This is a genomic window from Colwellia sp. 75C3 (assembly GCF_002836255.1).
Taxonomy (GTDB): Bacteria; Pseudomonadota; Gammaproteobacteria; order Enterobacterales; family Alteromonadaceae; genus Colwellia.
Map to the genome: position 1 here is coordinate 461,374 of NZ_PJAU01000033.1, position 115,343 is coordinate 576,716.

General features: G+C 38.3%; 99 protein-coding genes and 1 riboswitch (2 of these 100 only partly in view). Of the genes, 62 read left to right on the top strand and 37 right to left on the bottom strand.

Annotated features, from left to right (window positions below; all coding sequences use genetic code 11):
- From CXF85_RS06425 to CXF85_RS06435, 3 genes are all read left to right on the top strand, one after another.
- Positions 1-971, top strand: partial view of an MFS transporter gene (locus CXF85_RS06425; RefSeq protein WP_101227685.1) — the 3' portion only. 307 nt of this gene lie to the left of the window's left edge; only the last 971 of its 1,278 coding nucleotides appear in the window; its start codon lies off the left edge, out of view; the stop codon is at positions 969-971.
- 89 nt (positions 972-1,060) lie between these two features.
- Positions 1,061-3,760 (top strand): family 20 glycosylhydrolase, encoded by a 2,700-nt coding sequence (locus CXF85_RS06430; protein ID WP_101227686.1) that lies wholly within the window; start codon positions 1,061-1,063, stop codon positions 3,758-3,760.
- A 272-nt stretch (positions 3,761-4,032) separates the two neighbouring features.
- Positions 4,033-4,890, top strand: a complete 858-nt coding sequence (locus tag CXF85_RS06435) for an ROK family protein (RefSeq protein WP_101227687.1) — start codon at positions 4,033-4,035, stop codon at positions 4,888-4,890.
- 102 nt (positions 4,891-4,992) lie between these two features.
- Here the strand turns inward: CXF85_RS06435 and CXF85_RS06440 are convergent, their stop codons facing one another.
- Positions 4,993-5,472 carry a TlpA disulfide reductase family protein gene (locus CXF85_RS06440; protein ID WP_101227688.1) on the bottom strand — a complete coding sequence of 160 codons (480 nt, stop codon included), beginning with the start codon at positions 5,470-5,472 and terminating at the stop codon, positions 4,993-4,995.
- A 115-nt stretch (positions 5,473-5,587) separates the two neighbouring features.
- Here CXF85_RS06440 and CXF85_RS06445 point away from each other — a divergent pair, with 115 nt between their 5' ends.
- From CXF85_RS06445 to envZ, 3 genes are all read left to right on the top strand, one after another.
- Positions 5,588-6,106 carry a hypothetical protein gene (locus CXF85_RS06445; protein WP_101227689.1) on the top strand — a complete coding sequence of 173 codons (519 nt, stop codon included), beginning with the start codon at positions 5,588-5,590 and terminating at the stop codon, positions 6,104-6,106.
- 344 nt (positions 6,107-6,450) lie between these two features.
- The gene (ompR, locus tag CXF85_RS06450) at positions 6,451-7,173 is read left to right on the top strand and encodes an osmolarity response regulator transcription factor OmpR (protein WP_101227690.1); all 723 of its coding nucleotides are present in this window, start codon (positions 6,451-6,453) and stop codon (positions 7,171-7,173) included.
- Positions 7,174-7,198: 25 nt separating this feature from the next.
- On the top strand, positions 7,199-8,491 hold the full coding sequence (gene envZ / locus CXF85_RS06455) for a two-component system sensor histidine kinase EnvZ (RefSeq protein ID WP_101227691.1): 1,293 nt from the start codon (positions 7,199-7,201) through the stop codon (positions 8,489-8,491).
- A gap of 441 nt (positions 8,492-8,932) precedes the next feature.
- Here envZ and pckA read toward each other — a convergent pair whose 3' ends face one another.
- From pckA to CXF85_RS06470, 3 genes are all read right to left on the bottom strand, one after another.
- The gene (gene pckA / locus CXF85_RS06460; RefSeq protein ID WP_101227692.1) at positions 8,933-10,570 is read right to left on the bottom strand and encodes a phosphoenolpyruvate carboxykinase (ATP); all 1,638 of its coding nucleotides are present in this window, start codon (positions 10,568-10,570) and stop codon (positions 8,933-8,935) included.
- Positions 10,571-10,904: 334 nt separating this feature from the next.
- Entirely contained in the window at positions 10,905-11,777 is an 873-nt protein-coding gene (hslO, locus tag CXF85_RS06465) for an Hsp33 family molecular chaperone HslO (RefSeq protein ID WP_101227693.1), read from the bottom strand.
- Between the two features lie 5 nt (positions 11,778-11,782).
- Complete coding sequence (locus tag CXF85_RS06470; protein WP_101227694.1) at positions 11,783-12,187, bottom strand: S4 domain-containing protein; 405 nt, start codon at positions 12,185-12,187, stop codon at positions 11,783-11,785.
- 539 nt (positions 12,188-12,726) lie between these two features.
- Here CXF85_RS06470 and gspC point away from each other — a divergent pair.
- The 12 genes from gspC (at position 12,727) to CXF85_RS06530 (ending at position 24,773) form a co-directional block, all read left to right on the top strand.
- Positions 12,727-13,659, top strand: coding sequence for a type II secretion system protein GspC (gene gspC, locus CXF85_RS06475; protein ID WP_232771098.1), 933 nt, complete (start codon positions 12,727-12,729; stop codon positions 13,657-13,659).
- A gap of 127 nt (positions 13,660-13,786) precedes the next feature.
- Positions 13,787-15,868, top strand: a complete 2,082-nt coding sequence (gene gspD, locus CXF85_RS06480; RefSeq protein ID WP_101227696.1) for a type II secretion system secretin GspD — start codon at positions 13,787-13,789, stop codon at positions 15,866-15,868.
- Positions 15,868-17,397 (top strand): type II secretion system ATPase GspE, encoded by a 1,530-nt coding sequence (gene gspE, locus CXF85_RS06485; RefSeq protein ID WP_101227697.1) that lies wholly within the window; start codon positions 15,868-15,870, stop codon positions 17,395-17,397. Before gspD ends, gspE begins: the two co-directional genes overlap by 1 nt.
- Positions 17,398-17,444: 47 nt before the next feature.
- A complete protein-coding gene (gene gspF, locus CXF85_RS06490; protein ID WP_101227698.1) occupies positions 17,445-18,686 on the top strand; it encodes a type II secretion system inner membrane protein GspF in 1,242 nt (413 codons plus the stop codon).
- Between the two features lie 43 nt (positions 18,687-18,729).
- Positions 18,730-19,167 (top strand): type II secretion system major pseudopilin GspG, encoded by a 438-nt coding sequence (gene gspG / locus CXF85_RS06495; RefSeq protein ID WP_101227938.1) that lies wholly within the window; start codon positions 18,730-18,732, stop codon positions 19,165-19,167.
- Between the two features lie 187 nt (positions 19,168-19,354).
- Positions 19,355-19,975: a type II secretion system minor pseudopilin GspH gene (gene gspH / locus CXF85_RS06500; RefSeq protein ID WP_232771099.1), complete on the top strand. Its 621-nt coding sequence runs from the start codon at positions 19,355-19,357 to the stop codon at positions 19,973-19,975.
- Complete coding sequence (gene gspI / locus CXF85_RS06505) at positions 19,968-20,357, top strand: type II secretion system minor pseudopilin GspI (RefSeq protein ID WP_101227700.1); 390 nt, start codon at positions 19,968-19,970, stop codon at positions 20,355-20,357. The genes gspH and gspI overlap by 8 nt, the downstream gene beginning before the upstream one ends.
- Positions 20,357-21,016, top strand: a complete 660-nt coding sequence (gene gspJ / locus CXF85_RS06510; RefSeq protein WP_101227701.1) for a type II secretion system minor pseudopilin GspJ — start codon at positions 20,357-20,359, stop codon at positions 21,014-21,016. The genes gspI and gspJ overlap by 1 nt, the downstream gene beginning before the upstream one ends.
- A gap of 3 nt (positions 21,017-21,019) precedes the next feature.
- Positions 21,020-22,114 (top strand): type II secretion system minor pseudopilin GspK, encoded by a 1,095-nt coding sequence (gene gspK, locus CXF85_RS06515; protein ID WP_101227702.1) that lies wholly within the window; start codon positions 21,020-21,022, stop codon positions 22,112-22,114.
- Positions 22,114-23,457, top strand: a complete 1,344-nt coding sequence (gene gspL, locus CXF85_RS06520) for a type II secretion system protein GspL (RefSeq protein ID WP_101227703.1) — start codon at positions 22,114-22,116, stop codon at positions 23,455-23,457. The genes gspK and gspL overlap by 1 nt, the downstream gene beginning before the upstream one ends.
- The gene (gene gspM, locus CXF85_RS06525) at positions 23,457-23,927 is read left to right on the top strand and encodes a type II secretion system protein GspM (RefSeq protein WP_101227704.1); all 471 of its coding nucleotides are present in this window, start codon (positions 23,457-23,459) and stop codon (positions 23,925-23,927) included. The genes gspL and gspM overlap by 1 nt, the downstream gene beginning before the upstream one ends.
- A gap of 90 nt (positions 23,928-24,017) precedes the next feature.
- Positions 24,018-24,773: a type II secretion system protein N gene (locus CXF85_RS06530; protein ID WP_101227705.1), complete on the top strand. Its 756-nt coding sequence runs from the start codon at positions 24,018-24,020 to the stop codon at positions 24,771-24,773.
- 249 nt (positions 24,774-25,022) lie between these two features.
- On the opposite strand, the gene CXF85_RS06535 is transcribed toward CXF85_RS06530, so the two are convergent.
- A complete protein-coding gene (locus tag CXF85_RS06535) occupies positions 25,023-25,970 on the bottom strand; it encodes a 1-aminocyclopropane-1-carboxylate deaminase/D-cysteine desulfhydrase (protein ID WP_232771100.1) in 948 nt (315 codons plus the stop codon).
- A 256-nt stretch (positions 25,971-26,226) separates the two neighbouring features.
- On the opposite strand from CXF85_RS06535, the gene CXF85_RS06540 reads away from it, so the two are divergent.
- From CXF85_RS06540 to CXF85_RS23275, 12 genes are all read left to right on the top strand, one after another.
- Entirely contained in the window at positions 26,227-27,204 is a 978-nt protein-coding gene (locus CXF85_RS06540) for a hypothetical protein (protein WP_101227707.1), read from the top strand.
- Complete coding sequence (locus CXF85_RS06545; RefSeq protein ID WP_101227708.1) at positions 27,194-27,796, top strand: PilN domain-containing protein; 603 nt, start codon at positions 27,194-27,196, stop codon at positions 27,794-27,796. The genes CXF85_RS06540 and CXF85_RS06545 overlap by 11 nt, the downstream gene beginning before the upstream one ends.
- Positions 27,796-28,488 carry a hypothetical protein gene (locus CXF85_RS06550; protein ID WP_101227709.1) on the top strand — a complete coding sequence of 231 codons (693 nt, stop codon included), beginning with the start codon at positions 27,796-27,798 and terminating at the stop codon, positions 28,486-28,488. Before CXF85_RS06545 ends, CXF85_RS06550 begins: the two co-directional genes overlap by 1 nt.
- Complete coding sequence (locus CXF85_RS06555; RefSeq protein ID WP_101227710.1) at positions 28,481-28,852, top strand: hypothetical protein; 372 nt, start codon at positions 28,481-28,483, stop codon at positions 28,850-28,852. The genes CXF85_RS06550 and CXF85_RS06555 overlap by 8 nt, the downstream gene beginning before the upstream one ends.
- Positions 28,853-28,872: 20 nt before the next feature.
- On the top strand, positions 28,873-30,657 hold the full coding sequence (mshL, locus tag CXF85_RS06560) for a pilus (MSHA type) biogenesis protein MshL (RefSeq protein WP_232771101.1): 1,785 nt from the start codon (positions 28,873-28,875) through the stop codon (positions 30,655-30,657).
- A 77-nt stretch (positions 30,658-30,734) separates the two neighbouring features.
- Complete coding sequence (locus tag CXF85_RS06565) at positions 30,735-31,634, top strand: ExeA family protein (protein WP_101227712.1); 900 nt, start codon at positions 30,735-30,737, stop codon at positions 31,632-31,634.
- The gene (locus CXF85_RS06570) at positions 31,634-32,935 is read left to right on the top strand and encodes a tetratricopeptide repeat protein (protein WP_101227713.1); all 1,302 of its coding nucleotides are present in this window, start codon (positions 31,634-31,636) and stop codon (positions 32,933-32,935) included. Before CXF85_RS06565 ends, CXF85_RS06570 begins: the two co-directional genes overlap by 1 nt.
- 8 nt (positions 32,936-32,943) lie before the next feature.
- A complete protein-coding gene (locus CXF85_RS06575) occupies positions 32,944-34,656 on the top strand; it encodes a GspE/PulE family protein (RefSeq protein ID WP_101227714.1) in 1,713 nt (570 codons plus the stop codon).
- 53 nt (positions 34,657-34,709) lie between these two features.
- Positions 34,710-35,939, top strand: coding sequence for a type II secretion system F family protein (locus tag CXF85_RS06580; RefSeq protein ID WP_101227715.1), 1,230 nt, complete (start codon positions 34,710-34,712; stop codon positions 35,937-35,939).
- Between the two features lie 8 nt (positions 35,940-35,947).
- On the top strand, positions 35,948-36,439 hold the full coding sequence (locus CXF85_RS06585) for a type II secretion system protein (RefSeq protein WP_101227716.1): 492 nt from the start codon (positions 35,948-35,950) through the stop codon (positions 36,437-36,439).
- Between the two features lie 208 nt (positions 36,440-36,647).
- Positions 36,648-37,337, top strand: a complete 690-nt coding sequence (locus tag CXF85_RS06590; RefSeq protein WP_101227717.1) for a type II secretion system protein — start codon at positions 36,648-36,650, stop codon at positions 37,335-37,337.
- Positions 37,338-37,400: 63 nt separating this feature from the next.
- Complete coding sequence (locus CXF85_RS23275; RefSeq protein ID WP_269801155.1) at positions 37,401-37,871, top strand: prepilin-type N-terminal cleavage/methylation domain-containing protein; 471 nt, start codon at positions 37,401-37,403, stop codon at positions 37,869-37,871.
- A 299-nt stretch (positions 37,872-38,170) separates the two neighbouring features.
- Here CXF85_RS23275 and CXF85_RS06600 read toward each other — a convergent pair whose 3' ends face one another.
- On the bottom strand, positions 38,171-39,871 hold the full coding sequence (locus tag CXF85_RS06600) for a PglL family O-oligosaccharyltransferase (RefSeq protein ID WP_101227718.1): 1,701 nt from the start codon (positions 39,869-39,871) through the stop codon (positions 38,171-38,173).
- Positions 39,872-40,008: 137 nt separating this feature from the next.
- Between CXF85_RS06600 and CXF85_RS23280 the strand changes: the two genes are divergently transcribed.
- The 13 genes from CXF85_RS23280 (at position 40,009) to tldD (ending at position 58,207) form a co-directional block, all read left to right on the top strand.
- Positions 40,009-40,527 (top strand): prepilin-type N-terminal cleavage/methylation domain-containing protein, encoded by a 519-nt coding sequence (locus CXF85_RS23280; RefSeq protein WP_101227719.1) that lies wholly within the window; start codon positions 40,009-40,011, stop codon positions 40,525-40,527.
- Positions 40,508-41,068, top strand: coding sequence for a prepilin-type N-terminal cleavage/methylation domain-containing protein (locus CXF85_RS06610; protein WP_101227720.1), 561 nt, complete (start codon positions 40,508-40,510; stop codon positions 41,066-41,068). The genes CXF85_RS23280 and CXF85_RS06610 overlap by 20 nt, the downstream gene beginning before the upstream one ends.
- Positions 41,068-41,928, top strand: a complete 861-nt coding sequence (locus CXF85_RS06615; protein ID WP_101227721.1) for a PilW family protein — start codon at positions 41,068-41,070, stop codon at positions 41,926-41,928. The genes CXF85_RS06610 and CXF85_RS06615 overlap by 1 nt, the downstream gene beginning before the upstream one ends.
- A 174-nt stretch (positions 41,929-42,102) precedes the next feature.
- Complete coding sequence (locus CXF85_RS06620; protein WP_101227722.1) at positions 42,103-42,675, top strand: hypothetical protein; 573 nt, start codon at positions 42,103-42,105, stop codon at positions 42,673-42,675.
- A gap of 160 nt (positions 42,676-42,835) precedes the next feature.
- Positions 42,836-43,342, top strand: coding sequence for a hypothetical protein (locus CXF85_RS06625; RefSeq protein ID WP_157829039.1), 507 nt, complete (start codon positions 42,836-42,838; stop codon positions 43,340-43,342).
- Positions 43,343-47,137 (top strand): DUF6701 domain-containing protein, encoded by a 3,795-nt coding sequence (locus CXF85_RS06630; protein WP_101227724.1) that lies wholly within the window; start codon positions 43,343-43,345, stop codon positions 47,135-47,137.
- Between the two features lie 251 nt (positions 47,138-47,388).
- Positions 47,389-48,432 carry a rod shape-determining protein gene (locus CXF85_RS06635; RefSeq protein ID WP_011045290.1) on the top strand — a complete coding sequence of 348 codons (1,044 nt, stop codon included), beginning with the start codon at positions 47,389-47,391 and terminating at the stop codon, positions 48,430-48,432.
- A gap of 215 nt (positions 48,433-48,647) precedes the next feature.
- Entirely contained in the window at positions 48,648-49,544 is an 897-nt protein-coding gene (gene mreC / locus CXF85_RS06640) for a rod shape-determining protein MreC (RefSeq protein WP_101227725.1), read from the top strand.
- Complete coding sequence (mreD, locus tag CXF85_RS06645; protein ID WP_101227726.1) at positions 49,544-50,023, top strand: rod shape-determining protein MreD; 480 nt, start codon at positions 49,544-49,546, stop codon at positions 50,021-50,023. The genes mreC and mreD overlap by 1 nt, the downstream gene beginning before the upstream one ends.
- 104 nt (positions 50,024-50,127) lie before the next feature.
- Positions 50,128-50,757 (top strand): Maf family protein, encoded by a 630-nt coding sequence (locus CXF85_RS06650; protein ID WP_101227727.1) that lies wholly within the window; start codon positions 50,128-50,130, stop codon positions 50,755-50,757.
- Positions 50,758-50,790: 33 nt separating this feature from the next.
- A complete protein-coding gene (rng, locus tag CXF85_RS06655) occupies positions 50,791-52,248 on the top strand; it encodes a ribonuclease G (protein ID WP_101227728.1) in 1,458 nt (485 codons plus the stop codon).
- A 117-nt stretch (positions 52,249-52,365) separates the two neighbouring features.
- On the top strand, positions 52,366-56,334 hold the full coding sequence (locus tag CXF85_RS06660) for a YhdP family protein (protein ID WP_101227729.1): 3,969 nt from the start codon (positions 52,366-52,368) through the stop codon (positions 56,332-56,334).
- 427 nt (positions 56,335-56,761) lie between these two features.
- Positions 56,762-58,207 (top strand): metalloprotease TldD, encoded by a 1,446-nt coding sequence (tldD, locus tag CXF85_RS06665; protein WP_101227730.1) that lies wholly within the window; start codon positions 56,762-56,764, stop codon positions 58,205-58,207.
- Between the two features lie 121 nt (positions 58,208-58,328).
- On the opposite strand, the gene yjgA is transcribed toward tldD, so the two are convergent.
- Entirely contained in the window at positions 58,329-58,853 is a 525-nt protein-coding gene (gene yjgA, locus CXF85_RS06670; protein WP_101227940.1) for a ribosome biogenesis factor YjgA, read from the bottom strand.
- A 127-nt stretch (positions 58,854-58,980) separates the two neighbouring features.
- On the opposite strand from yjgA, the gene pmbA reads away from it, so the two are divergent.
- Entirely contained in the window at positions 58,981-60,342 is a 1,362-nt protein-coding gene (gene pmbA / locus CXF85_RS06675) for a metalloprotease PmbA (RefSeq protein WP_101227731.1), read from the top strand.
- A gap of 122 nt (positions 60,343-60,464) precedes the next feature.
- Here the strand turns inward: pmbA and mgtE are convergent, their stop codons facing one another.
- From mgtE to CXF85_RS06735, 12 genes are all read right to left on the bottom strand, one after another.
- The gene (gene mgtE, locus CXF85_RS06680; RefSeq protein WP_101227732.1) at positions 60,465-61,823 is read right to left on the bottom strand and encodes a magnesium transporter; all 1,359 of its coding nucleotides are present in this window, start codon (positions 61,821-61,823) and stop codon (positions 60,465-60,467) included.
- A 227-nt stretch (positions 61,824-62,050) separates the two neighbouring features.
- Positions 62,051-62,326, bottom strand: coding sequence for an HPr family phosphocarrier protein (locus CXF85_RS06685; protein WP_101227733.1), 276 nt, complete (start codon positions 62,324-62,326; stop codon positions 62,051-62,053).
- 15 nt (positions 62,327-62,341) lie between these two features.
- Positions 62,342-63,196: an RNase adapter RapZ gene (gene rapZ / locus CXF85_RS06690; RefSeq protein ID WP_101227734.1), complete on the bottom strand. Its 855-nt coding sequence runs from the start codon at positions 63,194-63,196 to the stop codon at positions 62,342-62,344.
- A 36-nt stretch (positions 63,197-63,232) separates the two neighbouring features.
- Positions 63,233-63,685, bottom strand: a complete 453-nt coding sequence (ptsN, locus tag CXF85_RS06695) for a PTS IIA-like nitrogen regulatory protein PtsN (RefSeq protein WP_101227735.1) — start codon at positions 63,683-63,685, stop codon at positions 63,233-63,235.
- Positions 63,686-63,798: 113 nt separating this feature from the next.
- Entirely contained in the window at positions 63,799-64,086 is a 288-nt protein-coding gene (gene hpf, locus CXF85_RS06700; protein ID WP_101227736.1) for a ribosome hibernation promoting factor, read from the bottom strand.
- A 26-nt stretch (positions 64,087-64,112) separates the two neighbouring features.
- Positions 64,113-65,630, bottom strand: coding sequence for an RNA polymerase factor sigma-54 (locus CXF85_RS06705; RefSeq protein WP_101227737.1), 1,518 nt, complete (start codon positions 65,628-65,630; stop codon positions 64,113-64,115).
- A 119-nt stretch (positions 65,631-65,749) separates the two neighbouring features.
- A complete protein-coding gene (gene lptB, locus CXF85_RS06710) occupies positions 65,750-66,505 on the bottom strand; it encodes an LPS export ABC transporter ATP-binding protein (protein WP_101227738.1) in 756 nt (251 codons plus the stop codon).
- Entirely contained in the window at positions 66,495-67,133 is a 639-nt protein-coding gene (lptA, locus tag CXF85_RS06715; RefSeq protein WP_232771102.1) for a lipopolysaccharide transport periplasmic protein LptA, read from the bottom strand. Before lptA ends, lptB begins: the two co-directional genes overlap by 11 nt.
- Positions 67,120-67,689 (bottom strand): LPS export ABC transporter periplasmic protein LptC, encoded by a 570-nt coding sequence (gene lptC / locus CXF85_RS06720; protein WP_101227739.1) that lies wholly within the window; start codon positions 67,687-67,689, stop codon positions 67,120-67,122. The genes lptA and lptC overlap by 14 nt, the downstream gene beginning before the upstream one ends.
- Positions 67,686-68,231 carry a 3-deoxy-manno-octulosonate-8-phosphatase KdsC gene (kdsC, locus tag CXF85_RS06725; protein ID WP_101227740.1) on the bottom strand — a complete coding sequence of 182 codons (546 nt, stop codon included), beginning with the start codon at positions 68,229-68,231 and terminating at the stop codon, positions 67,686-67,688. The genes lptC and kdsC overlap by 4 nt, the downstream gene beginning before the upstream one ends.
- The gene (locus tag CXF85_RS06730) at positions 68,231-69,196 is read right to left on the bottom strand and encodes a KpsF/GutQ family sugar-phosphate isomerase (RefSeq protein WP_101227741.1); all 966 of its coding nucleotides are present in this window, start codon (positions 69,194-69,196) and stop codon (positions 68,231-68,233) included. The genes kdsC and CXF85_RS06730 overlap by 1 nt, the downstream gene beginning before the upstream one ends.
- Before the next feature lie 28 nt (positions 69,197-69,224).
- Positions 69,225-70,202, bottom strand: a complete 978-nt coding sequence (locus CXF85_RS06735) for a calcium/sodium antiporter (protein WP_101227742.1) — start codon at positions 70,200-70,202, stop codon at positions 69,225-69,227.
- 269 nt (positions 70,203-70,471) lie between these two features.
- Between CXF85_RS06735 and mlaF the strand changes: the two genes are divergently transcribed.
- The 7 genes from mlaF to murA all read left to right on the top strand — a co-directional run bounded on the left by mlaF (position 70,472) and on the right by murA (position 75,449).
- Positions 70,472-71,302, top strand: a complete 831-nt coding sequence (gene mlaF, locus CXF85_RS06740) for a phospholipid ABC transporter ATP-binding protein MlaF (RefSeq protein WP_101227743.1) — start codon at positions 70,472-70,474, stop codon at positions 71,300-71,302.
- A 26-nt stretch (positions 71,303-71,328) separates the two neighbouring features.
- Positions 71,329-72,105 (top strand): lipid asymmetry maintenance ABC transporter permease subunit MlaE, encoded by a 777-nt coding sequence (gene mlaE, locus CXF85_RS06745; protein ID WP_101227744.1) that lies wholly within the window; start codon positions 71,329-71,331, stop codon positions 72,103-72,105.
- Positions 72,106-72,169: 64 nt separating this feature from the next.
- Complete coding sequence (gene mlaD, locus CXF85_RS06750; RefSeq protein WP_101227745.1) at positions 72,170-72,643, top strand: outer membrane lipid asymmetry maintenance protein MlaD; 474 nt, start codon at positions 72,170-72,172, stop codon at positions 72,641-72,643.
- Positions 72,644-72,646: 3 nt separating this feature from the next.
- Complete coding sequence (locus CXF85_RS06755) at positions 72,647-73,408, top strand: ABC transporter substrate-binding protein (protein WP_101227746.1); 762 nt, start codon at positions 72,647-72,649, stop codon at positions 73,406-73,408.
- A 3-nt stretch (positions 73,409-73,411) separates the two neighbouring features.
- Complete coding sequence (locus CXF85_RS06760) at positions 73,412-73,714, top strand: STAS domain-containing protein (protein WP_101227747.1); 303 nt, start codon at positions 73,412-73,414, stop codon at positions 73,712-73,714.
- A 77-nt stretch (positions 73,715-73,791) separates the two neighbouring features.
- Entirely contained in the window at positions 73,792-74,055 is a 264-nt protein-coding gene (locus CXF85_RS06765; protein WP_101227748.1) for a BolA family protein, read from the top strand.
- Positions 74,056-74,186: 131 nt separating this feature from the next.
- Positions 74,187-75,449, top strand: coding sequence for a UDP-N-acetylglucosamine 1-carboxyvinyltransferase (murA, locus tag CXF85_RS06770; RefSeq protein WP_101227749.1), 1,263 nt, complete (start codon positions 74,187-74,189; stop codon positions 75,447-75,449).
- Positions 75,450-75,653: 204 nt separating this feature from the next.
- Here the strand turns inward: murA and CXF85_RS06775 are convergent, their stop codons facing one another.
- The 7 genes from CXF85_RS06775 to CXF85_RS06805 form a co-directional block, all read right to left on the bottom strand.
- Positions 75,654-75,860, bottom strand: coding sequence for a cold-shock protein (locus CXF85_RS06775; RefSeq protein WP_011045258.1), 207 nt, complete (start codon positions 75,858-75,860; stop codon positions 75,654-75,656).
- Positions 75,861-76,141: 281 nt separating this feature from the next.
- Positions 76,142-78,160 carry a HAMP domain-containing methyl-accepting chemotaxis protein gene (locus CXF85_RS06780; RefSeq protein WP_101227750.1) on the bottom strand — a complete coding sequence of 673 codons (2,019 nt, stop codon included), beginning with the start codon at positions 78,158-78,160 and terminating at the stop codon, positions 76,142-76,144.
- Between the two features lie 176 nt (positions 78,161-78,336).
- Positions 78,337-79,194 (bottom strand): symmetrical bis(5'-nucleosyl)-tetraphosphatase, encoded by an 858-nt coding sequence (locus tag CXF85_RS06785; RefSeq protein WP_101227751.1) that lies wholly within the window; start codon positions 79,192-79,194, stop codon positions 78,337-78,339.
- A gap of 3 nt (positions 79,195-79,197) precedes the next feature.
- Entirely contained in the window at positions 79,198-80,103 is a 906-nt protein-coding gene (gene rsmA / locus CXF85_RS06790) for a 16S rRNA (adenine(1518)-N(6)/adenine(1519)-N(6))-dimethyltransferase RsmA (protein ID WP_101227752.1), read from the bottom strand.
- 18 nt (positions 80,104-80,121) lie between these two features.
- On the bottom strand, positions 80,122-81,102 hold the full coding sequence (gene pdxA / locus CXF85_RS06795) for a 4-hydroxythreonine-4-phosphate dehydrogenase PdxA (RefSeq protein ID WP_101227753.1): 981 nt from the start codon (positions 81,100-81,102) through the stop codon (positions 80,122-80,124).
- Complete coding sequence (gene surA, locus CXF85_RS06800; RefSeq protein WP_101227754.1) at positions 81,102-82,403, bottom strand: peptidylprolyl isomerase SurA; 1,302 nt, start codon at positions 82,401-82,403, stop codon at positions 81,102-81,104. Before surA ends, pdxA begins: the two co-directional genes overlap by 1 nt.
- Before the next feature lie 50 nt (positions 82,404-82,453).
- On the bottom strand, positions 82,454-84,766 hold the full coding sequence (locus tag CXF85_RS06805) for an LPS-assembly protein LptD (RefSeq protein ID WP_101227755.1): 2,313 nt from the start codon (positions 84,764-84,766) through the stop codon (positions 82,454-82,456).
- A gap of 227 nt (positions 84,767-84,993) precedes the next feature.
- On the opposite strand from CXF85_RS06805, the gene djlA reads away from it, so the two are divergent.
- Positions 84,994-85,821 carry a co-chaperone DjlA gene (gene djlA, locus CXF85_RS06810; RefSeq protein WP_101227756.1) on the top strand — a complete coding sequence of 276 codons (828 nt, stop codon included), beginning with the start codon at positions 84,994-84,996 and terminating at the stop codon, positions 85,819-85,821.
- Positions 85,822-85,973: 152 nt separating this feature from the next.
- On the opposite strand, the gene CXF85_RS06815 is transcribed toward djlA, so the two are convergent.
- From CXF85_RS06815 to rapA, 3 genes are all read right to left on the bottom strand, one after another.
- Positions 85,974-86,918 (bottom strand): DUF3530 family protein, encoded by a 945-nt coding sequence (locus CXF85_RS06815; protein WP_101227757.1) that lies wholly within the window; start codon positions 86,916-86,918, stop codon positions 85,974-85,976.
- A gap of 63 nt (positions 86,919-86,981) precedes the next feature.
- Positions 86,982-87,677, bottom strand: coding sequence for a pseudouridine synthase (locus tag CXF85_RS06820; protein WP_101227758.1), 696 nt, complete (start codon positions 87,675-87,677; stop codon positions 86,982-86,984).
- A gap of 102 nt (positions 87,678-87,779) precedes the next feature.
- A complete protein-coding gene (gene rapA / locus CXF85_RS06825; RefSeq protein WP_101227759.1) occupies positions 87,780-90,707 on the bottom strand; it encodes an RNA polymerase-associated protein RapA in 2,928 nt (975 codons plus the stop codon).
- Positions 90,708-90,938: 231 nt separating this feature from the next.
- Here rapA and CXF85_RS06830 point away from each other — a divergent pair, with 231 nt between their 5' ends.
- Together CXF85_RS06830 and CXF85_RS06835 are read left to right on the top strand one after the other, a co-directional pair.
- Entirely contained in the window at positions 90,939-92,390 is a 1,452-nt protein-coding gene (locus CXF85_RS06830; RefSeq protein ID WP_232771103.1) for a PhoH family protein, read from the top strand.
- 141 nt (positions 92,391-92,531) lie between these two features.
- Entirely contained in the window at positions 92,532-95,957 is a 3,426-nt protein-coding gene (locus CXF85_RS06835; RefSeq protein ID WP_101227760.1) for a PAS domain-containing hybrid sensor histidine kinase/response regulator, read from the top strand.
- Between the two features lie 40 nt (positions 95,958-95,997).
- Here CXF85_RS06835 and argR read toward each other — a convergent pair whose 3' ends face one another.
- Entirely contained in the window at positions 95,998-96,471 is a 474-nt protein-coding gene (argR, locus tag CXF85_RS06840; protein ID WP_101227761.1) for a transcriptional regulator ArgR, read from the bottom strand.
- A 283-nt stretch (positions 96,472-96,754) separates the two neighbouring features.
- Here argR and mdh point away from each other — a divergent pair, with 283 nt between their 5' ends.
- Positions 96,755-97,690 (top strand): malate dehydrogenase, encoded by a 936-nt coding sequence (gene mdh / locus CXF85_RS06845; RefSeq protein WP_101227762.1) that lies wholly within the window; start codon positions 96,755-96,757, stop codon positions 97,688-97,690.
- Between the two features lie 155 nt (positions 97,691-97,845).
- Here mdh and ispB read toward each other — a convergent pair whose 3' ends face one another.
- Positions 97,846-98,829 carry an octaprenyl diphosphate synthase gene (gene ispB / locus CXF85_RS06850; protein WP_101227763.1) on the bottom strand — a complete coding sequence of 328 codons (984 nt, stop codon included), beginning with the start codon at positions 98,827-98,829 and terminating at the stop codon, positions 97,846-97,848.
- Between the two features lie 313 nt (positions 98,830-99,142).
- Here ispB and rplU point away from each other — a divergent pair, with 313 nt between their 5' ends.
- From rplU to folA, 4 genes are all read left to right on the top strand, one after another.
- Positions 99,143-99,454, top strand: a complete 312-nt coding sequence (rplU, locus tag CXF85_RS06855; protein ID WP_101227764.1) for a 50S ribosomal protein L21 — start codon at positions 99,143-99,145, stop codon at positions 99,452-99,454.
- A gap of 16 nt (positions 99,455-99,470) precedes the next feature.
- Positions 99,471-99,728, top strand: a complete 258-nt coding sequence (gene rpmA / locus CXF85_RS06860; protein ID WP_011045240.1) for a 50S ribosomal protein L27 — start codon at positions 99,471-99,473, stop codon at positions 99,726-99,728.
- Positions 99,729-99,880: 152 nt separating this feature from the next.
- Positions 99,881-101,044 carry an Obg family GTPase CgtA gene (cgtA, locus tag CXF85_RS06865; protein WP_101227765.1) on the top strand — a complete coding sequence of 388 codons (1,164 nt, stop codon included), beginning with the start codon at positions 99,881-99,883 and terminating at the stop codon, positions 101,042-101,044.
- Positions 101,045-101,409: 365 nt separating this feature from the next.
- Positions 101,410-101,922, top strand: coding sequence for a type 3 dihydrofolate reductase (gene folA, locus CXF85_RS06870; protein WP_101227766.1), 513 nt, complete (start codon positions 101,410-101,412; stop codon positions 101,920-101,922).
- A 134-nt stretch (positions 101,923-102,056) separates the two neighbouring features.
- On the opposite strand, the gene CXF85_RS06875 is transcribed toward folA, so the two are convergent.
- The 3 genes from CXF85_RS06875 to folE2 all read right to left on the bottom strand — a co-directional run bounded on the left by CXF85_RS06875 (position 102,057) and on the right by folE2 (position 109,511).
- A complete protein-coding gene (locus CXF85_RS06875) occupies positions 102,057-103,484 on the bottom strand; it encodes an FAD-dependent oxidoreductase (RefSeq protein ID WP_101227767.1) in 1,428 nt (475 codons plus the stop codon).
- Positions 103,485-103,509: 25 nt separating this feature from the next.
- Positions 103,510-107,970: a glutamate synthase large subunit gene (gltB, locus tag CXF85_RS06880; RefSeq protein WP_101227768.1), complete on the bottom strand. Its 4,461-nt coding sequence runs from the start codon at positions 107,968-107,970 to the stop codon at positions 103,510-103,512.
- Between the two features lie 614 nt (positions 107,971-108,584).
- Positions 108,585-109,511 (bottom strand): GTP cyclohydrolase FolE2, encoded by a 927-nt coding sequence (folE2, locus tag CXF85_RS06885; RefSeq protein ID WP_101227769.1) that lies wholly within the window; start codon positions 109,509-109,511, stop codon positions 108,585-108,587.
- 246 nt (positions 109,512-109,757) lie between these two features.
- Here folE2 and CXF85_RS06890 point away from each other — a divergent pair, with 246 nt between their 5' ends.
- Complete coding sequence (locus tag CXF85_RS06890) at positions 109,758-110,114, top strand: Hpt domain-containing protein (RefSeq protein WP_101227770.1); 357 nt, start codon at positions 109,758-109,760, stop codon at positions 110,112-110,114.
- A 79-nt stretch (positions 110,115-110,193) separates the two neighbouring features.
- Here the strand turns inward: CXF85_RS06890 and arcA are convergent, their stop codons facing one another.
- The 3 genes from arcA to CXF85_RS06905 all read right to left on the bottom strand — a co-directional run bounded on the left by arcA (position 110,194) and on the right by CXF85_RS06905 (position 113,815).
- Positions 110,194-110,895, bottom strand: a complete 702-nt coding sequence (gene arcA / locus CXF85_RS06895; RefSeq protein WP_101227771.1) for a two-component system response regulator ArcA — start codon at positions 110,893-110,895, stop codon at positions 110,194-110,196.
- Positions 110,896-111,091: 196 nt separating this feature from the next.
- A complete protein-coding gene (locus tag CXF85_RS06900) occupies positions 111,092-112,723 on the bottom strand; it encodes a sensor histidine kinase (RefSeq protein ID WP_232771104.1) in 1,632 nt (543 codons plus the stop codon).
- Between the two features lie 24 nt (positions 112,724-112,747).
- Entirely contained in the window at positions 112,748-113,815 is a 1,068-nt protein-coding gene (locus CXF85_RS06905) for a methyltransferase (RefSeq protein WP_232771105.1), read from the bottom strand.
- Between the two features lie 175 nt (positions 113,816-113,990).
- Positions 113,991-114,224: riboswitch (Lysine riboswitch) on the top strand.
- Between the two features lie 171 nt (positions 114,225-114,395).
- Here CXF85_RS06905 and CXF85_RS06910 point away from each other — a divergent pair.
- A complete protein-coding gene (locus CXF85_RS06910) occupies positions 114,396-115,145 on the top strand; it encodes a 2,3,4,5-tetrahydropyridine-2,6-dicarboxylate N-succinyltransferase (protein WP_101227773.1) in 750 nt (249 codons plus the stop codon).
- A 183-nt stretch (positions 115,146-115,328) separates the two neighbouring features.
- Positions 115,329-115,343, top strand: the 5' end (the start) of a protein-coding gene (locus CXF85_RS06915) for a PLP-dependent decarboxylase (RefSeq protein WP_101227774.1). Its footprint extends 1,233 nt past the window's final position; only the first 15 of its 1,248 coding nucleotides appear in the window; the start codon lies at positions 115,329-115,331; its stop codon lies off the right edge, out of view.

Sequence of the window (115,343 nt, forward strand, 5' to 3'; positions counted from 1 at the left end):
GTATAGGTACGGGTATGGCCATGTTGCAAGTGGCGATAAACCCATTACTAAGAGTATCGGCTGGTAAAGAGCACTTTGCTTTTTATTCGGTATTGGCACAACTACTTTTTGGTGCTGCGGCTACCCTAAGCCCACTAGTTTACAGCAGCTTAGTACAAGGCATGGCAGCTGAGAGTTCGGTCGGTATAGCGGGTGTTTTAGTCAATATAGTTCCCAGTAATATGCCGTGGTTATCTATGTACTGGATTTTTGCTGCGATATCATTATTGATGTTATTACTCATTATCATGATTAAGTTACCCAAGGTTGAACTGAATGAAGAAGAGTCCATTGGTGCTTGGAAGATCTATGGCCAACTCTTTAAGAATAAAACCGTTATTTTATTCTTTATTGGTATCGCAGCCTATGTTGGTACCGAGCAAGGCATTGCCAATGCCATATCACTTTTCTTAGAACGTTATCACGGTTTGGATCCTTTAACCGTTGGTGCAAATACCGTTAGTAATTTTTGGTTAATGTTAACTTTAGGCTGTTTTCTTGGTTTAGCTTTATTAAAGGTGTTTGATAGCCGCTTAGTGTTAAAGCTGTTTTCAACAGGTGCCTTTATCTCGTTAACCGCAGCACTTTTTGGTAGTGCTAATACAGCATTAGTCGCTTTTCCTTTAGTGGGTTTTTTCTTATCAGTGATGTGGTCTGTTATTTTTTCATTAGCATTGAATTCATTAGCCGAGCATCATGGCTCGTTTGCAGGTATTCTATGTACTGGTATTGTTGGCGGTGGTTTAGCCTCACCAATAGTGGGTCTAATTGCTGACTTAAGCGGTGATCTACGTTTGGGTATGGTTGTGGTCTACATCACGTTGGCTTATATTTTTGCCATTGGTTTTTGGGCTAAGCCGTTAGTTAATAATAAAACGATTAAATTCTTTAAAAATAACGACAATGATATTTCTTCTCAAGTAAGCCTTTAGTTACTTGATTAATAAGTAGATAAATAATCTCCCAATAGACAAAACTATTTATCTATTAGAGCAACGAATAACTTAACGAGCTTATAACTATGATTAGAAAAACGTCTTATATTTCGGTGATTGCTACCAGTCTACTGCTCTCCGCTTGCCAAGGGGAAGTAGTAGTGCCTAGTGAAAGCAATACGGAAATAGTTACGCCGGATAAAGTCGTAGCATTAACTGCGCAAGAACAACTCAATGGCTTAGCTAAACATTTGCAAGTGCAATATCATTTTCTCAGTAATGTGGAGACTGATTGTCCCGAGCTAAATGGGGAAGCCGTTAAGCATTGTTATAGCGCTGAAATCAGTCTCATTTTACCTAAGGGCAATGCCGCTTACGTTATTGAAAAACAACTATGGCAACTAAATTACTCGCAGGTTTACCCAAGTTACGCCAGTAGTAGTGAGCACTTTAACTTATTGCATCTTAACGGAGATATGCATCAAATTAGTCCTAAAGCAGCTTTTAACGGTTTTAAGACTGGCCAGGAATATAAAGTAAAATTATGGGTGAAAAGTACGCTAATAACTGAATCAGAATTAATGCCAAATTATTGGTTGGCCAGTGAAGGATTGACGGCTGCCATTATTGATAGCACAAGAAGTCAAGTGAATAAGGAAACCGGCTTAGAAATTCAACCTTGGGTGGTACCATTTACTGATATAGCTAAACAAATAAAGTCAGCACCTGATGATGTTAATCAATATGCCTCTACCCAATGGCTTTATGACAATGAACCTAAAGTTACTATAGATTCTAGCCATGTTGCGTTTGCGATTACACCTACGCCTAAATCAATTGAAATTGCAGATAAACAAGCGCGTTTAGATTTGGCCAACGGATTACAAGTAAAGTTGAATGGTGCTATTAAATACCCACAATTAGCGGCTGCTTTTGAACGCTTAGCTACTTTAGGTATTAAAGAAAGTAGTACAGGCATTGTTGTAAACATTGAGTTGAATAATAATAAAAATGCTGATTGGCGTTCAGGGCATTATCAATTAACCATTAATGACAGCGCTATCATTATTAAGGCACAAGACAGTAGCGGTGCTTTTTATGGCTTACAAAGCCTAGCCAGTTTAGTGACGGTAGGTTCAACCAAAGTACCCTTGGTAAGTGTTGATGACCAACCTTATTATGATTATCGTGGCCAACATGTCGATGTTGCGCGCAACTTTCATAGTAAAGAGTTCATGTTTTCGCTGATTAAACAAATGGGTGCTTATAAACTGAATAAGCTACATTTGCATTTAGCTGAAGATGAAGGTTGGCGTCTCGAGTTACCCAGCTTGCCAGAACTAACAAAAGTAGGCAGTAAGCGCTGTCTAGATTTATCTGATAAGCAATGTTTACAACCACAGCTTGGCGGTGGCGCGAGTAATAGCGATGGTTATTACAGTATTGATGATTATCAAGAAATATTGCGCATGGCGACTAAGCATCATATTCAAGTGATCCCATCATTAGATATGCCAGGGCATTCAAGAGCCGCAATTAAAGCCATGGAAGCGCGTTATCATTATTACATGAGTAAGGAAAACGAGAGCGAAGCTAAACGTTACTTATTGACTGATTTTGATGACAAAACCCAATATAGCTCCATTCAGAATTATAACGATAACACCTTAAATATTTGCATGGAGTCTACTTATACTTTTGTCGACCGTGTTTTAGATGATTTAAAAGCCATGCATCAAGCCGCAGAGCATCCATTAGCGTTATATCACATTGGCGCAGATGAAACCGCTGGTGCTTGGCTGGAATCACCGGTTTGTAAGGCGTTAATCGCGGATAAAAGTAATGACTTTGGTGATGCGGAACATTTAGGCGCGCATTTTATTGAGCGTGTTTCCCATATGGTTGTCAGTAAAGGTATTGCTGTTGGCGGTTGGAATGATGGTTTAAAAGAAACTGATGTCACTAAGATGCCGGCTGATGTGTATTCTTATATCTGGGATGCCTTACCGTGGGGAGCGCATAAACAAGTCAGTGAGCAAGCCCACCGTAATTGGAATATTGTCCTAGCAACACCCGATGTACTCTATTTTGATTTTCCTTATCAAATAGATCCCAAAGAGCGCGGTTATAACTGGGCATCTAGACGAGTTACTACGCGTTCTTTGTTCAACTTTATGCCAAATAACCTGCCTATTCACGCTGAATTTCGTCTTGATACCTTAGGTAAAAACTATAAAGTCAATGATACAAAACAGCAGGATAAATCGGGTAAGGTAATACATCAACCTTTACCTAAAAACTTTAGGGTTCGTGGAATTCAGGGGCAATTATGGAGCGAAACAGTACGTAGTGATGAGCAAGCTGAATACATGATATACCCGAGATTATTAGCGCTGGCCGAGCGTGCTTGGCACCAAGCTAATTGGCAAGTGCCTTACAATGATATGGGGGAGAAATATAGCAAGGATAGCCATTTCTTTACTGAGAAACTTCGTCAATTTCGCGATAAGCAATGGTTAGCTTTTTCACAGACCCTTGGTGAAAAGGAGTTAGCTAAGCTCGACCTTGCGGGCGTGTTTTATCGTGTTCCCACGGTAGGCGCAACTATTGAGTTTGGCGTATTATCGGCCAATTTGGCAATAAAAGGTTTACCCATTGAATACCGAACTAATCAGGGGAAGTGGCAAAATTATCAAGAGCCTATCAAAGTAAATGGTCCAGTACAGATTCGTGCACGTACGCGAGATAAGCAACGAGCAGGTCGCACAATGACGGTAACCAAGTAACTTTATTGTTAAAGAGTATTAATTAATGATAAGTAGCGAATAAACAGACAATGGCAATAAATGCAGGCATGTTTAGCGGGGTATTCCTTCACTAAATTGTCTGCATTTTTAATTTAATCGTCGTGATTAATATGGCCATTTTCCATCAATCATTAAGTTAGCTGATATCTATTGATAGAAAAGTATAAGTATTTGATAGATGAGTACATTTGTCTCTATGATTTATTCTGCACACTAGCGTATCTCTTTTTATTTTTATTTCTGGTTTATATATGAAGCAATCTTCTATCGTGGTTATCGACTTAGGCGGTACAAAAATTAATGTAGGTCTCTATCGAAATGGATGCATAGAAAAAAGTTTTATTCAGCTATTTGATGCCAGTCAAGGTGTACAAGACTCATTACTTTTTATTAAAGCTTGCATAGAGCAAGTGCTAGCAGAAGATACTATTGCGATAGCAATAGGGGTGCCGGGTATTGTTGATGTTAAAACTGGCATTGTTTTCGGTGCAGTGAATATAGCATCATGGAGTCAAGTCTCTTTAAAGCAAGACTTACAAGCACTGCTAAGTTTACCTGTTTATGTTAATAATGATGTTAACTGTTTTGTTAAAGGCGAGCACTTAAAACTAAGAGGTGAAGGTATAGAAGATATGGTCGGCCTTTGTCTGGGCACAGGACTAGGCTCTGGTCTTGTGTTACAAAACAACTTACATACTGGTGTTAATGGTTGCGCTGGTGAGATTGGTAGTTTTGAGTACAGGAAGGGGGTTCTCGAAGATTACTGTTCGGGTAAGTTTTTTACTGAACATTATCAAGAGTGTGGCGCTGTGCTGGCGGAAAAATCCCGTGCAGGTGATGAGCTGGCCCTTGACGCATTTAGACAGTTTGGCTTGCATCTATCCGTTGCAGTTAAGCACCTGTTAATGATAATAGACCCACAATTAATTGTTATTGGCGGATCTGTCGCAAATTCATATGATTTATTCATTGAGTCCGTTTGGAAAAACCTGGCTGATTTCCCATATCAAAATATGGTCAGTAAGTTAACCATTGAAAAGAGTAGAGACGAGCATAGTGCTTTACTTGGCGCTGCACATCTTTATTTAGAAAGTTTAAGGGATTGTTAATCTGTAGTCCGTAATTTTAAAATATTATCCTTTGCTAGCGACTACCGAATTTCCTATGCTAAACACAATATCTTAAAGTTAAGTTATCATGTTTATATTTACTCATTCTTGATCTAGGAGTAGGGCTATCTCATGCTCATATTTTTTCTGCTTTTTAGCATTAAAACCACTATGGGCACTAATAAGTTTTCCTTCACGGTTAAATAAATAACTGCTTGGCATACCTTTCAATTTAAATTTCTTAGCGAGAACACCTTTTGCATCGTAAATAATGGCAAAGTTAGCGGGGGTTGCTAGTAAAAATTTTTCAGCCAATGAAACTTGTGCATCCAGGTTAATACTCAATACCACTAGTCCCTGCTCTTGATGTTGAGCTTGCATCGTATTCATCCAAGGAAACGATTTTCGACAAGGTACACACCACGACGCCCAAAAATCTACATAGACCACTTTACCTATGTTTTTTGCCATCGCTTGTTCAAATTCGAGTAACGGTTCATTAGCGTGGGCATCGTTAGAAATGAACGATAATGCTATTATTAATAATAATAGATTTGCTAAGGCTTTGAGTGGGTTGGACATACTATTTCCTACATTCTTTATACATAAGTTAACTATACTTAGTTTTAGCTGTGATGCACAATATCCCTATAGAAATTAAACTTCATTTGATAGAAAATTAATTGAGCATAGTTATATGAAAATAGAGTTAAAATTATTATTAATTGTCTTTGTTTGTTATGCATTACCAAGTCAAGCTTGGTGGCTTGTTTCAGCAAATACAGAAAGCGCTGCAACGGACGACAGTGTTGTGGATAATAAGGCGCATAATGAATCGCTAAAAAAACGCTTTAGTAAACAGCATCAGCAATTAATTCCTATTGTTGCGGTCGCTGATATGTTTTTTAGTTGTAATCAAATACGAAAAACAGACAAGATTAACTACTCTCTTGGTTTTTTAATCAATCAAATGGATAGAAACACTTTAGCAGAGAAGCTAGGTAGTTGTTTAGGTGAAGATGCGATGAAATCAGATGCAGCATTAAACTTTGGTTTGTTAGGCTGCTTTCATGATCAACTTTCCCATTTACCTAAAGCTGAAAGTGAACAAAAAATGAAGTTGGTTAAGCAGGCCGTTTCTGCACTGTCTCACGAAGAACGTAAAAAGAGCTTCACTCAATGTGTAACTGAGCAAAGTATTCACTACCTTAAATAACCTAAACTTCGGATAAGCTAATTTTCCTAACAACACTCTTTAAGTGTCTATCAGCGTTATTATTACTCCCAATAACCAGTTATTGCCTTGTAAAAATATCTGATATACATTTAAATTTCGTTACTGTACGTTGAAGTTAATTTGTTCACTTAACTTCTGTGAGTTACAAAACTCTTATCCAAACCTCAGGTTAAATAGCTTATTCAACTGGACAACTACATAAATTGTAACAAATACTTAGCTTCTTTTACTGTTGTCACTTTCTTATTGTAAGCAATATCACTTATAGTAGCGTTAACTCCAAATTTATAACGATTAGCAAATAGAGCAAGGTGAGATAAAATATGACTCAAGAAACACCTAAAATTTTAGTAGTAGATGATGATATGCGTTTACGCTCATTATTAGAACGTTATTTAGTAGAGCAAGGTTTTACAGTACGTAGTGCTGCTAATTCAGAACAGATGGACCGTCTACTTGAACGTGAAAATTTTCACTTGTTAGTGCTCGATTTAATGTTACCCGGTGAAGATGGTTTATCCATTTGTCGTCGTTTACGTCAAAACTCCAATAATATCCCGATTGTTATGTTAACCGCCAAAGGTGATGAAGTTGACCGTATTATTGGCTTAGAGCTAGGTGCAGATGATTATATGCCTAAGCCTTTTAACCCAAGAGAGTTACTTGCTCGTATTAAAGCTGTATTACGTCGTCGTACTCAAGAAGCTCCTGGGGCGCCTGCCTTAGAAGAAAATATTATTAGTTTTGGTGGTTACGACCTGAACTTAGCAACTCGTGAAATGCAAAAAGACGATGTTAGCATGCCATTAACCAGTGGTGAATTTGCCGTTCTTAAAGCGTTAGTGACTCACCCAAGAGAGCCATTATCACGTGATAAACTGATGAATCTGGCTCGAGGTCGAGATTATTCGGCTTTAGAACGTAGTATTGATGTACAAGTATCCCGATTGCGCAGAATGCTTGAAGCAGATCCAGCGAAACCAAGATACTTACAAACTGTTTGGGGCTTAGGTTATGTTTTTGTTCCAGATGGTAGTCCAGCTTAGTTATTTTTCAAGTTAAGACATAAATATGAAAATACTGCCACGCAGTGCCTTTGGGCAAACGGTTTTATTGATAGGTTTTTTGCTGTTTATCAATCAAATCGTTTCCTACATTTCTTTTGCGCTCTATGTTATTGAACCAAACCAGAAACAAATGAATCAGTTGCTGGCTAAACAAGTACGCGTGGTTTTCATCGATATTGATGATGCTAAATTAAGCCCTAAAATGGCCAAGGCATTTCATAATGAAACGGGTATTGGTGTCTATCGTGAAGAAGATGCCTACAAGTTTGGTTTAGCTAATGCGGGTTTATATCCTTATCGTTCTGAACAAATGTCAGAGTTACTGGGTGGGCCCGCTGAAGTGAGAATTTCACAAGGCGATGAATACCTTTTTTGGATACGAGCACCCCAAGCGCCAAATCTGTGGGTGAAAATTCCGCTAATAGGTATGGAAAAAGGCAGCTTTTCACCCTTAATATTTTTTATGGTTGTCATTGGTTTGTTAAGTGTTATGGGCGGTTGGGTTTTTGTACGACAACTCAATAGGCCTTTAAAGTCATTAGAAATAGCCGCAGAAGATGTTGGTCGAGGTGACTTCCCTGACCCACTTATTGAGCGCGGCACCTCAGAAATCATGGCGGTAACTCAAGCCTTTAATCATATGTCTAAAGGTATTAAGCAGCTGGAAGAGGACCGTAACTTATTAATGGCGGGTATTTCTCATGACTTACGTACGCCCCTAACGCGTATCCGTTTAGCTAGCGAAATGATGCAAGAGCAAGATGACTTCCTAAAAGAAGGTATCGAAACGGATATTGAGGATATGAATAATATCATTGATCAATTTATTGATTACATTCGCCATGACTCAAAAGATAAAGCAGAACTCGGCGACTTAAACGACTTGGTTGATGAAGTACTGAACGTTGAAACACCACGTGATAGATTGATAACTTTTCAGCCAGGTGAGTGTCCTAAAATTCCTTTACGGCATGTGGCTGTTAGACGTGCGCTGGCAAATTTAGTACAAAATGCTATCCGCTATACCACTGATGAAATTGAACTTTCCACTGGCGTGGAGCAAGATTTTGCCTTTATCACCGTCAGTGATAATGGCGCAGGTATTCCTGAAGCTGACATTGAACGCTTATTTCAACCTTTTACCCAAGGAGATACAGCGCGAGGCACTGAAGGTAGTGGTTTAGGTTTAGCGATCATCAAACGTATTGTCGATACCCATGGCGGCAAAGTAGAACTCTCAAATCGCTCTACAGGTGGCTTACAGGCAAAAGTATATTTACCGCTAGTATTCAAATAAATTACTTTCACTCACTTCATCGTATGATCAACTACTAATGAGCCTCTTGAGAGGCTCTTCTCTTCAATACACACTTATACCAATTTCATTTAATTATTGCCCAATTGTGCTGGTTAAAATACACCATGTCAGCGTGCTCTCAATCCCAATAGCCAGCTATTGCTTAATCGAGCGCCTTGCCCTGATTTATTTTTCCTATGCACAACAAGATCACAAACTTAATGTAATTGGTATTACTTCTAACCATTAATATTCAATCATGACTTTTAACTAAGGATTAGCATTGCCGTTAAGTGGTTACTTCCTTAGTTTCATGGTTATTCGTCTGGTTGGTAATAGCTTTATCAAATTTGAGGTAATAAAAAAGCCAGCTGTTAAGTTAACATCTGGCTTATTTAATGATTAACATGCTAATTAAAGCATGTTAATTGCTATATGTGATTAGCTAGCGACTTTTAACTCTTCAGTTTCAAGCTGAGGACCAGCAGCAACTAATTTTTTGCCGTTATCAGTATCAGTGAACTTCTCAAAGTTATTAACAAAACGTTTTGCTAAGTCTTCTGCTTTATCATTCCAAACATTAACATCTTCATAAGTGTTGCGTGGGTCAAGAATATCACCTTCAACACCCGCTAATACTTTAGGAACTTCTAAGTTAAATAACGGTACAATTTCAGTTTCCGCATCATCAATTGAACCATCTAAGATAGCATCAATAATGGCACGAGTTGCTTTGATAGAAATACGTTTACCTGTACCATTCCAACCCGTATTAACTAAGTAAGCTTCAGCGCCAACAGCTTCCATACGTTTATGCAAAACTTTAGCATATTGAGTAGGGTGTAGGCTTAAGAAAGCAGCACCAAAACAGCTTGAGAAAGTAGGTGTTGGTTCAGTAATACCACGTTCAGTACCTGCTAATTTAGCAGTAAAACCAGATAAGAAGTAATATTCTGTTTGCTCTGGTGTTAACTTAGCAACAGGAGGTAAAACACCGAAAGCATCAGCAGTTAAGAAAATAACTTTTTTCGCATGACCAGCACGTGAAACAGGCTTAACAATGTTATCGATATGATGAATTGGGTAAGAAACACGCGTGTTTTCTGTTTTTGAATTATCATCAAAATCAATTTTACCGTTTGCATTAACGGTAACGTTTTCTAATAAAGCGTCACGACGAATTGCATTGTAAATATCAGGTTCGTTTTCTTTGCTTAGGTTGATTGTTTTAGCGTAACAGCCACCTTCAAAGTTAAATACACCATTATCATCCCAACCATGTTCATCATCACCGATAAGTTGACGTTTAGGATCAGTAGATAGTGTTGTTTTACCTGTGCCAGACAAGCCGAAGAATATTGCTGTATCGCCATCTTCACCAACGTTAGCACTACAATGCATAGAAGCTATGCCTTGTAACGGAAGGTAGTAGTTCATCATTGAGAACATACCTTTTTTCATTTCGCCGCCGTACCAAGTACCGCCAATCAATTGAACTTTTTCAGTTAAGTTGAAAGCAACAAAGTTTTCTGAATTTAAACCTTGTTCTTCCCATTTATCATTAACTGTTTTCGCACCATTCATTACCACAAAATCAGGCTCATAATTTTCAAGCTCTGCATCAGTAGGGCGAATGAACATGTTTTTAACGAAATGTGCCTGCCAAGCTACTTGAGTAATGAAACGTACTTTTAAACGTGTTGCTTCATCAGCACCACAATACGTATCAACAACAAATAAACGTTGACCAGAAAGTTGTGTGGTTACTAAGCCTTTTAAATGATCCCATGTTTCAGGAGTCATGGCTTTGTTGTCATTTTTACCTTGATCAGACCACCATACCGTGTCGCGAGTTACGTCATCGCGAACAATATATTTATCTTTAGGAGAGCGACCGGTAAATATTCCCGTGTCTACATTAACTGCACCAAGTTCAGTCACTACGCCTTTATCAAAGCCTTCAAGGCTAGCTTTAGTTTCTTCACTAAAAAGTAACTCGTACGATGGGTTATAAACTACTTCGTTAACATCGTTGATGCCGTATTGTGACAAATCAATTGAGTTTTTCGGGGCGGTCATAGCAAGTTCACTCCTAAGTATGACAAATTTTAATTTAAGTAAGTTGGTTAATGAAGTACATCATGAAAGTTTTCAGGGTGTCTTCATTGTGGGTATTTTAGGGTAATTGTGACCAAAACGAAAGTAAAAAATAGTTTATTGTGAAAGTTTTCACTATAAATATCATGAATGGTTGTCTTGAATGTTATCGATATTAGGGGTAAGTAGCTGTAAAGTCAGTTAAGTAAAGGGATGTGGAGCGGTATTGAAGAGGCCTTAATTATCACTATGTGGGATAAGTGATAATTAAGGCGGCAGTTTTTTACTGTTTTATAGTGGGAAAAGGGCTGTTTTGTTAATGGTTAACTTTCGAAATGAAACTTTTTAGGCTTAGTTCATCAAAATCATAAGTAGTGATGCAATAATCACACGTCATCGAAATTTTTCCTTGCTCTGCTAATATCGCTTTAATTTCACTAGGTTCAATTTGCGATATTGCCGATAAACATTTATCCGCAGAACAACCACAGAGGTAACTAACCGTCTGAGGGTCAAAAATGTTCACTTTTTCTTGGTGATACAAACGAAAAAGCAATGCTTCAGCTTCTAAGGAAAATACTTCTTCACTTTTAATGGTATTGGTCAGCTGGCATAAGTGCTCGAAGTCGGTCAATTGTTGCTCTTTGTTTTCAATGCTACCATCGCCATCAGGTAATAATTGCACTAAAGCACCAGCAGCTAATTGCTGTTCAGTATCACAAAACAACCAAATTTTAGTAGGTATTTGCTCTGAGACATCAAAGTAATGGGCCAAACAGTCGGCAAGGGTCTCTTCATCTAAAGCAACAACACCCTGATAGGCTTCACCAGCAGTAGGACGAATGGTGATAATCATCGTTCCTTTACCAATTAACGTTTGCAGAGTGTCAGCTGACGTTTCTTCTGCCATTTTGGCAATGCCACGCATTTGTTGCTTATTATTTCCGCTAACAGACATATAACCGACAGGGCCATCACCTTGCAATTGCACGGTAATATCACCTTCAAATTTGAGGGTCGCGGTTAATAGACAAGTCGCACAAAGTAGCTCACCAAGTAGTTTTTCTACACCGACAGGATAATTATGGTTTTTAATAATACTTTTAAAGCTGCTATCTAATTGTACGAGTTCACCACGGGCATGGGCATCGGAGAATAAGTAGCGATTTAATACATTGAATTGGCTCATGGCAGTTAGATCCTTTCTTTAAATTCACGTAGTTTTCTACGTTGTTTTTTATCTGGTTTAGTATCGCTAGCAGGACTGAGTAAAATGCCTTGTTTACGTGCGAGGGCATTTTTCTCACGACTATCAATACTTTCTTTACTTTCTTGGTATAAGGTTTGAGCAAAAGTAGCGTCACTGCGTTTGTCGGCTAATGCGATAACAGTAACTAATTTTTCTTCAAAGCCTTGTCTGATTTTTATTATATCACCGATTGATACGGCTTTACCTGACTTAGTACGTTGACCATTATAAAAAATTTTACCACCATCAATCATCTCTTTAGCAATAGCACGGGTTCGATAAAACCTAGCAGCCCAAAGCCATTTATCTAATCTGATTGAGTTATTTTTAGGGGGTAGATTTGTTGACATAAGGATACCATTTCTATTAAATTTATTCCTAACTCAGAGCTCTATTAGCGAGCTTAGAATAAGCAAGATTGATTAAACATAGTTCGTCTATCTTTCATTAACTTTGTGCAATTATCAGTTTGCTAATAAGCTCCCAAAGGGCGAGCTTAAAAGGCTTACATGCGGCGTTATTGATTTTGATAAAGGGATAACCATTATAATCAATCAATGCCTTGCCTCTATGCCTTTTAATTCTCGCTGAGTGGGAAATAACTTAATAGACTTGGTATATCCTACAACGGGAACTTTTTTAAATTGAGTGTGTCTGAAATTATTATAACAGCCTTTATATCTGTAGCTTTAGCGATTTTATTACTATTTAGTTACGATTTAATTTACTCAAATAGCTTAAAAACTCTGGCTATGACTTGTTGCTAGCCTTGTGGTCAAGTATCATCCGTGCTTACTTAACAGAAATCTAACATATAGCAGCGACTATAAATGGATAGATTTTATTCAAAATAATAACAATATAAGTAGCTATGGTATTTCCCACTAACATGACAGCGGTTACATCTTTATTCACTCAACTAGGTCATCGACGTGTTGCGCAATTAGTGATGGTACTATTATTAGTTTACATTGCTTATGTAAGTGCAAGTATCACCTGGTCAGTAGTACCGCAAGCTCAATCGAGTAAAAACACCTCAGTTAATGGCAATTCAAAAAACGTTAATGCGAATAAAGCAAACAAGACAATTGATGTTGCTAAAATTCAATCGCTTAATCTTTTTGGTCAATACAATGAGGGTGCCGTTGAAACACCTGAAATTGAAATGTCTAATGTACCAGAAACCAAATTAAATTTAATATTGTCGGGTCTAGTAGCCAGTGATGAAAAATCTATAGCGGCAGCAGTTATTGAAAACCAGGGTAAGCAAGAGACTTATGGTATTGGTGATATCATCATTGGCACGCGTGCTAATCTTGAGCAAGTGTTAATGGACCGAGTAATAATTAAACAATCAGGCCGACTAGAAACCTTAATGCTTGATGGTTTTGACTACAGCCAACCAGCAAAAGGTGTTGCTAATAAACCAGCGCCTAGAAAGCCTCGTCCAAAGGTGGGACCTAATTCCAATGGTTCAGGGGTTGTCGATCAAAGAAGTAATAAACAATTAACAGCAACCGCTAAAAATCTGCGTAATGAACTCTCTAATGATCCGGCAAAAATAGGTGATTACTTACGTATTTCACCTAAGCGAAAAGACGGAAGTATTATAGGTTACACGCTGCGCCCAGGGAAAAAACCAGATTTCTTCAAACAAGCTGGTTTAAAAGCGGGTGACGTTGCCGTTCAAATGAATGGTTTTGATTTGATTGCCCCAGCTCAAGCAATGCAAGCGATGGCAGAAATGAAAACGGCACGTGATATTTCACTCTTGGTCGACCGCCAAGGTAGTTTAACTGAAATACTTATTAGCTTAAATTAACTAGATTAACTAGATTAACCTAATTAATTATCGTAACAATGACGTAATAAAATTATCAATTAAAGATTGTTTAATAACAAATTTCTAATAAAGAATTTAATAAAATAATAAAGCAGAGATACCCCTAATGATGAAAAAGTTTTTATTAACCTTAGCAACAGTGATAGCCATTAATTGCTTATGTTTCGTTGGTCAAGCCAGTGCTGTACAATACTCCCCGAATTTTAAGGGCACTGAAATCACCGAGTTCGTTAATATAGTCGGTAAAAACTTGAAAAAGACCATGATCGTTGATCCCAATGTCCGTGGAAAAATCAATGTGCGTAGTTATGATATGTTGTCGGAAAAGCAATACTATCAATTTTTTCTCAATGTGCTTGAAGTCTACGGTTATGCAGCGGTAGAAATGGATAACAATATTGTTAAAATCATTCGTAATAAAGATGCTAAAACGGCGGCTATTCCGGTAGTCGGCGATAATAGTAATATTATGGGTGATGAAATGGTTACCCGCGTTGTTGAAGTGAAAAATGTCACCGTGCGTGAATTAGTACCACTTTTAAGACAACTGTCAGACCAAGCCGGTGGTGGTAACGTAGTTAACTACGATCCTGCAAACGTTATTATGTTAACGGGCACTGCTTCTACCGTTAATAGACTAGTAAAAATAATCGAACGCGTTGATAGAGCGGGCGATCAAGATGTTGAAATTATAAAGCTTAAGTATGCTTCCGCGGGTGAAATGGTGCGTATCATCGAAGCGATGAACAAACCTACTGGTGGTAAAGCGGGTCAACCTACCTTTTTAATCCCTAAAATTGTTGCCGACGATCGCTCTAATAGCGTTATTGTCAGTGGCGAAGTAAAAGCCCGTGAGCGAGTAGCACGTTTAGTTAAACGTTTAGATAGTGAATTAGAGAGTAATGGCAATACCCGAGTGTATTACCTTAAATATTCTAAAGCTGAAGATTTAGTAAAAGTATTGCAAGGCGTTAGCGATTCTATTTCTTCAGAAGCAAAACCAGCAACGACAAAATCACGTACCAGTAAAAAGCGTGATGTCAGTATTGAGGCGCATGAGTCAACAAATGCGTTAGTGATTACCGCACAGCCAGATATGTTACGTTCTTTAGAAGCGGTAATTCGTCAATTAGATGTTCGTCGCGCGCAAGTATTAGTCGAAGCTATTATTGTTGAAGTATTTGAAAGCGATGGTGTTAGCTTGGGTGTGCAGTGGTATAACGAAGCGGGTGGCTTTACCCAATTTACTAATGGCCCTGCCAGTATCTCTTCTATTGCCGCTGGTGCAAAAGCTGCGGAAGGTGAGGACGGTAGTACTGTTATCAAGGAAAATGGTGATACTACGATTAATCCTCCTACCAATGGCGATTACAGTATTCTTGCACAAGTACTTGGTAATGTTAGCGGTATGATGTTTGGTATTGCTAAAAATGACTGGGGCGCAATTGTCAGTGCGGTAAGCAGTGATACTAATTCTAATATTTTAGCGACACCGAGCATTACGACACTAGATAACGAAGAAGCTTACTTTATTGTTGGTCAAGAAGTGCCAATTATTACCGGTTCAGCAACAGGTAGTAATAACGCCAACCCTTTCCAAACAGTAGACCGTCAAGAAGTAGGCATTAAACTACGTGTTACCCCGCAAGTGAATGAAGGCAATGCGGTGCAATTGATTATTGAACAAGAAGTTTCTTCAGTAAGTGGCACAACGGGTGTAGATATTTCAATTAATAAAAGAGAGATTAAAACTACCGTAATGGCTGACAGTGGCGATACGGTAATACTCGGTGGTTTGATAGATGAAGATGTACAAGAAAGTGTGCAAAAGGTACCGATCTTAGGTGATATTCCTATCATTGGTCATTTATTTAAATCAACCAGTAATAGCACACGTAAACGTAATTTAATGGTGTTTTTACGCGCCACTATTGTCCGTGATTCAGCATTAATGACAGAAATCAGTGAATCTAAATATAACTATATTCGCGCTGACCAAATTCGTAAACATGAAGAAGGTTTGTCATTAATGAGTAATGAAAATATGCCTATCTTACCGCAATGGCAAGACAACTTAACGTTACCACCATCATTTGATGAATATCAGCAGAAGTTGGGCGAAAAGAATATCGAATTGCCTAAGCCTCCTGTAACAACAGAAGGCGTTGCTGCGGAAGAGAAGCAATAATGTCTGATGAATTAGAAGTAGCTGCTATTGATGAGGCAGAGCAAGCACAAGTGAGCAGTACTTGGTTATTGCCGTTTGCGTTTGCTAAACGTCACAGTGTTCTCATTTCTACCGATGAACAAACCGGTGGTTATATTTTACATTGTCTGACCGATGTTAATTTCGATATTATTTTAGAGGTGCGTCGCATACTCAAAGCAGCTTTTGAATTTGATTTTTTAACTTTGGACGCTTTCGAATTATTATTAACGCAAGCTTACCAACGAGACTCTTCTGAAGCACAGCAAATGATGGAAGATATCGGCAACGAAGTTGATTTATACTCACTTGCCGATGAACTCATTGAAAGTGAAGATTTACTTGAAAATGAAGATGATGCGCCAATCATTAAGCTGATCAATGCCATGCTTAGTGAAGCTATCAAAGAAAGAGCTTCAGATATACATATTGAAACTTTCGAGAATACCTTACAAATACGTTTTCGTGTTGATGGTGTTTTACGTGAAGTACTCAAACCTAATCGAAAACTAGCATCGTTGCTCGTTTCTCGTATTAAAGTTATGGCGAAACTAGACATAGCTGAAAAACGTATTCCGCAAGATGGTCGTATTTCGTTACGTATCGGTGGTCGTGCTGTCGATGTACGTGTTTCAACTATGCCTACCGGTCATGGTGAACGTGTGGTATTGCGTTTATTAGATAAAAACGCGGCGCGTTTAGATTTAAAACACTTAGGTATGACTGACACTAACCGTGTTAATTTTTCAGCGCTCATCGAAAAACCTCATGGCATTATCTTAGTAACAGGTCCTACAGGCTCAGGTAAAAGTACCACGCTTTATGCCGGATTAACTCAGATAGACGAGAAAGAACGCAATATTTTAACCTGTGAAGACCCAATAGAATATGCGATTGAAGGCATAGGACAAACCCAAGTTAATACAAAAGTTGACATGACTTTTGCGCGTGGTTTACGTGCTATTTTACGTCAGGATCCTGATGTAGTCATGGTAGGTGAAATTCGTGATTTAGAAACCGCACAAATTGCCGTACAAGCAAGTTTGACTGGTCATTTAGTTTTATCTACTTTGCATACCAATACAGCCGCGGGCGCTATAACGCGTATGGAAGATATGGGAGTAGAACCTTTCTTATTATCGTCGAGTTTATTGGGCGTTTTGGCTCAACGTCTTGTACGTACACTCTGCCCACATTGTCGTGCAAGTCACTTACCTGATGCAGAAGAAAGGCAATTATTAGCCTTACCTGAAGATAATGAATCAGTGATTTATCGTGCTGTTGGTTGTACTGAATGTAGCTTTAAAGGCTACCGAGGCCGAGTTGGTATTCATGAGTTATTACCCGTCGATGAAAAAGTACGTGAACTTATTCATAATGGCCAAGGTGAGCAGGCTATTGAAAAATACGTACGCCATTCCAGTGCCAGTATTCGTCGAGATGGCTTTGATAAAGTTATGCTTGGCAAAACCACTTTAGAGGAAGTCTTGCGAGTTACTCGTGAAGATTAATCATATGAACGTAATCGATTTAATATAAGCAACTAATATAAAAAATTATGGCAGCATTTGAATACCAAGCGGTAGATAGTCGCGGTAAAACTAAAAAAGGCGTTATCGAAGGTGATACGGCTAGGCAGGTGCGTGGATTATTACGCGATCAAGGTTTAATGCCAACGGAAGTTACTGCAACATTAGCGAATAACAAAAAAGCTAATGATAAAAAAAGCTTTTCGGCTGCTTTTAGTCAAAGTGGTGGCGGTAAAGTCTCCACCGCAGAGTTAGCGCTTATCACTCGTCAACTAGCCACGTTAATTGAATCAGGATTACCGTTAGAAGAAGCATTAATTGCGGTTGGCGAACAATGTGAAAAGAACCGCATTAAAAGTATGATAATGGGCGTGCGCACTAAGGTGACTGAAGGTTATGGCCTATCTGAAAGTATGGCAGAATACCCAAAAGTTTTTAATCGATTGTATCGCTCTATGGTTGCAGCAGGTGAAAAATCAGGCCACCTTGATAAAGTACTTAATCGTTTAGCTGATTATACTGAGAAGCGCCAAGAAATGCGCTCACAACTAATCCAAGCACTTGTTTACCCTATTATTATGACCGTTGTGGCCGTAGGGGTTATCGCGGTTTTATTAACGGCTGTAGTACCAAAAATTATCGGTCAGTTTGAACACATGGGTGAGAGTTTACCCGGTACTACCCAATTTTTGATTGCCAGTAGTGATTTTCTTCGAGATTATGGCTTAGTTGTAGTGATACTGTTTGCAGTCATAGCGTTATTGATTTCCCAGTTGTTGAAAAAGCCTCGTATAGAAATGGCCTTCCATCAGTATTTATTACAAGTACCTGGTATAGGTAAAGTTGCTAGGGGTATAAACACGGCTCGTTTTGCCCGTACTTTAAGTATCTTAACGGCAAGTGCCGTTCCCTTGTTAGAAAGTATGAAAATATCAGGTGAGGTACTTGATAATTTATATATCAAAAAACAAGTGAAAGCATCGACCGATAAAGTACGTGAAGGGTCGAGTTTACGTGTGTCGCTGGAGCAAACAAAATTGTTTCCACCTATGATGTTGCATATGATTGCTAGTGGTGAGAAAAGTGGTCAATTAGAGCATATGTTAGGTAGGGCGGCAGACAATCAAGATAGAGAATTTGATGCCTTAGTGAGTATTTCATTGAAAGCATTTGAACCAGCTCTAATGGTCGGCATGGCAGGAGTAGTACTCTTTATTGTGATGGCCATTTTAGAACCCATTTTACAACTTAATAGCCTAGTGGGTGGCTAACTTCAACTTTACCGTAGTTACATCAATTTATCAGACGTTAGGAATGAATATGAATATGAAAAAATCTCAGGGTTTCAGTTTGTTGGAACTAATGGTCGTCATTGTAATTATTGGTATTATTGCCAGTATGATCGTACCGAACATCATGGGTAGCCAAGAGCGTGCAAATACACAAAAAGCGGTATCAGATATTACCGCTTTAGAAGGTTCGTTGAGTTTGTATAAAATGGATAATTATGATTATCCGACGACTGAGCAAGGACTTGAAGCACTTGTTGAACAAACCGATCTTGAGCCAGAGCCACGTCGTTTTCCTGAAGATGGTTACATTAAACGTTTACCAAAAGATCCTTGGGGTAGTGAGTACGTTTTATTGAATCCAGGCGAACAGGGTAAAATGGATGTATTTTCAGTAGGTCCAGACCGCGAAGCCGGTACCGAAGATGATATCGGTAACTGGAATTTAGGCGATTATCAATAAGTAACGGCGGATCTTTTTGCTGTAAAGCAAAATTTATGCGTCAAAGGTACTCATTGACTAACGTCAACTCCGTGCCTTTTCCTGTAAATTATGCCTTGCAGCTTCAAGTTCAACCATTACTCTTTAGTCAGAAATTCGGTTTAACACCACGATGTAAAAGAGACTTTTTAGCCATTATTACTTTATTATGAACCTTAAACATTCAACATTAGCATTGAAACAGCGTGGCTTTACCTTAATTGAGTTGATGGTCGTGGTGCTTATCGTTGGTCTTATGGCTAGCTTAGTGCAATTTAATGTATCGGGTAAACGCCCTGATGATTCATTACAGTACGAGAGTGCTCGCTTTGCTGCTATTTTTGAAGTGGCCGCTGAATATGGCATGCTTAATAATATTGAATTAGGGTTGATTGTTAACAAAGATAGCTATCAGTTTGTTGGTTATGACGGCACGCAATGGACTGAAATTCCTGATCAAGACTGGCAAGCCAATGTTACTGTGCCGGAAGAAGTCGAGCTCAGCATAGAGCTAGATGATTTACCCATTGAAGAGCCAATGCTCTTTGATGCTGATACTTTTAAAGAAAAAGATGAAGATGATTTCACTTTGCTTTCTAAAGAAGAACAAGAGAAAAAAATAATTCCGCAAGTCTATATTCTCTCAGGGGGTGACCTTAGCCCTTTTAGTGTTACTTTTCGTTTAACTGAAGAGCTTGCCTATATCGAAGACGCTGAAGATTTAGCTTATCGCGTTACGGGTTTATACAGTGTGCCATTAACTATTGAGGGACCAGTGCTCGATGACTAATAACGTTAATCTTTTTAAGCAAGCTGGTTTTACCTTAATTGAAGTGATGCTAGCGATGGCCGTTTTTTCTATTGCAGGATTAGCGCTGCTCGGCGTTGCGGATAATAATTACCGTCATATTAGTCATTTAGAAGAACAAATGTTTGCTAACTGGGTTGCCTCCAATCAATTAGTTGAAGTCAGTTTAGATAAAACTTGGCCGCCTAAAAACAACAAGAAAGGTAACGTTGAGATGGCGGGTAGAACCTGGTATTGGCAGCAGAAAGTGATTAAAACAACGAATAAAGAATTACGCTCCTTAGTGATGGAAATACGCTTAAAAGAAGACGATGAGTTAGTAAGTGCTAGCTTAATGACTTATCTGGCTCAGGATAAACCCTGATGAACGTAAGTCTTAATAAAATGAATACCGTGGTTAAATCCGCACATCAAGGTTTTACCTTACTAGAGGTGCTGATTGCTATTGCTATATTCTCAGTCGTTAGTTTGGCCAGTTTTACCATCTTTGATACCGTATTACGTGGCGATGAAAGCTCAAAAATTCGTAGTGAAAGGCAAAATGAATTGCAACGTGCCTTTTTATTAATGGAACGAGATTTTACTCAAATAGCTAAACGCACTATGCGCGTGAATGGCGAAGAGCCCGGTAAAACTTTTATACAAACCGCTGATGATAGCTTTTTAGCTGATGAGCAAGCGATTGCTTTTGTACGTAATGGCTGGACTAATCCAGGGTTACTATTGCCGCGTAGTGATATGCAAAGTGTTGCTTATCGTCTCGTTGATGATACATTGCAGCGTTTACATTATAACTTTGTTGATGCTGTCGTTGGTCAAGAGCCGAGAATAAGACCCTTAATAACTCTGGTAACAAGTGTCGGGTTTGAATTTCATGATGGTAAAAAGTGGCAAAAAAAATGGTCTGGCGAAACATTACCGCTAGCCATTGCTATTGAAATTGAAACAGAAGACTATGGTTTGATTCGTCGTCAGTTTTTAGTAGCAGGTGATGATTCTACCGCTGAACAGAGTAGAACCTAACTTATGTCTCTTAGTCTATCGTTATTCAGTTTACAGCAAAAAAATCAACGAGGTGTTGCGTTAATTACCGTGATGCTTATTGTTGCTTTAGTCTCCATTATTGCTGCGCAAATGACGACCCGATTACAAACTCAAATGCAGCGTAGTACCAATATTATTTTCAATCAACAAGCCTACTGGTATGCTTTGGGTGCTGAAGCATTCACTAAACGAGTATTAATTAAAGCGTTTAAAGATGAGCCAGAAGTAACACACCTTGAACAAATTTGGGCTGAAGAGGGCAGTAATTACCCTGTTGATTTTGGCGAAATAAGTGGTGAAATATCGGACTTACAAAGCTGTCTGAACCTTAATGCTTTACACCCTAAAGCTAAAACAAAGGATGAGGCTGCTAATAATTCCTCTAGTTCATCAAAATCAGCTAGTAAAACGCCTAGTGCTACCGCTTCAAAAAGTAAAACAGGTAGTGATAAACAGCTGCCTGCAGCAACCGTATTAGAAGGGCTTATCATCAATTTAAATATTGAAGGTATTGGCAATTTTGAAGCCGAAGCTATGGTTAATGCCTTGACCGATTGGCTCGATAGTAATGATATGATAACAGGCTCAGGTGGCGCGGAAGATAATGATTATGCTTCTCGAGAATTCCCTTACCTTGCTGCGAATAGCTATTTAGGTAGTGTTAACGAGTTAAGGTTAATTGAACACTTTACCCCTGCGGTTATTTTAGCGCTGACCCCATATGTGTGTGTACTGCCACAAAATGCTCAGCACCTAATAAATATCAATACGTTGGATGCGGAAAAACCAGAATTACTGCAAGCTTTACTTGATTCAAGTTTAGAAGACGCGCAAGAAATACTGAGTTCACGAGATAGTTCAGGTTATGAAAACTTAGAAGATTTTTATGCGTTACCTGAATTAAGCAAGGTAAATATGGAAAAGTGGCAAAAGGAACAGTTTGTTGTTGATAGCGATTACTTCAAATTGAAAGCCAGTGCACGTTTTAATAACAGCTATTTTTCTATGAGTTCAATAATGAAAGTTAATGATACACAACAAATTCAAATAATTAGTCGTACTATAGGTCGTAACTAGTGATAGAAACATTATTTATCCGTCTAGGCAGTCAAGCTCACAATACCATTCATTGGTTGGTTGTGGCTGAAACTAGCAACAATGCGCAGGAAATTATAGCGAGTGGTGAGTTAACAGATGCTCAACAACTCAGTGAGCTTACTAGCAAGGCCGAACAGCGCCAGGTCAAGGTGTTAGTACCTGGCTGTGACGTACTGTTAAAGTCGTTAAAAGTTCCGGCGAAATCATCTCGAGCAATGCGATTAGCAACGCCTTATATGTTAGAGGATAGTTTAGCTGAAGACGTCGAACAGCTCTTCTTCGCTTATGCAGATTTAGCTATCGATGAGCAGGAGAATAATTGTTTCACCGCCATTGTCGCTCATAAACAGATGCAACAGTGGATGTCATGGTTAGCTGAAGCTGATATATACACTAAATGCATCTTACCTGATGTATTGGCTATGCCATTTACCGATGCAGGCTGGAGCGCAATTACCCTTGGTGATGCTAATCAAACACAGGTTATTGTTCGTCAAAAGCTTTGGCAGGGATTTACCTTAGACGCGAGTGCATGGCAATTACAATGTCAGGCTTTCTCTGCAGAGGCACCTGATGGTGATGAAGACAATGAACAGCAAACTAGTGTCAACATTGAGGCATATTCACCCTTAGCCCATAGTGAGCAATTAGCGGTAAAGGCAATGCCAGAAGAATTGCCTTTAGCACTAATGGCGATGAATTATGACAGTCAATTAAATCGCTTTAATTTGTTGCAAGGCCAATACCTGATTAAAGAAAACCGTAGCAATGCAGGACGACAATGGTTATGGGTTGCAGGTGTTGCTGTGTTTGCTTTGCTGCTTAGTTTAGGTCATAAAAGTGCACAACTATGGCAACTTAACGCTGAGCAAGAACAAGTAAAGCAAAGCATTATATCCACTTACAAAAATGCGTTTCCAAAAACAAAACGTGTACGTGTTTCTACCATAAAATCACAACTAAATCGTGAGTTAGCCTTACTTGGTGGCGTAGGTGATAGGCAAGGGTTTTTAGCTATGCTTGCTAAAATACAACCAGCCTTTACTAAAGTACCGGCATTAAAACCAGAGTCGTTGAAGTTTGATAGTAAGAGACAAGAATTACGTATTCAAGCAACAGCTAAGGATTATCAAGCTTTTGAACAGTTTAGTATTGCATTAGCCGCTGCCAATTTAACCGTTAAGCAAGGTTCACAAAGTAATCAAGGTGATCAAGTGACGGGCTCTTTCAGTATATCTGATAAAGAGTCGAGTAAAGGGGCGAATAAAAGCAAATCGACCACCCAGAAGCGCAGTAATAAAAGCAATAAGGAAGCATCATAATGAAAGCATGGTGGCAACAATTAAACAGTAGAGAGCAGCGCCTTGTAGCTGCGATGGCACTGGTTTTTATCGTCTTTATTTTTTATAGCGCGATATGGCAGCCGATTAATAACAGCATAACTGAAGCTAATAGTAAATTAACAAGACAACAGGAGCTGTTAACCTGGGTGCAAGAAAAAACCACCTTATATAAACAAGCTAAAAAATCAGGTGGTAAATCTAACCTCAGTGGTAGCATCTCCAGTGTGGCTAATCGTAGTGCAAAAACGTACAAATTGACCATTACGCGTATGCAACCTCAGGGTGAGGACTTACAAGTCTGGATAGACAGCACCCCTTTTACTCAATTATTGTTCTGGCTTGAGCATTTAGCTAACAATGAAGGTTTGCAAGTGAAAGCGATTGATTTAACTCACGGTGATAGTGCTGGTGAGGTGAAAGTTCGACGCTTACATCTTGCTAAGTTGTAAGCATAAAGCCATTAGCACTATAAGTTATCAGTTACTAAACGGCATAGCTAACGTTAGCCAAATGAAAATAATAGAATATAGAGAAATTAGATGAAGAAGTGGTTTGCTATAACGGCAATTTTTTTGAGTAGTTATTTAGTCTTTTTAGTGACAACGATGCCACTAGCATTTTTGATAAACAATATTGAGCTCCCGAAGAACGTTCATATTAGTACGGTTTCAGGTTCAATTTGGCAAGGTGAAATTGCGCAAATAGCGGTAGACAACAATGAAATTCAACAAATCAAAACAGCGCTTAGTTTTTGGTCTTTGTTAAGTTTATCTCCTACTGTCGATGTTAGCTTTGGTGATGCCACCTCAGCAGGTGCTGAGGGCAAATTTACCTTAACCGTATCGGCTAATAAACTGCAACTCAATGATGTTGAGCTTTTTGTTTCAGCGAATGATATTGCTAAGCAACTACCATTACCTATTCCTGTCACAGCACAGGGTAATATAGAATTATTATTTTCTGAGTTGATTATTGATAGGTCAGAAAAATTAGTTTGTCAGCAAGCGCAAGGGCACATTAGTTGGATTCGCTCAGGTGTAGTTGCTTTAGATAACAACATTAAACTAGGTAAGATCGACGCAGATTTGGATTGTGAAAAAGGTGACTTAAGAGCCAAAATATTACCTAAAAATACTTTGGGATTAAGTTTTAATGCGCGCTTGTCACTAGCCAATCAAAAAGCGTCAGGGCAAGGGTATTTAAAACCAGGGCCTAAATTTCCAGCGCAGTTACAATCTGCTTTATCTTTTCTAGGTCGCCCTGATAATCAAGGTCGCTATCAGTTAAGGTTTTAGCTGCACTCTATTCAGATAATACCCTAGTCAGTGCAAGTCATTTGATTAGGGTCTTATACCAATTCCGATAAGTTTCTGATCTTGTTGTACGAAGTAAAAATATTTCAGGGCAAGGCGCTTGATTGACCAATAGCTGGCTATTGGGATTGAAAGCAACGCCGTCATGGAGAATTTTAGCCAGTACAAGTGGTCAATAATTTAACGGAATTGGTATTAAACCATTTTATATCCTTATACTTCTGTTTAGCCCTAATCTTCGACAGTATTAGGTAGTGATGGCCAGTCTTTGGCACTTAGTCTACCTTGCTCAATCATACCGCCAAGTCCCTGTAGGCCACCTGTGTGCAATAAAACAATGCGCTCATAGGGTTTGAAGTAACCTTGCGAAATTAAATCAAGTAAAGCCAAAATCATCTTGCCAGAATAAACCGGCTCAAAGGTTATACCTGTTTGTTCGTTAAAAGCGATGATGCGTTCTACATCCGCAGCACTAAACTTACCATAACCACCACGATGGAACCTTGTTAGTAATTCCCAGTTCTTATGGGTTAAACCTTCAGGAGTAAGTAAGCACTTAACCTCATCAATTAAATATTCAGCTTGTTTTAATACCGCGATACCTAAAATTTTATGTTGTTTGCTATTGGCAACACTATCACCACAAATTAAGCCAGCTAAAGTGCCTCCGCTACCAACTGGGGTGATCAAGGTATCGAAATCAGCCTGGCTTTGTAATTCTGTTAATACCTCGGCTACACCAGGGATGGCAAGTGAGTTGCTACCCCCCTCAGGTATAATAAAATGCTGTGGATATATCTCTTTAAGTTCGTCAATAAAGTTCGTCTCAAATCGGCGACGGTAAGTTTTCCTGTCGACAAAGTGACATTGCATGCCCCAGTGTCTTGCCCAAGTTAAAGTGAAGTTGTTGGCATAGTCTGATTCACCTCTAATAACACCAATACAGGGAATGTTTTCTTGTTTACAAGCGTAGGCAAAGGCATGAATATGGTTGGAGTAGCTGCCGCCAAAAGTAAGTGCACCTTGGTAGTTACTCTTTTTTAGTTGCGCTAGGTTGTATTTAAGTTTGCGCCATTTGTTACCCGAAATGATGTCATGCAACAAATCATCACGTTTGACTCGCACATCAAGGTTATATTTCTCAAAGAGTGGGTGCTTGATCTTTTGTAAGATTGACAATGGCTTATGCATGATTTTTAAACTACAGTGAATTAATGGCAGAGTAAGATTATTATAAACGATATCGTTATTTTCTTGTGTTTTTCTTCTCGCGGTTCTCTTATAAATGTAAATGGATTTGTTACATTCTTTACGGTTCTGATTATTGTATAAATGACTAATAAACTTAGCTAATAGTACTAGTAAAGCTTGCTCTGTAGCAGTGAAAAAGGGTATATTGCTAATAATTTTAGCTATGATGCGATGTTGCCGATAAATGTCATTTTTAACGAAAATAAGCCAAATTTTTTCAAAAAATAGTTCAAGTCAGCGTCTTGGAATTGCTTTTCAGCAGCAGGGTGTCTCCTTATGCTCTATTCCTCAGCAAAAACTCAATAGCCCTATCGATGAAAAACAAGTAGCCCAAGTACTCTTTAAACATGAAAAGGCTAACTCTGTAAACTTTGCAAAAGCGATTCAAGCATTACACGACAACAGTGAACTTGAAGGGGCGGTTAGCTTAGTACTCAATGAAGCACAATCCCAAGTAGTACAAGTAGACAAACCTAACGTGCCTGAAAGTGAAATAAACAGCGCGTTGAAGTGGCAAATTAAAGATCTAGTGACTATTTCACCGGCCAACATGGTGTTGGATTATTATGATGCTCCGACCCTTGCGGGTGGCCAAGAAAAAATTAATGTGGTTTGTGCACCGTTAGATGAATTAAAGAAACTTGTGACAGCGGCAGAGCAAGGCATGGTTAAGGTCAGCGCTATCACTACCCAAGAATTTGCTTTTGCTAACTTATTGCCACCACAGAGTGATGCGCATTTATTGGTTTGCCAGCAACCCAATGAAGAGATTGTTTTAATTATTGTTAAACAGAAGCAAATATTTTTTCAACGTCGTTTACGCGGGTTTGCTCAAATTTCGAGTAAAACCGCAGATGAATTATCGGGTACTGTTATTGATAACCTCAGCTTAGAGATTCAGCGCTCGACAGATTACTTTGAACGCCAGCTAAAACAAGCACCGATTAAAAGCATTAAGGTTTTAGTACCGATTGACTTGGAAAGTATCTTTATAGAAAAACTAGCTGAAAATAGCGCTGTGCCAGTGAGTTTACTAGAATTACCAAGACCATATCATCAACATCGTGATTTTGGCGCTGTGATCGGTGCAAGCTTAGAAGATGTGCCATACAGTGCAGAGACAGAGACAGAGGCTTTAGCGGGAGCGAATTATGGCAACTAAACAGTCTATTAATTTATTACAAGCGGAGCTTTTCCCCGAGCAGCCCCTATTAACATTACCAAGAGTGGTTGGTGCTTGGTTAGCGCTAATGCTGGTGATGGTTACCTGGTCGATAGTTACTGAAGTTAACTATAAGCAGTCAGGCGCTAAATATGATGCCTTGTTAATAGAGCAACAGCAAAAACAAAAGCTTACTAAACAGCTGGAATCTCAACTGAAAAATAGGCAGATTTCTCCTGCTTTGCAAAATAATCTCGACACAATAAAATTAGTAATGCAGCATAAAAATGCACTGTTAGCTAAGCTTACAGATTCAAACGAAACGTTTGCAGGTGGTTTTGTGATGGCGATGAATGATCTATCCGCTATGCATCATAAAGATATTCGATTACAAACCATTAGTATCAACGTTAACGAAATGAGTTTTACCGGGCTAGCAAGAACCCCTCAAGCGGTGCCAGCATGGTTAGCAGGTTTTAAAACGTCTCGTTTATTATCAGGTAAATCGTTTGTGCAATTTAAGTTGGCTAAGAATGAACAAAATATTACTGAGTTTGTTGTCAGCTCTGTAGCGACAAAGGGTAAGAGCTAATGAAGCAAAAATGGCAAGACGGTAGTGATAAGTTTCTACAAATAACAAGTCGCGAGCAAGGTTTAGTACTGCTAACGGGGCTAGTGGCAATATTTTTTATTATCTCATATTTTTTTATTGATGATAAAAGTGCCAAAATTATTAGCTTCGACAAACAAAGCCGAGCGATGACATCAGGTAATAAAACACTTAATTTTTCAATTAAAGAATACCAAGCGGCACTTAAGCAAAATCCCGATAGTGATACCGTTAAACAAGTGGCTCAACTTGAAGCTAAGCTTGCCAAAATTGACAGTCAATTAGTGCATTTAACAACAGAGTTAATTAGCCCGAGTGAAATGCGTAAAGCGCTAGTGAAGCTGCTTAATCTAGAGCCTGGAGTATCATTACTTTCTTTTGAACTGATTGGTGCAAAACCTTTATTAGATTTATCCGTGAAAGGCAAAGATGAGACAGATGATAGAGCTTCACCAAACGCAGAACAACTGGGTTTAAACCTATATAAACATGGTATTAAAATTAAATTATCAGGTAAATATTTTCAATTACGCAATTATTTACAACAACTTGAAAAGCTATCGTGGAAGTTTTTTTGGCAAGATTTTGAATTAGAAGTGAAAGAATATCCACGCAGTGAAGTAGATATAACCATCTACAGTTTAGGGTTGAATAAGGAGTTTATTGGTGTTTAAAGCTTATTTTAATGCATTGTTAACCACAGCTTTGGTTGTGGTAACCCTATTAACTTCATTCGTCACTCTGGCTGCAGATGTTGACCCTACTCGACCTTTTGGTGTAAGTGGCTCTAGCAGTAATAGTGAAATAAAGCGTGTTGACGGTTTTGTATTAACTTCTATTATTCATGGTGATGGCATTCATACCGCGGTCATTAATGGCAAAATATACAAAATGTTTGATTATATTGGCGAGCATCGCATCACCGCAATTAACAGTCATAACGTGATCTTACGTAGTAAATCTGAACGATTAAAAATCAGTGTTTTTAAGAGTAAGGGTTTTAAAAGTAACGTAGTAGAAAAGTCGGTAGCTAACTAATGATGAAAACAAGTCCCCCTATGAAAAAACTAAAATTAAAAATTGCTTTGTCGACGTTATGCTTTGCCTTAGTCGGTTGCCAATCTGTGCCTAATGATCCAACTGAATTAAAAGAAGATTTAGATGCGGCGATCAAAGAAACAAAAAGTCTTAATGCACCAAAACCGTTAATGCGAGTACCCAATTCAGTACAACAAGAACTGATGTTAAATAACATGAGTCAGGCCAAACAAGGCATGTTAGCTGAAAAACGTTTAGAAATTTCAGCGACAGAAGTTGATGCTAAAGATTTTTTTCAAGCCATCGTTAGAGGCTCACGTTATAACGTGGTTATTCACCCTGATGTTATCGGACAAATATCGTTAAGCTTAAATAATGTTACCTTATCAGAAGCCTTAACTGTTGTTGAAGACGTATACGGTTATGAAATTATTCGCCGTGGCAATATTGTACAAGTATTCCCTCCCGGTATACGCACTGAAACTATCGCGCTAAATTACTTATTCCTTAAACGTTTTGGCTCATCGACTACCACGATCAATTCTGGTGGCGTCTCGGAAAACGATCCTAGTAGCGGTGGCAGTAATAATAGTAGCGGCAGTGGCAACAATAGTAATAGTGGCAGCAACAATAGTAGTCAGAGCGGTAATAGTGGTTCAAATAGCCAAAGTAGTGGTATCAATTTATATACTGAAAATGAGTCCAATTTCTGGGATGAATTGAAAGAATCATTAACAGCTTTTGTTGGCAGTGGTGAAGGTCGTTCAGTTATTGTCTCACCACATGCAGGTTTGGTGACAGTACGTGCGTTACCGCAAGAGATCAATGCTGTTAAGAAGTTTATCACCGCAACTGAAAGCCATTTGCATCGTCAAGTAATCATTGAAGCTAAGATAATGGAAGTAACACTTAATGATGACTTTCAGCAAGGAATAAAATGGGAAAAAGTACTAGACCAAGTTGGTAGTGCAAATCTTGTTTACTCTACAACAGGCAATATTGTCGGTAATGTTATTTCGAATACTATTGGTGGTGTTAATAGCCTAGCGTTTAGTAAGCAAACTAATGGCAGTAACTTTTCTGGTGTTATTGAATTATTGCAAACCCAAGGTAATGTTCAAGTACTTTCAAGCCCTCGTATTACGGCAACTAATAACCAAAAAGCGGTAATTAAAGTGGGTGAAGATGAATACTTTGTTACTGAAGTTTCCAGCACAACCACCACAGGTACCTCAACAACCACCACTCCTGAAGTCGAATTAACACCCTTTTTCTCTGGCATCGCGTTAGATGTAACGCCGCAAATTAGTGAAGATGGTAGCGTTATTTTGCATGTTCACCCTTCAGTGACCATTACTGAAGAGCAAAATAAAACCATTCAAATTGGTAGCGAGCAATTGGTATTACCACTAGCGCAAAGTAGTGTTAGAGAGTCAGATACCATTATCCGTGCTCAGTCAGGCGAAGTCGTCATCATTGGTGGTTTAATTGAAACCTATAAAGTTGATATGGAATCTAAAACACCGATTTTAGGTGATATACCCTTCCTTGGTGAATTATTTAAGAGCAAATCTCAATCAACACAAAAACGTGAGTTAGTTATTATGCTAAAACCTATTGTTGTTGGTCAAGATACTTGGAAAAATCAGCTACAAGATGCACGCAGCTTATTAACAAAGTGGTTTCCTGAAGAGGTTGAAGAGTGTGAGTTATCTGATGAAGGTACGTTAACACAAGCATGCCAAGAGCAATGTGCTGATGAGGAATATGCAAACGAACATTATTTTTGCCCTGCAGTTGAATAAAATTTAGCTGTAAATGGCGGATAATCGACAGTTGTTTTGTATTATTTAGCTTAATTAGTTCACTGAGTAGAGTAGTTATGTATTTATATCATTTTGGCTTAGGAGAGTTACCTTTTACTTTAACTCCTAATACAAATTTTTATTTGCCAATGACCATGCATGATGAAGCATTAGCTGTGTTATCAACCGCACTGCAAACCGGTGAAGGTTTCATTAAAGTCATTGGCGAAGTAGGTACCGGCAAAACTTTGTTATGTAGAAAGCTACTTAATGAGATACCAGCACATTTCGTCACGGCGTACATCCCAAATCCTTATTTAAACCCTGATGAATTAAGGCGAGCTGTTGCGGTAGAGCTTGGCGTTAAGCAAGCACAACGCATATCACTTCAATTGCTTACGCAGCGAATTCAAGCACGTTTATTAGAATTACATAGCCAAGGGCATTCAGTAGTGCTGATATTGGATGAAGCCCAAGCGTTGCCCGAAGATAGTTTAGAAGCGTTAAGGTTGTTTACTAATTTAGAAACAGAAACACGTAAGTTATTGCAAGTGGTCTTGTTTGCACAGCCAGAGCTTGATGAACGTTTAGCAAAAACAGAATTTAGACAATTAAGACAACGTATTACCTTTGCTTATAAATTACGTGCTATGAATGCAGATGAAGTGCAACAATATATTCAACATAGGTTACAAGTAGCGGGTTATAAAGGGGCAGAGCTTTTTCCTGTAAAGATATGCCAAAAAATAGCACGTGTTAGCCAAGGAATTCCAAGATTGGTTAATGTGTTGTGCCACAAAATGCTGATGCTTGCTTATGGTGAAGGACATTACAAAATGACGGGTAAATTACTTAAAGCGGCAGTACAGGACACTGAAAGTATTGAAAAATATTCGAAAAATAAACTATTGGCTTTTTCATGTTTAGGAATGTTGAGCGCGATATTGTTAACCTATTATACTTTGGTGGTTAAATAATGAGTGTCATCAATCAAATGTTGAAGGATTTAGATCAACGAAGTCCTGAGCCTAATTCACAGACTGTTCAACCAGAGCAAGTATCGTCAATTATTTCACCGAAAAAAATCGCACTAATCACAGGTACTTGCGTCTTTGCAGTTTGTGTCATTAGTTTTTATTTTTGGCAGTTAATCAGTGAAAACAATGCCCTAAAAGCTGAAAAAGTCACTAGTAATGCTGCTCATCAGGTAAGTACTCAGTTAAGTACTCAATCAAGTAACCAAGTTATCACTAATCAAGTAAATAGCAGCGTTAATGCAGTTCAAAGTAGCCCAGTGAATCAGGCTATGCGATTAGAGACAAACGAAAATAAAACAGCTAGAGCTCCAATTGCTGCAGAAGAGTTTCACTATGCTAACGAACAAAGCAATGAGCAAGAAAATCAACAGGCAATAGTCGCAACAAAAACGGATGTTTCTGGGCCAAGAGATTTAGCTATTACAGCAACAGAAAACCGAGCTGAAAATAATGCTCAGCGAATAGCGGCAAAGCCAGTGGTAAATAATAGTTCAAGCCGAGTCATTCCTGCGAAGAAAACAGTCGCGATAGCGGATGGTCATAGTCACTCAGCAGCCGTTTCAAGCCACAGTCATGACGTTGATAGTGCTTCTACTAATGCAGTCACTAAAGCTGCTACAACTGAAAGTAAAAGCAAAAAAAATAAAATGTCGGTATCACGACGTCAATTATCGGCAGATGAACTAGCAGATCAAAAGTTAGCACTCGCTGAAAAAGCATTAGCGGCGAAACAAATCAATAAGGCTGAAAAGCTTTTAGAAGAAGTGGTGATCATCAAACCAAGTGATAGCCAGACACGTAAAAAATTAGCAGCTTTATGGTTTGGTCGTCAAGCCTATCAAGATGCAGTGAATCTACTTTCTCAAGGCATTGCATTAAATGGTAAAGACAGCAGTTTACGTCAGATGAAAGCACGCATTCATTTAAAACAAGGGCAAGTGACGGCGGCATTAAATAGCTTGAAACCCCTAGCGCAGTTAAAAGATGAGCAATACCAAATTATGCTAGCAAATACCGCGCAGCAAGCACAACAAAATAACGTAGCGGTTGAAGCGTATAAAGTGCTGATAGCTATGCAGCCTGATATAGGTCGCTGGTATTTAGGTTTAGCAGTATTACACGATAAGAGTAGTCAATTTACTTTAGCCAGTGTGGCTTATAACCAAGCACTGACAAAAAATGATTTATCCGTTGCTTCAGTGAATTTTGTTGAACAACGTATACAAGCAATAGGACAGTAGGACAAATTATGGCAGCACCCAAATTAAAGATGCGTTTAGGTGATTTATTGGTTCATGAGAATATCATATCCAATGAGCAACTTATGCAAGCGCTATCAAGTCAAAAGCAAACGGGTCGTAAGCTCGGTGACACCTTAATTGAGCTTAATTCTTTATCTGAAAGACAATTGTTGCAGTTTTTGGCGCAGCAACTCGATGTGCCATTTATGGATATTTCTCAATATAAAATATCACCTAATGTAGCCAGCCTATTGCCAGAAGTGCATGCCAGACGTTTAAGAGCCTTAATTATTGAAGATAAAGGCGCTTCAGTATTATTGGGTATGAGTGATCCTGCCGATTTAAGTGGCTTAGATCAGCTTGAACGGATGTTGTCGCCTAAACGCATTGAACTTGCGGTAGTTATGGAGTCACAGATTTTTGATGCCTTCGATAGTTTGTACCGTCGAACCGCTGAAATTGAATCGTTCGCCAGTCAACTAGAAGAAGAGTATGAAGAATCTTCTAGCTTTGATCTTTCTGCTACTTTCCTCGATGAAGGCGGCGATGCAACCGTAGGTAAGTTACTGCAATCAGTCTTTGAAGATGCAGTGCAAATGCGTGCTTCAGATATTCACATTGAACCAGAAGAACATCAACTGCGTATTCGTCAGCGTATTGATGGTGTCTTACAAGAAAAAATACTCAAAGAAAATAAAATAGCCTCTGCCATGGTATTGCGTCTTAAGTTAATGGCGGGTCTTGATATATCAGAAAAACGTATTCCACAAGATGGCCGTTTCAATTTAGATATCAGTGGCCATAATATTGATGTGCGTATGTCTACTATGCCGGTTCAATACGGCGAGTCGGTAGTAATGCGTTTGTTAGACCAATCTGCCGGTCTCTTATCACTAGAGCAAACAGGTATGCCGGCTGATATTGTTAAACGTGTGCGTTTACAAATTCATCGTCCACACGGTATGGTTTTAGTTACGGGACCTACGGGTAGTGGTAAAACAACGACGTTATATGCCGCGTTAAGCGAATTAAATGAAGCAAGTAAAAAAATCATCACCGTTGAAGACCCTGTTGAGTATCGCTTACCTCGTATTAACCAAGTACAAATTAACACCAAGATTGATTTAACTTTCTCAAGTATTTTACGTACCGCACTTCGTCAAGATCCCGATATTATGATGGTAGGCGAAATGCGAGACCAAGAAACGGTAGAAATAGGCTTGCGAGGTGCAATAACAGGTCACTTAGTGTTATCTACCTTGCATACTAATGACGCGATAACCAGTGCCTTACGTTTGATTGATATGGGTGCTGCAGGGTTTTTAGTGGGTAGTGCATTAAGAGCCGTGGTCGCGCAACGACTTGTCCGTAAAGTTTGTGACTCATGTGCTATTGAATATCAAGCGGATGAGCAAGAACTGTTTTGGTTAACCAACTTAGCAGGCGAGCAGGCAAGAAGTAGTCAATTTATGCAGGGTAAGGGGTGTCAAACCTGCCAATATACAGGCTATAAAGGCCGAGTTGGTGTATTTGAACTGCTTGAAATGAATGAAGGTATGATGGCTGCTTTAAAGCGTAATGACAGTGAGCTATTCGGTAAGCTCGCAAAGGAAAGCCCAAGTTTTACACCTTTAGCGAAAGCGGCTTTTGATTATGCAGTTCAAGGCATCACTACGGTAGAAGAAGTATTACGTCTGGTTGAAACAATTGATATTAATTAATCAACTACATCGACAGTTAGGCAAGTAACGTATGTTTGAGCATAGAGAGTTTTATGGCGTCATTTAATTATACAGGGCGAAATGCCAGCGGTAGCCAAGTAAAAGACAATATTGAAGCTGCTAATGCTGATGTTGCCGCGGAAAAGCTATTTAAAAAGGGCATTACCCCAATCTCTATTGTTGAAGCGCAACAAGGAGGTAATAGTGCCGGGAGTGTTGATGTTTTTGAATTTTTCAATAATGGTACTGTCTCATTAGAAGAAATGATTGTTTTTTGTCGCCAAATGTATGCGTTAATGCGTTCAGGTGTGCCGATATTACGATCAATTAATGGCATGGTTGAATCAGCCAATTCATTAACCCTTAAAAAAGCATTAACTGATATAGGTAAACAGCTTGAAGGTGGCTACACCTTTTCTTCGGCATTAAATAACCACCCTAAGATTTTTGACCATTTATTTGTTTCGTTAGTTCATGTCGGTGAGAATACCGGTCAGCTAGATCAGGCATTTTTTAAGTTAACGTCATACTTAGAACGTGAGTTAGATACCCGTAAGCGTATTAAAGCTGCATTGCGCTATCCTAGTATGGTACTAATCGCCATATCGGGCGCTATGGTAATTTTGAATATTTTTGTTATTCCAACTTTTGCTGATATGTTTACTCGCTTAGGGGCGGATCTTCCTTTACCCACGCAATTTATTATTGCCAGTTCCAGCTTATTTATCAATTATTGGCATTACATGTTACTTGCCATTGTGATGATTGTTTTTATGATTAAAAAATCATTAAAAACGGAACAAGGTCGGTATCAATGGGATAGACGTAAGATAAAAATCCCAATTATTGGCAGTATTATAGAACGTTCTATATTGGCGCGTTTCGCCCATAGTTTTGCCATTGTTTTAAAAGCGGGCGTACCTATGACTACCGGCCTAACATTGGTTGCGGAAGCGGTCGATAATAGTTATATGCAGAAAAAGATTGCTGCTATGCGTCAAGGTATCGAAAGTGGTGATAGTTTATTACGCTCTGCAGTAGCCAGTGCCTTATTTACGCCTTTAGTTTTACAGATGGTCGCTGTTGGTGAAGAAACCGGCCGGGTTGATGAGTTACTCGAAGAGGTAGGGGATTATTACGAGCGAGAAGTCGATTATGACTTAGCAACCCTAACCGCAAGAATTGAACCACTACTATTAGTAGTTGTTGCTGCTATGGTGTTGGTATTAGCGCTTGGTATTTTTACTCCAATGTGGGATATGGCCTCGGCCATGCAAGGCTAGTAATAATAATGGAGAAAACGCCTAACCAGAGTGACAAAAAACAAGGTTCAATTATTGAGTTTTTAGTGGTGATTGTCATCATTGCAGTACTGATGAAACTTTTATTAGACCTTTTTTTTAGTCAACAAGAAAATATAACCAATACCGCTTTTGTTGGCTTAGCGCAAAGTTTTACCAGTAAAGTTAATGTTGTTCATGGTCAATGGTTAATGGATGAACAACCTGACGTGGTAGTGTTGAGTCGATTAAATAGTACAGAAAAAGAGTATGTTAATGTTAATAGGTCAGGTTGGATTGATACAAAAAAAAGTAGTTTAGCTTGTCATACTATTTGGCAACAAACATTATCAATGCCTTTGCAGGTGGTTAAATCAGTAGTTATAGCCATCGAAATTCATAATAAAGTAATTAAAAACGGTCGTTTATGCCGTTATAGTATTACTAACGGGCAATCTTTTGATTATCGTAGTGATACAGGTCAAGTGAAGCAGGTTAATTAATTTGCTATAATAAATAGTGATATTGTATTGAGGTACAAATAGTAATTTATTTAATGTGTACAATGAATTACAAATATTAAACTTTGTAAAGTGGTTTGGAAATGTCCATAATGTTATTATACGGCTAAGGTCAGCTAACATTATAATTTTGGGCTAACATTATAGAGTATGAACTCAACACGTCAGCTGATATAAAAAGGTTATCTCAATGATAAAAAGCACTTCCCATAACAGTATTATGCCAAAGAGTCAGTTACAGGCAGCTTGTCGTGTGCCTAAACAAAAGGGTTTTACCTTAATAGAATTGGTTATTGTCGTTGTTATTTTGGGCTTTTTAGCTGCAACCGCTATTCCTAAGTTTATTGACTTAACTGAACAGGCTAAACAAGCAAATATTGAAGCGATGGCTGGCGGTTTTGCAACAGGGGTGTCCTTAGCTCGTTCTCAATGGGAAGCTGAAGCGCGTCCAAAAGATACTAATGATATAAATATGGTTAATTATGACGGTACTATCGTCTATTTAACCAGTGAAGACCGCACATCGTCTCCAACCATAAGCCCTGGCTATATAGTAGGTACTAATAGTGGTAGTGGTATTAATAGCAAGACGATGGCAATAGCAGATTGTATAAGTGTATGGGACAGTTTGTTACAACAACCACCGTTACTTGCTAGTAGTGTTGCTGATATTAATGATGATGGAGGCTTTCGGTATTTAGCTAATGTTTCAGGAAGTGGCTCATCGACTTTATGTCATTATCACTTAAAAGAAACATTATCACGTAGTAGTACCGGTGCTTATATTGCACCATCGCCATTAGAAGAAGTTGGTAATAGTTTTAGTTATCAACCAGCAAACAGTTCAGTGATTATTTATATCAATGAAAAACAAGCGTAAAAATTGTCAGGAATACTGTAAAAACATTAAATTTAAATTTGTTCGTTAATTAAGGGTAAAAGCATGAAAAATAGTATGAATATCAAAGCAAATCACGAGGGTTTTACCTTAATTGAATTGGTTGTAGTAATCGTTATTTTGGGTATTTTAGCGGTAACAGCCGCACCTAAGTTTATCGATATAACAGGTGATGCTAAAGCATCCGTAGTGCAAGCTGTTGAAGGTTCACTTAACTCTGCTGCCGATATGGCTCATGCTAAAGCATTAATTGAGGGTACTCAAGTTGGACCAATAAGTATCGCTGGTGCCAGTATTACTTTTGTAAATGGTTACCCTAATGCGGCTTCTATCGATCTATTAATGGACATTGATACAGAGGTTAGTGTTGGTGATTTTGTACTTGCTACATCAGGTTCTGGTACAACTTATACCCATGCAAAAGCAACTACGTCAGCAAACTGTGTAGCATCTTATGCTGAATCAACAGGTGCAAATATTAAACCTGTTATTAGTAGTGATACTACTGATTGTTAATTACAAATAACCTTTAGATTACTTGTTAAAAAAGCCGAGATTATCTCGGTTTTTTTGTGTCCGAAAGTTAAATCACGGTTCTTGAAGGAATAATGTAAGTCAGAAGGAACTTTGATCTTATACAATCTAATAATGTAAGAGATAATAAGTGCTTTGAATCTTAGCTAAATATTGTTAACAGCAACTTATACCTAATACTTATTCTCAATTGATATATGCACCAAATCTTGTCGCTGTATACGTATCCAAAAGCACTAATGACAAAAAGGCAGTATTAGCTGACTTTAGTAGTACTCAGGCTAGTTACCCTTTTGTAAAATATCGCTTTTCCAATTGATTTCCTGCGGATAGGTTCGTTTAGCTTCCTCCAATAATAATTGGTGTGCTTCTGTTTGCTCTAACGCTTTTAACACCAATAAAGTATTTTGATAAAGGATAAGCCTTGGCTTATGTTTTATGCGCTTTAACGCCCAAGAGACATAAGCTTTAAGTTTACTAACATCTTTATCTCGTATACCTATCACCAATATGTGAGCATGCACCGCCGCATCTAAACGACTCTGCCAAGCGATAGGATTAATGATGTCATTGAATCGCTCTAATGACTTCTGAGGACTCTTCTCATGTTCAACTAGAATGTTGGCGGTGTGTAAAGTCGTGACTAAAAAAGGAATAAAAATACTCGGTATTAACAGCGCAAAAAACCGTAGCAAAAATGTCTGAGGGCAATTAACAAAGTGATGCTGTTCGTCCTCAGATAAAGCGTCATCGCTTAAGGAATAATTATCCATTACCCACAGCATAATTAGAAATACTAGCCAATGACTGGCAGAACTATAAAAAGGAAACTCTAATTGGCTATGTAGTAATATGGGTAAAACTAAGGCCAGTAATACCAGCCCCTTAATTAAAGGGATTTTCCGCCAAGTGGCTATATAACCGATAGTGAAAAAGATAAAAGCCAGCAGGGCAATAATGCCACCTTCAGCTACCCAGAAAAGTACCTCGTTATGCGGATGAGATAATCGAGTAATGGTATTACCTACTTCAGGATTCACTATGGCGTACTTATTGAAATGATCAATAAAGCTACGCTCAAAGCTTCCATAGCCGTAGCCTAAAAGTGGCTTTTCTTTAATCATATCTGCACTGACAATAAAAATTACATCTCTTGCACCAACATTGCCATACACTTGCTGTCCACGAACAGGTGTTGATGAATTTTCTAGACTGATCACTGCGCTCAGTACGGCAATGATGATAACCGCTAGATTAATGAATAACTGTTTTTTGCACTTTTGATATAAATAAGGCGCACTGAGTAAAAGTACGGCAAATGCAGCAACAAACCCTGTGCGTGATTGCAGTAATATTAATAAGAAGCTAGTAACAAAAAGGCTCAAGATTATTAAGCTATTAAAGAGTAATTTATTTGAAAATATTTTTCTTTTTACGGAGATAAATAGTGCAATGGCTAAACCGGTAGCCATAAAGCTGGCCATAACATTGGGTTGAATGAACACACCGTGCGGCCTGCTACTGCCAACAATATAACCACCCCAATCACCTTCTTCCAATAGAAAGAACTGAACTAAGCCAAAGCTGGCTTCAATTACTACCGCGAGAAGTATGACAACAAGTAAGTGTAATGCATCAAGTTTTGATAGCTGAAATTGATAAAGAGAAAAGAGAAAAAGTAAACCACCTACTAACGCTAGAACGCGTGGAATAGCATGGTCGGTAAATTCAAAATCATAAAAAATGGGTATGACCAAACAAGCACAGCCCAAGCTTAACCATAACAACATTTTACTATAGTAAATTCTTTTGTTTAAGGTGACTTGCCACAGACCAAGCGAGATGAGAATAGTGGTAATTAGCCAAGCAACAACATTGTAGGAATAATATAAGCCAACGCCGCCAGGCGTATCTAAAATAATGTGCATGCCAATAAGAAAATACAGTACAAGAAAGAATTTAAAGTAGGGTAATAAAGACAAAATAAACTCGTCGTAGTAATTGCGATGCTAGAGTATACAATCTATAGCTAAAGTGTTGTAAGATAATCACTATATTTTGTAGGTGATGTTGGGTAGTTCGTCTTGAAATTTTTGTCAGCCGCAATAGAGAAAACAAAATGAATAATAAAGGTTTTACCTTAATAGAATTGATTGTCGTGATCATTATTATTGGTATTTTAGCGGTGACAGTAGCGCCTAAGTTTGATGGTACAGCCAGTTATGAAGCCCATTCCCACCGAGCTCAACTTATCTCAGCTCTACGTTTAACTCAACAACGTGCAATGCAGCAAACAGATACCACGGATGATTATTGTCACCAAATTGTTTTTGACGTGGTTGAGGGGGTCAATCTATATGGAATTCCAGATAGAGTTGATTGCGATAACATTACTTTCCCTACCCCAATAAAAGATTGGGAACCCGATGCTACCGGGCATAAAGTCGATGAAGATTATCTAATAAGCTATAACGTTGATGGTCAAATCAATCCTAAACGTGTCGGCTTTGACTGGATGGGACGTCCTCTTTACGATTGTAATGGAGGTTGTACAATTAACATCCTCAGACCTAGTGAGACAACCTTAACTATTACCATCGAATCGGAGGGTTATATTCATGCGTTTGACGCCCCTTAATAATCAACGTAAGTATCAAAAAGGTTTTACTTTAATTGAGCTTATTGTCGGTATAGTCGTCTTAACAATATCACTTTCCATAGTTAGTACCTTGATAGTGCCGGCAGAAGAGAAAAGTGCCGATAATGTTTTGCAGATTAAGGCGTCTGAACTTGCTCAAAGTTTAATGAATGATATAACTAGTCGCGCCTTTGATAATAATTCAGATATGAGTGGTGGTCATATCAGGTGTGGTGAACCAGCGGATGGAACGAACGACTGTACAGATGAAGTTGATTTTGGCCCAGACGTCGTCGATGGAGAAGCGAATCGAAATTTATTTGATGATGTTGATGATTTTAACAACTATACAGACAGGAAGAATTCCACTGATGGGAATATCGATGATGGTTATAATCAATTTATTATAAATGTCAGCGTAGTCTATGCAGGTTTAGATTTAGGTCTTCTAACGAATGATTTAGCGAAACGTATTACTGTCACTGTTACTACGCCATTAGGAACCGCTATTGAGTTTAGCAGTCATAAGGTGAATTTTTGATGAGCATATTTAAAAATAAACCAATAATTACAGGAAGTGAGTTCAGCAAAGGTTTTACCTTATTAGAACTTATCTTAGTCATTATGATTCTGGGAATAATGGCTGTTGGAATAAGTGGCTTCATAACTTTATCAACACAAACTTATTTAAACGCCACTAATCGTGATGGATTGGTAAGTAATGCCCGTTTTGTTATTGAGCGGCTAAACCGAGAGTTACGTAATGCCGTACCCAACAGTATCCGTATTGGTACAAATAGTACAAATACAATACAATGCATCGAATTTGTTCCTATTGTTGCAAGTACTGTTTATATCGATATACCTGTATCTCCTGAGCCAGCAAGTAAAATAGTTAAAGCGATTGAATTTCAAAACGAGAGTAATCAACCTTACGAATGTGATGGCTGCCAAGATTTACTAATGGTTTACCCTTTAAATCCTAATGATATATATGAGGATCATAATGATAGCGTTGGTAAAGTTTTCTCTATTGACGAGGTCGATGATACTAAAGATCCTTGGGAAATAAGTATTCGTAATAACAATGAGGTTATGTTTTCAGAGAATTCACCGACTAATCGATTATATATTGCTAACAAGCAAATAAAATACTGTGCTTTTATAAATAAAATTTATCGATACAGTAATAGTATTGGTGGTAATTTGACCGTTCCAGGGAGAAGTAGGCCTGTATTAATGGCTGAACATATGATTGATGTAACTAGTGGTGAGCTACCTTTTACTTATTTACCAGGGACTTTGACTCGTAATGCAGTGGTACAGATCCATCTTAATTTTACTCGAAATGATGAGAACTATGTATTCGACCATGAAGTGCATATTAATAATGTACCTTAAATGATGTCATCGCTAAGTTGTTCGCTGGTGTCAGTTTTTTTTACAATATCTAAAGTCTCCATTATTCAATTTCCTAGAAGCCATTGAAATCATTGTCTTCGTATGTTGGTTCGTATTTTGCATGCTGTCTCCATATGGTAACACTTACCAATATTAATGATAAAGAGATTACTTTTGAAGCTATTAAAATTCTTAACACTGACTGTTTGTTTGTTAACAACCAGTTTTTCTTACGCCACATTAATCACGGATAATAACTATATTACCGTTGATCATCAGGGCGTGAATATAGACTGGGCTTGGGCCTCTAATGACAATGTTCAATATACTTATGACGATGATGTATTAACTAATGAATTATTTTCCCCTGAGACTTTAGGTTGGCGTGAAGCGACTAGTGAAGAATTTAGTTTTTTTACTGCTAATATTACATCGAACGACTTTAGACTCGCAGGTGGTGGATATAAAACAGCATCACAATTTTTCAATAGCAATAAATTTAATGATTATGATGTAAGTGTTTCTGACTTTGATTTAGGAGACATCAGTAGTGAGTTCCGTGAAGACACTGTATTAGACTTTAATCTTGGGAGTATGCCTAATGATTACTGGTTCGATACTTTCTACGTTCGTACTTCAGTATTAACTACCCCAGTTCCAAAACCTATTCCAGAACCGTTAAGTATTCTTCTTTTTGCAGTAGCCTTTATCATGTTGCAAGCAAAGCTAAGAAAAAATTCTGCTTAGTGTTTACTGTATAGTTACTTTTTAGTTTATTAAGTAACAAAAAACTTCAATCAAAGCCCCGTTTTACGGGGCTTTTTTTATGCTTTATATTGCAAAAATAGGCGCTTAACGTTACCTTTGTACTAACTTCTGCCATATGAATTGTAGCCTTAACGCCAATATGTCTAATCGTTATCAGCAATTGCCTGAAAATAAAGCACACACCAACTTACTTCGTCTCTCTAAACAGCAAGGTAGCTCTCTAATTTTGGCCTTATTTGTCATTATTATATTAACTTTGTTAGGTAGCGTTTTAATGCGCATTATTTCCACAAGCAGTGAAACTGTATCGCAAGAGGTTTTAGGGACTCGTGCTTATATGGCGGCCAATTCAGCTATGCAGGCAGAATTACAGCTGCTATTTCCTCTCAATAATGTCGCGGGTGTTTGTAATGCGACTAATGTTACCGCTTATGATTTCCAAACAGTGTTAAATAAAGATATTCCTGGTCTATATGACTGCGAAGCCGCAACAACGTGTGATAACTACTATTCTGACACCGTTAGTAGCGTGAAATACTTTCGTCTAACCAGTACGGGAAAATGTGGTAGTGGCCTTATGAAATCTGATAGCAAAGTTTTAGTAAAGAGTAGCCGTAGCATTCAAGTAGAAGCGAGGAGTTTGTAAGTGGATCGTTTAATTAAAATATTCTGCTTTTCTTTATTACTATTAAGTACGCAAGTTATTGCTATTTGCTCTCAGTACATGAGTTTTGCAACGCTAAATGAAGCTGGGAAGGCAGGATTCATTGAAATAAAGTTGTTAGATGCTTCAATTTCACCAGCAGATTATAATCGTTGGTTTGTTAAAATATGTAAAGCTAAAAAAAAGGGTGAGGCAGATGGATGCAGTGGCCCATTATCATTGTCCAATGGATCACTATCAAACGATGTTTATATTGTTGTTCCAACAACCTTTATTCCAAATAATAAAGGGTTTGATATTATTCTCACTGACTATAGTGGCAATACTATTGATTATTTAAGTGTTGGCTATTCTCCTCAACAAGATAATAGTTGTGCTCTTGCATATGACTGGGACACTGCAATAGCAAACTCTCATGTTTATCGTCGTAAACCCGATGGTACAGGTGATTGGGATACTCCTGGTTCAGGCAACTCAGGCGGAAATACAGGAGGAGGTTCAAATGAAGGTGATTCAGGGCGTTACTTAACAGTTGAAGATGCATCAGCATTTCAAGGCGATATCATTACTTTTATTGTGAGTCTATCTTTGGCGGATGCTAACAATGATGTCACTTTTCACTATGAGACCATAGATAACATAGCGTTAGCCGGAACTCATTATACAAACACCACGGGAACAGGAACTATTACAGCGGGTTCTCTAAATACAACAATTTCTATTAATACAGTAGATTTGGGCGATAGTACGACAAGAGATTTTGATTTATTTATTGATAGCTCTACAAATGCGGGGATCCGAGATCACTTTGCTAATGGTGAAATAATCCCTCAAACTATTACCCCACCAAGTTGTGATGCCGTTTTTCCCAACGGTATTCAAAGTCATACTGATGGTGGAATATTACAGTTTAACAACAACTCTTCTATTTATAATAACTCAACCAATATATTAGCCACCACAGAAAATATTGTTAAAATTGGTGGTTTAAATACTTGCGACTTAACCAATAATGACTGTGTTAAATCTGGCAGTGCGGCATCTTTTGTCAGTTATGATAATTTTCCTATCGGAGGAGATAGTATCGTTATGGGCTGGCAAGAGGTCAGAACCATCACTCCTAATAATTACAGCAGTATATCTTTAGCTAGCGAGAATACATTAATACTTGAATCGGGTGATTATAAGGTGTCGGGGGATGTTCTCATTACAAATGCTAGTACCATCGAAGTAGTTAATGGTGGCTCGGCGCGTTTTTTTGTAAAAGGCACAATAACCTTTGGTGATAACACCTTATTAAATACCGCGAGTGATGCAGGTGACTTTTTATTATTTTCAAAAAATAGCATGACCGTTACCTCTAACAGTACAATTGAAGCTTTTATGTATAGTGATGGTGATATCACATTAAATAATGGTACTAGGATAAACGGAGCGGTAACGGCTAATAATGTGCTGTTGGTTTCTGAATCTCATGTTTATTTTGAAAATACCATCCCTGATTTTGGTGGTTTTTGTGATGTCGGACCGATTATAGATCACTTTCAAATTGATACCCGTGACGCGCAAGGTATAACTTGTGAAGCCGATGATATTATTATAAAGGCTTGTGCTGATTCAGCATGTACGAACTTAAATACTGATCCTTTTTCAGTTGAGCTATTTGTTACAGCAGGCGGTAGTACAACAAGCAAAGGTACAATAAATTTTTCTGGTGGCAGTGGTTCATCTAGTTATGCGCATACTGATGTTGGCAATGTAACCTTAAGTTTAGATTACACTTATAAATGTATAAACGACCTAGCTACAACCTCTTGTGATGTTGATTTTAAAGATAGTGGTTTTATTTTCAGTGATATTCCTACGCAACTTTCAGGAAAGTCTTCTTTTACAGGGTTTAATGCTGAAACATTAACGCTACGAGCGGTAGAAAAGAATACTGAAACGGGTGTTTGTCAGGGCGTTTTCCCTGAGAATACGGATGTTGCAATAAATTTATCTTATTCTTGTGCAGGCGGCGGCAGTTGCCAAGATTTATTAGCATTTGGTAATAATGGTAATAGTTACAATTTAACGACTACTGCTATAGCGCATAATTTGCGTTTTGATGAGAACTCAACGGCTAATTTTACCTTGCAATACCCTCATGCAGCCAAGTTTGTTGTGAATGCACAAAAAGATATTGAAGTAATCGATAATGATGGTACTAAAGAAATAAAAAACTTTACTGGAAGCTCCAATGCTTTTGTTGAAAGGCCTTTTGCTTTCTTCTTGAATTTTACAAATGACAGCAATGGTAGTAAAGCCTATGCCACAACCGCAATGGGTGATGCTTTTAAAAAAGCAGGAGAAACTTTTACCATGACAGCAACTGCAGTGCAGTGGGTTAGTGGTCAGGATACTAATAATAATGGTATCCCCGATGATTTTTCAGCGATTACAGGTAATGATACAGCTGAAAATTTTGCTGATGAAGAGTTAACTGTTAATGCAGAACTATTATTGCCTGACCCTTTACTTGATGGAAATGAAGGGACACTAGTCACTCAAACGACCAATATCTTCAGTAATAGTACCGTTAACAATAACTACACTTATAGTGAGGTGGGTATCATTACCTTAAATGCGGCCGTTGCTGATGGTGATTATTTAGGTGGTGGAGATGTTGTAGGACAAGTTAGCAATGTTGGTCGTTTTTATCCTGATCACTTTGTCCTTGAAAAGATAGATGGTGATCTAGCTGCATATTGTGAAAATCCAGATCTAGCAGGAGATATTCCCTTTGCTTATAGTGGTCAAATGAATAGTGCTAGCCCTATTACTGGTGCTATTCGCTATAAGGTCAGCTTAAACCCTAGCTTTACCATCACTGCTAAGTCTTTAGGTTCGGCCAATACTACCGTAAATTATACTGGCGATTTTATGAAGCTTATTGGCAGTAGTATTACTCGCCTTGCTCCAAGCTTTGATTACGCTGAAGATGGCTCTCTAGGTACTAAATTGGCATTAACGGCTAATCTTAATAATATCTCTACACTAGAATTACAAAATAATGAAGAATCAGGTGTAATAACCTATGCCTATAAAAATGAAGATAATTTTGTTTATCATCATGAATTAAATGCAGAGATAAATATATTTACTACGGATATTAACTTACCAATCGTTTCTGTTATTGACCCAGATGATGTTACCGCATTAGATGCCGATGGTGATTTTGATAATGATGGTGATTTAAGTAATGCTCTTGATAGTGTGTTAACACTCGAACCCGTAGGTGTTGAAATTCGTTTTGGTCGTGTTCAATTAGAAAATAGCTATGGCCCGGAAACGTCAAACCTACCTCAGCCATTATCAGTGAACTACTTTAAAGATGGCCAGTATATCGTTGCTGAGGATGATGAATGTACGCCTTATAACGCGACCGAAATGAGTTTAACAAATATCGATTTGATTAATTTTAATGCATCTACGCCTTTACCTGATATAACGCCTATAGCGGGGCATTTTAAAGATGAAACACCAGCTGGAATCACACGTGCTATTGAATTAACGGCCCCTGGGGCCGGTAATACAGGGCAAGTCTGCGTTAGTTATGCGATAGCTCCTTGGTTACAATACAAGTGGGCGACAGACCCTGGTAACTTGCAATGTCCCTTTACATCAACAGATGTTGATGGGTTATTTAATGATAATCCGTTCTCAATTGCTACTTTCGGGATTTTCCGAGGTAATGACCGTATTATCTATCAGCGCGAAATAGAGAAAATAAACTAGTCGAGTGCATTGGTTAAGAATAATAAAAATGAGACATCAGTCTCATTTTTCGTTTCTGTGGCTTAAAAAAATGCGACTAAAAAGCAGCAAAATGTATTGGTAGTAAATAAATATATATTTTTAACTTTTCTTTAGTGCTTTCCTTCAAAAAAGCAACACATTAACTAAATTCTAAGGTATGATTATCCGATCTGCTTTTCGCAAATTGACAGCGTCTACTTAATTAGCACTTTACAGGACATTTTGAGCTTATGTTTAAAAAAATACGCGGCATGTTTTCTAACGATCTTTCAATCGATCTAGGTACCGCAAATACACTTATTTATGTAAAAGACCAAGGTATTGTATTAAACGAGCCTTCTGTAGTTGCTATTCGTCAAGATCGCTCTGGTGGCTCGAAAAGTGTTGCTGCTGTAGGTGTTGCCGCAAAAGCAATGTTAGGTAGAACACCGGGTAATATTGAAGCTATTCGTCCGATGAAAGATGGTGTAATTGCTAACTTTTTTGTTACTGAAAAAATGCTACAGCACTTCATTAAACAAGTGCACAGCAACAACTTCTTACGCCCTAGCCCAAGAGTTTTAGTCTGTGTTCCTTGTGGTTCTACCCAAGTTGAACGTCGTGCTATTCGTGAATCTGCGATGGGTGCTGGTGCACGTGAAGTTTATTTAATTGATGAGCCAATGGCTGCAGCAATTGGTGCAGGTATGCCAGTTTCTGAAGCGACTGGTTCTATGGTAGTTGATATAGGTGGCGGTACTACCGAAGTGGGTATTATTTCACTTAACGGTGTGGTCTATTCGTCATCAGTACGTATCGGTGGTGATAAATTTGACGAAGCCATTATCAACTATGTTCGTCGTAATTTTGGTAGCTTAATTGGTGAAGCAACAGCTGAACGCATTAAGCATGAAATTGGTTCTGCCTACCCAGGTGAAGAGTTGATTGAAATTGAAGTACGCGGTCGTAACCTTGCTGAAGGTGTTCCACGTAGCTTTACGTTGAACAGCAACGAAATTTTAGAAGCATTGCAAGAGCCATTATCCGGTATTGTTAGTGCTATTATGGTGGCTTTAGAGCAATCGCCACCTGAGCTAGCGTCTGATATTTCAGAGCGCGGTATGGTGTTAACTGGCGGTGGTGCTTTATTAAAAGACATTGATCGTTTGTTAATGGAAGAAACGGGTATTCCTGTTGTTGTTGCTGACGACCCACTAACTTGTGTTGCTCGTGGCGGTGGTAAAGCATTAGAGATGATTGATATGCATGGTGGCGACCTCTTTTCGTATGAGTAAGTTCTCATACGAATAAAATCAATTTTTCTTCAGTGTCATTTAGCTCAATTACGGCGTTAATAGTACTCATTGACTAACGTCAACTCCGTGCCATTGCCTTGTACTTGCGCGAAATGCCTGTGAATAAATTATTGATTGAAAGTTATGGTGCTATATTGTTGAACTATATTCTTTTTATAACATCAAAACCTTACTCCTCAAGCTTGTAGCTTTTTATGAACCCAATTTTTAATCAAGGCACATCACCAGCACACCGACTTATCTTGGTGCTTTGCTGTTCGATGGCCTTGATTTTTTTCGACCATAAAATGTCGAGTTTCGAAACTGTCCGCGGCTATTTACAATCGATGGTAAGTCCATTGCAATATATGGCTAATGCGCCAAAACAAATTATGAATTGGGCATCAACAAACGTTGTTACTCGCCGACAGTTAATGAAAGAAAACCAAGACTTTCGTGAAAATGAATTGTTTTTTCACGAGCAAGCAATGGAATTAAGTATTGTCCGCCTAGAAAACGAAAGATTACGTTCGCTACTTTCTTCACCTGTTCGTAATGAAATCAAAAAAATGTTCGCTGAAATACTGTCCGTTGATAGTGATCCTTATTCACATCAAGTCGTTATTAATCGCGGTGCTAATGATGGCGTGTATGAAGGACAACCAGTACTTGATGAAAAAGGTATTGTGGGTCAAATCTTACATGTAGGTTCGAGTAGCTCACGCGTTATTTTAATTAGTGATATTTCTCACGCAATACCGGTTCGAATTCAACGAAATGGTTTAAGACTTATTGCGTCGGGTAGTGGTCAAATTGATCGTCTTATTCATAATTTTGTTGCGCATAGTGCTGATGTTAAACAAGGCGATTTATTAGTTACTTCTGGCTTAGGTGGTAAATACCCAGAGGGTTACCCAGTTGCCCGTGTGGTCTTGGTACGTACTGACGAATCACGTGAGTTTGCTACTATATATAGCGAGCCAGTCGCGCAAATAGATAGACTACGTTATATGTTGTTACTTTCCAAAGATCAGCCTAACAATGAATCAAAAAAGCAGGCTGTTAACAGTACTAGCTTGAAGAAAACGACTACCACTGCAGGGAAGTCATAATGTTTAGCAATAATGGTTTTATCATTCTGCTTACCTTGCTTATAGCCTTGATGGCAAGTATTACCCCAATGCCACTTAGTTTTGATGCTTTTCGTCCTGACTGGGTGTTAATCGTTTTAGTGTATTGGTGTTTAGCGTTACCGAGTAAAGTAAACATCATTACCGCTTGGGTAATGGGATTTATTCTCGATGTATTACTTGGCTCTGTGCTGGGTGTGCATGCTTGCGCAATGGCGTTATCCGTTTATATTATCGTGGTCAATTTCCAAAAGATTAGAAACTTTTCTGTGTGGCAGCAAGCGCTTATTATTGGTGTGCTTTCAGCGCAATATCATCTTGTTGTTTTTTGGTTACAACGCTTCTTAAGTGATGTTGTATTCTTACCTAATTACTTATATCCAGTAGTTACTACCATTGTACTTTGGCCATGGGTATTTTTATTACTCCGCCGTGTTCGTCGCCATTTTCGTATTAAATAACGCTATTTTAAATGGTATGTATTAAGCCATCATGCATTAAATAAGCTGCATGTGTAGTTCAAAACTTTCTCAAGGGCTAGCTATAACAGCAGTAATTAATTTTTATGACCAACTCAATAGCTAATTCAATAAGTACCAATCAAAAGCTAATCCTTGCTTCACAATCACCTAGACGTCGGGAATTATTAGCGCAATTAGGTTATCAATTTTCTGTTCAGGCAAGTGATATTGATGAAACAGAAGAACAAGCAGAAACAGCCTATAACTATGTATTACGCTTAGCAAAACAGAAAGCGTTACATATTTTGAATTTATTGCCTGAAACTGAACAAGAGAATAGTTATGTCTTAGGCTCAGATACCAGTGTGGTCTTTAATGGCCAAATACTAGGTAAGCCAGACAATGAAGCCGACTGTATAAAGACGTTATCTTTATTGTCCAATAATCAACATCAAGTATTAACGGCTATTGCTCTTGTAAGTAAAAACAGTGTAGAAGGGCAAGTTATCACCACTGATGTTGTATTTAAGACATTAACAAAAGCTGAAATTTCAGCTTATTGGTTAACCGGTGAGCCGCAAGATAAGGCTGGGAGTTACGGTATTCAAGGCATTGCGGGACAATTTGTTAAAAGCATCAATGGCAGTTACTCCGCTGTCGTTGGATTACCATTATATGAAACAGCGCAATTACTGGCTAAAGCCGGTTTTGTTGGCAGTATTCAATCGAAATAATTTTTGAAATAAGTTTTTGAAATAAGGAATATTATGAGTGCAGAATTATTAATAAATGTGACTCCTAGCGAAACACGTGTTGCTTTAATCGAAAATGGTTCATTGCAAGAAGTGCATATTGAACGCCAAGGGAAACGTGGCATTGTCGGTAATGTCTATTTAGGTAAAATCATTCGTGTACTCCCAGGTATGCAGGCTGCTTTTGTCGATATCAATCTAGATAAAGCTGCTTTTTTACATGCTTCCGATATTAATACCAAACTCATCTTAAAAGAAGAAACAGATCAAGTACCTGATATTCGCTCCTTAGTACATGAAGGGCAATATATTATGGTGCAAGTGGTAAAGGATCCACTGGGCTCAAAAGGGGCACGCTTAACCACAGATATTACCGTTGCTTCGCGTTACTTGGTATTGATGCCAAATTCTCAGCATGCAGGTGTTTCATTACGTATAGAAAGCGCCAAGGAACGAGATAGATTAAAAGATATTGTCAGTCCTTACTGCGATGAACAACAAGGTTTTATTGTCCGTACTGCCGGTGAAGGAGCTGGTGAGTTAGAACTACAGCACGATGCAGAATTCTTACGCAGAGTTTGGCAAAAAGTATTAGAGCGCAAACAACGTAAGCAAACTAATTTACCGCTTTATCAAGATTTATCATTATCTTTTCGGGTTTTACGAGACTTTGTTGGTATTAACCTTGAACGTATTCGCGTTGATTCTAACTTAACCTTTAAAGACATAAGCGAATTTACCCAAGAGTTTGTGCCTGAATTAACGCCGACATTAGAATATTACCCTGGTGAACTTCCTATTTTTGACTTGTTCTCAGTAGAGCGAGAGATACAGCGAGCATTACATCGTAAAATTGAGTTAAAGTCAGGCGGCTACTTGATAATAGATCAAACCGAAGCGATGACTACTATTGATATTAATACCGGTGCATTTGTTGGCCATCGTAACTTAGAAGACACTATATTTAGTACTAATATCGAAGCGACTCAGGTTATTGCTAGACAACTTAGATTAAGAAATCTAGGCGGTATTATTATCGTTGATTTTATCGATATGCATAATGAAGATCACAAACGTCGGGTATTGCACAGTCTAAATACGGCAATGAGTAAAGATAAGGTCAAATACAGTCTGCATGGCTTTTCTGCCCTTGGTTTGGTCGAAATGACACGTCAACGTACTCGTGAAAGTTTAGAACATGTTTTGTGTGGCGAATGCCCACTTTGTACTGGTCGAGGTCATCTAAAAACAGTTGAGACGGTTTGTTTTGAAATACTGAGAGAAATCGTACGGGTAAATCGTGCTCATGACGCAGATAAGTTCACGGTTTATGCTTCAACTGCAGTGAGTGAGTTTATCGTCAATGATGAATACCATAATTTAGCTGAAGTTGAAGTTTTTATTGGTAAGTTGATTAAAGTACAAGCCGAACCCATGTATAATCAGGAACAATTTGACGTTGTTATGATGTAAAGCCAACTTTATTGAATTCATTGCCTACTCAGCGCTTTTTAATTATCGCTGAGTAGGCGATAACTTAATTGAGCTTAGTCAATACATCAGAACAAATATAGGACTCTCTACGTTTTAATGAGCATTGTAAGTACTTCTAACCGCTGGCTAAACCGCCTTTATAAAACTGTTGCCATCTTGTTGGTGCTGTTAGCTGTTTTGATCAGTGCTTTCCGTTTATTTTTACCCTATGTGCACCACTACCGACTTCCCCTACAAAATTATTTAAACGAAAAAATACAAGCCAATATTTCTATTGGCACATTAAGTATGACATGGCAAAGATCTGGACCTATCCTGATCATTGGTGATGTCCAAATACTTAAAACCAAAAGTGCGTCATTATTCATCAAGCAACTTGAGCTTCAGGTAGACTTCTGGAGTACTATTTCACAACAAGAGTTAATTTCGAAAAACCTCATTCTTTCAGGGGCGACCGCAAATGTTTCTGAAAAGCTGTGGCTGGGTAAGAAAGATAGCGACGATACAACTCAAGTTGAAAAAGATAACGAAGCCGATGATATTAGTACTATTAGCGATCTTTTTTTAAACCGTATCACGCGATTTTCTATTAGAGATAGTCAAATCACCGTTAGCAATCAGTCGATCACGCGAAGTATCAGGTTAAATCAATTACGCTGGTTAAACAGTGGTGATCGCCATCAAGCCGAAGGCAGTGTGGTACTCAACGGTTTAAGTTCAAATAACTTGCAGCTGAAATTAGACCTACAAGGTAATAAGGGCAGTGCACTTACTGGGCAAATGTACTTACAAGCCAATCAAATTGATATAACGCCTTGGTTAGATAACGTTTTAGTGCTTGAAGATGATAAAACTAGCACAGATATTAATTTTTCTGCATGGTTACGTATCAATAGTAGCGAGGTTGATCGTTTACAAGTTAATTTTTCTGACAGCAGCATGCATTGGCAGGTTGCGGATAACAAACAACAACTCACCTTAGACCAAGGGCAATTATTGTTGGTAAAGGGCAAAACTGAACGAAGCTTTAAGCTCTACAGCACGCCGTTATCATTACAGTTTAACGACCAAGAATCGCAGAAGTTTAGTGCGATGTTGGCTAAACAAGGCGATGATTTCTCCTTGCACCTGTCTGAGATTGACGTTGCTATGCTGGCGCAACTTACGCCTTTGATCGTAGCAAAACAAGAAACACGCAATTTACTGTCTGAGATGACTTTAAACGGTAAAATTGAAGACCTTTATATCCGTAATCAAAATAACGAATTACAAATATTGACCAACTTCTCTGCCTTTAATAATAGCTATAGCTATGGCATACCAGGGCTAGAAAATGTCTCTGGCAGCCTTAGTTATGTAAACAATTACCTCTCGGTAGACTTTAGCGCTAAACAAGGTAATTTAGATTTTGATAAGTTGTTTGTACAAGCTTTCCCTTATCAAAGCCTTTCAGGAAAGCTAAATGCGGTCTTTGATGACAAAGGCTGGGAATTAACAGTTGAAACAATAGATTTACTATCAGAAGAAATTAATTTATCGGCAATAGTTAACGTTGAAGCGCCAATTGATGGTGAAGTTAACTTAGCCTTATTGGCTAATGTGACCAATGGCAATGCCGGCTTAGTAGGTCGTTATTTGCCTTTACCTATTATGAGCGATAATTTAGTTAGTTATCTAAATGCTGCGGTTGTTTCAGGGCGAGTTGAAGAGGCGCAAATACTCATCAATGGTCCGATCAACCGTTTTCCGTTTACCGATGGTAGTGGTATTTTTGTTGTCGATGCCGAGTTGAGTCAGTCAGAATTTAAATTTGTCGAAAATTGGCCAGCGATTACTGATTTCGTCGCTAATTTAAACTTCACTAATAACTCCATGCTAATAACAGGTCGAGGTGGAAAATTAACAGGCTTAGATGTCACCGGAGTTCGCGCTGGAATTGCTGATTTAGCTCATGGACAAATTTTAACGGTAGATGCCGGAATCAAGCCAACACAAGCGCGTTATATTGGCGATTTGATGAACCAAAGCCCATTCAAAGATAGTGTAGGCAGTGTATTAGAACAGTTGAAAATTAATGGCGAAGTGAGCGGAGATTTTCATCTAAACCTACCACTGAATAATAATGAGCAAGCGTTAGCAAGTGGCACCATTAAGTTTGATAATAATCAAGTGGCCTTGCAAACACCGAAAATGGATTTTAGTGAAGTACATGGTGAGCTAAGCTTTAGCAACGATAAAATCAGTACTAAAGATTTAACGTTGAACTGGCAAGGCTTACCTATTTCACTCGATATCAGTGGCATGGATAAAGATGATTATTATGATACGGATATAAAGCTAGCAGCACTTTGGCCAGAGTCAGCATGGTTAGCTCATATGCCACAAAAATTAAAGCGATATACCCAAGGTGAATTACCTTGGCAAGGCACTCTTTCTTTGCATCAGCATCACCAAGGTGGCTTTTCATATAACGCAAGTTTCGACTCTGACTTAACGAATACTCAGTTATTATTACCCGCTCCTTATGATCGCAATATCGAGCAAGAGAATCATTTATCACTACAAGTTAATGGCGAGCAGGCCCAGTCTAAAATTGTGCTGAATTATGGTGATAAAATGCATTTCTCTGGGCTGCTAGATCATAAGAGTACCGCATTTACTCGTGCTAATTTAATGTTTGGTGAAGGAACTATGGCTTTGCCAAGTGATGGTTTTCATATAACCACTAAACTTGAACAGGCAGACATTTCTGAATGGCAACCATTAATCAGCGATATTATTGACAGTATTAATCAACCTTCAAGTTATGCACCTGCAGGTAAACAAGCATCAACAAATAATGTAGAACAAGAAATTTCAGTCCCGTTTTTAGCCAAACCGAAAAGGATTAGGGGCTCAATTAATGAGTTGAAAATACTCGGCCAGCAGCTCACTAATGTTTCTTTTAATTTGTTAGATAAAGAACAATGGTGGTTATTACAACTTAATGCCAAAGAAACGCGTAGCCAAATAAAAATTTATCCTGACTGGCTAGAGCAGGGCTTAGATATCAACGCTGAATTTTTAAAGTTGCCCCAAAATAAAGAAGAGCAAGAGGTGAGTTCAGCATTAGCTGTACAGCAACCCGATAAAAACGAAAATGATATTGTTTTTGCTAATATTCCCCCGTTGACGTTCCATTGCGATAGTTGTGCAATAGGCTTGTTAGATTTAGGGGAAGTGGATGTACAAGTGAAGCGTGTTGATCATCAGATCATTGAATTTACCGATTTCAGCGCAAAGCGTGATAAAACACAATTAACACTGACTGGCCAGTGGCTTCATAATACGCAAGAATCAAAAACCACGTTACAGGGGAAGTTATCCATTGATGATATTGAGACAGAGTTGCAAGCAATGGGCTACGAATCGATAATAAAAGACAGTGGTGCTAAAATTGACGTAGATCTTAACTGGGCGGGCGGTTTACATAACTTAACGGTGAGCCAATTAAATGGTAGGGTTAATGGTCGACTTGATGACGGCTATTTAGCTGATGTTAGTGATAAAGCAAAAATTCTTTCTGTGCTGAGCTTACAATCACTGGTACGTAAGTTAACACTCGATTTTCGTGATATTTTTAGCGATGGTATGTTTTATAGTAGTATCGAAGGTGATTACCAATTAAAGCAAGGGCTGTTAACGACTGATAATACCGAAATGAATGGTACAGCCGGTAACTTGTTTATGACAGGTTATACTAATTTGGTAACGGGTAAGCTCAATTATGATATGTCCTATAAACCCGAATTAACGTCAAGTTTACCTGTATTGGCTTGGATTGCGACACTAAACCCAGTTACCTTTTTGGCCGGTGTCGCTATTGACCAAGTGATAAAATCACAGGTGGTTTCTGAATTTACCTTTGAACTAACGGGCACTATTGAAAAACCTGAGTTTGAGGAAGTTGATAGAAAAAGCAAAGATATTATTGTAGAAAGTACTATGCCTACAGAAGACGTTAGACAGGAAGAATCGATTGAAAAGGATATTCCTGCCAAAAATTCGGCTAGTAAGAGTGATTAAGAATTTACCAAAATATTGAAACGGGTGATGGTTGTATTTCAATCGACTATCACCCTGAAAGATTAATACGCATATGTCAAAGCATGCCTTTGAACTCGTCGCTGAAAACATATACCCAAACCGCATGAAGATGCAGGTTTCAGCTGGAATTAGAAACGCCTTTAGGCAAGGCATTGATTGAAGAGAATGGTTACTCCCTTCTCAAAATCAATAACGTAGCATAAAGCGTTTATAAACCAGCCCTATGGGGACTCCTGAGCAGTTTATGCTCTTCGTTGCCTCATTTTTAAGGGAATAACCCTTGATAAAAGGAGGCGCCTTGATCATAAATCGCTCAGGGGCCCTGAAACACACAGCTTCAAGTGGCTTGGGTATATAGCAGCAATCTGATTATAATTAAAGAACATAGAAGTAGAGCTAAGACCTAATGAATATAGTTGAAAAATCCTTATTAAGTGATAGTCATATTGATGAAGAAATGTTGTCAAAAACCCTAAAAAGTATGATGGGTCGACAAGTTGATTATGCGGATTTATATTTTCAAGCGAGTCAGCATGAAACTTGGGTACTAGAAGATGGCATTGTCAAAGAAGGTTCATATAACATTGAACGTGGTGTTGGCGTAAGAGCTATATCAGGTGAAAAAACAGGCTTTGCCTATTCTGATGATATTACGCCTGAAGCGCTTCAACAAGCAGCAGATGCAGCTAAAGGTATTGCCGATAGCGGTACTGGCGCGACAGTTAAAGCGTTTAGCCGTCAATCACCGATTGAAGTTTATCAATCTGTTGAGCCGCTTGGCAGCTTAACACAAGAGCAAAAAATTGATTTGTTACATCAGATTGAAGCACATGCCCGTCAAGTTGATAGCCGTGTTAAGCAAGTTATTGCTAGTATATCAGGTGTTTATGAAACTATATTAGTGAGTGCTAGTGATGGAACTTTTGCTACAGATATCCGTCCATTAGTTCGCTTAAACTGTTCAGTATTGGTTGAAGAAAATGGCAAGCGTGAACGCGCTAGTGCTGGTGGTGGTGCTCGTACAGATTACAGTTACTTTTTTGAAGTTGAGACGGGAGGTAATAAACCACGTTACCTCGCTTATGCAGAAGAATCTGTTAGACAAGCATTAGTTAACTTAGTCGCGATTGAAGCGCCTGCAGGTACTTATCCTGTGGTATTAGGTGCAGGTTGGCCTGGTGTATTACTGCATGAAGCAGTAGGGCATGGTTTGGAAGGCGACTTCAACCGTAAAGGTTCGTCAGCATTTTCAGGTAAAGTAGGTCAGCAAGTTACCTCTGAACTTTGTACCATTGTTGATGATGGTACATTAGCCGATCGTCGTGGTTCAATATCTATTGATGATGAAGGCACACCTGGACAATATAATGTGTTGATTGAAAAGGGCATCCTGAAAGGTTACATGCAAGATAAGCATAATGCTGGCCTAATGGGCGTGAAGCCAACAGGTAATGGTAGACGTGAGTCGTATGCACATTTACCTATGCCACGAATGACTAATACTTATATGTTAGCGGGCGAGTCTAGTCCTGAAGATATTATTAAGTCAGTTAAAAAAGGTATTTATGCACCAAACTTTGCTGGTGGACAGGTAGATATTACTTCTGGTAAATTTGTTTTTACCAGTTCAGAAGCTTATTTAATTGAAGACGGTAAAATAACATCACCTGTTAAAGGCGCTACCTTAATAGGTAATGGACCTGAAGCGATGAAACGAATCAGTATGGTTGGCAATGATCTAAAACTTGATGCGGGTGTTGGTATCTGTGGTAAAGATGGTCAGAGTATACCTGTCGGTGTTGGTCAACCTACATTAAAAGTTGATGAAATGACTGTTGGTGGTACGCAGTAACTAGCGAGTATTAATAAATTAGTTAACCGAAAAGTTAGCAAGCACTAAATTGATAGTGCTTGCTAATATTTACTTTCTTTACCTATTTAACGCTTTTAAGCGTTTGCTTTAGGTATTAGCTTTAAGCATTAGCTTTTAGGTAAGTGAATAAGTTTTTATAATGCTTACCTAATTTTTCTTCTTTCTTCTCTTTTGCTGCATGGCGAATCAATTGCTTGATTTTTTGTCGCTCGATTGCAGGAAATTCGGTAATTAATGCTTCAACAGCATCATTTCCTTGCTCGATCAATTCATCTCGAATAGTTTCTAAACGAACAAACTTTGCTGTTTCTTGCTGATGCTTATTAGCCATTACTTCAATTGCATGATGGATTGGACCAAGATCAGTTTCTAAAAGTATTCTTGCCGTATGACGAATATGACGTCGTAAAGCTTCATGCTTATTGCTGATCTTATCCGCTAAAATCATAGCATCTTTTAGGTCTTCACTTAAGGGTAAACGGCTTCGCTGATGCTTAGACATTTCTATTAAGCTCTCTGCGAAATCTTGCAATTTATGCATTTCACGCTTAACTTCGCTTTTACTTTTTAACTCTTCTTCCATTTCTTCTGAAGATTCGTCGATATCTTTGGCTGACTGGGGCATAATAATGTCTAATACCATGTTAAAATAAATTATAATTGCTCTTATTATATCACTATTTTAATAATATTCTAAGTCACTGTTTACGCCTTATTACTCCTTACCAAGAAAAGAGAAAGTAGAAACCAATATGACCCTAGCCTCTAAATCGCATGATCCCCTAATGAAACAACTCAGCGAAGTTAAAGCACGTGTTAGCACGGTACTTGAACTTGCTAAATCACTTGGCGCAGATGGTGCAGAAGTTGCTATGAGCCGCCAACAAGGTTTAAGTGTTGGTACGCGCATGGGGGAAGTGGAAAATGTTGAGTTTACTAATGATGGTGGTTTAGGTATTACTGTTTACCGTGAAGGCCGTAAAGGCAGTGCTTCTACCGCTGATTTGTCAGAAAAAGCACTAATTCAAACGGTTACTGCAGCAGTAAACATTGCTAAGTATACCTCAGTAGACGATTGTTCAGGTTTAGCTGATAAGTCTCTGCTGGCTATGAACCCACTTGATTTAGATTTATATCATCCTCATGAAATAAGTACCGAGGAAGCTATTGAGCTGGCGAAAGAATGCGAAGAAAGCGCTTTAGCTGTTGATGCTCGTGTTAGCAATTCAGATGGTGCAAACTTCGATACCTTTTCAGGTTTTAAAGTTTATGGTAATAGTCATGGGCAATTAGTCGGTTACCCAAGTACGCGTCATAGCTTGAGCTGTGTGATGATTGCCAATGATGGCGATGACATGGAGCGTGATTATGCTTACAGTGTTAGTCGCGAATTTTCTGCGTTAGAAAGTGCTAAGAATATAGGTCAGCAAGCTTCACAAGAAGTACTCTCTCGTTTAAAGCCACAAACAATTCCTACCGGTAAAGTGCCTGTTTTATTTAGAGCAGATATTGCCAATACTATTTGGGGACATTTTATTGCCGCGATTAGTGGTGGTAATTTATATCGTAAGTCATCTTTTTTACTTGATGCGCTTGGCAATGATGTTTTCCCTAAATTTTTAAATATTAGTGAAAGACCTCATATTGCTAAAGCGTTAGCGAGTAGTGCTTTTGATAGTGAAGGGGTATTAACCCAAGATAGAGAAATTATTACCCAAGGGGCATTACAAACTTATTTATTGACGAGTTATTCAGCCCGAAAAATGGGACTTACCACTACCGGTCATGCGGGTGGTATCCATAACTGGTTAGTCGATGCTCAGGGCCATGATGGTAATTTTGATGCTATGTTAAAAACCTTAGGTACTGGTTTGTTAGTTACTGAGTTAATGGGGCAAGGGGTAAATGTTGTTAATGGCGATTATTCTCGTGGTGCTGCAGGATTTTGGGTAGAAAATGGTGAAATTGCTTACCCGGTAAGTGAAATAACCATAGCGGGTAACTTATCTCAAATGTTTAAAAGTATTGTCGCTGTTGGCTCTGATGTTGATATGCGCGGAAGTATCCGTACCGGTTCAATTCTAATTGATGAAATGCAAGTTGCCGGACATTAGTAAATACATCTATTGGTAAAGACCAAAATTTATCAAAGCTATATCAATAAAAAAGCGTTATCAATGTTACATTGATAACGCTTTTTTGTTGATGAAGCTAGGTGATTATTCTTGGAAAAAGACTAAGTAAGAAGTAACGTCGCTGTTCCTAAGAAAGCGAAAATTCCAACCACATCAGTTACCGTAGTAATAATTACGCTACCTGCTAGTGCGGGATCTATATTGAGACGTTTTAACAACAGCGGAATACTTACACCAGCAAGTCCAGCTGCAGTCATATTCATCAACATAGCAAAGGCAATTACGCCACCAAGCATTAAGTCTTGCTTCCAAATCGCGACCACTGTGGCTATTAAGGTAGCCCAAATGATGCCATTTAAAAAACCAATAGCTACCTCTTTGGTTAACAGAGCGCGAGCGTTACTGTCGCCGACATGACCTAACGCCATACCACGAATAACCAGCGTTAAGGTTTGATTACCGGCAACACCACCCATACTAGGCACCAAGGAGTTTAGTACCGCTAAAATGGCTAATTGCTGAAATACCCCTTCAAACATACTAGTCACGGCAACAGCCATTAATGCGGTGATAAGGTTAACGCCAAGCCATAATGAGCGCTGTTTAGTGCTTTTAATTACAGGGGCAAAGGTATCCGCCTCGTCATCTAAACCCGCCATACTCATCATGGAATGCTCAGCATTCTCACGAATAATATCGATAACATCATCAATAGTAATACGACCGAGCAAGTGTCCTTCTTCATTAACAACAGGAGCAGAAAACCAGTCATGGCGTTCAAAAAGTTGAGCAACATCTTGCTCGCCCATATCTGCTTGTACCGCTTCAACTTCAGCATTGATCAAATTAGAAACAATAACATCAGCTTTAGCTGTCACAATGGATGCAAGTGATACCGCACCAATAAATATATTTTTACGGTCTACAACATAAAATGAATCTGTTGCGTCAGGTAGGTCACCTTTTAGGCGTAGATATCTTAGTACCACATCAACAGTGACTTCAGGGCGTAAGGTGATGGTATCGGTATTCATTATCCCGCCAGCGGTATCTTCTTCATAAGATAACGCTGTTTCGACACGACTACGGTCTTGTGAGTCCATCGACTTCAGTACTTCGTTATAAATACTGTCTGGTAGAGTACGGAAAACTTCTACTAAATCATCAATATCCATGCCTTCAGCAACAGCTGCAAGCTTTTCAGGACGCATGCTTTTAAGAATGCCCTTACGGACCTCTTCATTAAGCTCTTCGAGTATTTCACCATGAAAATCAGGGTCAATCAGTTGCCACAGCACTGGGCGACTTTTTGCCGTGGATGATTCTAAGATCAGCGCTAAATCATAAGCGGGCATGTGCTGGAGTAATTTTCGCACATAAACGAACATACCACTATCAAGTGCTTCGTTTACCTGTTGTAATCTTCTTTGGTTAAATTCTTTTTCTGATAATTCTGGCATAGCAACTCTACTTCTTTAGTGTATATTGCACAGAAAACCCTCTAAAGAGTGTGTCGCTGAAAAAGTCGCGAAACGGAGGGTCATTTAATGATGAAAAGAAAGCAGCTTTCTTTGGAAAGCAGCTGAAAATAAGCTTAAGTTTATCGTAACTTAGTGGTTTTATCAGCTTTTTTATCTTATGGAAACAGATTTTAGCTTGTACTTATATCGAGGAGTCAATGAATTATTTATTCAGCTTCGTCAAATTTATCAGAAATAAGTTGGCATATTTCAGTTAAAGCCAACTGCGCATCTTTACCCTGAACGGTGATATTTACAATCTTCCCTTGACCGCCAGCTAATAGCATTAATGCCATAATACTGCTTGCATCTGCTTCTTTACCAGCCAATTCGAGAGTGATTTTTGCTGAAAACTTTTGGCTTAATTGCGCTAATTTAGTCGCTGCACGCGCATGTAAACCTAGCTTATTGCAGATTGTTACTTGTCGAGAGATAGTATTCATTTGACTGCCGTTTTGTTAGGTAGATTTAACATCAATATCTCTATGGTGAGTTTGAATATCTTCACGCTCTTTACGGAAATTTTTTGCCAACATTTCAGCGATATAAACAGATCTATGTTTACCACCCGTACAGCCTATGGCGATGGTGACATAACTACGATTATTACGCTCTAAATGCGGTAACCAAGTCATCATAAAGCTGTTAATTTGCCAGATAAATTTAGTAACAATTGCTTGGCTCGCAAGGAAGTCTTTTACCTCTGAATCGACACCTGTTTTACCTTTAAGGGACTTTTCCCAAAATGGGTTAGGTAAAAATCTAGCATCAAAAACATAATCAGCATCAACAGGAATACCGTGTTTAAAACCAAAGGATTCAAACACTAAGACCATAGATCCCGTTTTCTTTCCTAAGATACGCTCTCTGACTAAGTCAGCTAGTTGGTGGGGGGTAAGTTGACTAGTATTAATATACAGGTCAGCGTTAGTGGATATAGGCTCTAGTAATGATTTTTCTAAAGCAATAGCCTGATCAAGCGCCATGTTTTCTTTAATAAGAGGATGCAAACGGCGTGTTTCGCTAAAGCGTCTGATTAAGTCATTATCATCGGCATCTAAAAACAGTGTATTCACGTCTACCGCTTTGGGTAAATAAGCAATAATTTCAGGAATATCTTCAGGGTCTTTAGGTAGATTTCGCACATCTAAACTAACGGCAACGTTTTCATAGTCGTTAATAACAGTATGCGTTAAGGCGGGCAGTAGATTAATAGGGATGTTATCGACACAATAATAACCAAGATCTTCTAAGACCCGTAGCGCTACTGATTTACCTGAGCCAGAACGACCACTGACAATGATTAGTTTCATTTATTATATTCCGAGTACTTTGTTTTACGGCTACAGTTAGCTTGCTTGTTGAATTAAGTTATAGAGTGCCTGATCATCATTGCATTTTCGAACTTGCTTGATCATCTTTTTGTCACTAAATAATTTAGCAATACTTTGTAGTGTATCTAAATGTTCTTGGCAGCTATTTTCTGGCACAAATAAGGCCACAAAAACATCTACTTCTCTATTATCTATGGCATCAAAGTCGATAGCTTTTTCGGTTGTTATTAATACGGCAACCGCTTTACTTGAATTGGGTAATCGACCATGAGGGATCGCAATGCCATTACCTATGCCTGTACTGCCCATTTTCTCTCTATCAAGCAAACTATCCAATAGTTCATCTTGCTCTATGTCAGTTACTTGGGTAGCTGCGAGTTGACAGATTTTTTCTAGAATACGTTTTTTGCTGGTTACGGCTACAGCACAACAGGTACTACTTGTTGTTAATATTTCTGATAATTGCATAATTTTGTTAATGGTTATAAGGCGCCTCTTACGCTAAATCATTTAGCTCGGGCGCCTGTTTTATCATGCTTTAATTACTTTAAAGCGTTCTATTGAAATAGGTATAAGTTAGCTTAATGCTGAGATAGCTTACCTTTATGCTTAAGGATTTGCCTATCAAGCTTATCAACCAAGGTATCAATAGAAGCATACATGTCTGCGTTTACTGCTGAAGCAAATACTTCACTACCGTTCATATGAACATTAGCTTCAGCTTTTTGATTAAGTTTTTCTACGGTAAGTACCACATGGACATTATTGATATGATCAAAATGTCGTTCTAATTTAGAGAATTTTGTATCAACATATTCGCGTAGTGAACTGGTTACTTCAACATGGTGGCCAGAAAGATTAATTTGCATAAGCATGATCCTTTTATTGTTGTCTTCTAAAGTAAACTCTTACGTTGGTTTGACGGTGGTATCGCTAATGATTCACGGTATTTAGCTATGGTACGTCGTGCCACTTTTATTCCCTGCTCGGCTAATAAATTAGCCATTTTACTATCACTTAACGGTTTAGCAGGAGTTTCCGCTAAGATAAGTTTTTTAATTAAAGAACGAATTGCTGTGGATGAGCATTCGCCACCATTTTCTGTACTAACATGGCTAGAGAAGAAGTACTTCAGTTCGAAGATGCCTCTTGGTGTATGCATATATTTTTGCGTGGTAACACGTGAAATAGTGGATTCGTGCATATCAACAGCTTCAGCTATATCGTTTAATACCATAGGTCTCATGGCTTCTGCACCATGTTCTAAAAAGCCTTGCTGGCGTTGAACAATACAGTTAGATACTTTAAGTAGCGTGTCATTACGAGACTCTAAACTTTTAATAAACCATTTAGCTTCTTGCAAGTTAGATCTAATAAATTGTCCATCGTCAGTTGACGATTTCATTGTTTTAGACATTGCCGCATACTGCTTATTAATCGATAACTTTGGTGCAGTATCTGAATTTAATTCAACCACCCAACGACCATTCTTCTTCTCAACAGTTACATCAGGAATAACATATTGGTCATCGCCTTTAATTACTGCATCACCCGGTCGAGGATTTAAGCTTTGAATTAAACGCATTACTTCACGTAGCTGTTCTTCTTTTAATTTTGTTTTACGCATTAACTGGCGGTAATCTCGATTACCGAGCAAATCTATATGCTCATTAATAATCAATTTACTTTCTTTCAGGTAAGGGGTATCAGCACTAAATTGATTTAATTGAATAAGCAGGCAGTCAGGAATTGAGCGAGCAGCAACACCAATAGGATCAAACATATTAATCCGCTTTAATACCGCTTCTACTTCATCAAGCTCTAGGCCTTCAGTACCGACACTTTCTAAGATATCTTCGGGTGATACGGTTAAATAGCCTGCATCATCAACCGCTTCAATAATAGCAATAGCGATGGTTTTATCGGTATTGGTGAAGGGCGTTAATTCCATTTGCCATAATAAATGATCTTGTATGGAATCAGTAGTTTCACCTTGATAAGTAAAGTCATCAGCGGGACTACTTACTGCACCTGTATTTGAAACGCCAGCACTGTAACTATCTTCCCAGGTAGTATCTATATTGAGTTCTTCTGGTATGTCGTTTTTTTCCATCGCCTCAGTAGTCGATATTTCGTCGATACTGGCCTTTTGATCTTCACTACCGTCGCTTGTTGCTTGTTCAGTTGTTGTCTCATTGGTGTTGCTTGAAAAAGCTTCTTCGAGATTATTTTGTTCAGTAGTACCTTCACTTTGGGCTTTTTCTTCAAGCTCAAGTAGTGGGTTGCTCTCTAAAACTTCTTGAATTTCTTGTTGTAACTCTAACGTCGATAATTGCAATAGCTTAATCGCTTGTTGCAACTGCGGGGTCATCGTTAACTGTTGTCCAATACGGAGCTGTAGTGTAGGGCGCATCTAGGTTATATGATTTCCTATTTATTATTCTTAGTCGTTACGCTTTTGTAATGTGTAACGACTTTTCTATTAACTGTTTTAGCTAGAGTGATTAAGTTACAACTTAATCTATAAATTAACTATAGCGTGAATTGTTCGCCAAGGTATACATCTCTGACCTTTTGATTCGCAAGAATTTGATCTGCATTACCTTGTGCAATTATTTCACCATGACTAACTATGTAAGCATGCTCACAAACGTCTAAAGTTTCTCTAACATTATGGTCGGTGATTAATATGCCAATGCCTCGTTCCTTTAAGTGTAAGATGATTTTTTTAATGTCGCCAACCGAAATAGGGTCAACACCGGCAAAAGGTTCATCTAATAAAATAAATTGAGGGTCTGCAGCTAATGCACGGGCAATTTCAACTCTACGTCTTTCACCACCGGATAAGCTCATGCCGGTATTATCTTTGATATGGCAAATGTGAAACTCTTCTAAAAGATGTTCGAGCTTTTCAGCTCGCTGAGTTTCAGTAAGTTCTTTACGTGTTTGTAATATCGCCATGATATTATCAGTGACGGTAAGCTTTCTAAAAATTGATGCTTCTTGTGGTAAATAGCCAATGCCGCTACGGGCCCTTTCATGCATTGGGGCAAGCGTTAAGTCTTCACCGTTGAGCTTGATCGTTCCATTATCATTGGGTACTAAGCCAACAATCATATAAAAAGAGGTGGTTTTTCCTGCGCCATTAGGCCCTAATAAACCAACGATTTGTCCAGCATCTACTTGTAAACTAACATTTTTAACCACTTGTCGGCTTTTGTATGATTTGGATAAACCATCGGCAATAAGGGTATTAACCTGAGGCTTCTGTTCGGAATTAGTTGTCACGGCTATCGCCTTCTTTTTCAACTACTTTATCAGTCACTTTTTCTGCTTTATATTTTTCGTGTGTTTCTTTTTGTTTTTTCAAAATAGTGGGTTGCAATACGGTTGTAACAGATTGATTATTAGCACTTTTTGCTTCTAATTTTTCACTCAGCGTATTATAAGTTATTTCATTACCACTGACTTCACTACCCGCTTGTTTGACTAAAGCATTACCTGTAATCGTGATCATATTAGAATTTGGGCTATACGTTATTTCATTAGCTTGTAATTTTATTAAACTACCGTCTTCTAGTTGTTGCTGGAATATAGCGGGTTTACCTTTTGCTAAATAAGTATCCTTTTTTTCGCCGCTCTTCTTATCGATCACACTAAATACTTTAACGATATCAGCGGTAATAGAGATAGAACCTTGACGAATACTTACATTGTCTAAATAACTAGCAATTTTGTTTTTAAGATCAGCAGCTTGTCGTTGCGATTTAATAGTGATTTCTTGTTCTAAATCTTTTTTAGCGGCTTGAGCAGAGCTAAAAAAAACGAGACAACAACTTAGCGCTAATACTTTAAAAGTATTATGGGTGAAGTTCTTACGTTTGAAGGTAATACGGTTTAAATTAGCTTTCATCATATTTTTTATAAATAGTACGTTCATGCTGGGTTAGGGTCATTTGTTTGGTGTTTAAATCGATAATCAATCCTGAGCCATACATGGTGAAGTCTTTTCCGACTACAACAACTGCTTGCTCTGAACTAATGATATTTGTTTTTAAATCTAATGCGATTGTTTTGCAATGAATCTCTTTTATTAAGCTATCACTTTCGGTTGCTATAATATGTACTTGATTTTTTAGCTCTACACGATTGTCTTTGTAAAGTGTAGCTTCTTGCGCGCTGAGCTTCCAAGGTAGACCATTCTTTTGCGGGTATAAAGTGTAATTTGGCGATTCAAAATAACTGACTTCTAAATCAGAATAATGTTCCATTCTTTGTGCTTCAATGGTGTGTGACAGTTGCCCTAGTTCACTATAAATCTTGCTTTGCAGCTGCTCAGCGATAAAGTCAGGGCGCTGCTCATCTACAATTAAGGTATCTTGTTCAATGGTAGCGGTACGCCATTCAATAATGCCATAAACTAGCGCACTAAGCAGTAAGACAAATAGCGTTAGGCTATTTAATCTATTCATATACTTGCGCCTGAGGCACTAGCCAAGCTGCCTTGACTTTGCATAATCAAATCGCAGGTTTCTCTTACCGCACCAAAGCCACCACGAGTGAAGGTGGTGTAATCTGCATCAAGTAACACTAAAGGGTGGCCGTCAGCAACACTAATGCCAAGCCCTACGGCTTCAATACAAGGTAAATCAGGTACATCATCACCTATGTAAGCTACTTCGTTCAGATCAATGTTCAATTGTTGAGTTAAATGGATTAAGGCCGGTAACTTATCTTCTTGACCTTGAATAATATGTGCAACATTTAGTGCTTTCATACGATTTGCCACAATTGAAGAGTTTCTGCCGGTAATAATGGCAACATCAACACCACTAGCGCCTAGCGCTTTTATGCCAAAGCCATCTTTAGTGTGAAACGCTTTTAGCTCTTCGCCATCATTACCCAAATATATTCTACCGTCAGAAAATACGCCATCAACATCACAAACCAGTAAGCGTATTTGTTGAGCTTTCGCTAAAATGTTATTTTGGACATTACCATATAAAGTATTCATTAAAGCACTCCAGAGCTTAAGAAGTCATGCATATTCATTGCACCAACAAGTTTATTATTGTTATCGACAATGATTAGGCCGTTTATCTTATTGTCTTCCATTATTTTCAAAGCTTGTGCAGCTAACATATCACTTTGCGCCACTCTGGGATCATGTGTCATTACAGTACTGATACTATCACTGTGAATATCTACTCTATTATCTAATACTCTGCGAAGATCGCCATCAGTAAATAAGCCAACCAATTGTTGTTTATCATTAACTATAGCAGTCATGCCTAAACCCTTTAATGACATTTCAACCAAAGCTTCTTTGATAAGTGCATGTTCAGAAACTACAGGTATTCTGTCGCCTTGATGCATAATATCCTTTAAGCGTAGCAATAAGCGTTTACCTAAGCTGCCACCTGGGTGTGATAAAGCGAAATCATCAGCAGTAAAGTCACGAGCATTGAGTAAAGCGACAGCTAAAGCATCACCCATAACTAGGGTTGCAGTGGTACTTGATGTCGGTGCTAAACCTAATGGACACGCTTCTGCTGATACTTTAATACAGACATGCGTATCGGCTAATTTAGCTAAGGTAGAGTCAACATTACCTGTCATTGAAATTAATTTAGCGCCTATGCGTTTAATCACAGGAATGATGGCAAGTACTTCACTGGTTTCACCTGAATTAGAGATGGTTAACACCACATCATTACTGGTGATCATGCCTAAATCACCATGGCTCGCTTCTCCAGGATGAACAAAGAAAGCAGGTGTGCCTGTACTAGCAAGAGTCGCTGCTATTTTTCCGCCAATATGACCTGACTTGCCCATACCAATGACGATAACTCGCCCTTTGCAATGAAACATGAGTTGGCAAGCAAGCTCAAAATTATCATCAATATATTGCACTAGTTCAGCAATGGCTTGCTGTTCAATTTCAATAACGTTTTTTGCTAACTGTTTGAAGTTTTGCATAATGATTAATTTATATCAGTTCTTATAATTATAATTGACTAAAAAGTAATACTTGATAGGCGATAAAGCTTAACAGTAATAATGCGCCTTTTGCACGGGTAATTCTAAAGGCACCAAAGCGTCGACTAAAGCACAAAATAAACAGCAATAAAGTAACACCTAACATAAAGGGTGCATCTCTACTGGCAGCTAAGGGATCAATATCACCAGGAGCAATCAAACCGGCAATAGGTAACACAGCCAGAATATTAAAGATATTTGAGCCTATGATATTACCTAATGCTAAGTCATCTTCTTTTTTAATAATGCTCATAATGCTAGCAGCGAGCTCTGGTAAGCTAGTACCAATAGCAATAATAGTTAACCCTATCACTAAATCACTAATACCAAATGCCTTAGCAATAAATACAGAAGATTCAACCAAAAAGCTTGCACTTAATGGTAATAAAATGATTCCAACACCGAGCCAAAGTAAGGATGATTTCATATTTACTGCTGGGGCAACATCTTGTTCTGCTGCAATAATCAAAGGATCATCACTGGGTTTCCCCTTTGTTTTCTTCAAGGTAATAACAAGCAGTGCGATAATGTAAATGGCAAAACCAGACATTAATACAATGCCTTCAACAAAACTTAAATGGTCATCAATAAGTAACCAATAACCTAAAGCGGTAACGGCAAGAATAAGGGGGATTTCACGTTTTATTGTTTGTGATGAAACGGTTAAGGGCTGTAACAAGGCGGTAAGACCAAGTACCAAAGCAATATTGGTAATATTTGAGCCGATAGCGTTACCAACGGCGGTATCTGGATTACCTTGCAATGATGCTGTTGCCGCTACCATCATCTCAGGTGCTGATGAACCCATAGCAACAATGGTTAAACCAACGATCATGGGTGAAATACCTAAGTTTCTGGCTAATGATGACGCGCCAAAAACGAATTTGTCGGCGCTCCAAACCAGTACAATAAGGGCGATGAGTAATATAAAAATTTGTTCTAGCATTAATGACTCCAAAGTTAAGCGTAAATTGTCGCTGGTTGTTGAGCAAAAAAGAAGTAAAGAATGCGAGAAAAATTAAAATAATATTTTTTTTGCCTTACTTTTAAGCAAAAACGATCACTTTCTTACAATTTACCCTCAGCTTTTTACAAAAATGGCGCCTTTCTTGGTTTATTTATAATGAAGAATTGTAAGCGCTAAGGTAAAATCAACTCCTACTTAATAGAAGTTCTATTGCAGATTCAGGCAATAATTAACAGTGACGTTGAACGATGACAAACTCTGCACCTGAAATAAATTTAGTTGAAATTGAAAACCTAACCTTTAAACGGGGTGAGCGCGTCATTTATGACGATATAAGCTTGTCTATTCCTAAAGGGAAAGTTACCGCAATTATGGGCCCTAGTGGCATTGGCAAAACAACGTTGTTGCGCTTAATTGGCGGTCAAATAAAACCGGATAGTGGTAATATACTTTTTGCCGGAAAAAATATTCCAATGCTCTCTCGTGCAGACTTATATGAAGCACGAAAAGATATGAGCATGCTTTTTCAAAGCGGTGCGTTATTCACCGAAATGACTGTTTACGATAATATCGCCTTCCCTATAAGAGAGCACACCGAATTATCTGAAGACATCATTGAGAAAATCGTACTAATGAAATTAGAGGCGGTTGGCTTACGCGGTGCAAGGCACTTACAACCAAGTGAGCTCTCTGGAGGAATGGCGCGTAGGGTAGCATTAGCACGCGCAATAGCCTTGGATCCCGAGCTAATTTTGTATGATGAACCTTTTGCTGGTCAAGATCCTATTTCTATGGGCGTTATTGTTCGATTAATTCGCTCATTAAGTGATGCTCTTGGCTTAACCTCTATAGTGGTGTCCCATGATGTTCCTGAAGTCATGAGCATCGCCGATTATATTTACATTGTTGCCGAAAAGAAAATTATTGGCCACGGTACACCTGAACAAATACGACAAGATAGTTCTCCTTTAGTGCAGCAGTTTATTCAAGGCGAAGCCGATGGCGCTGTACCTTTCCATTATGAAGCGCCAGCTTACAGTGATGAACTAGTCAAAACATCTTCAAAAAGAGCTAAATAAATGAATCATTTTCAAGGTGGAAAATAGTGCAGCAGATACAGTTTTTAGGTAAGCAAACGCTGAATATGATAAGTGGCTTAGGCCGTGCAGTTATTCTATTGGTTTCAGCATTAATGCATGTACCCAATATCCGTAAAGGTACGCCTTTATTGATGCAGCAGCTTTACAGCGTTGGTGTTTTGTCTTTATTGATTATTGTCGTGTCAGGTACTTTCATTGGCATGGTCTTAGCTTTACAGGGCTATACTATTTTAGTGGGCTATGGCGCTGAAGCAAGTTTAGGCCCAATGGTTGCATTATCATTATTACGTGAACTTGGTCCTGTGGTTGCGGCGTTATTGTTTGCAGGTCGTGCAGGATCGGCACTGACAGCAGAAATTGGTTTAATGAAAGCGACGGAACAGCTATCAAGTTTAGAAATGATGGCTATTGACCCTTTAAGACGAGTGATAGCACCGCGTTTTTGGGCCGGGTTTATTAGTTTACCGCTCTTAGCCGCTATTTTTTCTATGGTGGGTATACTTGGCGCTCACGTTGTTGGTGTTGATTGGCTAGGTGTTGATGGCGGGACTTTTTGGTCGGTAATGCAAGACCAAGTCGATTTTCAAAAAGATATCCTCAACGGTATTATTAAAAGTATCGTTTTTGCTTTTGTTGTTATGTGGATAGCCGTATACAAGGGTTATGATTGTGAACCTACTTCTGAAGGTATTAGTCGTGCGACTACTTCAACAGTAGTGCAATCATCATTATTAGTTTTATTTTTAGATTTTATTTTAACGGCATTAATGTTCGTAAAGTAGTTAATGGCACATTGTTGTACCGTTTGAGTGTTCAATTTTTTATTACAAGGCGTTGGTGAAAGACATGGTGTCAAAGAAAGTAGAATTATTAGTAGGTTTTTTTGTTGCATTAGGACTAGCTGCCTTATTGATGTTATCGCTTAAGGTTGCAAACTCAGGTATGGGTGGCGGTGGTGCAAGTTATCAACTTTTTGCTAAGTTCGATAATATTGGCGGTTTAAAAGTTCGCTCTCCTATCAAAGTGGGTGGGGTTGTTGTGGGCCGTGTTAGCGATATCTCGTTAGATGAGGAAGATTATACCCCAGTAGTCACACTTGAAATTTATACACAATACAATCAATTCTCAGAAGCAACCTCTGTGGCAATATTGACGGCAGGTTTATTAGGCGAACAATATTTAGGTGTACAACCTGGCTTTGTAGATGAATCAGTTGATACATTACAGCCTGGCGATTTTATTGAAGATACGAAGCCAGCCTTAGTATTAGAAGAGTTGATTGGACAGTTTTTATTTAGCCAGGGAAGTGGCGAGGAGTAGTTAATGAGTATAAGTAAATTTGGTTTAGGTAATGTTTTTTGCAGTGTAGTTATCAGCCTGGTATTTAGTAGCAGTGCTGTTGCAACGGGTGAAGAAGCAACAAAGTTACCTTCTTCGGCGACAGAGCTACCTGCAAAGGCAACACGCTTAGCTGTTGATCAAAGTAACCCGTATACCATGGTAAAAGGTGCAGCGGAACAGACCTTTAAACGTTTTGCTAGTGAGCAACAGGCAATTCAAGAAAACCCCAACTTGTTAAAAGACATCGTTCGTGAAGAACTTATGCCTTATATTAACTATAAATATTCTGCCTTTAAGGTTATTGGTAAACATTTAAAGAAAACGACGGATGCCGAACGTCGCGCATTTGTACCCGTTTTTCGTGAGTATCTTGTGAGCTCATATGCCCAAGTCTTTACTTTATATGATAATCAAGTCGTGAATTTCTCCCCAGAAAGGTCTTATGAGGGGAAAAGAATAGTCGCTGTTAATACTAGTATTATTATGGCGGGTCGAGATAATATCGATGTGGCGTTCAAAGTTAGACTGAATAAAAAAACTAAACAATGGCAAGCATTCGATATGGTTGCAGAAGGAGTTAGTTTACTTGATTCAAAGCAAGCTGAGTTAGGCAGTATCATCAGACAAAAAGGTCTGCCTTACGTTACTGAATTATTAAAAAGAAAAAGTACTCGAGACATTGTTTTTAAAAATCGCGCAGTCAAAACTGAAAGCACAACCGTGAATCAAGAACAGCAAGGATAAATAGTGACTAAAGCGAATATAGTTCTTAATCATGGTACCCTTACTGTCTCTGGTCAATTGAGCCGTCACAGTGTCGCGGATATAAAAAACAGTGAATATGTAGATTGGTTTGCCCATGGTGCTGTTAAAGTTGATTTAAGCAACGTGAGCAAGGCAGATACTGCGGGTCTTGCTTGGTTATTTTACCTTTTAGAGCAAGCCGCACATTACTCATGTCAATTGAGCTTTAGTAATATACCTGAAAAATTAACTAAACTAATCACCTTAAGTGGCGTAGATGGTTTATTACCTATAACATGTGATTAGTATCATACATACTCAAACCAGCTGAAATACGCATAGTAAAGTGGCTTGGGTATCAATAATGAACAAAGGAGACTCCCTTGGAAGTTGGTGAGATTGAAACATTAGTAAATAAATTGATAAATGAAGCACTTGAACTTGATGAAGTGCATGTAACTTTTGATGGCTCTCAATGTCGAATTAATGCAGTAAGTGATATGTTTGATGACTTAAGTCGTGTTAAACGTCAACAAGCAGTGCTTAAGCCATTAGCCGATATCATCAAAGATGGCACAATCCACGCAATTACTGTGAAAACATTTAATAAAGCACAGTGGAAGCGTGATAAATTATTTAATAGTTAGTATTAATACTAACTATTATAAGTAATAGTGTTACTAATTTGTATTTTTCATGCCTAGCTTTTTACTGCTGGGCATTTTTGTGTATACTGGTTCGATGTTTTTTAATCCTTTTTAAGTAAGTAGTAGTTATTTTGGACGCATTTAAAGTTATTGGTGGTAAACCACTTCGCGGCGATGTCGTGATCTCCGGAGCAAAAAACGCAGCTCTTCCTATTTTGATGTCAGCATTATTATCTAAGACACCTGTTGTTTTTAGTAACGTACCGCAGCTGAATGATATTTTAACAACGGTTAAATTATTAGGTCAGTTAGGTGCTAAAACTGAATGGCTTAACGAAGACAAACTTATGATCGATGCTAGTAGCATTGATACTTGTCGTGCGCCTTATGATTTAGTAAAAACCATGCGCGCTTCAATCCTAGTGCTTGGTCCATTACTTGCTCGTATGGGACATGCTGAAGTTTCTTTGCCGGGTGGCTGTGCCATTGGCGCAAGACCTGTGAATCTGCATATTCAAGGCCTAAAATTGATGGGCGCTGATATTACCGTTGAAGACGGTTATATTGTTGCTAAAAAGCAAGGCCGTTTAACGGGCGCAACTATTTTAATGGACATGGTTAGTGTAACAGGCACTGAAAACTTAATGATGGCCGCCGCTTTAGCTGATGGCATTACCATTATTGAAAATGCTGCACGTGAGCCTGAAATTGTTGATCTTGCTAATTGCTTGATCAGTATGGGCGCTAAAATTACCGGTGCGGGTTCGAATACCTTAACTATTGAAGGTGTTAGTGAACTGTGCGGTAAAGAATATACTGTTATGCCTGACCGTATCGAAACGGGTACTTTCTTGGTCGCAGCTGCAGTTACCCAGGGTCATATCAAATGTTTAAATACCGATCCTAAGGCCTTAGAAGCTGTATTAAGTAAATTGCAAGAAGCAGGTGCCACCATCACCACGGGTGATGACTGGATTGAATTAGAAATGACATCTCCAGCGAAAGCTGTCAATGTTAGAACTGCTCCTCATCCCGCTTTCCCTACAGATATGCAAGCGCAGTTTATGACTATGAATGTGTTAGCTGAAGGTACTGCGACAGTTATAGAAACTATATTCGAAAATCGCTTTATGCATGTGCCTGAATTACAACGCATGGGTGCAGATATCGCTTTAGAAGGTAATACCGCTATTGTTAAGGGCGTTACTAGTCTAAATGGTGCTCAAGTGATGGCAACTGATTTACGAGCTTCAGCAAGCTTAGTAATTGCAGGCTTAGTAGCTAAATCACCAACGCAAGTTGATCGTATTTATCACATTGACCGTGGCTATTTATGTATTGAAGGTAAGCTACAAGGCTTAGGTGCGGATATCACTCGTATCAAAGCTGATTAATCATTGATTGACAGATTTGTCAGTAATTTAAAGAGGTTAGTGCTTTAACAAGTATTAACCTTTTTTTGTGCCCGTTCTATTGAGGCTAGTATAATTGTGAACATCAGTAAAATTTAGACAATAAAAAAGGACATCCAATTAAGGTATGTCCTTTTCTTAACATCTTTAGGTTTGTTATTAAATAACTAACCTAAATATTGCAAATTAAAGTGCAACGATGTTTTCAGCTTGAGGTCCTTTCTGACCGTCAGTAACTGTAAATTCAACTTTTTGACCTTCAGCAAGAGTTTTAAAACCGTCACCAACGATAGCGTTGAAGTGAGCAAAAACGTCTGGGCCGTTTTCTTGCTCGATGAAACCAAAACCTTTAGCTTCGTTAAACCATTTTACTGTACCAGTAGTTGTAGACATAAGTGTATCCTATAAATATTTAAGAGTAATTATACTAACAAATTTTGCATAAAGCTAAACTGTTAGGGGTTTGCTAAAAAGAGTTGCTATTACTTATAAATCAGGACGTGTTACAGATATCTTATCTAAGGTAAGCATGAGATAACATCGAAATGGTGTACAAAAAAATAAAACTAACTTCAAGCTGGGTGCATTATATAGTTAACAATGAGTATGTCAACCATTAGAGTAATTAAAGCTGCAAGTTAGTCCAAAAATAGGCTTGCAGCACTAATTTATCGCTATAATTTAAATTCTTGCACCGATTGTTGTAACTCTTCGGCTAAACGAGCAACCTCACTACTTGATGTTGCTGTTTGTTGTGACCCTGCAGTGGTTTGCTCTGCAATAGTTACGATAGATTCAAGGTTCTCACTAATTTCATGAGCAACAACGCTTTGCTCTTCCGCTGCTGTAGCTATTTGTGAGCTGCGATCAAAAGCCTCATGTACTGCGTGAGTAATAACTTCGAGGGCTTTATCTGCCTCTTCACTTTGGTTTACACAGTCACTCGCTTTAGACTTGCCCGCATCCATAACGGTTACCGCTTTACCTGCACCCGTTTGTAACGCTTCTATCATCGTTTGAATTTCAGAAGTAGACTCTTGTGTTCTACTTGCTAAGGTTCGTACTTCGTCTGCAACTACAGCAAAACCTCGGCCTTGTTCACCTGCACGCGCAGCTTCAATAGCGGCATTTAATGCGAGTAAGTTCGTTTGTTCAGCAATGCCACGAATTACATCTAATATTCCACCAATCGAAGCACTGTCTTGCTGTAATTGATTAATAACTTGGGCTGCAGCATCTACTTCGCTGGCAAGTAATTCAATGGTTTGACGATTCCTTGCTGAAATGCCTTTAACACGCTCAGCTTCTTCATCAGCATGTTTTATTTCTCCTAAGGCATCGTTAGCACTGGCTAGTACACTTTGAGCGGTACTGCTCATTTCGGTTGTTGCAGAGGCTGCTTGTTCTACTTGATTACGTTGCTCTTCAATTGCTGTGGTACTTTGAGCGGTAACTGCTGAAGTTTGTTCAGCAGCAGCAGCAAGTTGAGCCGAGCGGTTAACAATGCTTTCAATCAAGTTACGTAAGCTATCAATTAATAAATTACAGTTTCTTGATAGTTGAGCGAATTCATCATTACCTGTTTCATCTAGTTTCATTGAAAGATCACCAGAAGCGACGATATTGAGCATTTCATTAACACGTGCTAATGGACGAGTAATACCAACAAGCGTAATTCTCGCGATAATGAGCGCAACAGCAATTGATATGAGCATGATAATAGTAGTTTGGGTACTACCACTGCTCACAGAATCCTCAACTAGTTGGCTCGCTTTAATGGTGGTTTGGTTTGCAAGTTCAATTTGATTATCCAAGACTTTGTTAACTTGTTTTGCTACTTTTTCTTCTTTTGCTAACATGGAAGTAGCTTGTTGGTTGGCTCTTAGTTGCTTTGCTTTATGAGCAATTATGCCATCATCTTTTGATAGAAGGTTTTGTATATCGTTGAATGCTGTTGCTACTTCCTGAGATACATCTTCGATGTCATGGGTATTTAATTCAGCAATAATATCGTCAACTGATCCTTTTGCTTCATTGAGGCTGCGAGTTAGTTCACTCTCAATAAGCTGAGCAGTGCTCTCATCTATAATGTCGCGGTATTCGAAAGCAGAAGAAACAATAGAGTTAAATTTGTTTTCCAGTTGTTCACTCAAGCTGATTGCACGTTGAAGCTTAGTATCAGCAAGTTCATGATCAGCTAAATCAAGTAACAACATAACAGTGTCATCTGCTTTTTCTTCTAAAATATCGATTTTATCAGTCAAAAGCTGTCTTTGTTCGATACTGATTTTATGGTTACTAAACAAGCCAGTGCTAGCATTATGAAAGTTTGAGTAAAGTTGATCTACTTGGGTCAAGTTAGTCAATAAGTCTTGTTCAGAAGCTACTATTTGTTTTAATTCTGACAATTGCTGAGTAAATAGAGCTTCTATACTTTTATAATCTCTGAGATTAGCTGCCACTACATCAAGGTCAGTTTGATAATAGCCTTTTAAGGTCAGGTTACTCATTTGACTCAATTCAAGAGCAAGTTTATTACTGGCTTTGAGTGTTGGAATAGCTAAAGTATTCTGTTGCTGAGTCGACTCGCTGATGGTGTTTAAGTTAGATAACGATATAATGCTAATTACTATCAGTAAAGTTGAGATAATGGCAAAGCCACCAATTATTTTTACAGCTACAGTCAAATTCATAGAATCCACCCAATTGGTAGGCTACTTGCCTAGTTAATACGTTAATTTGTTTATGATATATCAAGCTTAGCTTGTATCGGCGTGTAATAGGAAATATTTAGTTTATATTTAAGTATTATACTGAGTGAAACGTCATCCGCCACGCTTCTTTGTTTTTTTGTACAAAAATAAATTCACTAATCAATTATTTCAGCATTTTGCTTGAAGTATTTTTTATCATGCCAGCGAAGCATGGTCAAATGATTCCCCCAAACACAGCCGGTATCTAAGGGATAAATATTAGGGTGTGAACTTTTACCCATGAGTGAAGCCCAATGTCCAAAAACCCAAGCAGTGCTACTGATCGTTTTAGATAACTCATACCAAGCAACTATGTTGCTATTAGTAGTATTTCCAGGAGACTCTTTTTGAGTAAACTCTAGTGAACCGTCATTAAAACAAAAGCGCATACGGGTAAAGGCATTAATACTATAACGAAATTTTTCAATATCAGTTTTTGCCTTATGCCAGTTATTAGGCTCTTCGCCATACATAAGTGCTAACCAAGTGTTTCGGTCACTACTTGCTAATTTACTGTGGAGAAATTCTGCTTGTTCTAACGCATCCGTTAGCTGCCATTGTGGTGAAATACCAGCATGACTCATATAAGCGTTGTCTTCTTGATTAGTCGTTTCTTTGTTTGAACAGGAGTTATCGTTAGGTATTTTTTGCAATAACGGTTGTGCGGCTAACCAGTCCATAAGTTCATCAACATCTGGAGCTGCTAATAAAGCTGATAAGTGATCTGATTTTTTAGCCTTTTTGATACCAGCATGAACTGCTAATAAATGTAAGTCGTGGTTACCCAAAACGACTTTAGCACTTTTTCCAAGGGATTTGACAAAGCGTAAGGTTTCGAGAGAGCCGGGACCGCGAGCGACTAGGTCGCCCGCTAGATAAAGGATATCTTTTTTGCTGTCAAAATTGACTTTTGACAGCAAGGCAGTTAACTCGTTAAAGCAACCTTGGATATCGCCTACCAAGTAAATAGCCATAAGTTACTCTGCGTCTGGTGCAGAATCCTCATTTAATTCTTCATTAGTCTGTTGAATCTTTTTATTTTTTGCCATGTGTCTTCTTTCTCTCGCAGGGGCAACTTCTGGCGGGTTATCCACAATAAAATCAGCAAGTTTCTTAAATTCATCAAGAGATAAGTTTTCTGGACGTAAATTAGCATCAATGTTTAATTCAGCTAACTGTGCTTCGCTAATTAACTTTTTAAAAGTATTTCTAATAGTTTTTCTACGTTGGTTAAATGCGGCCAAACAAACGGTGTTTAATGCGTTAATGTCTTTAACCGGATTCTCAATATGTGTATGAGGAATCAAACGTACTATCGCAGAGTCAACTTTTGGAGCGGGCTTAAAAGCCTCAGGTCCTATTTCCATCACAGGATGTACTTGACACTGATACTGAGTCATTATTGATAAACGACCGTAGGCTTTACAATGAGGTCCTGCAGCCATGCGCTCTACCACTTCTTTTTGTAACATGAAGTGCATATCTTTTACTTTATCTTTAAAGGTTAATAGATGAAAAATAAGTGGTGTAGAAATGTTATAAGGTAAATTACCAAAAATGCGTAGTGGTTTTTCTTCATCCGCTAACTGAGCAAAATCAAATTTCAGCGCATCGGTTTCATAGATCGTTAAGTCTTTAGCCAAAAAGGGGTGATGGCGAAGTCTATGGGCAAGATCCCTATCTAATTCAACAACGGATAGTTTACCTGCGCGTTCGATAACGGGTTCTGTTAATGCACCTAAACCAGGGCCAATTTCTATTAGGTTTTCACCTGGCTCTGGATTAATGGCATCGACAATGTCACTGATAACAGCATCATTATGGAGAAAGTTCTGTCCAAAGCGTTTTTTTGCTTGGTGGCCTAAGTGTTTTTTGTCGTTCATAACTACTTCTTTGTTAAACTATTTGTTATTTGCTAAGTTGATGGCGTTGTTCATTGCTTCAATAAAACTACCAGAATCTGCGGTACCTTTACCTGCAAGTTCCAGTGCTGTTCCGTGATCAACAGACGTACGAATAAAAGGTAAACCAAGTGTAATATTTACTGAAGAGCCGAAGCCTTTGTATTTTAGAACTGGAAGACCTTGGTCGTGATACATAGCTAAAATCGCATCCGCTTCAGATAAATATTTTTCCTGAAAAATAGTATCGGCAGGTAAAGGACCAATGATATTGATACCTTCAGTGCGCAGCTCAGCAAAAGCTGGCTCTAATACTTCTATTTCTTCACGGCCAAGATGACCATCTTCACCCGCATGGGGGTTTATACCACAAGCATAAATTTTAGGTGATTTGATACCGAATTTATCTTGTAGGTCTTGATGTAAAATCCGAGTTACCTTTTGCACGCGCTCATAGGTAATTGCTTTAGATACGTAAGCCAGCGGAATGTGTGTCGTTACTAATGCTACACGTAGACCTTTGGTAGCAAGCATCATAACGACATCGGTACAATTGGCTTGATTAGCAAAATATTCTGTGTGGCCACTAAAAGCAATACCGGCTTTATTTATTAGGCCTTTGTGTACCGGGCCCGTCACTATTGCATCAAACTCACCAGAGATGTTTTTTTCACTGGCAATTCTTAATGTTTCTACCACGTAAGCGCCATTGGCACTATTTAACGTCCCAGGGATACAAGGTTCTGCTAACTCAACATCAAGCACTGTTAAAGTCCCTGCTTGTTGAGGTTTGGCTGGAGCATGTTGACAATAATCGTTCAGGGTCAACGGCAAAGAAAGTAATTTTGCTCTTTCTTGTAATAATGACTTTGAAGCAATGACAACCATTTCAACAGGCCAGTCTTGTTGAGCAATAGTAATGACTAAATCGGAACCAATACCAGCTGGTTCTCCCGGTGTAATGGCAATGCGTAATGTCATTACTTACTATCCTGTTCAAATATTTCAATGTAGGCTTCATCGCGAGTTTCTTTTAACCAACGTGTGCTCTCCATTCCATATTTACGGTTAAATAGAATATTATGAGCGCGATTTGAATTTAATTGTGAAGTGGCATCAACCAAACGTCGATCTTCTAGTTGAATAATATGCCAACCAAAAGATGAACGAAATGGTTTATGGTATTCACCTTTTTTCATGGTTGCTAGTGCATCTTTAAATGCCGGGTCATAACTTGTAGGGTCTGCCCAACCTAAATCTCCACCACGCACTGACGTTGGTCCTTCAGAATGTTCTTTGGCTAATTCTTCAAAGTTTGCTTCACCTGCATTTATTTGATTTAAAAAGCCTTGTAATAAATTTTTAGCTTTTTCATCACTTAAAATAACCGATGGTTTAATCAATATATGACGCGCTTTAACTTCTTCCACTTCGACCACTTTTCTACCACGAATATCTAATACTTTAACTATGCTATAACCTAAGCCTGTACGGATTGGGCCAACAACTGTGTCTTTAGGTTTTTCGTTAATCAGTTCTGAGAAGAGTGTTGGCATTTCATTGATATTTTTCCAGCCTAAATCACCGCCTTTTAATGCGTTAGCATCACCTGATGACGTAATCGCAATTTTAGCAAAGTCAGAGCCATCATTAAGTAACTCGACCACCTTAGTTGCGCGAGTTTTAGCTGCGGCTAAATCTTCTTGGCTAGCATCGGCAGGGAACTCTATTAAGATATGGCCTAAATGATATTCGACATTATTAGTACTTTGCTCTTTCATCACAGCAAGTAAATTTTGTATTTCTTGTGGAGAAACAAAGATACGGCGCCTAACACTATTACGACTTACTTCACCTGAAATGAGTTCGACTCGAACACTTTCTCGATATTTTTCATAACTACTGCCTTCATCGATAACCTTTTGGCGAAATTGAGCTAGGGTAAGCTTGTCTTCTTTTGCCATGTTATTTAAGGTTTGGTCAAGTTGAGCATCACTAATTTGGATACCCATGCGCTGACCAATTTGACTGAGCAAGCTATCATTAATTAGCTTATCCATGACTTGAATACGTAATGCTTTATCAGAAGGTAAACTCTGATTATTGCTTTTAGCTTGGCGTTTAATATTAGCGAGTAAATCGTTAACTTCAGATTCAAGTACGACACCACTATTAACAATGGCAGCGACTCTATCAAGCAGTTCTTCTTTAGCTTGTACTGATGTGATAGTAGTGATGATAAGACTAGAGGCTAACAGTATTGCTTTAATTCTATATTTCATAATTATTATGTCTTGTTTTATGTTTTATGTTTTTAATATGGCGTATGGTGCTAGTTTTGTAAGTAATAAGGGCGTTTATAACCAAATATACTCTTATCAAACATCTCTTGAGTACCTATGGCGGATTGCTTACCGTCTAAGCCTTTAATGATAAATTTAATGCTAATACCAGTATCAAATTTTTCATTACCCTCAGTAACAAAACTGGTTGGATCTAAGTTCGAGATAATATGACGATGATAGGCTATACGTACTGCCCAACAGCAACTTTCGTATTGAAAGCCAGCATATGACTCTATACTTCTATCTTGTTTCAAATCTTGTGTAACACGGCCAACAAATGCCCAGTTTTTGTTAATAGCAACACTTGTTAAGAGGGAAACTTGTTCTAAGCTATCTCCTGAGACATTACGAGTATAGCGATGGTTCAATTGTATTAGATTATATTTATTAATTTGATAATCAATATTAACTTGTCCCTTATTGGTAAAATCCTCTAGGGTATTGTATTGAATATCCCCACTCACTTGCCACTGATGATTTATACGGTAAAACAAATCAGCTGCAACAGATGATTGTTTATTGTCAATATCTCCATTATCAGTTAACAAGGCATCATTGGCAAGGTCGGTATTATTGTCACCTAGATATTGAATGCGACCAAGACTGACGCGAATTATTTCTAAGTTCTCTTTATCAAGTAATCGACTAGTAATACCCCAAGTATATTGGTTAGCTGCAGCGATTCTATCTAAGCCACTATAACGGCTATCACGAAAAATACCGTGGAAATCGTCTTGTAATATAGTTGTATCATACAAGCCAATATTGGATTGATCTTTTTCTGGCACATAAAGGTATTGTAACTGCGGCTCTAGGGTATGGCGATAGCTTTCGCCAAAAGCAAGCAGTTGCCTATCAAAATTTATACCTGCATGGATGCGTACTTTCGGTAAGGTTCTTTCTACTGTTTCTTCTAATGAACTGTCGGCAGAAATATTGCCTTGTTGATAATAGGTATGCATTAATTTTACTTCAGAGTTAACAAACCAAGCAGGTCTAACAACGGGGAAGGTAAAGCCAGCTTCAACATGATAGCGGTGCGCTTCTACTTGATCTTTCTCTGAAGATTGAAAAGTAGTCATTTCAGAATAAAGTTCGAATTGGCCAGATAAAAAGTTTAAAGGTTGTTGGGCCGAGAGTTCAATGTGCGGTAATGTTTTATAGCTAGGTTGATGATCACCGAGTACTTCAAAATCTTGTAATTGTATAGTTGCTTGCCACTGCTCGCCAAAGTAAGCCAATTCTGCTGTTTGATAGAGATAAGCATCGTTTGAATTATACTGTTTACTACCAATATCAACTAAATAGTTATCATCACTAATGGTGGTGTAATCAATATAGGCACGGAAATCTTCAGAAAAAGTACCTACATGTTGAAAGCGTGCTAAATATCGAGAGTCATCATTACTGGTGATATCTTTATCATTATCTAAATATTCAATATCGATTTGACCCGATTGTTGGTCCATCAAATAACGAAATTCTGTTTGTAGCTGTAAACCGCGTTTAGACATATAACGCGGAGTAATAGTAGCATCATAGTTCTCAGCTATATTCCAATAAAAAGGCGCGGTAATTTCAAGGCCAGTATTGGTTGTTGTTTCTATTTGAGGATACAAAAAACCGCTTAAGCGTTCTTTTGATATAGGGAAATAAAAGTAGGGGATATAAAAAATAGGTACATCTAAAACCCTAAATTGAGCATGATAAGCTTCACCAAAGTCACCAGTGGACGATAAATTAATTTCAGCCGCTTTTATTTGCCAGTCGGGAACTTCTTGTAAGCAGGTGGTATAGGTTGAGTCGACTAAACTCAGTTGGCCATCGCCACTAATAGAGAGTTTTTCTGCGGTACCATGCCCAGGGTTACCATCGAGTTGATATGAGGCGGACGTCATCTCTGTTGAGCTATCTGTTTTACTTGCACTGAGTGTGTTGGCAAAAATATTTATTTGTTTACCTTGGTAATGAATATTACCAATAGCTTCTATTTGCATTTTTAAACGATTAAAAGAAAGTTGGTCGGCAATTATTTTCTGATCTTTATCAACCAGAATAACAGAGCCGTTAAATAGTGCTGTTTGGTCTTGTTCGATACTTGCTTGCAAAGATGATATACGGATATTTCCGTTAATAACCTTAGGTATACCTAAGGAAATATCATCAAATACAGGTAATATGCACTGCATTACTTTAGTTTCAGGCGATTGAGATTTTACTTCCTCTTTAGCTTGCGCTACTTCTATAAAGCAAACGAATAGTGCAACTAGGGTAAAATTTAATGTACGGGAAAAAGGCATTTATTGTCCGGAAAAGGTGAAAGTACGTATAAAATAGCTATGAATCAAGTATTTTAACGGCTAATTGCTTTATGATATAGCAATTTTTTCAGTTGGACTAAATTCTTATGTCAAAGTTCATCTGCATATTATACCCATTACCAATCAAGATGTATGTTTCAGCGTTTGTTAGATATTTCAGTTTGAATGGTAAAGAGGCATAGATATTATTTAAGGAATGCTCGGAAATGCATATTTGGGGTAAGATTTTAGGCTTTTTATTTGGCTTTATGCTCAGTAAAAACTTGTTTGGTGCTTTACTTGGTCTTTGGTTAGGTCATCTATTTGATCGCGGTCGTGGATTTAATTTCAACGGTATAGCGGGCGGTAAAGAAGATGAAATATCTAGGCAAGCGGCTTTTTTCTACACGACCTTTTCGGTGATGGGTCATGTCGCTAAAGCAAAAGGACAGGTAACTAGCCATGAAATTGCTTTTACTAGTGCCTACATGGACAAACTGGGATTGAGTAGCGACTTACGAAAACAAGCGCAAGATGCTTTTCGTGAAGGTAAATCATCAGGCTTTCCTCTTAAAGACCGTCTGGTTAAATTTAAACGTTTGATGGGAAATCGGCATGACTTATTGTTAATGTTCTTAGAGATTCAAATTCAAGTCGCTTTTAGTGATGGCGAATTAGATGACGCAGAGCGTTCTGTTTTGCACACCATAGCAAAATTTTTAGGTTATTCAGCAAGTGAACTTGATAATTTACTGGAAATGATTATTGCTGGTACTAACTTCCACCAGCAACAGTCGGGTCGAGGTTATAGGCAGCAAGGAGCTGGAAGTATACCTTCGAGCGGTCAACAGTTAACTAATGCCTATAAGGTGTTAGGTGTTGATAAAAACTCACCTATGCCAGTGATTAAAAAAGCCTATCGAAAATTAATGTCTCAACATCATCCTGATAAGTTAATTGCTAAAGGCTTACCACCAGCAATGATGGAAAGTGCTAAAGAAAAAACACAAGAGATTCAAGCTGCGTATGAGTTTATTGTCAAACAGAATAATTAACTATTAACTAATATTCGTGTAGTTAAAGTAACGGCAGTACAAAATGCATAGGTTTTGTACTTGATGAACATGAACACATAATGTTTACTTGAAGTTGACTGTCTTAACAATCCAAGTTAAATCTGCATATTCATGTGGTTTGAGTATATAACCTACCAACCTATCGCTTTTAACCAACTATTAATTTGGCTCAACAACTCTTCTTCTGGATAATAACCGGTAATGTTATTGTTTAATTGTCGTTGACGGAAATACACTTTCATCTCTTGTTTCGCAAATGACTTTCTTTGTGCAGCCTTGGCTAAGACAAGCGGATTATCATGTTTAAGGTAGAGATCTAGCACTGGCAGTTCGGTAAAGGCCAGTTGACGAGCAAAGTCTTCATTTACACTATTAATGAGTGCATGGTTGCTCTGTCGATAGCTGCTAAGCATGATGAGTGCATTGGGACGTTGACTATCTTCTTGGCTGTACAAGTCGACCAGTAAAGCGGCGTTATTACCTTGGGCAATAACTAGCACTATACCGGGATACTCTTTTGCTGTGTTCATTACGGCATTGAGCATAGTACTGAGTTTATTTTTATAATCATCCAACGCCAATTGGTTTTCTTTTTTTTGCTCTTCAACAGTAATTGCTTTTGAAGGGTAATTTTCTGGCTTGTTACTCGGTTGTATAGCAATGGTACTCCAACCTTTGGATGGGAGAATATTACGTAAGTAATTAATTGCTTTTGGATTAGTCGCACCTTGCTGCCACTCAGGTAATAAAATCGCCACTCCTTTGCTATTAGCGCTAGTATATCTTTTCACTAACGTTAAATAATCATCAGGTCCTGCTAACAATGGCTTTACCTGCTCACCCGTTAAATAATGTTTAAGATCATCTTTATGTTGCTTGGTTAACGCGATAGGTTTTTGTATTGGGCTCGTTTTATTCGTTTTCAGTGGAGCCTTTTCGGTCGCAGCATCCGCTTTTTTTTCTTCAGCAAAGGTAACGGGTGTTGAGCAAATAAAAATAAGCGAACAGATAAATAAAGCCACTGCTTTTGAGTTGATGTTATTTCTACTTATTTTACGTGGGAATTTTTTATGCATTTTTTTTCCTCAACGGGTATTTATGCTATATCGACCATAGAATAAAAGTGTGAAGTAGAAATGTTAAATAAATGGGCAGGGAGCGTTAAAGGTAATAGCTTTTTCAGTCTTTGGATGAAATAAGCTTAACTTCAATGCATGCAACTGTAATCTATTTTTCATGGCTAATGCTTCTTTTGATGCGTATAACCTATCACCTAAAATAGGATGACCTAAGGCTAACATATGCACTCTAAGTTGATGTGAACGTCCTGTTACGGGAGTCAGCTCCACTAAGGTACTTGCTTGTTCATCAGTAGAGTCATGCTCTTCTTGGCTACGATTAAGCACTCGGTAATGTGTTAACGATTGTTTGCCGTTTTCATGGTCGACTTTTTGTTTTGGCCTATTTGGCCAATCACATATCAGAGGTAAATCAACACTACCTTCATCCAGAGCTACTAAACCGAATACACGAGCAAGGTAAGTCTTTTGGGTTTTTCTTTGCTCAAATTGGCGACTAATGGCGACATGTGCTAGTTTGTTTAACGCCATAATCATTAAACCCGAGGTAGCCATATCTAATCTATGCACGATAGTTGCAGTGGGTAAAATTCGTTGCACACGATTTTGTAAGCAATCTTGGTGTTCTGGCAAGCGGCCAGGCACGCTTAAAATGCCACTCGCTTTATTCAATACAATAAAGTCATCGTCTTGGTAAATTATATCAAGATAAGGTGACATAGGTGGGAGGTAGATAAAATCAGGGTTTGCGCTCATTGCTTTCTCATGATTAGGAATAAAGGGCTATGTTCTTACGAACATAATCCTTTATTCATTAGGCTACAGATATTACAGTGCTGGAAATTAATATACAGGCAATTAGTGTGTAACCACAATCATGCGAATTGCTTCAAAAGTCAATTGCGCTTTATCAATATAGTGGCTTAACTCATTTTGCTGTTGACTAATAAAATCAATCTCTTCTTGTCGAACACTTGGATTAATCGCTTTTAACGCGGTTAATCGTTGTTGCTCTAATGAGAGTTTGTTTTGCATAGCCGCTAATGATTTTTCTTGGATTGCAACAATATGTTGCGCGCCATGTGCTTCTGCTTTTTCAACCAAAGGTGCAATTTGAGGCTTTAGTGCTTTGATAAGTTGTAATGCCATTTGCTTTTTAACGGGCGATAACTGTTTATCAAGTACACTTTCACTGATTTTTTCCGCTAAGTTATAGCCATTTTTGTCAACTAAAATACGAATTGGCGTTGTCGGTAAGTAACGACCTAATTGTAAATGAGCTGGCGCTGTTGCTTCAACGGTAAATAAACATTCAATGAAGAAGGTACCAACAGGTAAGGCTTCATTTTTTAATAAACCAATACTGGCATTACCAATTTCATCACACAATACCATATCCATAACACCACGGACCATCGGATGATCCCAAGTGAGTAGCTGGTAATTTTCATTAATTAAAGCGGTCTCTCTATCAAAGGTGATCGTTGTGCCATCTTCTGGTAAACAAGGGAAATTGCTATTCAGCATATGTTCGCTTTGATTTAAGGCGATAGCATTATCTGCTTTATCATCTTGTTGAACACCAAAAACATCAAGGGCTTGGAACATAAACTGTGGTAACCCTATATCGTCATCCACTTTTTGAATTTTTTCAACTAGTTCATGAGCACGCCCTTGTCCTGAAGAGTTAAGCTCTAACAGTTTATCTCGACCTGACTCCAACTCAGCTTTAATGGTTAAGTGTTTTTGCCAACTATCACTGATAAGCGCTTCAGCTTCAGTTGACTGTTGCTGGCAAGTTAATGCTAGCGAAAGTAACTGCTCGCCAAATGTTTCAAAAACTACTCGGCCGGTAATGCAAGTGTGCTCAAATGCTTGCATACCTTGATGGTACCAATCAAATAATAACTGCTGGGCTGAATCTTCAAAGTAAGGTACATGAATACGAATGACCTCAGTTTGACCAATACGATCTAATCGGCCAATGCGTTGCTCTAATAAATCGGGATTACAGGGTAAATCAAACAGTACTAAATGATGAGCGAATTGAAAGTTACGTCCTTCACTACCAATTTCAGAACACAACAAAAGTTGAGCACTGTCTTCATCTTGAGCAAAATAAGCGGCAGCCTTATCACGTTCAAAGATTGATAAACCTTCATGGAAAACTGCGGCACGAATACCTTCTTTAATACGAAGCGCAGCTTCTAAATCAATCGCTGTTTGTGCATGAGCACAAATAACTAAAACTTTTTCTTTTTTAAGTGACTGTAACAATTCAATTAAATAATCGACTCTAGGATCAAAGTTAGTCCAGGTCTCATTTTTTTGATCTAAGCCGTGCAGCATTTCTGGCGTGAAAATATATTTAGCTTGTTTTGATTTAACTAAACTTTCTGGGCAGTCACTGAGCATAAACTCATTAATGTTTTCTTGATATTGCTCAGGCATATTTAGTGCTGTTGGCACAACTTGTCGGGCAGGGAAGCCTTTAATCGTATTTCGAGAGTTTCTAAACAAAATACGACCAGTACCATGTCTATCAAGTAATTGTTTTAACAAGTCTTGGCGTACTTTTGCTGATAGTGTGATATCTGTTTGGTTTAACTCAGTAAGTTGCACGCTGATATCAATTTCTTTCAATAAATGAGTAAGTGTTGTCTCTTGCTCACTAGAAAGCTTGTTACCCTCGACTAAAGCATTGGCGGCATCAGCAACTTCACTATAGTGTGACTCTTCTTCGATAAATTTTTGATAATCATAAAAACGATCCGCATCTAACAACCGTAAACGAGCAAAGTGACTTTCATGACCTAATTGATCAGGGGTGGCGGTTAACAATAAAACGCCAGGAATAACTTGTGCAAGTTGTTCAATACATTGATATTCAATGCTAGGTTTATCTTGTTGCCAGTTTAAGTGATGTGCTTCATCGACGACCATTAAGTCCCAATCTTCACTAACCAGTGCTTCATACCATTCTGGATTATTAGTAATAAACCCTAGATTAACCAGTACTAATTGTTCTGAGCTAAAAGGATTGGCTTTTTTGCCATCAATATAATTATCTTGGCTGGTTTCAACACAACGTTCATTATCAAAAATACTAAAGTTAAGGTTAAAACGGCGTAGCATTTCAACCAGCCATTGATGCATTAAAGACTCTGGTACTATGATCAGAATTCTTTTGGCACGGCCAGTGACTAATTGTTGATGAATGATCAGACCTGCTTCAATGGTTTTACCTAAGCCAACTTCATCGGCAAGTAAAACGCGAGGGGCAAAGCGATTGCCTACTTCATCAGCAATGTAAAGTTGATGTGGGATTAAGCTAACTCGACCACCAGTCAAACCAGTTAAATCTGATTGTTGTTGCTGATATTGATGTTGTAAGCAATCTTTACGTAAGCGAAACCAATCTAAACGGTCAACTTGGCTATTGAGTAAACGATCGTGGGGTTTATTGAATTTAATAAAATGATCTATCATCACTTCTTTTAAAATTACTTGTTCATTGGTGTCTTGGCGTATGCCCTCATAGCTAATTATGCCATGAGCTTCACTTTGTGAAATTACTTTTAGAGACCAGCCTTCGTGGCTAGGAATAAGGTCACCTTGATTAAATATAACACGTGTTAATGGTGCATTTTCTTTCGCGTATTTACGCGCTTCACCTGTCGCCGTGAAAATAATATTAACAAAGCGGTGTTCAACCCCTGTTACTGTACCCAATCCTTGATCTGATTCACTGTCACTGATCCAACGCTGACCTACCTGAAATGGCATAAACTTACTTCTCCAACGATTGCTTAGTTATCATTAATTGGGATACTAAGCATTAAAACTCGGGGTAAAAAAATGCGCTATATTACTCTTAATCATAGACGGAATCATTAAAAAATTATGCTTGCTTCACTATAAATAAGATATTAATGTTAATAAGCTATACTTTAGTTGATATTGATTACTGTATTGCTCTTTTATATTTGTTTTGTCAGTGAATCACGGAGATTAGTCATGACTAAAGAGAATATGAATAATGAGAATAAGTTAAATGAGAAAGTAACCTCGGCACTTCAAACCGAAGATAACGTTGAACAACCAATTGTCTATATTTTAGATACCAATATCCTTTTGCATGAACCTTTCGCTTTTTTATCTTTTAAAGAGCACGATGTCGTTGTACCCATGACAGTGTTGGAAGAACTCGATTCAATTAAAGATAGGCGTAAAGATGTCAGCCGTGACGCTAGGGTAGCTATACGAGCGCTTGAAGATACTTTACGAGATGCCAGTCCAGAGCAAGTACTTGCCGGTGTTAAACTCCCCCAAAACGATGATCAACATCCTAGTGGTCGTCTCGCCATTATTAATGATTATGCCCTTGAGAAAACGGCTCACACCTTATCTTTCAATGAAAATGATAATCGTATTATTAACGCTGCTTTGTATATTCAAAAGAAAACGCCGCATAAAAAAATTGTTTTAGTCACTAAAGACATCAATATGCGTCTGAAGGCCAAGGGAGCAGGGCTAGCCCACGTAGAAGATTATAGAACTGATCAGCTCATTGACGATATTCAATTTTTGACTAAAGGTTACCATCAATTTGAAGGAGACTTCTGGCAACACATTCAATCTGTAGATAGTGAGACCGAAGGGCGAAATACTACTCATTATGTAGCTCGAGATACCGTACCTTTAACTTATATCAATGAATACTTACTCGATGAAGGTGATACATTTGCGGGTAAGGTTACCGGTTGGGATGATGAGCGAATATCAATCTTAGACCTCGGCCGAGAGCGACTGTTAGCGAAAAATGCTTGGGGTATTCATCCTAAAAATGTTTATCAAGGCATGGCAATGGATGCTTTATTGGATCCTACTATAGATTTGGTGATCCTTACAGGGCCAGCAGGGAGTGGTAAAACCTTGTTAGCCTTAGCTTCAGCCTTAGAGCAAGTAATAGAACGTGGTCTTTATGACAAAATAATTGTTACACGTAGTACCCCTGAAATTGCAGAATCTATTGGCTTTTTACCAGGTACCGAAGAAGAGAAAATGGCACCTTGGCTTGCGGCAATAACGGATTCTCTTGAAGTATTACATCAACAAGATGAAAGTATGCATGGCAGTTTGAGTTACATTATGGATAAAGCGAATATCCAATTTAAGTCTGTGAACTTTATGCGGGGTCGTAGTATTCAAAATGCCCTGGTACTGCTTGATGAATGTCAAAACTTAACGGCGGCTCAGTTAAAAACTATTATCACTCGTTGTGGTGAAGGCACTAAACTCGTTTGTTCGGGTAATTTAGCACAAATTGATAGTAATTATTTAACGGCAGTAACCTCAGGTTTGACTTATATTGTCGAGCGCTTTAAAGACTTTCCTGGGTCAGCTACTGTTAACTTAAACGGTGTGGTACGCAGTCGACTTGCTGCTTTTGCGGAGGAGAATTTATAGCTTTTAGTCTGTATGGAAGGTGACTTGTTTAAATAAGTTACTTTTCCTTGTTTAACTCTTGTTTAGTTCTTGTTTAAATGATCTGACTGCTTTAACTTAGCCAGTTATCTGATTATGTAAACAAAAAGTTAAGGCGTTTTAGTGTATTATCAAACGGGCATCAGTACAGTTTTTAGACGCTATAATATTACCGTTGTAGTGGCCTTTATTGTCATTATTCTCGTTGCCTTTTCTGCGGCCTCATTCCGTTATTTTAATCAAATTTCCCAGCATAAACAGCAAAGTTTGACTGAGCTCAAACAAGAAGCTCAACAACTAAACATTATGCTAGAGCAAAGTGTGCAAGCGGTAGTTGGCATACAAGAATTTGCTGAGTATATTCTAAAGCACCCCAACGAAATAAATATTCCTATGCCTTCCTTGTCACAACAAGGCGATATGTTTTATTTAAATAAGCCTGTGCATGATGTCATTAAGCAAGGTAAACGTTTAAGTAGTAATATAACTGGCGTAGGGGAAATTAGTCAGTTTGATACGCTTAAACAACAAGAAATCGCTATGGCTAATGCATTAACGCCTGCATTTGTTGCGGCACAAAATATCCTTAAAGAAGCCACATGGTTTTATTACATTTCCTTTGATGATTTTGTGAATATATACCCCTGGGTTGATCGAGAAATATGGCAGTTTAGTACACAAACCTTAAATAGCCCACATAACCAAACCATGCGAGCATTAACATCAAATTCTAATCGTGTACTTTGGTCTGCTCCTTATCTTGATGCAGCAGGCGGAGGCATGAATGCTTCATTAGGCACAGGTGTTTTTCTTCAAGGTAAGTTGTTAGGCTCAGTGGTTATTGATATCAATCTCTCGCGTTTGCATGCCAGTCTGTCTGAATTAGACTCTAGTGATCAAGGCCTTATTTTATATAATGAAAATAATGATATTCTACTGTCAAAACGTTTAGGTAAAGAGTCGTTAAGTTACCGCGCTTCTTGGCAAGACTTATTACCTAAGCCACTTCAAAGTCTGAATGCTGAAAATTTAGCTAAAATAGGAAATACAGAACGCTTAGGTGATTGGTTTATTGAAAAACAAGTGCTCACGGCTAATGGCTGGACTTTACTTAAATATCAACGGTATGAAAATTTTGCATCGCCACAGTATAGTGATTTTATATTTGTTTTTTCTTTGTTATTTATCGGCTTACTGGCATTTTTGATGTTAGTTAATACCATGACTAAGCGCACTTTTATTAAGCCTACGACTGAATTTATTAGTCATATTCAATATTGTGCGGAAGGAGATCCGGGTAAGATTACCCCTGCAGCTGATTGGTTACATTGGTTTCAGGTGGTTGAAGATATTTTTGCTCAAAATCGTAGTTTATTATTACAATTAACAGATCAAAATGATGTGTTGGATAGTCGTGTAATAGAAAAAACGAAGGCATTACAAGAGACTAGTGCTAAACATCAACGTGATTATGCGTTATTGCGCTCTGTAATGAATGCTATCCCTGAATTGATTGTTTTTAATGACCCTAAGGGATTATTGATGGGGTGTAATCAGGCTTTTGAACGTTTAGCTAATCATTCGGTTGAAGAAATGTTAGGCGTTAAATCAACTACTTTTATGCCTGTAGCTTTGGCAAAAGAAATCAATAACTTAAATGCCAATAATAATGATATTTACCCGCAGCAAGCGCTTATTAATGCTGGGGATTATATTTATCAAGGTTTCTGTAATCAATTTACCGATGAACAAGGAAATATTCTCGGCTCTATCAGTATCTTTCATGATGTTACGTTGCAGCAAGCAACGCAATCCGCACTGGAAAAAGCGAAAAATCAAGCCGAGTACGCTAACCGAGTGAAGATTCAATTTCTAGCGAATATGAGTCACGAAGTGAGAACGCCAATCAATGCTATGCAAGGAATGATGGACTTATTAGCACATACTGCCCTAGATCCCCGTCAGCAGCATTATTTAGTTAATGCACAAAGTGCCTCATCGACCCTGCTTCACCTCGTTGATGAGTTGTTAGATTTATCTAAAATTGAAGCGGGTAAAATGATTGTCAGCCAAAACGCAGTTAATTTGCCGATAATTATAGATAAAGCGCTAAAGCTTAATATTACCAATGTAAATCATCAACGCGTTGATATATTGATTGATATGAGTGTAGACGTGCCTAGCAATGTCATTTGCGATGAAATGCGCTTAGTGCAAGTGTTAGCAAATTTATTCAATAATGCCATCAAGTTTACCGAGCAAGGTGAAATTAAGTTAACCATTGATGTGCTTTTATTAAAAGATACTGTGGCTAAGGTCCGCTTTCGAGTAAGAGATACCGGGATAGGCATTGCTACTGATAATCAAAGTCATTTATTTAACGCTTTTAGCCAAGCTGATGAATCAATGACGCGTAAATATGGCGGTTCTGGTTTAGGTTTATCTATTTGTCAGCAAATTATTAAACTGTTAGGCGGGGAGATCAGTCTTACTAGTCAATTAGGGAAGGGCTGTGAGCTAAGCTTTGTACTGCCATTACAAAGAGTACAGCTCGATACAATAGAGAGCGATAGCTCAGCTACAATGGATAATTCAGCCCAGCTAGTGAGTGAAGAGTTATTGACAAACTTACCTGCAGAATTGGATCAGCCTCTAGTGGCTAACATAACTGTTTATGCGGTAAATCAAAAACTCTCTGTGAGTTTTGTCAAAAGCATTACTCAAATGAACTGGTCATTGCATGAAGTGCGCAGTGTTGATGAGTTGCAACAAATAGATATAGTGGCGGATAGTGTATTACTTATTGACGAAATTGGTTTTGTTCAGCGACAAAGTAATCAAGAATTAATCTCGCCTTTAGCTGAATTCAGGTTACTGTGTTTGTGTCAGCCAGCGTTAACACCATTGAGCAACGAAACTTGCGTTTACTTAGATGAACTCTCTACACCGTACTTATTAGTTGATATGCCTTTATTTCGTTATTCCCTTGACCAAATATCACAAGCATTGCTCAATCAAACGTTAGCAAATAAGGGTGAACAGTCATCTCAACAGGTTAGTCGTTTAAGGCCCATCGCTGAAAGTCACCTTGTTTATCAAGAAAAGCTAAGGAACAAAGCAGACATAGTTAATAAGAAAAAAGTATTAATTACCAGCGAAGAAAGAAATTTACAAGGCGTGTCCGTGTTATTGGTGGAAGACAACTTAGTTAACCAGTTAGTTGCTAAAGAGTTACTATTGAGCATGCATGCTCAAGTAACGATAGCCGATAACGGCCAAGGGGCTTTAGATATATTAGCGGAACAAAAATTTGATGTGGTGTTAATGGATATTCAAATGCCCATTATGGATGGACTCACCGCAGCTAAGCATATTCGAGCACAAAGTGATTTTCAGTCTTTACCGATTATTGCGATGACTGCCCATGCTAGAAATGAAGATAAACAACAGAGTTTAGCCGCGGGAATGAATTTACATATGCCTAAACCTGTTACAGGAAAAGCATTGTTTAGCAGCATAAATGAAGTGCTCAGTACGATAAAAACTTAGAAATTAATCTAAGCTTTTATTTTATTATCTACTTAAATAATCAGCTTAAATTTTTAGAGAAAAGCTCTTCTAATTTTTTGATGGTTTCATTGATTTTACTCACATCGGTAGGAGCAATAAAAATAGTATCGTCGCCAGCAATAGTGCCAAGTACACCATCACTCTTACTTAAGCTATCAAGTAGTCGAGCAATTAGTTGAGCTGCGCCTGGACTGGTTTGAAGAATTATCATCACCTCATTGTGTTCTATTTCTAATACTAACTGTTTGAGCGGACTTTGTGCGGTTGGAACACCTAACTCAGCTGGTAAGCAATAAACCATCTCTTGGCGAGCATTTCGAGTTCTTACCGCACCAAATTTACTGAGCATACGAGATATTTTTGATTGGCTGATATTGTCAAAACCATTGGCTTTTAATGCATCAACAATCTCACCTTGAGAGCCAAACTGCTCTTGTTTTAATAAATCTTTAAATGCTTGTACGAGTGCTTCTTGTTTTTGTAAACCGCTCATAATGCGAAATCAACCCTGTAGTAGACTAAAGTGGCGTTTGTAATCACTATAAATAACGCTAGTATATACCGAAACCACATGAAATACGCATCTTCAAGTGGCTCGGGTATATGTTATCGTATCATCATACTGAAAGTTAATATCTGAGTAAAAGAGTATAATAATTGTTTTTTACTGACTTATACTATATCTTTTGGTCAGAAAAAATTAACGTATTTACTCGAATAATATTTCAAACACTAGTTTTACAACAAATAACCCCACTTAGTTTCGGAGAAGTCACATGAAAGTAGCTGTTTTAGGCGCCGCAGGCGGTATTGGTCAAGCATTATCATTATTATTAAAAACTCAATTACCAGCAGGTTCTGAGTTGTCTTTATATGATGTTGCACCAGTTGTTCCAGGTGTTGCGGTAGATTTATCACACATCCCAACTGACGTTAAAGTTGCAGGTTTTGGTCGTGATGATCTTAGCGGTGCATTAACAGGTGCTGATATTGTTTTGATCCCAGCGGGTATGCCACGTAAGCCAGGTATGGACCGTGCTGATTTATTTAACGTTAATGCTGGCATTATTAAAGTATTGGCTGAAGGCATTGTTGCAAGTTGTCCTAAAGCGTTAGTAGGTGTAATTACTAACCCAGTTAACGGCACTGTACCAATTGTTGCAGAAGTATTTAAAAAAGCGGGCACTTATGATGCAGCGCGTCTTTTCGGTGTTACTACATTAGATGTTATCCGCAGTGAAGCTTTTGTTGCTGAGCTGAAAGGCTTAGACGTTGCTACCGTTAAAGTACCGGTAATTGGTGGTCATTCAGGCACAACTATTTTACCATTATTATCTCAAGTTGAAGGTGCTACTTTCTCAGATGAAGAAATTGCTACCCTAACTCCTCGTATCCAGAATGCTGGTACTGAAGTAGTTGAAGCAAAAGCTGGTGGCGGTTCTGCGACACTTTCTATGGGCGCTGCAGCAGCACGTTTTTGTATGTCTTTAGTTAAAGGCCTACAAGGTGAAGATGTTGTTGATTACGCATACGTTGAAGGTAACGGTGAAGATGCATTGTTTTTCGCACAACCTGTACGTCTTGGCGTAAATGGTGTTAGTGAAATTTTAGCTTACGGTAAGTTAAGTGCTTTTGAGCAACAAGCAAAAGAAGATATGCTTGCTACCTTGAAAAAAGATATCCAAGAAGGTGTTGATTTTATGGCTAGCTAAGCCTCCATAAAATCATCAAAAAAAAGCGCTGTTATCTTTGACTCTGGTCAAATGGTAACAGCGCTTTTTTATTTATTTACTTTGATACTTAAATGGCTGGGTTAAGCAGATATCATCATAGTGTTAAAATATGGTTTCTAGCTTAAATTGCTCGCTTAGTGACTTCTATTGGCGGCGATATGAGCCAAGGAAATCAATGCTTGTTTGTGTTCACTATCAGCAATGACATCAAGTGCCTTAATGGCTTTGTCAGCTTCAATTTCAGCTTGTTGCTGGGTATAACGCAAAGAACCTGTTTCTTCCATTGCTTGAAGTATCAAATCAAGGTTATCCATGCCGTTACCTAGTTCAATAGCTTCTTTAATTAATTGTTGCTGGGCACTATTACCATGTTTTAGGGCATATAATAACGGTAGGGTTGGTTTACCTTCTGCAAGATCATCACCGACATTTTTACCCATTTCTTTAGCGTCAGCGGTGTAATCCATAATGTCATCAACTAACTGAAATGCGGTACCTAGAAACTTGCCATAATCAGCCATGGCCTGTTCAGTTTTATCATCTTGATTGGCTATTATAGCAGCAAGGCGTGTTGCTGCTTCAAACAACTTAGCCGTTTTACAATAAATGACCTGCATATAGCTTTCTTCAGTAGTACTTGCATCATTACAGTTCATTAACTGCAAAACTTCACCTTCAGCGACTATATTAGTGGCCTCAGATAAAATATCCATAATGCGCATATCACCCAATTTAGTCATCATTTGAAAAGAGCGTGTATAAAGAAAATCACCGACTAATACACTGGCACTATTACCAAATAGCGCATTGGCAGTTTCTCTGCCGCGACGCATATTTGACTCATCCACGACATCATCATGTAATAACGTAGCTGTATGAATAAACTCAATAATCGCCGCGATTTCCCAATGTTTTTCGCCTTGATACGCGAATGCTCTAGCTGCAAGAACCGTTAACATAGGGCGCATTCGCTTGCCGCCACCGTTAACAATATAGATACCGAGTTGGTTAATTAATGCGACATCAGATTGCAATTGTTCATAAATAAGATCATTTACTGCTGTCATATCGCTTTGCGCTAGTGTCTGTATTGCTTTAATATTTACTTTATTTACCATGCCACTTTTCTTCAGCTATTTTGATTCGTTTTTTTGACTAGTTATTAATCAAGAGTAATCAAAAGTATTCAATTAGTTATGTAGGCAAAGTTTACACTAAATTTTATGCAAAAGTAGTTTTCTAGTCGCTTTGTTGTAATTCTTAGGTGAAAAGCAATTAAAAAGCATAAAAGAGTAATTAACTTAATAAATGATCGTATTTACACTTGCCCTTGTTGTATTCTTCGCGTAGAATTTGCGCCCTATATTTTTAAACTTTAGCGTCATATAACTTTACTTTATTAAGTAAAAAATGGCGCAGTACGGAGTAGCTATGTACGCGGTATTCCAAAGCGGTGGTAAACAGCATCGTGTAACCGAAGGACAAACAGTTCGTCTAGAAAAGCTTGAGCTTGAAGTAGGCGCAACAGTAGAATTTGATAACGTTTTAATGATCGCTAATGGCGATAACATCAATGTAGGCGCGCCTTACGTTGCTGGTGGCAAAGTTGTTGCGGAGGTTGTTACACAAGCCCGCGCTCCTAAAGTTACTATCGTTAAATTTAAACGTCGTAAGCATTCACGCAAACAAGCGGGCCATCGTCAATGGTTCACTGAAGTGAAGATTACTGGTATTAACGGCTAATTAGGAGCATTTTGACATGGCACATAAGAAAGCTGCAGGTAGTACACGAAATGGTCGCGATTCAGAAGCAAAACGCCTAGGTGTTAAACGCTTTGGTGGTGAATCTGTTTTAGCTGGTAACATCATTGTTCGTCAACGTGGAACTCGTTTCCACGCTGGTAGCAACATGGGTATCGGTAAAGATCATACTTTATTTGCTTTATCTGACGGTAAAGTACAATTTGAAGTGAAAGGTCCAAAGAGTCGTAAGTTCGTTAGCATTATTGCTGACTAAGTAAGAACTTCGATTTATAAAAACCTCGCTTCATGCGAGGTTTTTTTTTGATTTTTTTTTGACTGAGCAGAGATTCATTTTTAGTCAGGCAAAAATAGTTTATACTAGCGGTAATTGTAAAAGACTTACCATATTAGGGTTATTGAGATTCCATGAAATTTGTTGATGAAGCTGAGATCAGAGTTGAAGCGGGTGATGGCGGCAACGGCTGTGTCAGTTTCCGTAAAGAAAAATTTATTGAGTATGGCGGCCCTAATGGTGGTGATGGCGGCGATGGCGGCGATGTTTATTTGATGGCAGATGAAGGCTTAAACACCTTAATCGATTACCGTTTTGAACGTTTTCATCGTGCTAAACGTGGTCAAAATGGTCAACCTCAGAACTGTACGGGTAAGGGCTCTGAAGACTTAGTGTTAAAAGTACCTGTTGGCACACGCGCTATCGATGAAGATACGGGTGAGCAAATCGGCGATTTAACGCATAAAGGCCAGAAAATGCTTGTTGCTAAAGGCGGTTGGCATGGTTTGGGTAATTTACGTTTTAAAAGTAGTACCAACCGTTCACCTCGTCAGAGAACTGATGGTACGCCAGGTGAAATTCGAAACCTTAAATTAGAATTGTTATTACTTGCTGATGTTGGTTTGTTAGGTTTACCTAATGCAGGTAAATCGACTTTAATCCGTAGTGTTTCTGCTGCAACACCGAAAGTCGCTGACTATCCATTTACTACTTTAGTACCTAATTTAGGTGTAGTACGTTTAGATACGCAGCGTAGTTTTGTTATTGCTGATATCCCCGGTATTATCGAAGGGGCCGCAGACGGTGCAGGTTTAGGAACACAGTTCTTAAAACATCTTGAACGTTGTCGTATCTTGTTACACGTCATTGATATCATGCCTGTAGATGGCTCAGACCCATTAGAGAACGCAAAAGTCATTATAAGTGAGCTAGAACAACATAATGAAAAACTAGCAGGGAAACCTCGCTGGGTTGTTTTCAACAAACTTGATTTAGTGCTTGAAGAAGAAGCGAAAGAAATTACCGATAGGATCTTAGCGGGTCTTGGTTGGGAAGGTGAGGTACATAGTATCTCTGCAGTTAATCGTTCAGGTACAAAAGATTTAACTCAGAAAGTGATGACATTTATCGAAGAGCTACCTCCTGAAGAGGAAGAAGTGATTGATGGTAAAACTGTTGAGTTTAAATGGGATACCTATCATGAAGAAACTATCGCGGCTCATGCTGCAGATGATGACTTAGATGATGAAGACTGGGATGAAGATGACTACGATGTTGAAGTAGAATATCGTCAGTAACCTACCCGGTTGATACTAAGCACTTGTTTATTTTTATAAACCAGTGCTTTTTTTTTACCCTTTTATTTTGATTGTACAGTAATACCAATTTGATTAAATTTCTTCCCAACTCAGAGCTTGCTCGATGTTCATTAACAAGGAAAATTTGTTTCGGTTTAGTCATTCTAAATCAAATGAATTTAACGATGTTAGTGGGCATCGAGAAAGCTCCCAGAGGGCGATTTTAAAAGGCTTACATGCTGCGTTATTGATTTTGATAAGGGAATAACCATTCTCTTCAATCAATGCCTTGCCTCTAAGCCTTTTAATTATCGCTGGGTGGGAAAGAACTTAATCAACTTGGTATAAATAATTTTGAGAGTTTTATGACCATTTTATCGATGATAGTTGCTACAGCGGATAACAATGTAATTGGCAAAGACAATGATATGCCATGGCACTTACCTGCTGATTTAGCTTATTTTAAAAAAGTGACTTTAGGCAAGCCTATTATCATGGGGCGAAAAACGTTTGAGTCTATTGGCAGACCTCTACCAAGTCGACGTAATATAGTTATTTCTCGTGATGAAAATTATGCAGCAGCAGGAATTGATACAGTAACTTCAGTCGAACAGGCATTAGCCTTAGTTAATGGCTCAAATGGTGATGTAGCGGTTGACGAGATCATGGTTATTGGTGGCGGTGCTATATATGCGCATTGTTTACCTACAGCTGATCGTTTATATGTAACTCATATCAACGCAGACATTGATGGCGATACCCAATTCCCCAATTATGATGATGGTAGCTGGGAAAAAGTAAGTAGTGAGTTACGTGGAGCAGATGAAAAGAATGTCCATCAATTAGATTTTTGTGTCTACGATCGTAAGACTAAGTAGCCTTAGCAGTTAAGCTCGATAAGTTACATAAAGAAAAATTATACAATAAAAAAGCGGTACGTTATTAACGTACCGCTTTTTTAATATGCTAAATATTACTTTCTTAAAATATGAATTAAGACATTAATTTCTCGTTACTGAGTGATGTAATCTAAAATACCCATGGCAGCTTTTTGACCTTGATCAACGGCAGTAACCACTAAGTCAGAGCCAAGCACCATATCGCCACCAGCAAAAATGTTTTTCTTAGAGGTTTGTAGCGCAAAGTCAGAGCTATCAACCGCAACTACACGGCCACGAGAGTCTAATTTTACCCCAGCATCAATCATCCATTGTGGTGGACTAGGTAAAAAACCAAAAGCAATAACTACTGCATCAGCTTCCATGATAAATTCACTACCCGCTATAGGCTCAGGATTACGTCTACCGCTCGCATCAGCAGCGCCTAGTTGGGTTTTAACAAACTTAACACCCATAACAATGCCTTGTTCATCCACAGCAATATCAAGCGGCTGAAGGTTGAACTCAAAATTTACACTTTCTTCTTTAGCGTTCTGAACTTCACGAGGTGAGCCAGGCATATTCGCTTCATCACGACGATAAGCACAAGTGACTGTCGTCGCTTCATGTCTAATGGAAGTACGCACGCAATCCATGGCAGTATCACCACCACCCAAGACAACCACTTTTTTATCTTTGAAATTGACATAAGGCTTAACTTGATTACTTTCTGCTTCGGTAATGCCCATGAGCTTCTGAGTATTGCCGATTAAGAAATCTAAAGCGTTATAAACGCCATGTGCGCCTTCATTATCAAAACCGCCGCTCATGTCTTTATAAGTCCCTAAAGCTAGAAATACAGCGTCATATTCATCGCTAATGTCACTAAAACTAATATCAGTGCCGATATTAGTGTTTAAACGAAACTCAACGCCCATGCCTTCTAAAATTTCACGTCGCGTTTGAATGACGCTTTTTTCTAATTTGAATGATGGGATGCCGAAGGTTAGTAGACCACCAATTTGTGCATGCCTGTCATAAACAACAACGTCAACACCATTACGGGTCAGTCTATCAGCGCAGGAAATTCCTGCAGGGCCAGCACCAATAACAGCAACACGTTTACCTGTTTTTACTACGTGAGATAAGTCAGGCTTCCAACCCTGCGCAATAGCGGTATCAGTAATATGTTTTTCGATATTACCTATCGTGACTGCGCCAAACTCATCGTTTAAAGTACAGGCTGATTCACATAACCTATCTTGTGGGCAAACTCGGCCACACATCTCTGGCAGGCTATTAGTTTCATGACATAAGTCAGCCGCTTCAAAAATGCGATTTTCAGTTACTAACTCTAACCATTGCGGAATGTAATTATGCACAGGGCACTTAAATTCACAGTATGGGTTACCGCAGTCGAGACATCGGTCTGCTTGACCCGCACTTTGTTCATTGCCTAGCGGTTGATAGATTTCGACAAAATTAATTTTACGTTCGTCTATAGATTTCTTTGCTGGGTCTATACGCTTTACATCAATAAATTGATAAACATTTTTACTCATTATTTTAATCCTTAATACTTATCAATTATTGTGCTTGCACGCGAAGTTCTGCACTTGAACGACTACGGTGACCTAACAAGGTTTTTACATCGGTAGCTGTTGGTTTAATTAATTTAAATAATGGAGCATATTTATCAAAATCGTGAAGAATTTCTTGAGCACGTAAGCTTCCTGTTTCTTCAAAATGTTGATTGATGATGCCACGTAAATGTTCTTGGTGAATTGTTAGCTCTTCAATAGCTAGCATTTCGATAGACTCTTTATTTAGACGAATATCTAAATCACCTGTTTCGTCTAAAACATAAGCAAAACCGCCAGTCATACCAGCACCAAAGTTAACACCAGTATCACCTAATATAGTGACGATACCGCCAGTCATATATTCACAGGCATGATCACCAGTGCCTTCAACAACCGCTTGGCAACCTGAGTTACGCACCGCAAAACGTTCACCAGCACGACCAGAAGAGAATAAATTACCGCCAGTCGCACCATATAGACAAGTATTACCCATAATCATGGTTTCGTGGCTAGCATACTCAACACCTACAGGTGGTTTGATGGTTAGTTTACCGCCAGCCATACCCTTTCCGACATAATCGTTGGCATCACCAGTCAAAATCATGTGTAAACCGCCAGCATTCCAGACACCAAAACTTTGCCCGGCAGTACCTGACAAATGTATCGTTATTGGAGATGCAGCCATACCTTGGTCGCCATGGTGACGAGCTATCTCACCTGATAACGTAGCACCAACAGAGCGATCGGTATTTTGGATGTTAAAGCGGAATTCACCACCTTTACTATGCGCTACCGCATCACTCGCAGCAGCTAAAATATTTTGATTTAACTGCCCTTTATCAAAGGCAGTGTTTTCTTGTGTTTGATGAAGCGCGGTATTTTCATCCGCAACAACAGGCGCGATTATCGGTGATAAATCTAACTTGCTTTGCTTAGAAGTAATGCCATCTACTTGTATTAATAAATCAGTTCTACCTATGATATCAGTTAAAGTTTTTACCCCAAGGCTGGCAAGAATTTCGCGGACATCACGAGCAATAAATTTAAAATAATTCATTACTTGTTCAGGCAAACCTTTAAAGAACTGTTCACGTAAAACTTCATCTTGTGTTGCTACACCAGTAGCACAGTTATTAAGATGACAAATACGTAAGAACTTACAACCTAAAGCAACCATAGGCGCAGTACCAAAACCAAAGCTCTCAGCGCCTAAAATAGCCGCCTTAACAATATCTACACCGGTTTTTAAACCGCCATCAACTTGTAAACGAACTTTATGACGTAAACCATTGGTTACCAATGATTGATGAGCTTCTGCTAAGCCCATTTCCCATGGACAACCGGCATATTTGACAGAAGTAAGTGGGCTAGCCGCAGTGCCACCGTCGTAACCTGAAATAGTTATAAAGTCGGCATACGCTTTAGCAACACCGGAAGCGATTGTGCCAACTCCTGGGCCAGATACTAACTTAACCGAGATGATCGCTTTTGGATTAACTTGTTTTAAATCAAAAATTAGCTGAGCTAAATCTTCAATCGAATAAATGTCGTGATGTGGCGGCGGAGAAATTAAGGTAACACCGGGTACGGAATAACGTAATTTAGCAATTAATGGCGATACTTTATCACCCGGTAATTGACCACCTTCACCTGGTTTAGCCCCTTGCGCTACTTTTATTTGTAGTACGTCGGCATTGACTAAGTAATGCGGGGTAACACCAAAACGTCCAGAAGCAATTTGCTTGATACGAGAGTTTTTAACGGTACCGTAACGACGTTCATCTTCACCACCTTCACCTGAGTTTGAAAAACCACCTAATCGGTTCATTGCAATCGCAAGTGCTTCATGTGCTTCAGGGCTAAGTGCACCAACAGACATCGCCGCGCTATCGAAACGTTTGAACATTTCACTTTCAGCTTCAACTTCATTGAGTGCAATAGGCTCGCAGTCATCTTTAAGTTTTAATAAGTCACGGATGGTGGCAATGGGACGATTATTCACTTCATCGGCAAAAGTACGATAATCATTATAATCACCGTTTTGTACCGCACGTTGCAAGTAGTTAACAACATTAGGATTAAAAGCGTGATACTCACCACCATGAACATACTTTAATAAGCCGCCATGATTAACTTTCTGGTGAGGTAAAAATGCTTTGCGCGTTAGGTTGATGGCATCTTGTTGGATATCACTAAAGTCTGCACCTTTAAGACGACTTGGTAAGTCACTAAAACAAAGCTTCATGATATCTTCATTTAAGCCAATGACTTCAAATAAGCCGGCACAACGGTAACTGGCAATGGTAGAGATACCCATTTTAGATAATATTTTCAATAAACCTTTGTTAATGCCTTCTCGATAATTAACGATAGCATCACGGGCTGATAAATCTATTTGTCCTTGTTCAACAAGTTGTTCAATAGTTTCAAACGCTAAGTATGGATATATTGCCGTAGCACCTAAGCCAAGTAAGACTGCGTATTGATGTGAGTCACGTACAGAGCCTGTCTCTACAATAATATTGGAGTCGCAACGTAACTGTTGATCTACTAAACGTTTTTGAACTGCACCAACAGCCATTGCTGCAGGAATAACCAGTAAACCCGCTTGGATATTTCTATCCGACAATACCAAGATAACAGTACCACTATTGCGAACCAGTGTTTCAGCTTCATCACACAGTCGTCTTATGGCGGCTTCTAAGCCTTCTTCTACTTTAAAACTTAGCGTTAGTGTATCTGAACGATAATGTTCGGGGTCCAATTCACGTAATTGCTTCAAGCCGGTATACATAAGTACCGGAGTCGAGAATAACATACGGTCTGCATGACCTGATGTTTCGTTAAATACGTTGTGCTCACGACCAATGCAGGTGCCTAATGACATCACATAACGTTCACGTAATGGATCTATTGGCGGGTTTGTTACTTGCGCGAATTGTTGGCGGAAATAGTCATATAAAGTACGTGTTTGACTTGATAATACAGCCATAGGTGTATCATCACCCATAGAACCCGTTGCTTCTTGGCCATTCTCAGCTAATGTTCTAATGACTTGTTGAATTTCTTCATAGCTGTAATTGAACATTTTGTGGTACTGAGTCATCTCTAAATCAGTAAATACTCGTTGACCAATTAAATTAGCTTCGAGTTGGTCAAAGGGCACTAAACGACGGATGTTTTTATCTAACCACTCTCTATATGGATGACGATCCTTAAGATCATTATCAATATCGCATGAATGTGATATTTTACCTGTATAGGTATCAATGGCGAGCATTTCACCAGGACCTACACGACCTTTTTCTACGACTTCATCTTCACCGTAATCCCAAATACCGACTTCAGAGGCAAGGGTAATAAAACCATTACGTGTGATGACATAACGAGCCGGTCGTAAGCCGTTTCTATCAAGATTACAGGCAACATGACGACCGTTAGTCATTACTACGCCAGCAGGGCCATCCCACGGTTCCATGTGCATAGAGTTGAATTCATAGAAGGCACGTAAATCATCATCCATCAATGGACTGTTCTGCCATGCAGGCGGCATCAATAAACGCATTGCACGGTATAAGTCCATACCACCAGCTAAAAATAGCTCGAGCATATTATCTAAAGACGATGAATCAGAGCCTTTTTGGCCAACAAAAGGTGCTGCATCTTGCAAATCAGGCAATAAAGGTGACTTAAAACGATGCGTTCTTGCTCGACTCCATTGACGGTTACCATTAATGGTATTGATTTCACCATTGTGTGCTAAATAACGAAATGGTTGTGCTAAATGCCACTGTGGTGAGGTATTCGTTGAAAAGCGCTGATGGAATACACAAATTGCACTTTGCATCCGTATATCAGCTAAATCTAAATAAAAATTAGGTAAATCTACCGGCATCATTAAGCCTTTGTAGATTGTCACTAAGCAAGACAAACTTGCTACATAAAATCGTTCATCCGTAATGCGTTTTTCAGCACGACGACGGGCCATATATAAACGACGTTCTAGTTCTAGATTTCTCCATCCTGGAGGAGCGTCAACAAATATTTGCTCAATTTTTGGCAAGTTACCTATGGCTATTTCACCTAACACAGAGGTGTCGGTAGGTACTGTTCGCCAACCGATTAACGTTAAGCTCTCGTTAGCTAACTCTTGTTCTAATACTTTTTTAGACAGTGCAGCTTCAATAGGGTCAGGACTTAGGAAAATCATGCCTACCGCATACTTTTTACCTAGCTTCCAGTTATTGTCTGCAGCTACGGCGCGAAAAAAGCTATCCGGTTTCTGTAATAACAAACCACAACCGTCACCTGTTTTACCATCGCTAGCGATACCGCCACGATGTTGCATACGATCTAAAGCGGAAATAGCGGTCTTGATAAGTTTGTGGCTAGTCTCGCCATGTTGATGGGCGATTAAACCGAAGCCACAGTTGTCTTTTTGGACGCTATGATCATAAAGCTGCATTCTTTTCTCCTAAATAATAAGCCAACTTACTCACAGGACAGTCAAAGAGGAATAAAGGCATGGAAAAAATGCATAAATACTCCTCTTATTAAGTAAGTGGACATTCAACATTACTCAGTTATTAGCTAAAGGTCAATCATAATAGAGCTTTTGCTCGTAATTAATTTACATTTTTGTTCTTTTTTGTAACCGGCTGGTGAGATTTAATATTTGTAAGTGGTTGATTTTATGGGTTTTGATGTTTTTGTAATATGACTTATGTTTCATATGATGAAAAATCATGAAATAAAACTACATTTTGATGGGTTTTATGCTTTTAGGGCATATTCAATATTTATTCAGGTTATGGGTGTTGTAGGTTGTATTATAGCGATTTGGCTTATTCACTAAGGAGGATTTTAAATGACGAAATTGCGAATAAGGTTGTTGTCTGTATAGAGCAAATGGCCAATGAATGCTTAATCAAGTGCCTTGGACTGATTTATTTTTCCTAAGCACAACAGGATCACAAACTTAATTAAACTGTATTAGCTCTAAGTGGTGAGGAGTAAAAACAAAAAAGCCAATAGTGTTATCACTATTGGCTTTTAGTTTTATAAATAGCGGGTTATAGCCTAAGGCTGATAACCACCCTCAATACCTTTGGTCGTGACACTTACAGCGTCATGGGCATGAAGTGACTCTAAATGATTAATACGCAACCAGAAATCATCAAATTTATCTGTCTGATTCATACTATGTTGTAAGCGACGTGCAGCATCTTCACAAAACATCAGGTTTTGGCCATTAAGACGAGCAAATTCTTGCTCATCTTCGCGTTTAACTGCAGCCTGTACCGGTGTTTTTAGAGAGTTCTCGATAAGATCAACTAATTCAGTAATAGGAAATTCACTAATACTTGAATTAAGTTTTACTTTTACTTCAGCAACAGAACGTTGTGAATGAGGAGTTGCTACAATACCTTCTGTTGTTCCTAACCAGTCATGGATGTCGGTTAGCGCTAGCTCGCTTTGTTGTGCAAATTTATCTTGAAAAGCCTGTTGTATTAATTGTCTAGCAAGGGCAGCAGAACACGGACAAGTAGATGAATAAGGTACATCAATGGTTAACTCGATAGTGAGTTGGCCTTTATTTAAGAAGCCAGTAATTATTACTGGGTATGCTTTCCAGCCTTCTTTGCCACTAATTAATGATTTTCTACGCAAGTGGTAATCGAAGCTGAATTGAACTTTAGCTTGATCACTTAATTCTTGGTGACTGCTAATAAAGCCGTCAAGCAAGCTAACTAAACTTTGATAGTTAAGCACATTACTTGTAGATAGCTCATCGATAAGCAAGTAAAGGCGTGACATATGAATGCCTTTAGCCTGAGCTTCTTTTAAGTTAACAAATGCATCAATATGAGCCGACACCATACGTTCGGCTTGGTCTTTTGAAGCGACCATTACAGGCATTTCAATGTTACTCATGCCAACCCAGTCAAGTGTACCCTCGGTTTGAGCAGTTGTATGGTTGGCTATATCTGGCATTGATGTCGTCATTTCGACTCCACTTTAAACGATAGTTACTAACTAATCTCCGAGACTTTTTTAGAATATGACGAAGAGTAGATCTAAGGGCGCACATTCTAGCTTATTTTTTAATGGTAATCATTACTGTTGTTGCTCTATAGATAAAAAAGATGAGAATAGGACGTGTTTTATGCTATTTTTCAAGAAGTTTGTCTGATATTTATTACTGCGGTAATATAGAGATACTCTCTATTATTCGTGAAAAAAGGTGTCTCTATGGGAACTGAACAATCGAATCCCTACTTAGATTTTGAATTACTTGAAGGTTATTTAGACAGCTTAGGTAAAACTATTGTCGAGAAGATGCTCGCTTTATATTGTCAGCAAGTTGAAATTTACCTTAACGATATTGAAAGTGCACAACTGAGCGATTCATTATCTGGTTGGGAAGAGCACTGCCACAAAATGAAAGGCGCTGCAGCGAGTGTTGGCATGTACCAATTGCATCGACAATTAAAGTTATTAGAAAAAACGGACGAAGCTAAAGAGGAAAAAGCGCTGTCGTTAAAAGAATTAAGATTATCGAATGAACAAGCAATTATTGCTTTTAAAAGTTGGTTGGTAAGTAAGTAAGTAACTACCGGCAGGTTTTGTTTAGATGGTAGTTTAGTCGTCCTTTAGGGCTGCTAAACTACCTTAATATTAACGAATATTAATCTAGCGTACCGACAAAGCGATATCCTTCACCGTGAATGGTATTAATAAGCTCTGGTGTATTTTGATTTAACTCAAAGTGCTTACGTAACCTTCTTATGGTGACATCAACTGTACGGTCATTAGAGCGTAAATCTCTGCCAGTCATTTCTTTAATTAACTCTTGGCGAGAAATTATTTTACCAGAATTTTTGATAAGCAAACTTAATGCACGATATTCTCCACGTGGGATCGCAATGATTTCACCTTCAGGGCTAGTCATTTGACGAGAATTACCGTCTAAAGTCCATTGATTGAAGCTCACTATACTTTGTTCTGGTTCAGTACTTGTTTGTCCAATACGGCTTAAGATATTACGCGCTCGGATTGTTAACTCTCGCGGGTTAAATGGTTTGGTTAAGTAATCATCAGCACCAATTTCTAAGCCAAGAATTTTATCAATGTCGCTATCTCGACCGGTAAGGAAAATTAATCCCATGTCCTTATTGGTAGTTAATTCACGAGCTAATAACAAACCATTTTTTCCGGGTAAATTGATATCCATAATGACAAGGTTGATAGTGTGTAGTCTAAGCTGCTCAGCCATACTATTACCATCAACAGCTTCGAAAACGACGTAACCTTCTGCTTCAAATAAATTGCGTAAGTTAAAGCGGGTGACGTCTTCATCTTCGACAACTAAGATTTGATATGTCTGCATGTTGGTATTTACCTAATATTTAAATGGCTATTGCGATTATTATTTAATGAGTGAACTATATCCCCATTATCAGTCAATATGCATATTTCAAATTTTGCACTGTGAATGATAACGAGTATGTGTAATATATTTACAATTATTTAACTATTTTAGTCAAGAGAAAATGAAAAAACAATTTTTAAAGGCTATTATTTCATTAAGTTGATGCTAATTCTACAGGAAAGGTGATATCAAAACTCACTCCATGTTCAATATCATCTTCAAGTACTATATGACCATCTAGCGCTTGGGTTACTAAATTGTATACTAAATGCATGCCTAAGCCACTGCCGCCGCTGCCTCGCTTAGTGGTAGTGAACGGGTCAAAAATCTTTGCTTTCATGGAATTATCAATACCAATGCCATCGTCACTATAATTAATATGTAATTGATCACTTAAGTTCATCACGTTTATAGCGATGGTGCCATGATCTAGCCCCTCAAAAGCATGGTAAATTGAATTTAATATTAGATTGATTAATATTTGGTTGATAGGGCCCGGTTTACTATTAATATCGAGATCGTCAGGGCATATTACGGAGATAGTGACATTGGCTGATTTTATTTTTGCTGAGAGTGTTAATAAGACTTCATCTAATAAACCTTTAACATTAAATGTGCGGGATTCAGCACTGGATTGGTCAACAGCAACCTTTTTAAAGCTTGATATTAATTTTGCCGCTCGTTCTAGGTTACGGAATATAATCGAGACATTTTCATCACTATCAGTTAAGAATTTTTTTAATTGGCTAGATTTTAATGTTTTGTCTTCAAAAGCTGTTTTAATTTCACTTAACTTGTCTGCTAATAAGCTTGAAGCAGTTACACCTAAGCCAATAGGGGTGTTTACTTCATGTGCTATACCGGCAACTAAATCACCAAGTGAAGCCATCTTCTCTGTTTCAACCAATTGCCCCTGAAACTCATGCAGTTTTTCTAATGTAGAAAGTAACTCTTGATTTGACTCTTTTAATGCGTCGGTTCTGGCACTAAGTCTATTTTCTAGAGCTTGGTTTTGAGATAAGGCATATTGGTGTTCATCAATTATGGTCGTGATATGTTTATCAGTGCGAAGTAATAAAATATTGATGTTTTTAGCCAGAATATCAAGTTCTTTATAAGGTTGAGTAGCTAATTGAGTTTGGTAATTTTTATTTTGTGATATTTGTCCCACATCTTCAATTAACTTGGCAATAGGTTGGTTGGTTTTATTGAATAACCATTGTGAAATACTAAAGGATAAAATAAGCACAAAAATTAGAAAACCAAACATTACATAGATTAATTTACTGATGAAATTCTGCTTTTTTAGCAAGCTAGATTGGATAAATAGATAACCTATAGTACGCTGTTCTTCGATGATTTTGACAATCAACTCTAGGTGGTTTTCTTCATAGTGTATCGTACTTAATTGTGATATTTGGTCAATTTTATCGCTGATTGCTGGAAATTTGTGATTTTTATTATAACTACTAAAAAACTCAATGCTGCCATCTTCATTCGAACGATACACATGTATGCGATTTATTAGGGTAGTCGAAATTAATTTTTCAAGCTCACTTTTGAGCTTACTTTGACTATTATCATTTTCGCTTTCTAAAAAGACACTACTATTACTTGCCAGGATATTTGCCCATGCGCGAGTCTCACTGGCAATATTTTTATTACCTTGTTCATCAACTATATAAATAATACTCGTTGATACCGTGAGTAATATTATTGCGCATAAAGCCATTATGCTCTGTACTAGGCGACTATGCAGTGACATGGTGTTGATTAAGTGTGGCATGGTACCCAATAAATTAGTCTGCTGTTACTTTGATGATAGCTGAGCTTGGTAAATAGTAAACCCTTTCTCTTTTGTTATCACGCGAGTATTACCAATGTGTGCTTCCATAATAGGTTGATAACGTAAAAAACTGTTGGCTACTATGGTGATGTTGCCTTGCTTGTTCAATTTTTGGTTAATGCCGGCTAAAAAGTCTTCACTGGCTTGATAGTGTGTTTTAACACCTTGATGAAAAGGAGGGTTTGAAACAACATGGTGATAGTGTTCGTTAACATCAGATAAGCTATTTGACGGGAATACATTACCCGCTAGATTGTTTAACGCTAAACTCTCTTTTGCCGAGGTTAATGCTAAGGCACTTACATCAAGTAGAGATAAATTTGCTTCATTAAATTTTTTGCCGATGAAACAGCTAATAACACCAGCACCACAACCAAAATCGAGCACTTTCCCTACTATTTTATCGGGTAAATTACTCAGTAGTAATGATGTACCTACATCTAATTTCTGTTGACTGAAAACGCCAGGTAACGACGCTATAGTCAGTTCAATACCTTCAACGACAATATGATATTTTTTAAACCAATCTTGTAAGTTGAAAACGACCGATAATTTTTCTGGCTCAAATAAACCGACAAAAAGCATGCAGTGGCGTGCAGCATCGACCTTTTGACAACAGGATAATATATTTTGTGTTAATTTTTCAGCAGATTGAATACCGCCTTTTTTCTCGCCAACTAACAATATTTTGGTTGTCTCATCTATACAGTGAGCAATAATAGCGAGCGTGAAATTTAGTTCAGCTTTGCTTTTAGGGAAGGTTATGATGACGAGATCATGACAAGTGTCTGTTTGATAGGTACTGGCGAATGTTGTCTGAACATTATTTTTATTAGATGAACTACCATGTTTTTTGATTATTGCCTGATAGTCAATGAAATTGGTATTGAAGCAGCTAATACTGTCTGGCTTATGAATATCTACGTAGGCATCAATAAAACCATCTTCCGGTAAGTTAATTAATAAGGGAGATTTAGCGATAAGTAATTCGCTATTACGTAATAAAACTTGGCTAGGATTTGACAAAGACATAAGGCAAGACACAGTGCAATAAATACAGGAATAATAATAGTTATATTCTACGGTAAATAAGTATAAGGGAATAGGGTTATTTACGGTAAGTTAATTGTACCCAAGTAAAAAAAATGCTTAAATAGCAGTTGTCCCTAATTCCAATTTAATGGTTGATTAACCATTAAATTTTAATAGGGCCAGAAGAGGAGCGTTAACCAGGTAATTACTATTGTTTTGAGCAATTCAAAAGCAGAGATCAAACTCTGTAGATAGTAATGAGGGGGATTAACGCCGAGATAAATAGCTATTTGATAAGCTATTTATCGGTTGTGTACTTTATACCTTTATAAAGTAGTGGGCTGAATCCCAACAACTGTCACTTTGAATAACAACTATATAGTTGTTTAAGTGGGGAGCTTCTGGTCTTTGCATATTAGCCAAAATACCAGCCTTGCTGATGTTATGCTCTTCTTTGTCAACGCCCAGTACTCCGCACAATGTATCTAGTTTTATTAATCAAGCATGCTTACCCATGTCTTTAATAACACGGATACTCATTATTTTTTATAGACTTTTTATCAGATAAGCGGAGTAATAAATGGATTGGCAAGATGTATTAGCACAGTTAGAATCAGGTACTTTACGAGCGGCAAATCAAGATGATGCCGGTAACTGGCATGCCAATATTGAAGTGAAACAAGGTATTTTAGCTGCTTTTAAAGCGGGTGAAAACGTTGCTTTTAACGATAATTATCAGGGTTTTGTTGATAAGCACAACTTACCTGCTCGTCAATTTACACCACAAGACGGTGTTCGTTTAGTTCCTGGCGGCTCATCGGTCCGTGCCGGCGCTTACGTTGCCGAAGGCGTTATCATTATGCCACCAGCTTACATCAATGTAGGTGCCTTTGTTGATACCGGTACTATGGTTGATAGCCACGCTTTAATTGGCTCGTGTGCGCAAGTAGGTAAAAATGTCCACGTTTCAGCGGCGGTTCAAATTGGTGGAGTATTAGAGCCGATTGGTGCTAGCCCAGTGATTATTGAAGACGGTGCCTTTTTAAGTGCTGGTGTTGTTGTGGTTGAAGGCATTGTTGTTAAAAAAGGTGCGGTATTAGCACCGGGTGTCTCTCTTTCTAAGTCAGTGCCTGTTTATGATTGTGTTAATCAAGTCATGCGAGAAAAAGGTGCTGAAATTCCAGAACGTGCTGTTGTTGTTCCTGGTACCCGACCTGTTAAAGGTGAATGGGCAGAAGAGCAAGGTTTAAGTATGGCCTGTGCGCTTATCGTTAAATATCGTGATGAAAAAAGCGATGCATCTCTAGAGTTAGAATCAATTTTACGTTAATTAATCATCTTGTCGTTGTATGGTCCAATCTATGTGTCAAAAGTACTCATTGATAGTCATCAACTCCGTGCTTTTTCCTTTAGTTTGAAACATACAACTTAAAGTTGAATAATTAATATACTCACTTGATTGAGTTCTGAAATTTAAAAGAAAACTATAAAGACAAATATAAAGAAAAGTATGATGCCTAAATCCACT

Coding starts and splice junctions, on each gene's coding strand:
- CXF85_RS06430 (WP_101227686.1), top strand. CDS start 1,061: ATGATTAGAAAAACGTCTTATATTTCGGTGATTGCTACCAGTCTACTG.
- CXF85_RS06435 (WP_101227687.1), top strand. CDS start 4,033: ATGAAGCAATCTTCTATCGTGGTTATCGACTTAGGCGGTACAAAAATT.
- CXF85_RS06440 (WP_101227688.1), bottom strand. CDS start 5,472: ATGTCCAACCCACTCAAAGCCTTAGCAAATCTATTATTATTAATAATA.
- CXF85_RS06445 (WP_101227689.1), top strand. CDS start 5,588: ATGAAAATAGAGTTAAAATTATTATTAATTGTCTTTGTTTGTTATGCA.
- ompR (WP_101227690.1), top strand. CDS start 6,451: ATGACTCAAGAAACACCTAAAATTTTAGTAGTAGATGATGATATGCGT.
- envZ (WP_101227691.1), top strand. CDS start 7,199: ATGAAAATACTGCCACGCAGTGCCTTTGGGCAAACGGTTTTATTGATA.
- pckA (WP_101227692.1), bottom strand. CDS start 10,570: ATGACCGCCCCGAAAAACTCAATTGATTTGTCACAATACGGCATCAAC.
- hslO (WP_101227693.1), bottom strand. CDS start 11,777: ATGAGCCAATTCAATGTATTAAATCGCTACTTATTCTCCGATGCCCAT.
- CXF85_RS06470 (WP_101227694.1), bottom strand. CDS start 12,187: ATGTCAACAAATCTACCCCCTAAAAATAACTCAATCAGATTAGATAAA.
- gspC (WP_232771098.1), top strand. CDS start 12,727: ATGACAGCGGTTACATCTTTATTCACTCAACTAGGTCATCGACGTGTT.
- gspD (WP_101227696.1), top strand. CDS start 13,787: ATGATGAAAAAGTTTTTATTAACCTTAGCAACAGTGATAGCCATTAAT.
- gspE (WP_101227697.1), top strand. CDS start 15,868: ATGTCTGATGAATTAGAAGTAGCTGCTATTGATGAGGCAGAGCAAGCA.
- gspF (WP_101227698.1), top strand. CDS start 17,445: ATGGCAGCATTTGAATACCAAGCGGTAGATAGTCGCGGTAAAACTAAA.
- gspG (WP_101227938.1), top strand. CDS start 18,730: ATGAATATGAATATGAAAAAATCTCAGGGTTTCAGTTTGTTGGAACTA.
- gspH (WP_232771099.1), top strand. CDS start 19,355: ATGAACCTTAAACATTCAACATTAGCATTGAAACAGCGTGGCTTTACC.
- gspI (WP_101227700.1), top strand. CDS start 19,968: ATGACTAATAACGTTAATCTTTTTAAGCAAGCTGGTTTTACCTTAATT.
- gspJ (WP_101227701.1), top strand. CDS start 20,357: ATGAACGTAAGTCTTAATAAAATGAATACCGTGGTTAAATCCGCACAT.
- gspK (WP_101227702.1), top strand. CDS start 21,020: ATGTCTCTTAGTCTATCGTTATTCAGTTTACAGCAAAAAAATCAACGA.
- gspM (WP_101227704.1), top strand. CDS start 23,457: ATGAAAGCATGGTGGCAACAATTAAACAGTAGAGAGCAGCGCCTTGTA.
- CXF85_RS06530 (WP_101227705.1), top strand. CDS start 24,018: ATGAAGAAGTGGTTTGCTATAACGGCAATTTTTTTGAGTAGTTATTTA.
- CXF85_RS06540 (WP_101227707.1), top strand. CDS start 26,227: ATGTCATTTTTAACGAAAATAAGCCAAATTTTTTCAAAAAATAGTTCA.
- CXF85_RS06545 (WP_101227708.1), top strand. CDS start 27,194: ATGGCAACTAAACAGTCTATTAATTTATTACAAGCGGAGCTTTTCCCC.
- CXF85_RS06550 (WP_101227709.1), top strand. CDS start 27,796: ATGAAGCAAAAATGGCAAGACGGTAGTGATAAGTTTCTACAAATAACA.
- mshL (WP_232771101.1), top strand. CDS start 28,873: ATGAAAAAACTAAAATTAAAAATTGCTTTGTCGACGTTATGCTTTGCC.
- CXF85_RS06565 (WP_101227712.1), top strand. CDS start 30,735: ATGTATTTATATCATTTTGGCTTAGGAGAGTTACCTTTTACTTTAACT.
- CXF85_RS06570 (WP_101227713.1), top strand. CDS start 31,634: ATGAGTGTCATCAATCAAATGTTGAAGGATTTAGATCAACGAAGTCCT.
- CXF85_RS06575 (WP_101227714.1), top strand. CDS start 32,944: ATGGCAGCACCCAAATTAAAGATGCGTTTAGGTGATTTATTGGTTCAT.
- CXF85_RS06580 (WP_101227715.1), top strand. CDS start 34,710: ATGGCGTCATTTAATTATACAGGGCGAAATGCCAGCGGTAGCCAAGTA.
- CXF85_RS06585 (WP_101227716.1), top strand. CDS start 35,948: ATGGAGAAAACGCCTAACCAGAGTGACAAAAAACAAGGTTCAATTATT.
- CXF85_RS06590 (WP_101227717.1), top strand. CDS start 36,648: ATGATAAAAAGCACTTCCCATAACAGTATTATGCCAAAGAGTCAGTTA.
- CXF85_RS23275 (WP_269801155.1), top strand. CDS start 37,401: ATGAAAAATAGTATGAATATCAAAGCAAATCACGAGGGTTTTACCTTA.
- CXF85_RS23280 (WP_101227719.1), top strand. CDS start 40,009: ATGAATAATAAAGGTTTTACCTTAATAGAATTGATTGTCGTGATCATT.
- CXF85_RS06610 (WP_101227720.1), top strand. CDS start 40,508: ATGCGTTTGACGCCCCTTAATAATCAACGTAAGTATCAAAAAGGTTTT.
- CXF85_RS06615 (WP_101227721.1), top strand. CDS start 41,068: ATGAGCATATTTAAAAATAAACCAATAATTACAGGAAGTGAGTTCAGC.
- CXF85_RS06625 (WP_157829039.1), top strand. CDS start 42,836: ATGTCTAATCGTTATCAGCAATTGCCTGAAAATAAAGCACACACCAAC.
- CXF85_RS06635 (WP_011045290.1), top strand. CDS start 47,389: ATGTTTAAAAAAATACGCGGCATGTTTTCTAACGATCTTTCAATCGAT.
- mreC (WP_101227725.1), top strand. CDS start 48,648: ATGAACCCAATTTTTAATCAAGGCACATCACCAGCACACCGACTTATC.
- mreD (WP_101227726.1), top strand. CDS start 49,544: ATGTTTAGCAATAATGGTTTTATCATTCTGCTTACCTTGCTTATAGCC.
- CXF85_RS06650 (WP_101227727.1), top strand. CDS start 50,128: ATGACCAACTCAATAGCTAATTCAATAAGTACCAATCAAAAGCTAATC.
- rng (WP_101227728.1), top strand. CDS start 50,791: ATGAGTGCAGAATTATTAATAAATGTGACTCCTAGCGAAACACGTGTT.
- CXF85_RS06660 (WP_101227729.1), top strand. CDS start 52,366: ATGAGCATTGTAAGTACTTCTAACCGCTGGCTAAACCGCCTTTATAAA.
- tldD (WP_101227730.1), top strand. CDS start 56,762: ATGAATATAGTTGAAAAATCCTTATTAAGTGATAGTCATATTGATGAA.
- yjgA (WP_101227940.1), bottom strand. CDS start 58,853: ATGCCCCAGTCAGCCAAAGATATCGACGAATCTTCAGAAGAAATGGAA.
- pmbA (WP_101227731.1), top strand. CDS start 58,981: ATGACCCTAGCCTCTAAATCGCATGATCCCCTAATGAAACAACTCAGC.
- mgtE (WP_101227732.1), bottom strand. CDS start 61,823: ATGCCAGAATTATCAGAAAAAGAATTTAACCAAAGAAGATTACAACAG.
- CXF85_RS06685 (WP_101227733.1), bottom strand. CDS start 62,326: ATGAATACTATCTCTCGACAAGTAACAATCTGCAATAAGCTAGGTTTA.
- rapZ (WP_101227734.1), bottom strand. CDS start 63,196: ATGAAACTAATCATTGTCAGTGGTCGTTCTGGCTCAGGTAAATCAGTA.
- ptsN (WP_101227735.1), bottom strand. CDS start 63,685: ATGCAATTATCAGAAATATTAACAACAAGTAGTACCTGTTGTGCTGTA.
- hpf (WP_101227736.1), bottom strand. CDS start 64,086: ATGCAAATTAATCTTTCTGGCCACCATGTTGAAGTAACCAGTTCACTA.
- CXF85_RS06705 (WP_101227737.1), bottom strand. CDS start 65,630: ATGCGCCCTACACTACAGCTCCGTATTGGACAACAGTTAACGATGACC.
- lptA (WP_232771102.1), bottom strand. CDS start 67,133: ATGATGAAAGCTAATTTAAACCGTATTACCTTCAAACGTAAGAACTTC.
- lptC (WP_101227739.1), bottom strand. CDS start 67,689: ATGAATAGATTAAATAGCCTAACGCTATTTGTCTTACTGCTTAGTGCG.
- kdsC (WP_101227740.1), bottom strand. CDS start 68,231: ATGAATACTTTATATGGTAATGTCCAAAATAACATTTTAGCGAAAGCT.
- CXF85_RS06730 (WP_101227741.1), bottom strand. CDS start 69,196: ATGCAAAACTTCAAACAGTTAGCAAAAAACGTTATTGAAATTGAACAG.
- CXF85_RS06735 (WP_101227742.1), bottom strand. CDS start 70,202: ATGCTAGAACAAATTTTTATATTACTCATCGCCCTTATTGTACTGGTT.
- mlaF (WP_101227743.1), top strand. CDS start 70,472: ATGACAAACTCTGCACCTGAAATAAATTTAGTTGAAATTGAAAACCTA.
- mlaD (WP_101227745.1), top strand. CDS start 72,170: ATGGTGTCAAAGAAAGTAGAATTATTAGTAGGTTTTTTTGTTGCATTA.
- CXF85_RS06755 (WP_101227746.1), top strand. CDS start 72,647: ATGAGTATAAGTAAATTTGGTTTAGGTAATGTTTTTTGCAGTGTAGTT.
- CXF85_RS06775 (WP_011045258.1), bottom strand. CDS start 75,860: ATGTCTACAACTACTGGTACAGTAAAATGGTTTAACGAAGCTAAAGGT.
- CXF85_RS06780 (WP_101227750.1), bottom strand. CDS start 78,160: ATGAATTTGACTGTAGCTGTAAAAATAATTGGTGGCTTTGCCATTATC.
- CXF85_RS06785 (WP_101227751.1), bottom strand. CDS start 79,194: ATGGCTATTTACTTGGTAGGCGATATCCAAGGTTGCTTTAACGAGTTA.
- rsmA (WP_101227752.1), bottom strand. CDS start 80,103: ATGAACGACAAAAAACACTTAGGCCACCAAGCAAAAAAACGCTTTGGA.
- pdxA (WP_101227753.1), bottom strand. CDS start 81,102: ATGACATTACGCATTGCCATTACACCGGGAGAACCAGCTGGTATTGGT.
- surA (WP_101227754.1), bottom strand. CDS start 82,403: ATGAAATATAGAATTAAAGCAATACTGTTAGCCTCTAGTCTTATCATC.
- CXF85_RS06805 (WP_101227755.1), bottom strand. CDS start 84,766: ATGCCTTTTTCCCGTACATTAAATTTTACCCTAGTTGCACTATTCGTT.
- djlA (WP_101227756.1), top strand. CDS start 84,994: ATGCATATTTGGGGTAAGATTTTAGGCTTTTTATTTGGCTTTATGCTC.
- CXF85_RS06815 (WP_101227757.1), bottom strand. CDS start 86,918: ATGCATAAAAAATTCCCACGTAAAATAAGTAGAAATAACATCAACTCA.
- CXF85_RS06820 (WP_101227758.1), bottom strand. CDS start 87,677: ATGAGCGCAAACCCTGATTTTATCTACCTCCCACCTATGTCACCTTAT.
- rapA (WP_101227759.1), bottom strand. CDS start 90,707: ATGCCATTTCAGGTAGGTCAGCGTTGGATCAGTGACAGTGAATCAGAT.
- CXF85_RS06830 (WP_232771103.1), top strand. CDS start 90,939: ATGACTAAAGAGAATATGAATAATGAGAATAAGTTAAATGAGAAAGTA.
- argR (WP_101227761.1), bottom strand. CDS start 96,471: ATGAGCGGTTTACAAAAACAAGAAGCACTCGTACAAGCATTTAAAGAT.
- mdh (WP_101227762.1), top strand. CDS start 96,755: ATGAAAGTAGCTGTTTTAGGCGCCGCAGGCGGTATTGGTCAAGCATTA.
- ispB (WP_101227763.1), bottom strand. CDS start 98,829: ATGGTAAATAAAGTAAATATTAAAGCAATACAGACACTAGCGCAAAGC.
- rplU (WP_101227764.1), top strand. CDS start 99,143: ATGTACGCGGTATTCCAAAGCGGTGGTAAACAGCATCGTGTAACCGAA.
- rpmA (WP_011045240.1), top strand. CDS start 99,471: ATGGCACATAAGAAAGCTGCAGGTAGTACACGAAATGGTCGCGATTCA.
- cgtA (WP_101227765.1), top strand. CDS start 99,881: ATGAAATTTGTTGATGAAGCTGAGATCAGAGTTGAAGCGGGTGATGGC.
- folA (WP_101227766.1), top strand. CDS start 101,410: ATGACCATTTTATCGATGATAGTTGCTACAGCGGATAACAATGTAATT.
- CXF85_RS06875 (WP_101227767.1), bottom strand. CDS start 103,484: ATGAGTAAAAATGTTTATCAATTTATTGATGTAAAGCGTATAGACCCA.
- gltB (WP_101227768.1), bottom strand. CDS start 107,970: ATGCAGCTTTATGATCATAGCGTCCAAAAAGACAACTGTGGCTTCGGT.
- folE2 (WP_101227769.1), bottom strand. CDS start 109,511: ATGACGACATCAATGCCAGATATAGCCAACCATACAACTGCTCAAACC.
- CXF85_RS06890 (WP_101227770.1), top strand. CDS start 109,758: ATGGGAACTGAACAATCGAATCCCTACTTAGATTTTGAATTACTTGAA.
- arcA (WP_101227771.1), bottom strand. CDS start 110,895: ATGCAGACATATCAAATCTTAGTTGTCGAAGATGAAGACGTCACCCGC.
- CXF85_RS06900 (WP_232771104.1), bottom strand. CDS start 112,723: ATGCCACACTTAATCAACACCATGTCACTGCATAGTCGCCTAGTACAG.
- CXF85_RS06905 (WP_232771105.1), bottom strand. CDS start 113,815: ATGTCTTTGTCAAATCCTAGCCAAGTTTTATTACGTAATAGCGAATTA.
- CXF85_RS06910 (WP_101227773.1), top strand. CDS start 114,396: ATGGATTGGCAAGATGTATTAGCACAGTTAGAATCAGGTACTTTACGA.